The organism is Marivita sp., from assembly GCF_048006345.1.
In the GTDB taxonomy this organism is placed as follows: domain Bacteria; phylum Pseudomonadota; class Alphaproteobacteria; order Rhodobacterales; family Rhodobacteraceae; genus Marivita.
Genome location: NZ_CP180351.1, coordinates 1,469,857 through 1,582,063, shown reverse-complemented (window position 1 = coordinate 1,582,063; position 112,207 = coordinate 1,469,857). Strand labels below are relative to the sequence as shown.

The following is a 112,207-nucleotide window of genomic DNA, read 5'->3' as shown; positions in this document are numbered from 1 at the left end:
GCGCTGGTACGCTGCGTTGGCGACATTAACTGCGTCTGTTACCGCTTTGAGAAAGCTTTGAAATCCGGTGTCGCTCCGCCCTTGTTCGGCCAGCTTGTAGAGCGCCTGTTCGGCTTCGACAATCTGTTCGCGCGGTTCGGAGGCCACATCCACCTTGGCGGCCTTTGCGCTGATGTCGCGGCCAAGAGAGATCAGATCACGGCGCACGGCCAGATCGTAAATCATCTGCGCATAGTCGCGCACCGCGAACGAGCTGATCGCCGCCCCGGCCAATCGCGCGAGGTAAGCGGGACCGCCCAGTTCTTTCAGACCCTCGTCATCTTCCATGAAGGCCTTCAGCGTCACGGGTGAAGCAAGGTTGTTCTTGGCGATCCGGGCAGACGCGATTTCGTAGATCCGTGCGTGGACCGGATCGAAAAAATGCTGCGGCCCGATGATTGATGCCACGCGGTCGAACACATCGTTATTGGTCAAAATCGCGCCAAGCAATTGCTGCTCGGCCTCGATCGAGTGGGGCATGGTTTCGGGGTTTTGGATCTCGGCGCCGGTGGGATTGAATGTCGTGATCTCGTTCATGCAGCACCCCCAACTGTTCCCGGGACCGAGGTAGCGATATGTCCGGCGAAGGGCAAAATGTATATCCTGTGGATAAGCTGTGTGCGGGAGTGTGCTCTCTATCTTGCGCGAACAGAGGGTGTTTCGTCAACATCTGGTAGCGTGGGCGAGTCGCTGTGGCCAAGGAAACACGCGGCAAGTCGCCAGCGATGTCTGTTACACAGCGTTTACAAATGCGTTTCGAATGTGTCACGATCGGATCTCAACGGTTCACAGGCACCGAGAGATGAAAACGATTCTATCCGCTTTGGTTGCTTTCGGAATCGGGGTCACCCCAGCACATGCCCAGTCTGCCTGCACGCAAGACGCCATGGTCGTTTTTGATGGCTCCGGGTCGATGGCTGAAATGGGCTTCAACCTTCTGGACGAACCGCGCATTTTCGATGCCCGCCGGGCGATGCGCACGGTTATGCCCCAAGTGGCACCGATGCGACGGATGGGTTTGATCACCTACGGCCCCGGCGCCATGTCAAGCTGCGACAGCGTGCGCCTGAGGTTTACCCCGGAAGCTGATGCTGCAGACCGGATGATTTCAGAAGTAGACCGCCTGCAGCCCGAGGGTGAGACGCCGTTGACAGATGCCATTGCGCAGGCTGCTGCGGTTCTTGACTACACGCACAAGCCGGGTGTGATCGTTCTGGTGACCGATGGCAAGGAAACCTGCGGTGGGGCGCCTTGCGCGCTGGCCGCAGATTTGGCGCGCGGTGCGGATATGACGGTGCATGTCATCGGCTTTCGTGTACGCGGCGAACATTTCGTTTGGCCGGACCAACCGCTTGATGCAACGATAGAGCCGGTTGCCCGCTGCCTCGCGGATGAAACCGGGGGCATGTATGTTCATGCCGAAACGCTGGATGACCTGATCGGAGCGCTGCGCCAGACGCTTGGCTGCCCGATCTACAGCGATCTTACCTCCGGGCGTCCTGCCACGCGCGGGGTGCTTTGAGGAACGCCTCGACCTCGGTCAGTGTCGCGTCGTCGAAGGCTCCCTGCGCACGAGCCTCTGCCAACACGTCCCACCATGTGCAGAGATGGTGCAGCTGGACGCCGTGATCGCCCAGTGTCTTCGTCGTTTCCGGGAAGATGTCGTAGTAAAAGATCACTGCGGTGTGGCCACAGGTGGCCCCGGTTTCACGGATTGCGTCGACAAAGCTCAGCTTTGATCCGCCATCGGTGGTCAGGTCTTCGACCAACAGCACGCGCTGTCCTTCGGTCATGGCCCCTTCAATGCGGGCATTCCGACCGTATCCTTTGGGCTTTTTACGCACATAGGTCATGGGCAGCGCCATGCGTTCGGCCACGAGGGCTGCAAACGGGATACCTGCCGTTTCTCCGCCTGCGATGTTGTCGAATGCCTCGAACCCGGCGTCGCGCATCACCGTGACGGTCAGAAAATCCATGAGCGTCGAGCGGATGCGCGGGAACGAGATCAGCTTGCGGCAGTCGATGTAGGTGGCCGAGGGCAGGCCGGACGCGAGGATGAACGGATCATCCGGGCGGAAATTCACAGCGCCGATTTCCAGCAGCATCCGCGCCGTCAGGCGGGCAATTTCATCTTTTGGAGGATGGCTTGCAGGGATCATCGCGGCACTCCTAGTCTTTGCGCCGCTTTATCCGGTTTCGGGTGGCAGGAAAAGGGCTGCAGCGATGGGAAAAGGCCGAAGTCTCGCGACTCCGGCCAAATCTGTCAGTCCTTTACCTTGGTATGCGGCAGAATCCAGTTTGCCATGTATTTGTGACCCGGGACGATGTGATCGAACGGGAATTTCGCCATGTGTTTGTGGCCGGGCACGATGTGGCCGAACGGGAATTTCGCCATGTGTTTGTGGCCTGGCACGATGTGGGCAAACGGGAATTTCGCCATGTACTTGTGACCCGGGACGATATGGGCGAACGGGAATTTCGCCATGTATTTGTGGCCCGGAACGAGGTGATCAAACGGGAACTTGGCCATGTATTTATGACCCGGCACAAGCGAGTTTGTGCCCTGCTTTCCATTGATGAGGTGCGGGAAGGGCCAGTTCGCCATGCGCATATGACGTGGGAAAGCAAACCGATCCCAGGGCTTGCGACGGCTGATCAGCGGGATCGGGAAGTTCGCCATCCGCGCATGACGCGGGAAGATGGAACCGGTGAACGGCTTGCGACGGCTGATCAGGCCAATCGGGAACGAGGCCATTCTGGCATGACGCGGAAAGATCGAACCGGTAAACGGCTTGCGCTTGCTGAGCAATCCAAAGGGCCAGTTCGCCATCCGACCATGACGCTCGATCACCATGTCATCGTAAGGCTTACGACGGCTGATCAGCGGGATCGGCCAGTCGGCCATATGATAATTCGTGTCAGACGGATCCTTGCGGCGGCTCAGCATGTAGGGGTGATCGCTGAGAACGCTCAGTCCGCGGCCATGCGGGTCCTTGACGAAGACATCCTGATTGAGGTCGCCCATATCGACCGCGCCATACTGGGCGGCGACAGTGCGGGCGATCTTGGCCACACCCAGTGGTTTGTACTTGCCCCGCACCATGAGGACGGCCCCGCCGGGCGACATACGTGTCGCATAGGCTTTGGCGGTGTCGGGCAACACATCAGCCTTTTGCAGGCGTTCGGACAGGTCTTTGGGGTCCTGGTAGATACGAATGATGTCCGGAGACACCTTATGGGCGTAGATGAGTTCGCGTTTCGCGGACTGTGCCTGATCTGCGCTGTCGAAGTACCGAGTGATAATCGTCGTCATGGTGCCTCCACCGGGTTGGATTGCGTTGGTGCTGCAGCACGTGTGGCCCGTGTCAGGTCACCCCGGCCCGCGAGCGGGAAAATCAGGAGAACGGCTATCACAAGGAACACCATCTCCATCGAGAAAACTACATTGTAGGGTGTTTCGACCGAAAGACCATTCCCGTCAGAAGGCATGGCAACAATCAGATCGCGGACCCAACCCGCGAGGGCCATTCCGATGCCGGCGGCTGTGGCCTGCACGCTGCCCCATGCCCCGAGTGCAAGGCCGATCTTTTCCTTGGGAGCAGCGCGCATTGTGGCCGTGAGTGTCGAATGGCCGAAAAGTCCCGCACCAATACCGATCATCAGCGTTCCGACAAGGAAGGCCGGTGTTCCACCGCCATAGGCCGAGAAGATGATTGCGGCAAAGCCGGGAATGCCGATCAGCGCCCCTGTCAGCGAAGTCGCAGACGGCAGGCCGCCATTGCTCAGCGTGCGGGAGGCGATCCCGAAGCCAAGCAGCGTGCCACCTGCCAGAAGCGCAGTCAGCTTGGTTGTGCTGGCGACCGAAAGGCCAAGCGCTTCGCCGCCATAGGGTTCAAGCAGAACATCCGCCATGCCGAAGCCGAAGGTGCCAAGGGCAATGACGATCAACAAACGCAACATACCTGCGTTCTGCATGAGTTGTGCCCATGCGTCGCGAAACGCGATGTCGGGCGCTGCAGCCATGGCCTGCGCACGGACGCGGTCGCGGGCTTCTTGTTTCCACATGGCAAGGAAGTTCAGCGCGACAGTCACAACCGCCGTGCCTTGGATCACCTGGATCAATCGACCCGGGGAATAGTTCTCAAGCAGAGTGCCGTAGATGATCGCACTGAGCACCATGCCGAACAAGAGCATGACATACATCAGGCCAACCACTTTGGGCTGATCTGCTTCGTCCACGAGATCCGTCGCCAAGGCGAGGCCTACGGTCTGCACCATGTGCACGCCCGCACCGACCAGGAGGAAGGACAGTCCGGCGGAACTGTACCCGATCCAAAGCGGGGCATCGAAGGCCTCGCCATAGCCGGAGAGGACCAGCAGGGCGAAGGGCATGATGGCAAAGCCACCGAATTGGTACAGCGTGCCTTTCCAGATATAGGGGAGGCGTCGCAGTCCCAATGCGGATTTGTGCACATCGGATTTGAAGCCGATCAATGCACGGAAGGGGGCAAAGATGATGGGCAGGGCCAGCATCGTGCCGACAAGGCTCGCCGGAACGGACAATTCGACAATCATCACACGGTTCAGGGTTCCGACCAGCAGAACCAGCGCCATTCCGACGGTCACCTGAAACAGGGACAGACGCAGCAGGCGCGACAGGGGAACAGAGTCCGACGCGACATCTGCGAAAGGCAGATAGCGCGGGCCTATGGTCGCCAGTCTGTGCAGAACGATGCGACGGTAGTCGAACATTCCGGAGCACCTTTTTCAAAGCCGCAGCGCAGAACACACACGACGTGCGGCTGAAATCCGGGGAATGTGGGCCCGACACCAAGGGCCGGGTCCACATTGCTGAGATGCGGTTACAGCTGCGGTTGCAACTGTGACGGTTGGATCAACGCTTGGGTTGATGTGCCGTCGGGCAGAATGATGGTTACAGCGAGGCTGCCATCCGTCTGGGGAACCACATAGCTGGCTTTCGCGGTGTTCGCCTCGGGGGCAAGCATCGTCGCCGCTGCCATGTCACCGGAACCCAGTTCCTGACCAGACAGGAAATCAGCAACCCACGAGGTGTTGCTGAGAACAGCGACGTGCACTGCAAAGGATCCAACGGCAACCGCGCCAAGGAAGACAGGAACGCCCACCGCAGGTGGGACAACGAGCCACATTTTTGCGTTATTCATGCTGTGACCCCCTTATCCGAGCCACGGTGTGGACACCGCGACCAGAAAATGCGCGACCAGTGCGATTGCACCGAATACGCGCGTTCCATCAATTAGGTAGCTGTGGACTTCCTCAGCTTCCTTCAAGGTCAAACCGGTCGGCCAGACCTTGCCTTCGTCGTCTGCAGACATTTTGAACTCCTTCTTCGGGTTGGTTCGAGTTGGTTGCGGAGCGCTATGGACGTGGGCGGCGTGCCCTTGTCGATCGGCCTGCACCCCTAGAGAGCCGATCTGAAACCTCTGTAAGTATATTTGGGACAAGTGTGTAATAAAAAACTGACACTGGCAATTGTAATCTTAAGTTTACACATTAGACATGTGACGACATAGCCGCACAAACAGGCGGTAATTCTCTATTTTTCAGATGGTTGAGGGCAGATCGGCATGGAATTGCCACTGTCCGCAATCGCGCAAAGATGGGGCGATTGGTTGGATTTTGGGCAGAATCGCTGATTCCCTCGCGTCAAGTGCGACGAATCCAAGCACTTGAGGGAGAACTGGAATTTGTGTGGTCGGAACGTTCAGCAGCGGCTGTAAATCATGCCCCAGAAATTCCGGTTGGGCATCGGATCGGCGACTGCAAGTTGCCTCAGATACCGACCACCAAGCATATATGCCTCGAACTCGCCCTGCGCCGCGCATTGCCACTGTTCGGCGTCACCGCTTTGCCACTGCACATGGTGCACCAATTCATGCAGCAGCACTTCGCGCCAAAGAGGATTGTCCATCGGCTGGTCGAAAAATTCGGACTCGTCGTACTGATGTGCCGAGAGCAGATAAATCGTGCCATGTGGCCCATCAGTGGCGGCATAAAGCGCGTTGATCCGTTCGTCGACGCCATCGTCCGGCATCAAATGCGCGACGCCGGTGTAAAATTCCCGGGTAAGCTCTTCAGGACTCAGTTGCAGCACGATTGGGTGCGGCACGTTTTGGGTATCGTAGCTCGAGTGATCGCCAATCCATTCAAGCAATGCATCCAACAATAGCTCCATCGGGAAGCCCTTTCGCATATGACCTCCCGAAACTAGGATAGGGCATGTGCGACCAAAGTCGTAAGCGCTGGTCAACTTCAAACTGCTTTAGTGGCATCCTGCCAAATAAATTGGCGGCACAGAGCGCGTCGCCTGTGTTTTGTGCGCTTTTTGGGCAGGCTCACCTTCGGTTCTGGCGAGCCACAGTCACGCGCCTTCGCCTTAGCGCGCGTGATCCTAGGGTAGCAAAACCGCTTTGATCTTACGCGCCGACCCGCCAATGCAGCGGCATCATCGGATCGAAAACCGTAACCGGACCATCATCCGTTTCGATTTGGCTAGGATAGTTGACAGGTTCGCCCTTGGTCAGGGTGATCGTGTCGTCGTTGGGCCGTAAGCCGTAGAAACCCGGACCGTTCAGGCTGGTAAACGCCTCCAACCGGTCAAGCGCGCCGTCCTCTTCGAACACTTCTGCAAGAATGGACAGCGTATTGGTCGCGGTGAAACAGCCAGCACAGCCGCAAGGCAGCAACTTGTTGGCATCCGTATGCGGTGCACTGTCAGTGCCAAGGAAAAACGTCGGATCGCCGCTGGTCGCGGCGCGGCGCAGGGCAAGCCGGTGTTCTTCGCGTTTGGCCACGGGCAGACAGTAATAATGCGGTTTGATTCCTCCGGCGAGGATGTGGTTGCGATTGATCACCAGATGATGCGTGGTGATCGTGGCTCCCAGGTCAGGCCCCCCTTCGGAGGCGTATTCCACGCCCTGCATCGTTGTGATGTGCTCCATCACCACGCGCAGACCGGGTGTCGCCCGACGGATCGGATCCAGCACCCGCTCGATGAACACCGCCTCGCGGTCGAAGATGTCGATCTCGCTGTTGACCACTTCGCCATGCACACAAAGCGGACAGCCGATCTCGGCCATCTTTTCCAGCACGGGGCGCACCTTGTCGAAATTGGTCACACCCGAGGACGAGTTTGTCGTGGCGCCTGCCGGATACAGCTTGACCGCGGTGATCAACCCGTCGGCATGGGCGCGCGCAAGGTCGTCCGGGTCGGTCGCTTCCGTCAGGTATAGGGTCATCAGAGGCGTGAATCCCGATCCCTCCGGAAGTGCCGCCAGAATGCGCTCCCGGTACGCAGCAGCCTCCGCACCTGTGACAACGGGGGGAACAAGGTTCGGCATGATGATCGCGCGGGCAAAATGCCGTGCGGTTTCAGGAGCCACGGCACGCAGCATTGCGCCATCGCGCAAGTGCAGGTGCCAGTCGTCGGGGGTGCGGATCGTAAGCGTATTTGTCATGCCTGCCGCGTAGCATGCAGACCGCGTCTAGGCTAGAGCTTAGCTCCGTCGTCCGCCGTATCTTCGGTATCGGTGGCAAGGGCCTGTCGCAGCGCCTTGAGTTTGCGCCGGTATCGCGGTGCTCCGAAATGCCCCGCGATATAGGCGCAGGCGGCTTCGGCAAGCCGAGGGCGATCAAGCTGTTCGACCGTCGCGAACAGCTTTTTGCAGTACGGCGCATGGGTTCGGCGCGCGCGGTACATCTTGGCGAAAAGGTTGGTGTCGAGCGTGCCCTGCGCTGCGGCGGCGACAAGGTCCTCGATCACACCCATTTCCATCAGGTTCAGCTGCATGCCGCCACCCAGATGCCGGGCGCGGAAGCGCGTCACGCCAGAGCGCTCGAACAGGGCAGCATGCATCGCGCCAAGGCGGTCGCTCGGGTCATAGATCACATAGGTGTCCTTTGCGCCGTCGAGCATGTCGGGGGCATAGCCGTACCGCTCAGTGAAATCGGTCCGGCGCATATGCGTAAAGCGGTCGTCCCATTCGGTGACGCGCGGGTCGAGCGTGGCTTGCGGCTCAAGCGCAATGACCGTCGCACCGGGCGATGCGACCGAAAACGCGCAGGCCGCGTAACCGCAAGGGCCTGCACCGAAAAAGATCACCTGCTCGAAATCGTCGAAGAACCCGTCATCGGTCATTTGGTCGAAAAAGCCGTAGACCTCATCCTCGCGGAACCAGGTGTCGCGATTGCAGATCACGGTGAGGCAGGACCAGTCATGGGACTGTGCCAAATCGAAACCGATAGGTCGACCGTCTTCGGACAGGGCCTAAATCGCAGGCAGGGATTCGAAACTGACCAGCAGAGTGTCGCCTTTTTCGACAAAGACTGCATTGTGGCGAGGACCCAGCGGTTCGAAAAAGCCAAAGGACTCACCGATCTCGCGCATCTCCTCCAGCCACTGCGCAGGGCTGAGTTCGCTCAAGGAAAGCGTGTATGGATCGGTTCCGTCCTGCATGGTCCACATGTCCTCATTGTCTCGTGCCTGTTGACAGGTCTTTGTTTGACGAAAGGATTAATCAAGGATTTGGGCAGAATTGAGCCGAAATACGGGGGAGTCTATGGTGTTTCCTCACCGCTGACCGGAGTGTTTTGTGCAAAGTCGATCAGCAGTCGGGCGACGGCCTCAGGCAGCGGAGAAGACGATGGGGTCATCATAAGCCGCCCATACAGGTCTCGATACACATCCTGATCGAGCAGCGTGCGAAACCGCGCCTTGCGCCAGGCCACAGAGGTGTCGTGCAAGGCAGAAAGCTCGGGATCCGCGCCCAACGCGGTGCGTATCGGCTGCACGCGGTCCCACAGCGGCAGCGCAGAGCGGTCCTCTCCGGTGTTGAGATTACGCTCCACCCAGTAATCCAAGCCAAGCCGGTCCGCGCTGTGCACGGCACGCCCACGATCTGCCTTGAGCACGTAGCTTTCCACCGAACCAAGAGGGTAATGATTGAGCTGCACCAAGCCGTGCTGCGGCAGGCGATAATCGGAAAAGATGCGCCCCGACGCCATTTCGGGGGGCAGGGCGCGGCCCTCGCCATCAAACCACTGCGCCTCCGGCAGGCGCGCGTCTACTGGGTTGCGCGGACGGTGCACACCAAGGTTTCGGTAGGTGCGGTCATTGCGATAAAGCGTCTTGAACATCGACGCCCGCCAGGGCCAATGCAACGGGCGCGGCCCGGCGCGGGTGAACTGCAGCGGCACCGGCGCGTCTTCATAGGCCACTACACCCGCATTGCCGAAATTGCGCCAGGTGAGCGTGATCGCCGTCGCATCGGGCAGGGCATGGATCAAAGCTGGCAGGGTGCGATCACCCACATGGACGTTGACGAATTCGTCGATATCCAGCGTCACCAGCCAATCGGTCTCTTTCACGGCATCACACTTGTTCGCCAGCTTCAGCCCACTGAACTGGATGCCGCCGTTGCCATAGGGGGGGGCGTTGCGAATATGGGTCAGCCAGCCCAACGCCTCCAGTCGGTCCAGCATCGTATCGGTGCCGTCCTCACACTCGTTCGACACGACGACGAAATCCGTGACCCCAACGCTACGGTGCCACGCCAGCCAATCCAGCAGAAACGCCGCCTCGTTGCGGACACAGAGAACGGCGGTGATGGACACGAAAACACAGGCCTGCGCTGAGGAAAATCAATGCGCTAACTGTGTCAGGTCGCGCCGGAGGCGTCAATTCCACCGCGTCACGTGCGACCTTGGCGCTATTGACCTCCGGGGCGCGCGCAGGGCAGCAAGGCCTGTGACAGAGGAGCACCCCATGCAGACACCCGAAAGTATCGACGCCGTTCAATCCATGCTGGCCGAGACTGGCTATGTCTGTGGACGGGCGCTGGCCACCGTTGTGTTCCTGTCGCTGAAACTGGGCCGACCGCTGTTTCTGGAGGGGGAAGCAGGCGTCGGCAAGACCGAGATCGCAAAGGCGCTCGCGGCCTCACTGGGCCGCAAGCTGATCCGCCTCCAATGCTACGAAGGGCTTGATGCCTCCAGCGCGGTCTACGAATGGAACTTCCCAGCGCAGATGATCGCCATCCGCACGGCTGAGGCCGCAGGCAATGCCGACCGTGAGATGCTGCAGCGCGAACTCTTCGGCCCGGATTTCCTTGTGGAACGCCCCTTGCTCGAGGCGATGCGACCTGATGCAAATGGCGCGCCGGTGCTGTTGATCGATGAATTGGACCGCACGGACGAGCCGTTCGAGGCGTTCCTGCTCGAAGCCCTCAGCGACTTCCAGGTGACGATCCCCGAGATGGGAACGATCACCGCACCCGAACCGCCCATCGTGATCCTGACCTCCAACCGCACGCGCGAAGTGCATGATGCGCTCAAGCGCCGCTGCCTCTATCACTGGGTCGACTACCCTGATTTCCAACGCGAACTCGACATTCTCCATGCCCGCGCGCCTGAGGCCTCGGCCACGCTCAGCCGCGAAATCGTGGCCTTTGTGCAGCGCCTCCGGACCGAGGACATCTTCAAGAAACCGGGTGTGGCAGAAACCATCGACTGGGCCAAATGCCTTCTGGCGCTCGACGTGATCGACCTGTCGCCAGAAGTGATCTCGGACACGCTTGGAGCCATTCTGAAATACCAGGACGACATCCAGAAACTGCAGGGCTCCGAGGCCAAACGCCTGCTCGATGAGGCCAAGGCAACGCTCGAGCCGGCATGATGCTTCTTCTTTTCAGAAATATGCTGGGGGGTGAGGCGCGCCCGGACATCTGTCCAGTGGACAGATGTCAGTGCCGAACGCGCGCAGCGCAGGAGAGGGGGCAGCGCCCCCGGTCGGCCATGTAATGGCCGAATACATTCCCCTCGAACTGCCCGACAATCCCCGACTGGCGCAGAACATCATCCATTTCGCCCGCGCCCTGCGTCGGGCGGGTCTGCCCATCGGGCCGGGTCGGGTGATCGACGCCATCCGCGCTGTGGAGGCGGCGGGCTTCACCGAACGGATGGACTTCTTCTGGACGCTGCACGCCTGTTTCGTGAACCGCCCCGAACACCGGGTGATCTTTGCTCAGGTGTTCCGGCTCTACTGGCGGGATCCGCGTTATCTGGAACACATGATGTCCTTCATGCTGCCCGCGATCCGCGGTGTGCAGGAGGAGAAATCCGCAGCCTCAGGCGAAAAACGCGCGGCGCAGGCGTTGCTGGACGATCTGCTGCCAGAAATTCCGGAGAATGAACAATCCGAGGAAGGCACCGAGATCGAGATCAAATCGACGCTTACCATGAGCGCCGAGGAAAAGCTGCGCACGCTCGATTTCGAACAAATGAGCACCGCAGAAGTGGCTGAGGCCAAACGCATGTTGGCCCGCCTGACCCTGCCGGTAAAGCCGATCCCGTCGCGGCGGGGCAAGGCCTCGGTGCTGGGCAAACAGGCGGATTACCGGCGCACGCTGATGAAATCCATGCGGCAGGGCGGAGAAATCCGCGCCATCTCCCGCAAAACACCGCGCCCGCGCTGGCCCAATCTTGTGGTCCTCTGCGATATCTCCGGCTCCATGAGCCAGTATTCCCGCATGGTGCTGCACTTTCTGCACGCCGTCGCTAATGAGAAAGGCGCAGGCTGGGCCAAGGTCCATGCCTTCACCTTCGGCACCCGCCTGACCAACATCACCCGCCATCTGGCGACCCGCGACGTGGATGCGGCACTCAAGGCGGCGGGGGCCGAGGCGCAGGATTGGGAGGGAGGCACACGGATCGGTCAGTGCCTGCACGCCTTCAACCGCGACTGGTCGCGCCGGGTAATGGGGCAGGGCGCGGTCGTGCTGCTGATCACCGATGGGCTGGACCGCGACGATGCGGGTGCGCTCGAGAAAGAGATGGAGCGCTTGCACCTGTCCTCGCGCCGTCTGATCTGGCTGAACCCGCTCTTGCGCTGGGACGGGTTTGCGCCCAAGGCGACAGGCATCCGCGCGATGCTGCCGCATGTGGACAGCTTTCGGGCGGGTCATTCGATCCAGTCCTTGGAAGAACTGGCGAAGGCGATTTCACGTCCCGATGATCCGGGTGAAAAAGCCCGTCTGATGAACATGCTCTAGGGGCAGGGCGGCTTTCCGTCGACGGAAAGCCCACACGCGTCGACGCGTGTGCCGCCTAACCCACCTGCTGGTGCACTTCGATCACGTTGCCTTCCGGGTCTTGGAAAAACACCTGATGCCACTCCTTGGCAAAGGCCGTTCCGTAATCCGAATAGGGGATTCCCTGCTCATCGAGAATGGCCAAAAACGCGGCCAGATCGTCAGTGCGAAAGGCGATATGGCCGCGGTCCACCGGATTGATGACCTGACCGTTCTTGAACGCCACTGTCAAGTCGCGCTCGGCCAGATGCATCTGCACCTGACCATCCGTGGCAAAGCGGATCTTGCCGTCAAACCCGCGATCGCCGGTCGCTTCGGTGCGCGGGAAATTCTCTTGCGGGATGTCTCCCAATCCCAGCACGCGGGTGTAGAAATAGTGCATCTTGTCAACGTCTTTCGAGACGTAATTGACGTGATGGAATTCGAGTTTCATAGCCCCTCCCGGTTGGGTGTCACCTCAGGCAAAATGCCCGGCAAAGGCACCTTTGTGCAAAGCCACCAATTCCGCCAACGGCGCGTCCGATCCACCCAGTTTCACCGTGTCGCCGGTAAAGCGGCCGACCGTGGCAATCGGCACACCGGCCTGTCCTGCGGCTACCACCAGCGCCTCGGCTTGGTCGAAATTGCAGGCCACAAGGTAACGGCCCTGATCCTCGCCGAAGAGCTTGGCCTGATCGGTCTCGTCGATCACGACACCAACGTCCGACCCGCTGGCCATCTCGAACGCGGCAAGGGCCAGACCGCCATCGGAGAGATCAGTGCAGGCCTTGATCAGATCGCGATTGTCGCGGATGAAATCGCCGTTTCGACGCTCGGCAATCAGGTCGACCGCAGGTGCATCGCCGTCTTCGCGGTTGAACACTTCATAGAGCAGCGCGGACTGGCCAAGATGGCCCTGTGTTTCGCCGACGACCAGCGCCACATGCCCGTCGCGGGCGCGGCCCAGGATCGGCTCTTCGCCGGCCGCGATAAGACCCACCGCACCAATCGTCGGGGTGGGCAGGATCGCCTGACCATCGGTTTCGTTGTAAAGCGACACGTTGCCGGACACGATGGGCATGTCCAGCGCCTCGCAGGCGCCGCCAATGCCTTGCAGCGCTCCGACAAACTGACCCATGATCTCGGGCTTTTCCGGGTTGCCGAAATTCAGGTTGTCGGTGGTCGCCAGCGGCTTAGCTCCAACCGCGCAAAGATTGCGGAACGCCTCGGCCACCGCCTGTTTGCCGCCTTCGACCGGGTTCGCCTTGACGTAGCGTGGCGTCACGTCCGAGGTGAAGGCCAGCATCTTGTCGGTGCCATGTACGCGGATCACTCCCGCGCCCCAGCCGGGGCCTTCGACAGTGTCAGCCATGACCATGCTGTCATACTGTTCGAACACCCAGTTGCGGGCGCAGTAGTTCGGGCTCCCGATCAACGCCTTCAAAGCGTCAATGGAATCGACTGCGGGTACGTCGTCCAGCGCCGCAGGGGCTGCGGACGGCACCCAAGGGCGGTCATATTCCGGGGCAGAGGACGAAAGACGCGACAGCGGCAGGTCCGCTTTGATGTCGCCATTGTGCACGATCAGGAACCGATCCTCAGCGATGGTTTCGCCGACGATGGCGAAATCGAGGTCCCACTTCTCAAACACCGCGCGGGCTTCGGCCTCTTTCGCGGGGTCGAGCACCATGAGCATCCGTTCTTGGGATTCCGACAGCATCATCTCGTAGGCGGTCATGTTCACCTCGCGCTGCGGCACCTTTTCCAGATCAAGCCGGATGCCCAGCTTGCCCTTGTCGCCCATCTCAACGGCGGAGCAGGTGAGGCCAGCCGCGCCCATGTCCTGAATCGAGATCACCGCACCTGTCTGCATCAGCTCAAGGCAGGCTTCCATCAAGCGCTTTTCGGTGAACGGGTCACCCACCTGAACGGTGGGGCGTTTTTCTTCGATCGTGTCATCGAACTCCGCCGACGCCATAGTGGCACCACCCACACCATCGCGGCCGGTCTTGGCACCCAGATACACCACTGGACGACCCACGCCGCTGGCGGCCGAGTAGAAAATCTTGTCCGCATCGGCGAGACCGGCGGCAAAGGCGTTTACAAGGCAATTGCCATTATAGGCCCGGTGGAAGCGTACCTCGCCGCCCACGGTGGGCACGCCAAAGCAGTTGCCGTAGCCGCCGATCCCTTCGACCACGCCATGCACAAGCTGACGTGTCTTGGGATGGTCCTTTTCGCCGAAGCTGAGCGCATTCATCGCAGCAATAGGCCGTGCGCCCATGGTGAACACGTCGCGCAGGATGCCACCGACACCGGTTGCGGCACCTTGATAGGGCTCGATGTAGGAGGGGTGGTTGTGGCTTTCCATCTTGAAGACAACCGCCTGACCGTCGCCGATATCCACCACACCCGCGTTTTCGCCGGGGCCGCAGATCACCTGAGGCCCGGTGGTCGGCAGGGTGCGCAGCCATTTCTTGGAGGACTTGTAGGAACAGTGTTCGTTCCACATCGCGGAAAAGATGCCCAGTTCAGTAAACGTGGGTTCGCGATTCATGATCCGCAGGATCTCGGCATATTCCTCGGCATTGATGCCGTGGGCCGCAATGATCTCTTCGGTGATGGCTGGGTCTTGCATCCGGATGTCCCCATGGGTTGCGCAGATTGCGGCGGTTTAGGCGAAACCGGGGGTGGTGAAAAGACCCGTAGAGTATTCGCGGCCGGGTGTGCTCTTGCCGAAGACAAGGGCAGGTCAGCCCTGTCTTCAATTCGGACGCGCGGCGTTGCGGTCTTGCAGACTCAACACACGAGGCACGACGACGGGTGTGCCGTCATCGTCAAAGAAGGGTGATTTGCCTTTGCCGGAAAGCCGCGCGCGCAGAATCCGACCGATAATCGACAGATGCGCGCCGAGGACGCCGGTTTCCCTGATCGGTCGCGCGGCGGGGGCAGTGTTCACAAGGGCGGTGATGGGGCCATATCCATCCACGCCGGGTGGAACAATCGCACCGACAAATGGCAGCTTTGGGGTGGGCAAGGTATTGGCGATCGGCGTTCCACAGCACCCGGCATGCCAGCGCAACAGCCCTTTGGGGCCAAGCCTGAGAACGGCCAGATGGTCGCGACCGTCAAGAAATTCGAAATGCATGGGCAGGGTTTGAAAAATCTCGGTCCCACCGTCGGAATCAAGTCGCGTGGTCTGGTGCTTCAGGAACCGCGCAGCGGTCTGACAATCCTCGCAATAGCAAACAAGGTGCGTTCCGCGGGCCGCGTGCGCAATGCGCCAGCGCATGGTTCCGCACGTGCAGCTGTGCGTTCTGTCACCTGTCATTCGATCTGCCCTTTCGAATACGCGCAAAAAAAAGGCCGAGCATAAGCTCGGCCGAAGTCCAACAGGGAGGTATGAAAATGATGCGCAATACAGCGTCCCATCTCATAACTGCTAAATATGTCAGCGTTCCGTTGCATGACAAGAGGGATAGCCCGGTGCCTGTGTCATTCCCGCTATGCGTGAGGCGCATGGGTCACACATTCGTGGATCTCTCGGCCTCTATTGCCTTGCGGGTCTGACGGTGCGTGAAAATCTCTTCCTGCACGAAATCCCGGAAGGCAGCAATGCGCTTGGATTGTCGAAGCTCTTCCGGATACGCAAGAAAAACAGGCACTTCACCCAATTCCACATCCGTCAGAACCCGCCGTATCGTCGGGAAGTCCTCGATGATGTAATCCGGCAAGACGCCGATGCCGAGGCCGGACAGCACAGATTGCAGCACGCCGAAGTAGTTGTTCACTGTCAGGGTCGACTTGATGTCATGGGTCAAAAGTTGCTGAACCATGATCATGCCGGCGCTGACCTGTGCCGCACGCGGATTTTGGCAGATCAGCCGGTGATGGGCCATGTCCTCCATCGTTTCCGGCGTGCCGTTCTGGGCAAGGTATTCCGGCGACGCATAGAGCCGCATGCGGATCGACATCAGTTTCTTGCGAATAAGGTCGGCTTGGCTCGGTTCCTTCATCCGCACCGCCACATCCGCTTCGCGCATCGGCAGATCGAGCACCCGCTCTTCCAGCATCAGGTCGATGTTCAGATCGGGGTATTTTTCGTAGAGCTTGGGCAGACGTGGTGCGAGCCAGAGCGACCCGAACCCGATGGTCGTGGTGACGCGCAATTCGCCGAACACTTCTTCTTCGCTGTCGCGGATGCGCGCGGTGGCCGCTTCGATGCGTTTGTTCATCGACCGGGTCGCGTCGAACAGCAATTCACCCTGTTCGGTCAGAATCAGTCCCCGCGCATGGCGGTGAAACAGAACCGTGTTCAGCAATTCCTCAAGTGCCCGAATCTGCCGGGACACGGCGGATTGAGACAGGTGCAGCGTGTCCCCGGCATGGGTCAGACTGCCCGCATCGGCAACCGCGTGAAATATTCTGAGCTTGTCCCAGTCCATTGCTTACTCTTTCAATCGTCAGAAGCGGTTTACATGACATAAGTCGTTATATGAATGACAACTTCACGTAACACTGAAATTTCAAAAGAATTTTGTGGTAAGGTCAGCAATTGTGACCTAAATTTGTGTTAATCTATAGGCACATTTCACGCGGGGAGGCGTCAAATGACCAAAGCCGAGATCACTCTGAACGATCGGTTCGATCTTTCAAAATCGCCGGTGCTTCTGAATGGCACCCAGGCATTGGTGCGCTTGATGCTGATGCAAAAGGCTCGCGACACGGCTGCAGGGCTGAACACCGCAGGATATGTCACCGGCTATCGCGGCTCGCCTCTTGGTGCGGTTGACATGCAGATGCACCGGGCCGAGCGCTTCCTCAAAGCAGCGGATGTGACCTTCAAGGAAGGGTTGAACGAAGACCTGGCCGTTACAGCCCTTTGGGGCGCGCAGCAGGCCGAGTTGCGCGGAGAAGGACGCTATGACGGTGTCTTTGGCCTATGGTATGGCAAAGGGCCGGGGGTGGACCGGTCTGGCGACGCGATGAAGCACGCCAATATGGCGGGCACGTCACCCCATGGCGGTGTGCTGATGGCAATGGGGGATGACCACACGGGCAAATCCTCGACCGTGCTGCACCAGTCGGAATGGGCGATGATCGACGCCTACATGCCCGTGGTGTCGCCTGCGGGCGTGCAGGAAATTCTCGATTACGGCCTCTATGGCTTTGCCCTGTCGCGGTTTTCGGGTCTTTGGGTGGGTCTCAAGACCATGAAGGACACGGTCGAGGTGACCTCGGTCGTCGATGGTCGCCCGGACCGGATGTCTTTCGTGGTGCCAGAATTCGACATGCCCGAAGGCGGTTTGAACATCCGCCTTGTCGATACGCCGCACGCACAAGAGGCGCGGATGATCGACCACAAACGCTTTGCCGCCGAGGCGTTTTCCCATGCCAACAAGATGGACAAACGGATCTGGGGTAAGCCGGGGGCGAAGATCGGGTTCGTCGCGGCGGGCAAGAACTGGCTCGACCTTGTTCATGCACTGTCGCTGCTGGGTATCGACGCGGCCGAGGCCGCGCGTTTGGGCATCACCACCTACAAGATCGGCCAGACATGGCCGCTGGACATGCGCGGGTTTCACGATTGGGCCGAAGGGCTGGAACTGATCGTCGTGGTCGAGGAAAAGCGCAAGCTGATCGAGGTCCAGATCAAGGAGGCGCTTTTCGACGACAACCGTGTCCGAGTCTATGGCTGGTACAAGGGCGGTGCGGGTGGTCTTCACCGTGAAGAACTGTTCCCGACGCGCGGCGCACTTGATCCGATCCTGATCGCGGAAAAGCTTGGTGGGATCCTGATCGAAGAGGGCCGCGACACAGATCGCATCAAGGCCGGGATGCAAGCCATTGATGAGGCGAAGAAAGCCGACAACGCGAAAGAGATCGCAGCGCGCCTGCCGTATTTCTGTTCGGGCTGTCCACATAACAGCTCCACCAAAGTGCCCGAGGGCAGCCGCGCCTATGCCGGGATCGGCTGTCACTACATGGTTCAGTGGATGGACCGCGAGACTTTGGGTTTTACCCATATGGGGGCTGAGGGGGCCAACTGGATCGGGGAGTCGCTGTTCTCGAAGACCCCACATGTGTTCCAGAACATCGGCGATGGCACCTACAACCACTCAGGCGTGCAGGCGATCCGCGCGGCCATCGCGGCGGGGACGACGATCACCTACAAGATCCTCTTCAATGATGCCGTCGCCATGACCGGCGGTCAGAAGAATGACGGTGGGTTGTCACCGCAGCAGATCGCGTCGGAACTGAAAGCGATGGGGGTCAAGCACCTTGCGGTCGTCTATGACGAGAAAGAGGATGTGGACCTCAACTCCTTCCCGCAAGGCATTGAATTTGCGGAACGCGCGGATTTGCAAACCGTTCAGGCGAAGTTTGCAAAGACCGAAGGTGTCAGCGCCATTGTCTATATCCAGACCTGCGCTGCAGAAAAACGCCGCCGCCGCAAGCGGGGCCAGTTTCCCGACCCGGACAAGCGCGTGTTCATCAACACCGATGTCTGCGAAGGCTGCGGCGATTGCGGGGTGCAGTCGAACTGCGTGTCCATCGTGCCCAAGGAAACCGAATTGGGCCGCAAGCGGGCGATTGATCAGTCGTCCTGCAACAAGGATTTCTCTTGTCTCAAAGGGTTTTGCCCGTCTTTCGTAACCTTGGAAGGCGCGCAGGTGAAGAAAGCAGCGACAACATCGCTTGACCTGCCGGACCTGCCTGCGCCCGAATTGCCCAAGATCAACGGCACATGGAATGTGGTTGTCACCGGCGTGGGCGGCACGGGTGTCGTCACCATCGGTGCGGTTCTGGCGCAGGCGGCGCAGATCGACGGCAAGGGTGCCGGTATGATGGAGATGGCAGGCCTCGCCCAGAAGGGCGGCGCTGTGCATATCCACCTGCGGTTGGCCAACACCCCGAGCGATATCAGCGCCATTCGTGTTGCCACCGGTGAGGCCGACGCGCTCATTGGTGGCGATCTGGTGGTCAGCGCCGGGGCCAAGACGCTCGGCCTGATGCGTACGGGTCGTACGGGTGGGGTGGTCAACAGCCACGAGATCATAACCGGCGATTTCACCCGTAACACCGAGTTTGCGCTGCCTACCGACCGGTTGACCGTCTCGCTTCAGGCGCGGCTGCGGGACAGGCTCGACCTTTTCGATGCGTCTGAACTGGCGAAAGCCACATTGGGGGATTCGATCTTTTCCAACATGATGATCCTTGGCGCCGCGTGGCAGCGCGGGCTGGTGCCGCTGACCTACGATGCGATCATTCAGGCTATCGAGTTGAATGGTGCGGCGGCGGAGAAAAACATCCGCGCCTTCGAGATCGGCCGCTGGGCGGTTCTTCATCCGCAAGAGGCAGCGCGGGTGGCGGAACCCAAGGTGATCCCGCTGCCCAAAACGCTGGACGAGAAGATCGCGTACAGATTTGACCATTTGGTAAAATATCAAAGCACCCGCTATGCCAAACGCTATCGTAAGCTGGTGGACCGTGTCTCCGATCCCCGCCTGAAAGAGGCGGTGGCCAAGGGCTATCACAAGCTTTTGGCCTACAAGGACGAATACGAGGTCTCACGCCTGCATCTCGAAACCCGTGCCAAGGCGGAAGAGCAGTTCGGCGGTGACTTCAAGATGTCGTTCCACCTTGCCCCACCGATGCTGTCCAAGACAGGGCCGGACGGTCGGCCGGTGAAAAAGCAGTATGGCGAAGGGATGCTGCGCGGCTTTGGCCTTCTGGCGAAACTCAAATGGCTGCGCGGCACCCCGTTCGACCCGTTCGGTCGCACCGAGGAACGCCGCATGGAGCGCGCGCTGATCAAGCAATATGAGGCGGATCTGCGCGAATGGTTGCCCAAGGTGAAGCCGGAAACGCTGGATGCGCTGGCGGCATTGGCAGAGCTTCCACTCCAGATCCGCGGCTTTGGCCCGGTCAAACATGCCAACGCTGCCAAAGCGGAAAAACGCAGAGAAGAATTGCTTGCGGTTTTGAGGTCTGGTGGGGCCGGATTGAAGCAGGCTGCCGAATGATGCGTCACAGGACTTTTAAGGAACTGTTACATCTTTGCGGATAAATCAGAATGCGCTAGCTGGGCGCGATCCAAGGTATTCGGAGCTTGATTGGTGACGTCTTCCGCCGCCCGTGACATTTCTTACTCTTACTCTGCGCGGTCCAAACCGGGCCGTGCGATGATCCGACTGATGGAAAACGCCACCGGGCGGCTCAGTCTGATAAAACGCGCTGCGGGCTATCAGGATGAGGTCGCCCAAGGCCGCGATTTCTGGGAGGTCATGGTTGACCGCTACGGCCTCAGCCTCGATGTGGTGGGCGGCTCGCTCGACAATATCCCGCGTACCGGTCCGTTGATCGTGATCGCCAACCACCCCTATGGCATCCTCGACGGGCTGATCCTTGGCCATATCCTGTCGGTCACGCGCGGCGATTTCCGCATCCTTGCGCACAAAGTGTTCCGCAAGGCGGCCGATCTTGACCGGATCATCCTGCCAGTCAATTTCGACGAAACCAAAGAGGCGGTCGCGCAGAACATCGAAACGCGCAAGGTTGCGCTCGACTATCTGCGTGAGGGTGGCAGCGTTGGCGTGTTTCCCGGTGGAACCGTTTCAACTGCGGTGACGCCTTTTGCCAAACCCATGGATCCGGGCTGGCGCGGATTCACGGCGCGCATGATTGCGAAATCAGACGCCACCGTCGTGCCGATCTATTTCGATGGTCACACCAGCCGGTTGTTCCAATTGGCCAGCCATCTTCATTACACGCTGCGCATGGGGCTATTGATCAAGGAATTCCGCAAACGGGTCGATACCCCGGTGCGCATCGTCATTGGTGCACCGATCCCCGCACATGAAATCGACAGCCGCAAAAAAGACGCGCGAGAGCTGATGGATTTTCTGCGCAAAGCCACGTATGAGCTGTCTCCAACGCCGTATGCGTCATACGACTACGGCTTTGAGTTTGAAGAGCGGCACCGGGTGCGTGGCTGAACGCCATCCCCTGCCGCGTGCGCGAGGGCGACATGGCGGTAGGCGTATTTGACAGCGGTTTGGGTGGGCTGACGGTTCTGGACGCGGTGTCCAAGCGGCTGCCCGACGTGCCGTTTGTCTATCTTGGTGACAACAAGCATGCGCCCTACGGTGTGCGCGATGCCGATGATGTCTACACTCTCACCTGCGCGGCGACGGAACGGCTGTGGGATGCGGGCTGCGATCTGGTGATTCTGGCCTGCAACACGGCTTCGGCGGCAGCGCTCCGGCGGATGCAGGAAAGCTGGGTACCGCGTGACAAACGCGTCTTGGGTGTGTTTGTGCCGCTGATCGAGGCTTTGACCGAGCGGCAATGGGGCGACAACTCCCCGCCGCGCGAAGTGGCGGTGCAGCATGTGGCGCTGTTTGCGACCCCGGCCACGGTACGCAGCCGAGCGTTTCAACGCGAACTGGCCTTCCGCGCCATTGGCGTGGACGTGGAGGCGCAAGCCTGCGGCGGTCTTGTGGATGCCATCGAAGACGGGGACATGATTTTGGCCGAAGCGCTGGTGCGGTCCCACGTGGATGCGCTCAAGCGCAAGATGCCGACCCCGCAGGCGGCCATTCTGGGCTGCACGCATTATCCGCTGATGCAGGAGATCTTTCAGGATGCTTTGGGTCCTGAGGTTGCCGTCTACAGTCAGGCAAACCTCGTGGCCGAGTCACTGGCCGATTATCTTGTCCGCCATCCAGACATGAAGGGTCCGGGCACAGAATCGATGTTCCTGACCACGGGCGATGCGAAGCGTGTGTCGGATCACGCCACGCAATTCCTGCGACGACGGATCGACTTCAAGGCCGCCTGAGCCTCACGAGATCCTTTTTCAAGAATTTTCGTCACTGGGAGTGACCACATGACCTGTAAAATCGCCATCATTGGTGCAAGCGGCTATACCGGAGCGGAGTTGCTGCGCCTCATCGCCACCCATCCCGACATGGAGATCGCCGCCTTGGCCGCGAATTCCAAGGCGGGGCAGACCATCGCGCAGGTATTTCCGTTCCTGCGCCACCTGAAGCTGCCGCAGCTTGTGACTTGGGAAGAGATTGATTTCTCTGAAATCGACCTCTGCTTTTGCGCGCTTCCGCACAAGACCAGCCAGGAAGTGATCGCGAAACTGCCGACGGACCTCAAGATCGTGGATCTGTCCGCGGATTTCCGGCTGCGGGATCCAGCGGAGTACCAGAAATGGTATGGCAATCCGCATGCGGCCGTCGAAATGCAGAAAGAGGCGGTTTACGGCCTGACCGAATTCTACCGCGACGCCATTCGCGAGGCACGGCTGGTTGCAGGCACCGGGTGCAATGCGGCGACGGGGCAATACATCCTGCGGCCGCTGATTTCCGACCGGGTGATCGGGCTGAAGGACATCATCCTCGACCTGAAATGTGCGGTCTCCGGCGCGGGCCGGTCTTTGAAAGAGAACCTGCTGCATGCCGAGTTGTCGGAGGGATACAATGCCTATTCCGTCGGAGGCACGCATCGGCATCTGGGCGAATTCGATCAGGAATTCAGCGCCTTGGCGGGCGAAGAGGTGCGCGTGCAGTTCACTCCGCATCTGATCCCGGCGAACCGGGGCATTCTTGCCACCTGCTATGTCAGCGGTGACGCGCAGGTGATCCATGCCTCGCTTAGCAAAGCCTATGCAGACGAACCCTTCATCGAAGTGCTGCCATTCGGAGAGACACCCTCGACCCATCACGTGCGCGGATCGAACTTCTGCCACATCGGGGTGACAGGGGATCGGATCGCGGGCCGTGCGATCATCGTGACGGCGCTCGACAATCTGACCAAAGGGTCATCCGGGCAGGCGTTGCAGAATGCGAACCTGATGCTGGGTCTGGAAGAGACCGCGGGTCTAATGCTTGCGCCGTGTTTCCCTTGAGCCGGTGTGCCCAGAAATTTCTGGGTCGGCTCCAGAGTCTTCGTTCGAAGACTCTGTGACGTTGACGGCTTAAGATCACGTGAAGCCGGAAAAATGATCGGTCGGACCTGCGGCAAATTGGTTTGCCGCAGTTTGCGAACGAAGTTTGCGTGTATATATTGAGGCAGGTTCGGTCGGGAGGACGTCATGGCCCTGAAATCGCTGAAAAAGCAACGCCGGATCCAGGTGATCGCGCTGGCGACGGTTGCCTTGATCCTATCGACGGCGCTGATCGGCTATGGCATGCGGGACGGGATCAACTTTTTCCGCTCTCCCAGCCAGGTGATCGCAGAGCCGCCCGCGCCCAACGAAGTGTTCCGCATCGGCGGTCTGGTCGAGGAAGGCTCCATCGTGCGGGGGCAGGGATCGACCGTATCCTTCAGCGTGACCGATGGCGGTGCGACAGTGCCGGTGGTCTATTCGGGTGTGCTGCCGGATCTCTTCTCCGAGAACGAAGGCATGGTCGGCACGGGGCGATACATCAACGGCGTGTTTGAAGCCTCTGAAATCCTTGCCAAACACGACGAGGAATACATGCCTGCCGAAGTGGTGGACGCGCTGAAAGAGCAAGGCATCTACAAGGACCCGAACGCAGGCAGTTGAACGCGCGCCTGATCTTCTTCTCTTTCCAAATACGCAAAAAAGCCGGGCGCGCAGCGCCCGGCCTGTCGGATTTTCCGAAGGAAAATTCGAAATGATTACCCGCGCAGGATCGACCGCCCTGCGTATTCTGCGGTCTCTGCCAGCATTTCCTCGATACGGATCAACTGGTTGTACTTGGCCAACCGGTCGGACCGTGCGAGCGAACCGGTCTTGATCTGACCGCAATTCGTAGCCACCGCGAGATCGGCAATCGTCGCATCTTCGGTCTCGCCCGAGCGGTGGCTCATCACGTTTGTGTAGCGCGCGCGGTGGGCCATATCGACCGCCTTGAGCGTTTCTGTCAGCGTGCCGATCTGGTTGACCTTGACCAGCATGGAGTTTGCACAGCCGCGCGCGATGCCGTCGGCCAGACGGGCCGGGTTGGTGACGAACAGGTCGTCGCCCACAAGCTGCACCTTGTCGCCCAGCACCTCGGTCAGCATCGCCCAGCCGTCCCAGTCGTCTTCGGACATGCCATCTTCGATGGACAGGATCGGGTAGTCGTTCACCAGCGCTTGCAGATAGGCCACGTTCTCGTCCGAGGTGAGGGTCTTGCCTTCGCCCGCATAAACGTAATTGCCGTCCTTGTAATACTCGGTCGCGGCGCAATCGAGGGCGAGCATGATGTCATCGCCCGGCGTGTAGCCCGCTTTTTCGATGGATTTCAGAATGAAATCAAGCGCCTCGCGGGTGGAGCCCAATTCGGGTGCAAAACCGCCTTCGTCGCCCAGACCAGTGGAAAGGCCCTTTGCCGACAGTTCTTTCTTCAGCGTGTGGAACACTTCAGACCCCATGCGCACTGCGTCGCGGATGTTTTCCGCAGCCACTGGCATGATCATGAATTCCTGGATGTCGATCGGGTTGTCGGCATGTTCGCCGCCATTGATGATGTTCATCATCGGGACCGGCAGCAGACGCGCCGAGGTGCCGCCGACATAGCGGAAAAGCGGCTGCGCGGTGAAATCGGCGGCGGCTTTCGCCACGGCAAGGCTGACACCCAAGATGGCGTTGGCCCCAAGGCGGCCCTTGTTGTCGGTGCCGTCCAGTTCGATCATCGTCATGTCGATGCCGACCTGTTCGGTGGCGTCGAGTCCGACAATCTCATCCGCGATCTCGCCATTCACGGCGGCCACGGCTTCGAGAACGCCTTTGCCCATGTAGCGGCTCTTGTCGCCATCGCGCTTTTCGACGGCCTCATACGCTCCGGTGGACGCACCCGAGGGCACAGCGGCGCGGCCGATGGTGCCGTCTTCCAATGTGACGTCGACTTCGACGGTCGGGTTGCCCCGGCTGTCAAGGATTTCACGGGCGTGGATGTCGATGATGGTGCTCATTGCGCTTGGTCCTGATGAAGCTGCATTTACGCGGCGGTATAGCAGGGACGGACGCAAAGTAAACTATGCATGATAGCGCTAACGGGCGGCCTGCCGCTTTAGCGTGTCTTGTTCGAGCGCCAGTTTGCGTTCGCGGTAAAGCGCATAGAGACCGGCGGCGAGGATGATCGCCGCACCTGTCAGGGTCATCGTGTCAGGACGTTCCCCGAAAATCAGGATGCCGAGGCTCATGGTGAAGATCAGCCGCGTGTAGCGGAAGGGGGATACGATGGCGGCGGGTGCCATCCGCATCGCTTGTGTCACCGCGTAATAACCCAGCGCCGTCACCACGATTCCCGCGCCCATGTGCCACGCGGTGATGGCGCTCATCTGGGTGGGCGCGTCAGAGATCAGGATCAGGCCAAGGCCAATGGGGATGGTTGCCGAAAACCCCCAAGTGGCCAGCGAAATGGACGGGATGTGAGACGGCGATAGCCTGGTGATGAGATCACGCAGACCCAGCCCACAGACGCCCATCACCGCGAAAAGTGCTGCGGGTTCAAAGCCTTCGGCACCGGGGCGGATCACCAGAAGCATACCGATGATGCCCGCAAAGATCGCCAGCCAGCGGCGTAGGCCAACGGGTTCCTTGAGGAAGATTGCGGCACCAAGCGTCACGACCAGCGGTGCCATCTGCATGATGGCGGCAAAAAGCGACAAAGGGATCTGTCCGATGGACAGAACGAGACCCAGCCCGCCGACGATCTCAAGCCCGCTACGGGCCAGCACCCACGGGTGCAGCGCATCGCGGCTGAGCAGTTTCGCGCCCTGCCATTTCGCGATGAGGATGAAGCACAAGGTTCCGCCAAGGCTGAGAAAGAACATCACGTGGCCGGGGGAAAGAACCTGTGACGACAGTTTGATGAATACATCGCTGAGCGCCAAAAGCGCCATCGCAAGGATCATCAGGAGGATGGCGCGAACGGTTTGCATGCTGTGCAGCTACGCCTCTTTTTCAGCAGAGGCCAGTGCCGCGACGCGTGTCGGTTATTTCTTGATCGGTACGCCGTAGAGTTCGAGCTTGTGGCCTTTCAGCGTGTAACCCAGCTTGGCCGCGATCTTTTCCTGAAGCGCCTCGATCTCGGGGTCGACGAATTCGATGACCTTGCCGGTGTGTAGATCGATCAGATGATCGTGGTGATCGCGTTCGGCGTCTTCGTAGCGCGCGCGGCCATCACCGAAATCAACCTTCTCAAGGATGCCCGCCTCTTCAAACAATTTTACTGTCCGGTAAACCGTTGCGATCGAGATGTTCGGGTCCCGCCCCGAGGCGCGGGCGTAGAGCTCTTCGACATCCGGGTGGTCGGTCGCATCCTCAAGCACCTGTGCGATGGTGCGCCGTTGTTCTGTCAGGCGCAGGCCCTGCGCTTCGCAGCGGGAAAGGATGGTTTCGGACATCGCCGGGCCTCTTGTCTTGGTGCGCGCTGGTTTACCGAACTGCGCCGGGCAATGCCAGAATGCGCAAACGACTTTTTCACGCTCTGCGGCGGAGGTGCCAGAGATAGGTGGCGAGTGTGGCAACGACAATAGTCCCGCCGGTGAGCATCGTCGCGGTTGGGGCTTCGTCGATCACCATCCAGACCCAGAGCGGGCCCAGAACAGTCTCGAGCAAGAGCACTAGACTTACGTTTACAGAGGCAGTGTGCCGGGACGCTTCGGACATGAGGTAGAACGAGGCAGGAAGCACGATAAAGCTTGCGATGGCGATGGCCCATGTCGTGCCGGATGTCATCTCTTGCGGAGATGTGAGGGCGAAGGCGGTCAGCCCGGCCAGCATCGATCCGGTCCCCACAGCAGGCAGAAGCGGCATGTCGGGGTTGTGGCGCAGCAGCGTGAAGCTGAGCGCCAGGCTCAGCGCCACGCCAAGGCCACACGCCACGCCGATCAAAGCAGTTGCGGTGAAGGCGATGTCGCTTTTGCCGGACATGGCAATCACGATGCCCACACTGACCACGGCGATGGTGATCCATGTCGCGGTGCCCGTGGGTTGGCCGTAGAGCACGCGGGACAGGATGGCGGCCCATATCGGCACTGTCGCCACCGCGATCAGGACCAGCGCCACCGGGGCCAGCGAAATGGCGGGGGCGAAGAGCGAGGCATTGGCCCATTGTGCGAGCACCAATGCCACCCCAACGCCAGAGGCCAGCCTTGGGAACAGGCGCACCTGGCCGGTGAGTGTTGCTGCGGTCAGAAAAAGCGTTCCCATCGCCAGCCCGCGCCATGCGACCAGCGGGGCGGCCTCAAGGCCGGACAGACGGATCAGGAGCGCGTCCGGTGTCAGGATCAGGACACCGAGACAGGCCAGCAGAATGCCTTTCATAGAGGTGTGTCAGGTTCAGCTATAGAGCGGCTGAACCCCCATCTGCATATGCAGCGCGTTGACTGTCGGCTGGTCCAGATCCATCGCGCGGGCGAGCGCGTCAAGGTATTCGGCTTCGGGCTGGGTATCGAGCCGGATCGCCATCAGCGAGGCGGAATAGACCTGAGCGCGAAGCGCAGCAGGGGTGTCGGCCGCGAGGGCATCCACATCGACCGGAGCTGCCAGCTGGTCCTGTACGAAGGCGATGTCTTCGGCATCGGCATCGTCGCCCACAGTGTCGAAAATCTTGGCGCGTTCGGCCTCGTCAATGCCGCCGTCACATTTTGCTGCCTGGATCATCGCGCGCAGCATCAGGGCGGCGGTTTCCTCGGCCTGTGGGGCTGCCGCACCCGATTTGGCGAACTGGTCCAGCATGCCACCCATGTTCTTGCCGCCCAGCGCGGCCATGCCACCGGCTGCGGCCAAAAGGCCGGCCAGACCGGCCCCGCCACCACCAGCGCCAAGCTGTGACAGCAGACCACCTTTGTCGCCTGCGTCTGCGCCAGCAGCCCCGCCGCCCATCATCGACGACAGGTCAAGCCCGCCGGATTGCATCTTTTCCATGATCCCGGCGAGCGGATTCGATCCACCTGCACCGCCCATCATCTGGCCCAATTGCGACTGAATCTGCGCCAGAGGGTTGTCGCCCGGCACTTGAGCGCCGCCCATCAGCCCGCCAAAGCCCTTGCCTCCGGACAGATGATCCACGCCACGCGCTGCGGCATATCCGATGGCCACTTTGGCCAGTGTTCCCATGAGACTCATACTTCTTACTCCCGGCGATCAGGTTGTTTTTGCTGTGCACAGGATGCCCAATTCGCGGGCGGGATGTAGAAAAACCTTTGCGCTGTGCGGATTTGACTGCGCCCGCTTGCAGCGTTTTCCGCTTGACCCTTCGGGCCTGCGGGTGTCCCTGACGCAGATGGACCGTAAAGATGCAATTGATCTGACAGGGGCCGCAAGCCTTGTTGTGTTCGCCACTGTGCTGGCGTTCAACCAAGTGGTGATCAAAGTCACCAATGGCGGGTTTGGTCCCGTCTTTGCCGCAGGGTTGCGATCAGGACTGGCCTTGCTGGTTCTGGGAGTGTGGCTTTTGGTTCTGGGCCGACGGCTTGAAGGGGTGCGGCGCACGCTCTGGCCCGGCCTTTTGCTGGGCGGCCTGTTCACCATCGAGTTCATCTTCCTTTTCATTGCCCTTGACCTGACGACCGTGTCGCGCGTGTCGATCCTGTTCTATTCGATGCCGATCTGGTTGGCGCTGATTGCACATTTTGTGCTTCCGGGGGAAACTCTGTCCTGGCGACGCTTGCTTGGATTGCTCCTGGCGATGACCGGGGTGATCTGGGCACTTTTCGATCCGCAATCGCGCGAAGCCGGGAGCCTTTTGGGGGACGTACTGGCCTTATCGGCAGCGTTCGCATGGGCGGGCATTGCCCTGACGGTGCGGCTCACGCGGGTGTCGGAACTGCCCGCAGAAAGCCAGTTGTTCTGGCAGCTCTCAGTTTCGGCTGTGGGCTTGCTGGCGGCGGCACCGCTTTTCGGGGAATTTTTGCGGGCACCGACGGGGGTGCATGTGGCAGGTCTGTTGTTCCAGGTGATCTTCGTTGCCAGCCTCGGTTACCTGTTCTGGCTGCGGCTGATGGCAGTCTATCCGGCGTCCGACATTGCAGCGTTTAGTTTCCTGTCACCGGTTCTGGCGGTGGGCATGGGTTGGCTGTTGCTGGACGAGCCGGTGGGGCCGGGGTTCCTTGGCGCGATGGCGCTTGTTGCTGTCGGGATTGTCCTGATCAATCGGCGGCGCAAACGCCCCGCTCAGGTGCCACAGAACGTCGCCTGAACCACTTCTTCGGGGGCAGGTGGGCTGCGCAGATCGTCGAAATCGGGATTGGCACCATAGGGAGTTGCGTAAGCCGCCATCAGGCGCGCGAAGGGAGCATCGTCGCCGCCCACGGCTGCGGTGATCATGGCTTCGATCTGGTGGTTGCGCGGAATCAGAACCGGGTTGGCAGCGCTCATCCGGCCCTTTGGATCGTCTTCGCTGGCGATGCGGCTTTGCCAAGCCTCGGACCAGTGATCGAACCCGGTCGGATCTGCAAACTGATCGCGCGCGGTGCCGTCCACCAGCCCCCGGAAGGTGTTGGTAAAATCGGCTTCGGCTGTCTGCATCAGCGTCAACAGGTCCCCGATCAACGCGGCATCCTCTGGCGTCGGGTCGGCGATGCCGATCTTTGCCCCGAACCGCTGCAGCCATTCCGCGCGGATCATCTCGGGCATTGTGTGGATCTGCGTCGTGAAGGCTTCGACCGATGCTTCGGGATCAGGCATCAGCGACAACAGCGCGGTTGCAAGCTGGGCCATGTTCCACACGATGATGTCCGCCTGCGCGGCATAGCTGTAGCGCCCGTAGCGGTCGATGGAGGAATAGACGGTTTCCGGATGGTAGCTGTCCATGAAGGCGCAGGGACCATAGTCGATGGTTTCGCCGGAAATGCTGCAATTGTCGGTGTTCATCACGCCGTGAATAAAGCCGAGGCTCATCCAGTGGGCGACCAAAGCCGCCTGCCGGCGCATGACCGCATCAAGGAAAGAGGCAGGATCAGTGGCCTCGGGATAGTGCCGAGCCACTGCATACTCAAAGAGGGTTTGCAGCGCCTGGGTCTCGCCACGGGCGGCGAAGACCTGGAATGTGCCGACGCGCAAGTGGCTTTGCGCGACGCGGGTCAGAACGGCGCCGGGCAGGGGGCGTTCGCGCACCACAACATCGCCAGTGCGAACAGCAGCTAGTGCGCGAGTCGTCGGCACACCAAGCGCGTGCATCGCCTCGCTTACCACGTATTCGCGCAGCACCGGACCCAGCCATGCGCGCCCGTCGCCCATGCGGGAAAATGGCGTCCGGCCCGAGCCTTTGAGCTGGATGTCGCGGCGGATGCCGTCGGTGCCGATGGTTTCGCCCAGCAGGATCGCACGGCCGTCGCCGAGCTGCGGATTGTACTGGCCGAACTGATGACCGGCATAAAGCTGCGCCAAGGGCGACGCGCCATCTGGGATCGCGTTGCCTGCAAAGAGCGCCGCGAGGTTCGGATCGTCCAGCCCGTCGATGCCAAGATCGCGGGCCAGCGGTTCATTGATGGCGATCAGCGAAGGCGCTTTGACCGGCTCGGGTTTGACCCGCGCATAAAACGTGTCGGGCAGGGCGGCGTAACTGTTGTCGAAGGGAATGTGCAGGGTCATGGTGCGGATATAAGCGCTTGTGGTCTGTCTCACCAGCCCCGGCGCGTTAGAGCTCGCGAGACATGTAGGCGTAGCCTTCGCGTGTCTCGAACTTGCAGCGTTGGTAGAACCGTTTGAGTGTCTCGTTGCCCTGATCCGCTTCGAGGTGAAGCGCCTTTATGCCACCGTCTTTGAGCGCCTTGGACAGACCATTAAGCGCGTCTGATCCCATGCCGCGTTTGCGCACGGCGCTTCGGACAAAGATTTCATCGACGATGGCGTCCATGCCGCCATATTCGACCGACCAGCCGAAGGAAACCACGACATAGCCGACCGGAGCACGGCGCGGGCCGATCAGCCAGATCGCGCCGTGGGGACTGCCTTCGAGCAAAGGAACAATTGCGTTGTGCTGGTGTTCGGGCGACGTGTTGAAGCCTTGGTGTTCATGAAACGCCGCAACCAGCGGCAGCAACCGTGGCAGGTCCTCGGGAGAGGCGAGGTGCAAGGATTTCATAGCCGTCCCAGACGTTCGGTGAGCAGGGCGAAAAAGCCGTCCGCGTCGATGTCGCCCATGAACGTGGCGTTGGGTGCGCGGTCGGTGACACCCCACCAATCCGCGACGGTCATTCCCAAAGTCAGATCGGAGCCGGATTCGATTTCGACATTGATGTGTCGTCCGGTGAAGAGGTCCGGCTTGATAAGGTAGGCGGTGACACAAGGGTCATGCAAAGGCGCACCGGCGCTGCCGTATTTTTCCTTGTCGAAGCGTTCGAAGAAATCGGTCATCTCGGCCACGGCGATCCCCACGGGCGTACCAATCGCTCGGAAGGCATTGTTGCGCTCTGCAGTCACCAGCGCCTTGTGGGTCACGTCGAGCGGCATCACGGTTATTGGTGCGCCGCAGGCAAAGACCTTTTTGGCGGCTTCTGGGTCGACATAGATGTTGAACTCGGCGGCGGGTGTGATGTTGCCCACTTCGAAATAAGCGCCACCCATAAGCACGATTTCCTGTATGCGCTCGGCAATATCAGGTGCCCGCTTCAACGCGGTCGCGATGTTGGTCAACGGCCCCAATGGACAGAGCGTGACACTGCCTTCTTCCTCGGCCCGCAGGGTTTCGATGATGAAATCTACCGCGTGCTGGTCCTGCAAGGGCATGGTTGGGTCGGGCAGGGTTGGGCCGTCCAGCCCGGTCTTGCCGTGCACATGCTCTGCCGTGACAAGCTTGCGCGCGATGGGCGCATCGCATCCCGCAAAGACAAGGGTTTCAGGCTTGCCCGCCAGTTCGCAGACGATGCGGGCATTTTTCTGTGTCAGAGGCAGGGGCACGTTCCCGGCCACGGCGGTGATCCCCAGAACCTCCAGATCGTCGGGAGAGGCGAGGGCCAGCAGGATCGCAACTGCGTCGTCCTGGCCGGGGTCTGTGTCGATGATGATTTTACGGGGGGACATCCGGGACTCCTTGCTTGTCGCGGTGGTGACATGCAGGGGGGCCGGGATCAAGCGTGTTGATGGGCACGAGCGGCGCTTTGCCCGTTCTTTCGGCAACCTGATTGCAGCGTGTTCTATGGGTGTTAGACTGGACGCAATTATTGCGAAATCAGTTTACATCCGAGCAGTTAGCGCTAACAAGGCGCTGAGCGAAGCAGAATCGGAAGGATCGCGCCATGGTGTCCCGCGTTATTCCCGTCGACCCGTTTGACCTTGTGATCTTTGGCGGAACCGGAGATTTGGCGCGACGCAAGATCTTGCCAGGTCTTTTCCGCCGTTTCTGTGCGGGGCAAATGCCCGAAGGATCACAGATCATTGGCGCAGCGCGATCAGAGATGGACGATGCCGAATATCGCCGGATGGTCTCGGACGCCGTGGCTGAATTCGGCGGCGGACGGACGTGCGAAGCTGGGACCTTGGATGCGTTTCTTGATACCGTGTCCTACGTCACCACCGACGCCAAGGGAGATGGGGGTTGGGTCGAACTGAACGGCAAAATGCGCGCCGATACGGTGCGCGCGTTCTACTTTTCGGTTGCGCCATCGCTGTTTGGGGACCTCGCCGAACGCTTGCACAGGTTCGGGCTTGCGACACCTGAAAGTCGGATCGTGGTGGAAAAGCCGTTTGGTCATGACCTTGAGTCTGCCCGAACGCTGAATGCCACGTTGGCGCAGCATTTCCACGAAACGCAGATTTACCGCATCGATCATTATCTTGGTAAGGAGACGGTGCAAAACCTCATGGCGGTCCGGTTCGGCAACATGCTGTTTGAGCCGCTGTGGAACGCGCAATACGTCGATCACATCCAGATCACCGTGGCCGAAACTGTGGGCGTCGGAGGGCGCGGCGGCTATTACGACAAGTCCGGCGCGATGCGGGACATGGTGCAGAACCACCTCATGCAGTTGCTGTGCCTCATTGCGATGGAGCCGCCGGCTAAATTCGAACCTGACGCTGTGCGGGACGAAAAGCTCAAGGTGATCCGCGCGCTTGAGCCGGTTGATTGGCATCACATCGTGCGCGGGCAATATGGCGCGGATGAAAACGGTCCCAGCTACCGCGAAGATGTGGAAGACCCCAAGTCGCGCACCGAGAGCTTTATCGCCATGAAGTGCCACATCTCCAACTGGCGTTGGGCGGGGACCCCGTTTTACCTGCGCACCGGCAAACGCCTGAAGGCCCGCGCGTCAGAGATTGCTGTTGTGTTCAAGGACGCGCCCCATTCGATTTTCGGTGCGGATGCCGGGCGGCACCGCAACGTGCTGGCGATCCGGTTGCAGCCGAACGAGGGCATGACGCTGGACGTGACCATCAAGGAACCGGGGCCGGGCGGCATGCGTCTGGTCGATGTGCCTCTGGACATGAGTTTTGCCGACGCCCTGGGGCCGGATGCCGAAGAAGTGCCGGATGCCTATGAACGTCTGATCATGGATGTGATCCGGGGTAACCAGACGCTCTTCATGCGCGGCGATGAGGTCGAGGCGGCATGGGCCTGGACCGATCCCTTGATCGCAGGCTGGCAAGCGCGCAATGATGTGCCCAAGACATACGACCCCGGAAGCTCTGGTCCCGAAGATGCGCTGATGTTGATGCACCGGGACGGACGCAAATGGCGCGAGGTGAAGGCATGAGCTACGAGTTTCAGACCTATCCCGACCGCGAAATGCTGGCGATGGATCTGGCCAACAAACTGGCCGGTGATCTGCGCAGCATCTTGACCCATGAGGACCGGGTTGTCTTGGCGGTGCCGGGAGGAACATCACCCGGGCCCGTGTTCGACGATCTCTGCGCAGCTGATCTCGATTGGAGCCGTGTCGACGTGATGCTCACCGATGAACGCTGGGTGCCCGAGGACAGTGATCGGTCGAACACCCGGCTGCTGCGTGAGCGGCTTTTGGTGGACCGGGCGGCGGCGGCGCGATTGCTGCCGCTTTATATCCCGGCGCATGAACCCGAAGAGGTCTTGGCCGAATTGGAAACCCAGATCGCGGACGAACTGCCGCTTGCGGTGGTGTTGCTGGGCATGGGAACCGATATGCACACCGCGTCGATCTTTCCGGGTGCCGACCAGCTGGACAAGGCGCTGGACCCTCACGCGCCGATCCTCGTTGCAATGCGGGCACCGGGTGCTCCTGAACCGCGCATCACGCTCAGCGCGCGGGTTCTGAACGAGGCAATGCGAAAGCATGTGCTGATCTTCGGACAGGACAAGCGCGATGCGCTTGAGGCCGCGCGGGGCAAGCTGCCCGAAGATGCGCCGATCAACGCCGTTCTCGACGGCGCAACAGTTCATTGGGCGGAGTGAGAGCGATGTGGGATGATCTGAAAGCTGCTGCCGAAGCAGGCCGGGACCGCTCCATTCTGGGCTTGTTCGAGGCGGATGCCGACCGCGCGGGGTCGTTCAGTGTCACGGCGCTGGACCTGCTTTTCGACTACTCCAAGACGCAGATCGACGCGGGCACCCGCGATATTCTGATCGCTTTGGCGCAGGCAGCGGATGTCGAGGCGCGTCGCGATGCGATGTTCGCAGGTTCCAAGATCAACGAAACAGAAGGCCGGGCTGTTCTGCACACGGCGCTGCGCAATCTAGATGGCGACCCGGTGATGGTCGATGGGCAGGATGTGATGCCCGAAGTTCTGGACACGCTGGCGCGGATGGAAACGGTGGCGAATGACGTGCGCGCGTCGGATTTCACGGATGTGGTGAATATCGGCATCGGCGGTTCCGACCTTGGCCCTGCCATGGCCTATCTTGCGCTGTCGCCCTATTGCGACGGGCCGCGTTGCCATTTTGTGTCGAACGTTGATGCTGCTGACATCGCCGACACGCTGCGTGGCTGTGACCCGGAAAAGACGCTGTTCATTGTCGCGTCCAAGACATTCACAACCATTGAGACCATGACCAACGCCCGCACCGCGCGGGCCTGGCTGCAGGATCACGGTGTTTCGACCGATGGCCGCTTCATTGCTCTCTCGTCCAATGCTGTGGCCGCAAGCGAATGGGGCATCCCGTCTGAACGCGTTTTGGGGTTCGAGGATTGGGTCGGCGGGCGTTATTCCATGTGGGGGCCGATTGGCCTGTCGCTGATGATCGCGATCGGCCCGGACGGCTTCCGAGCCTTCCTGCGCGGTGGGCAGTCGATGGACCGCCACTTCCGCGTCGCCGCCTTGCACGAGAACATGCCGGTTTTTCTGGCTTTGGTCGGCATCTGGCACAATCAGGGTCTGGGCCATGCCACCCGCGCGGTGCTGCCCTATGACAATCGCCTGTCGCGGCTGCCTGCCTATCTGCAACAGCTTGAGATGGAATCGAACGGCAAATCGGTGGCGATGGACGGCACAGCTTTGCCCGTCAATTCCGGCCCTGTCGTCTGGGGGGAACCGGGCACCAACGGACAGCATGCGTTCTACCAGTTGATCCACCAGGGCACGCGGGTCATACCTTGCGAATTCATGGTGGCTGCAGAAGGGCACGAAGCCGACCTGCGGCACCATCACGAATTGCTGATCGCCAATTGTCTGGCCCAATCCGAAGCGCTGATGCGCGGGCGGTCTCTGGACGAGGCGCGCGCAATCATGGCCAAGAAAGGTCTCAGTGGGGATGAGCTGGAACGACAGGCACGGCACCGCGTGTTTCCGGGCAACCGCCCGTCCACGACGTTGATGATGCCGAAGCTGACCCCCGAGGTTCTGGGCCAGATCATCGCGCTTTACGAACACCGGGTGTTCGTCGAAGGGGTGATCCTTGGGATCAACTCGTTCGATCAATGGGGCGTGGAATTGGGCAAGGAACTGGCGACATCGCTGGGGCCATTGGTCAGCGGTGATGCTCCGGCAGATAGCAAGGACGGCAGCACCCAAGCCCTGCTTGGATATGTGAAACGCTATTCCTGAGGTCGGCAAGACGTTTCGAAACGTCTTGATACACGGTTTCGAAACCGCGTTGGCAAGCGCGTTCGAATGCGCCTGATCAAGACGCGTCGACGCGTCTTTCCACCCCGTCCACCGCGTGGAACCGCTCGCGCACAGCTTCTGGGATTGGCATGCGCCCACTGCCATCCGGCTGCAATAGCACGATCACGCAGGTAAAGGTTGCGCGAACCGACCCGCCGGACCAGATCTCCTGCCTTAGCGTAAAGCTGGTGGTGCGGTAGTCCACGGTCCGTGTCACAACAACGTAGTCTTCGTCCGCCCGCATTTCCTGAAGCCAGTCGATCTCACCCCGGCGGATGACGATGCGCGGTTCAACTTCTGCGGCGTCGTAGGTCGATAAGCCAACATGCTTGAAATAGGTGACCCGCGCGCCTTCGAACCAGATCAGATAGGCCACGTTGTTGACATGGTTGAGCGGATCAAGTTCGGCAAAGCGCACGCGGTCGGCCAAAGCCAGCGGCCACGGCTCCGACAGACCAAAGGTACGTTGCTGGTCAGGGTTAAGCGGGGTGAGGAACGGAATGTCGATCATGGCAGCGCTCTGTCAACCCGCGCGCGGAATGTCAAACCCCGGCGGCGCGAGGGTGAATCCGTCGAACTGAAACGCGGGGCTGACCGTGCATCCCACCAAGGTCCAATCGCCAGTGCTGCGCGCTGCCTGCCAATGGTGTGGCGGGACAATGATCTGCGGCGACTGCCCTTGGAACAGGTCGGGACCAAGCACATGATCCTTTGCTGGGCCGGAATCGGTCTCTGACAGCGACAGGATCAGTGGCGCACCGGCGTAGTGATGCCAGATCTCGGTGGCGTCGACGGTATGCCAATGGCTGCGTTCGCCAGCTCCGAGCAGGAAATAGATGCAGGTGCCAGATGGTCGTCCATCCTCCTCTCCGATCCAGGTTTGGCGGTAATGACCACCTTCCGGATGCGGCAAAAGGGCAAGGCGCTTGATGATGTCCTGTGCCGATTTTCCATTCAGATCAATCTGTTCCACGCGTGCTCTCCCGCGGCGTTCGCTGTCTTGTGACTTGGTTAACCTCACCTTCGCAATCTTTGCCGCCAGGAGCAATCGGGGGCAGATGGTGGACCAAAGAACGCAGAACGTGAGGGCCATCGCACAGGAGATTGTGTCCCGCGAGGGCGGTTATGTGAATGATCCCGATGATCCCGGCGGGGTCACGAAACACGGTGTGACAATTCATACGATGCGCCGTCTTGGGCTTGACCTGACAGGGGACGGGCACGTGACGCAAGCCGATGTACAGCGCCTGACCCAAGAGCAGGCCGTCGAGATCTTCATCGACCATTACTTCGCGCGTCCCCGCATTGCCGACCTGCCGCAACCGCTTCAGGCGACGGTGTTCGACATGTATGTCAATGCCGGTGCCAATGCGGTGAAAATCCTGCAACGCCTGTTGGGAAAGATGGGCTACGCGGTCGCCGTCGATGGTGTCATCGGCCCCAAGACGATCGCCGCGACCGCGCGCGCGCATGCCAGCGCTCCGGACCATATTGTCGATGCCTACGGGATCGAACGACGCAATTACTATTTCGATCTGGCCGACCGCCGGCCCGCCAGCCGCAAATACGCGCGCAGCCGGGCAGGCGGGAAGGGTGGCTGGATCACGCGGGCGGAGGCCTTCATTGACGCCCGCTATCATCTGACACCAGCCGCGTTTCAGCAAAGGATCTCTGCATGGGATTGATCGAACATGTGTTTTCGCTGGTCTTCGGATCCGGCCGCAACGTGGTGCGGGACACGGTCGAAGTGTTTCGCCCGAACGCGGAAGCACAAGCGCAGCGCGACGAAGACCGATATGGTGCGTCGCTCGGCCAGTTTGCGGCCGAGTTCTATGCGCCGCAGCGTGGCTGGTTTGACCGTCTGATGGATGCGCTGAACCGTGTGCCGCGTCCGGCCATGGCATTGGGCACCTTGGGCTTGTTCGTGTCGGCGATGGTGGACCCGGAGTGGTTTTCCGCCCGCATGGTGGGGTTGGCACTGGTGCCGGAACCGCTTTGGTGGCTCTTAGGGGCGATTGTCAGTTTCTATTTCGGTGCACGGCATCAGGCGAAAGGTCAGGAGTTCCAGCGCGCGCTGGTCCAACACATGGCGCGGCCCGGACCGGATCAGCGGTCACAGACGGACATGGTACTCCCGACGCAAGAGCCACAACCAGACGGCAATGCAGCGCTTGAGGAGTGGGTGCAACAGCGCCGCTAAAGGCTTCGGACGCGTCGACGCGTCCGGGTCTTCCGTCGACGGAAGACCCGCGACAATGTGAACCGAGCAAACCGACGAAACGCATTGGCCGTAACCAGTGCTGCGCCTATACTCCACCACATGGTTACAGAACTCGGTCATTTCGCCCTCATCCTCGCGTTCCTTGTCGCGATTGTGCAATCCATTGTGCCTCTGGTGGGGGCGCATAAACGCTGGCCCGGCTGGATGGCTGTCGCCGAACCGGCGGCAACGGTGCAATTCCTGCTGACGGCCTTTGCCTTTGCGGCTTTGACCTATGCCTTCGTGACCTCGGACTTCTCGCTGCGGCTTGTCTGGCTCAACAGCCATTCGGCCAAACCGATGCTCTATAAAATCAGCGGTGTCTGGGGGAACCACGAAGGCTCCATGCTGCTTTGGGTGCTGATTCTGACGCTCTTTGGCGCGATGGCCGCGTGGTTCGGCAAAGGCTTGCCTCCGACCCTGCGCGCCCGTGTTCTAGCGGTGCAATCCGCTGTTGCCGTTGCATTTTTTGCCTTCATCATCTTCACCTCCAACCCGTTCCTGCGCCTGGTCGTGCCGCCCTTTGACGGGCAGGACCTCAACCCGCTGCTGCAGGACCCGGGGCTCGCCTTCCACCCGCCGTTCCTCTACCTCGGCTATGTGGGCCTGAGCATCTGCTTCAGCTTTGCCGTCGCCGCCCTGATCGAAGGCCGTGTCGATGCGGCCTGGGGCCGTTGGGTGCGCCCGTGGACGCTGGCCGCGTGGGTCTTCCTGACCATCGGCATCGCGCTTGGGTCGTGGTGGGCCTATTACGAGCTTGGTTGGGGTGGGTTCTGGTTCTGGGACCCGGTCGAAAACGCGTCGTTCATGCCGTGGTTGCTGGCCGCAGCGCTTCTGCACTCTGCCATCGTGGTGGAAAAGCGTGAGGCGCTCAAAAGCTGGACCATCCTGCTGGCGATTCTTGCCTTCGGTTTCTCGCTGATCGGCACCTTCATTGTCCGCTCGGGACTGCTGACATCGGTTCATGCCTTCGCAAATGATCCCGAACGCGGTGTGTTCATCCTGATGATCATGGTGTTCTTCACGGGAGGCGCGCTCACGCTCTATGCATTCCGAGCAACAGCGATGGAGGCGAAGGGCGTCTTTGGCGTGGCCAGCCGTGAAAGCGCGTTGGTCGCGAACAATGTGATCCTTGCGGTCAGCTGTTTCGTCGTTTTCGTGGGCACCATGTGGCCTGTCGTGGCCGAGATGTTCTTTGACACCAAGCTCAGCGTGGGCGCGCCGTTCTTCAACATGGCGTTCACCCCGTTCATGGTGGTGCTCGGCCTGCTCTTGCCGCTGGGGTCGATGCTCAGCTGGAAACGCGCCAAGGTGGACCGGGCGGTGAAGCAGCTTGTGCCGGCGTTCATCCTTGGTGTGCTTCTGCTGGGCCTCTTCTGGACCATGCAGACCGGCACCAGCCTGCTTGGCCCCGTTGGCGTCTTTTTGGCCGCGTGGGTGATCTCGGGCGCTGTTGTGGACCTGATCAACCGTACCGGCCAGACCCGTGACCTGTCTCGTTTGCTGCGCTTGCCGCGGTCGGATTGGGGCAAGGCCACGGCGCATATCGGCTTTGGCATCACCATGGTTGGCATCGCTGGTCTGATGGCGTGGCAGGAAGAGGACATTCGTGTCGCGCAGATTGGCGAACCATTCCAGGTTGGCGATTTCGAACTTGAACTCACCGCGGTCAACCAGGTGCGCGGACCGAACTATTTCTCCACCATGGGGGATGTGATCGTGCGCCGCGATGGCGAACAGATCGCTTTTCTCAACCCGGAAAAGCGCAATTATCCCGTGGCGCAGATGCCGACGACAGAGGCGGCCATCGACTACCGCTTCCTGCGCGACATCTACGTCGTGATCGGCGATCCGCAGGACGACGGAGGCTGGGTCATGCGGACCTATATCAAGCCGCTGGCGAACTGGATCTGGGCGGGTGCGTTGCTCATGGCTCTGGGCGGAGTTCTGTCACTCACCGACCGTCGCTACCGTGTGGCGGCGGGAGCCCAGCGTCAGGCGACACCGCAGGGGGTTCCGGCGGAATGACCGGTCTTGCGAACCTGCTGCGGCTTCTGGCGGTGATCCTGTGCCTTGCGGTGACGATGCCCATCGCGTCACCGGCATTCGCGGTACAACCTGACGAAGTGCTGGAGGACCCGGTGCTAGAAAACCGTGCCCGCGAGCTGTCCAAAGGACTGCGCTGCGTGGTGTGCCAGAACGAAAGCATTGACGAATCCCATGCCGACCTCGCGCGGGAACTGCGCCTTGTCGTGCGAGAACGTCTGGTGGCGGGGGACAGCGATCAGCAGGTTCTCGACTACCTTGTCGCCCGATACGGCGAATTCGTACTGCTGAAACCTCGCACAGATGGCTGGAACATCATCCTGTGGCTGTCCGGTCCTGCCCTGTTCCTGCTCGCCCTTGGGGTTGGTGTGGCCTATGTCCGAGGTCGCTCGACTGCGGCAGCCCCCACCGAAGCCGGGCTCTCTGAGGACGAAGCGGCGCGGCTCAAGGAAATTCTCAAGGATTCGTGACGCCGCGTTGGGCTTTGCCAAACCGGGTGGTTCCGTGTTTGATGCCACCAGCATCATCAGGAGTGCCCGGCGCATGAATTACGAGACCATCACCTTTGACATCACCGACGACATTGCCACGGTCACCTTGAATCGTCCCGAGGTGATGAATGCCCTCAACACCCAGATGCGGGCCGAAATTACAGACGCCGTGCTTGAAGGGGGTAAGTCTGCGCGGGTCGTCGTTTTGACCGGCGCGGGGAAATCCTTTTGCTCGGGGCAGGACCTTGGCGACCGCGCCAACGCGGCCAATCTCGATCTGGAACGCACCCTGCGCGACGAATACGTGCCGATGCTGCGCGCGATCTACGACTGCCCTGTGCCGACGATCAGTGCTGTGAACGGCGCTGCTGCCGGGGCAGGGGCCAACCTCGCGCTGGCCGCGGATGTGGTGATCGCAACCGAATCCGCGTTCTTCCTGCAGGCGTTTACCCGCATCGGCCTGATCCCGGACGCGGGCGGCACCTATTACCTGCCACGCCAGATGGGTCTGGCCAAGGCGATGGGCGCGGCGCTGTTCGCAGACAAGATCACTGCGCGTCAGGCAGATGATTGGGGCATGATCTACGAGGCCGTGTCAGATGCGCGATTTGCTGATCACTGGAAATCCCGCGCGCTGCACCTCGCCAAGGGGCCAACCGCCGCCTACCAGCGGGTCAAGCAATCCATCCGTGCGTCGTTTGACAACGATCTTGAAGAGCAGCTTGCGCTTGAGGCCAAACTCCAAGGTCAGTGCGGCCAGACCCGTGACTTCAAAGAGGGCGTTGTGGCGTTCCTTGAAAAGCGACCGGCGCAATATGAAGGGCGGTAAATCGACTCGGATCAGGCCGAACCATTGGGTTCGGCCTACGCTGCCCGAAACTCCGGCTTCAACGTGAAATAGACACTGTCCGACCAGACGCCGTCGACACAGAAGGTGTTTTTTGCCTCGCCGGTTTTCACGAAACCGGCAGACAGCAGCGTCGCGACCGAAGCCGCGTTCATCGGGTCCGCGTCCGCCGTCAATTGCGGATAACGCAGGTCTTCAAAGAAATAAGGGATCAGCGCCCCAAGCGCCTCGGACATCAGCCCTTGCTGCCAATGGTCCGACCGCAGCAGGAACCCCACCTCGTCACCCATATGCACGCCAGCGCAGCCTATTGCATGGCCACCGCACTCGATGACGAAATAGGTCACCACCGGTTCGGACGACGCGATCAGACGCTCAAGATTGCGGCGCGTGATCGCGATGTCGTCATGCGGCGGGGTGGACCAGTAGCGCATTACCTGTGGGTCGCTGTAGACCGCGTGCAGGTCGTCCAGATCCGCGATCCGGGCTTTCCGCAACACCAGCCGTTTGGTCACCAAATGGGTCATATGAAAAAGGCCGCCCGAAGGCGGCCTTTCCTGTAGAAATCAGCGCTTTTCGATATCCACATAGTCGCGCATTGTCTCGCCTTGGTAAAGCTGGCGCGGACGGCCGATTTTCATCTGCGGATCGGCGAGCTGCTCTTTCCATTGGGAAATCCAGCCGACAGTCCGGCTCAGTGCGAAAATCGGCGTGAACATCGAGGTCGGGAAGCCCATCGCTTCGAGGATGACGCCGGAATAGAAATCCACGTTCGGGAACAGCTTCTTCTCGGCGAAGTAATCGTCGGCCAGAGCAGCTTTTTCCAGTTCCTTCGCGGTCGCGAGGATCGGGTTGTTCTCGACACCCAGCAGGTCCAGCACTTCGTCAGCCGACTGTTTCATCACGGTCGCACGCGGGTCGAAGTTCTTGTAGACGCGGTGGCCAAAGCCCATCAGGCGGAACGGGTCGTTCTTGTCCTTGGCACGGGCGATGTATTCCGGGATGCGGTCGGGCGTGCCGATTTCCTTGAGCATCTCAAGGCAGGCCTGGTTCGCGCCGCCATGCGCGGGACCCCAGAGGCAGGCAATGCCTGCCGCGATGCACGCGAAGGGGTTGGCACCTGAAGACGAGGCCAGACGCACAGTCGATGTCGATGCGTTCTGTTCATGGTCGGCATGCAGAGTGAAGATCCGGTCCATGGCACGCGCCATGATCGGGTCGACTTGATACTGCTCAGCCGGAACCGCAAAACACATGTGCAGGAAGTTCGCCGCGTAATCCAGATCGTTGCGCGGGTACACGAAAGGCTGACCGATCGAATATTTGTAGGCCATCGCCGCGATGGTGGGCATCTTGGCGATCAGACGATGCGACGCGATCTCGCGCTGGAGTGGGTCGGAAATGTCCGTGGAATCGTGATAGAACGCCGACATCGCGCCGACCACGCCAACCATGGTGGCCATCGGGTGCGCATCACGACGGAAGCCACGGAAGAAGTTGTGCATCTGCTCGTGGATCATCGTATGGCGGGTGATCGTGCTCTCGAAATGTTCGAGCTCTGCCGCCGACGGCAGTTCCCCGTACAGCAGCAGGTAGCACACTTCGAGGTAATGCGATTTCGCCGCCAATTGGTCGATCGGATAGCCCCGATGCAGCAAAACGCCCTCATCCCCATCGATAAAGGTGATCGTGCTGTCACAAGCCGCCGTCGAGGTGAAGCCGGGATCGTAGGTAAACACACCTGCCTGACCATAAAGCTTGCGAATGTCGATGACATCCGGTCCGGCGGTCGGGGTGTAGATCGGCAGCTCGTAAGAGCTGTCGCCAATGGTCAGCGTCGCGGTTTTAGAGGTGTCAGACATACGTGGTCCCTTCGTCTCATTGCTCAGGGCAAAGTGCCCGGAGCCAGCTATCCCAAGCCTAGAAACCGCGTCGCCGTCGTGGCGTCAATCAGTCCCTTTGGCGGCTGCTTCTTTCAGGCGGGCGACGGTTTCGTCACGCCCCAGAACCAGCATCATATCGAACACACTCGGCGTCACGGCCCGGCCCGCAAGTGCGGCCCGCATCGGGCCCGCCAGCTTGCCGAATTTCGTCCCGTGCTCTTCTGCAATTCGGGATGTGACGGCTTCAAGCTCATCACGCGTCCAGCTAGCATTTTGCAACTGCGGCGTCAACGATTGCAGTATACCACGGGATACCGTGTCCAGTTGCTTGACGGCGCTCTCTTCGATTTCGAGCGGTCGAGATGCCAGAACAAAGTGTGCCTTTTCAATCAGTTCTGGAAAGGTGCGCGCACGCTCCTTGAGGCAATACATCGCACGAAAGATACCATCAGCTTGCTCTTCCGTGAGGGAAGGCAACCCTGCCGCGTCCAGATAAGCCGTCAATTCATGCAGCAGTGCAGCATCCTCCGCCACGGCAATGTGCTGCCCGCTCAGATTCTCGAGTTTCTTGAAATCGAACCGCGCGGGCGATTTGCCGATCCCGTTCAGATCGAACCACTCTTTTGCCTGATCATCGGTAAAGAATTCGTCATCGCCGTGGCTCCATCCCAGACGCGCAAGGTAGTTGCGCATTCCCGCCGCCGGATAGCCCATGGCCTGATATTCTTCGACGCCGAGGGCACCATGGCGTTTGGACAGTTTCTTGCCGTCCGGACCATGGATCAGCGGGATATGCGCCCAGACCGGGATGTCCCAGTCCATCGCCGTGTAGATGCCCATCTGACGCGCGGCGTTATTGAGGTGGTCATCCCCCCGGATCACATGGGTCACACCCATATCATGGTCATCAACAACAACGGCCAGCATGTAGACCGGTGTGCCGTCCGAGCGTAACAGGACCATGTCATCCAACTGGTCGTTGCGGATCGTGACATCGCCCTGCACCTGATCGCGGATCACGGTTGTGCCTTCGGTTGGTGTTTTTAGCCGGATCACAAAAGGCGCATCGGGATGCGTCGACGGATCGGCATCGCGCCATGGGCTTTGGAATAGGGTCGACTTGCCCTCGGCCCGCGCCGCTTCACGGAAGGCCTCGATCTCGTCCTGGGTCGAAAAACACTTGTACGCCGCGCCTTTGGCCAGAAGTTCATGCGCCACCTCGGCATGGCGGTCTGCACCGGCGGCCTGGCTCACCACGTCACAGTCATGATCCAGACCCAGCCAATCAAGCCCCTTGAGAATCGCTGCCGTGGCCTCGGGTGTTGACCGCGCCCGGTCAGTATCTTCGATCCGCAGCAGGAACTTGCCGCCCCGTCCGCGTGCAAAAAGCCAGTTGAACAGCGCCGTGCGCGCCCCGCCGATATGCAGGTAGCCGGTGGGGGAAGGGGCGAAACGGGTGACGATCTGGCCGGACATTGGGCGCATTTACCTTTCGATAACTGTCTTGGGGATAGCTTAAGGCTCTCTTAACCAGCACCATCCACGGGGGCAAGTATGGCGCGGGTCCGGGATGTGATCCCAGACATGCTTCTGGCGCAGCGCGGCACGCTGTTTCCCTTTGTCCCGGTGTCCCTTGGCTTCGGGATCGGCCTCTATTTCGCTCTGCGCGTCGAACCTCCCGTTCAGGTGCTGGGCGGTTTGGCGCTCGCGGGTCTGCTCCTTTTGGTCTGGCACATGCGCATCAGGTCTGCCTTCGCGCCGTTGGTCTGTGCCGTGGCGATGATGGCTTTGGGCGTGGCGCTTGCCGGAGCGCGGGCGCATCTGGTGGCGGGGCCGGTGATCGACTGGCGCTACTACGGCCCGGTGACGGGCAGGGTGGTCGACATCGACCGGTCCGCGTCGGACGCGCTGCGCATCACCCTGGACCATGTCTGGCTGTCCAATGTGCCGCTCTCCGAAACGCCAACCCGCGTCCGCCTTTCGCTCCATGGCGACACCGCCGGAGTATCACCGGAACCCGGCCAGACCATCAGCGCCACCGCCCATCTAGGCCCACCCGGCGGCGCTGTCGAACCCGGAGGCTTCGATTTCCGTCGCCACGCATGGTTTCTCCGTTTGGGGGCGGTCGGCTATACCCGCGTTCCATTGGTTCTGTGGGAAGAGGCAGGGCGGGATCGGTTCACCTTCCAAACCCGAATGGCGATCTCTGCCCGCGTGCAAAGCGCGCTGCCGGGCGCCACAGGGGCCTTTGCGACGGCGATCATCACAGGAGACCGCAGTGCCATTCCACAGCCGGTGCTGCAAGCCTTGCGCGACACCAACCTGGCACATCTACTGGCTATTTCTGGACTGCATATGGGGCTCGTCAGTGCCTTTGCCTTTGCCGTTCTGCGGCTTGGTTTATTGGTGACGCCCATCGGTTTGCGCTGGCCGATCAAAAAGATCGCCGCGGCTGGGGCCTTGGGGGTGGCTGCGGTCTATCTTGCGCTGTCCGGGGGAAATGTCGCCACGGAACGCGCCTTTATCATGGTGGCCGTTATGCTGCTGGCGATCATGGTCGACCGCCGCGCGATCTCGCTTCGGGCCGTGGCCTTGGCAGCGTTGATCGTGCTTGCCTTGCGTCCTGAAGCGATGATCGGGCCCGGGTTTCAGATGTCCTTTGCCGCCACAACCGCGCTTGTCGCAGTCTTCGGCGCGATCCGGGACAGCGCCCATGACCTGCCGCGCCATAAAGTCTTGCGAGGCATTGCTTCCGTGGTCATGTCCTCGGCTGTGGCCGGGGCGGCCACCGCACCTTTTGCCATGGCGCATTTCAACCAGATTGCGCAGTACGGTTTGCTGGCGAACCTCATGACCGTTCCTTTGATGGGGCTCCTGGTGATCCCCGCTGCGGTCTTGGGCATCTTGCTGATGCCCTTCGGGCTCGAGGCAATCGGGCTGATTCCCATGGGGCTGGGCCTGGACTGGATTCTCTATATCGCGCAGTCGCTTGCCCTTTGGGACGGTGCGGTTCGGCCGGTGATGACACCCGGTCCCGCCGTTTTGCCGCTCATCACGCTTGGCGGGCTGTTTGTCGTCCTGTGGCAAGGCAGGCTGCGTTTGCTGGGCCTGACGCCCGTCTGCATCGCGGTTCTCATTTGGATGAACGCCGAACGTCCGCCCATTCTGGTTGCCGAAGGCGGCGCGCTTGTCGGTGTGATGACAGAGCAGGGGCGCGCGGTGTCGCGCGCCACGGGCGCTGGTTTCATTGCCGAGGTCTGGTTGGAAAATGACGGGCAGGGATTGGATCAACCCACCGCTGCGGCCCTTTGGAACGACCAAATACCGCTGGTTCAACACATCTACGGAAAACGCGCGGCAGCGACCTATCAAGGCTGCTCAGATGGCAGACTGGTCGTGGCCAGCGCAGAGTTGCCGGAGATGCCGCAAGTCCCGAACTGCACCGTGCTGGATGCCCGCGCTCTTAAGGGATTGGGCAGCCTGTCCATTACCCGACGTGAGGATGGCCATTGGCAGATAGAAAAGGCGCGCGACAGGACAGGCGCGCGCCTTTGGAATGATGCCGGTCTGCGACAGGCTCAGTAGGTGCGGATCAACCCGACCAGACGTCCCTGCACCTTGACCGCACCGACGGGCAGGATTCGCGGCTCGTAAGCCGGATTTGCCGCCTCGAGAATGATGCTTTCGCCCTTGCGCTTGTAGCGCTTGAGCGTTGCCTCATATCCTTCGACCTGCGCCACAACGATGTCACCATTGTCGGCGCTCGATGTCTCGCGGATCACCACGACGTCGCCATCGTTGATCCCGGCCTCGATCATCGAATCGCCTTTGACTTCAAGCGCATAGTGGCGGCCATTGCCCGACAGCATCGCGCCCGGAACCGCAACCGATGGCGGCACGTCATTGATCGACTCGATGGGGACACCGGCCGCAATGCGCCCCATCAAGGGCAATTCCATCGCGTGGATTGCTTCAACACTCTGCGCATTCGGCGGCGGCGGTACATCCGGCAGATCTCCATCAATCACCACTGGTGTGAAGCCCGGCTGTTTGGCCGCAAGTGTTTCAGGCAGTTTCACAATCTCGATCGCCCGCGCCCGATGCGCAAGACGCCGGATGAACCCACGTTCCTCCAACGCGCTGATCAGGCGGTGAATGCCTGATTTGGACCGCAAATCCAGTGCATCCTTCATTTCTTCAAAGCTCGGCGGCACACCGTCACGTGCCACGCGTTTGCTGATGAATTCCAGCAGGTCGAGTTGTTTCTTGGTCAGCATTTTCTGCCTCCGCTCGCATGATCCTCACTCTTTGTTCTACTGTTGTTCCTGTTTTGTGTCAAGAATCAGTAAACAAGGGTAAGCAGTCAGCGAAGAGGCAGATACTCCACGTGGTCTCCAGCCGACCGTGGCCCGTCCTTAGGGCTGCGGACAATCAGCGCGTCGGCTTGGCCAAGGATGCTCAGCAGCGAACTGTCCTGCGATCCGAAGGCGATCAACCCGCCATCCGTGACCCGGGCGCGCATATAGTGTTCCCGCGGTCCGTTCGCGGGCAAGGCCTCGGCCAGGACGCCAGATCGGCGCGGCGCAGCCTGTGCGGGCAGTCTCAGCATCGCTCGCACCACGGGGGCCACGAACACATGCCCACAGACCATCGCCGACACCGGATTGCCCGGCAGTCCGATCATCATGGCTTCGCCAAAGCGCCCTGCCATCAACGGTTTACCGGGGCGCATCGCAACCTTGTAGAAGCTTTGATCAAACCCAAGCTGCGGCGCAAGATTTGCCACCACGTCATGGTCGCCGACAGATGCGCCGCCAATGGTCACGATCAAATCCGCACCCTTGGCCAGATCGAAAGCAGTCCGCAAAGACGCCTCGTTGTCCCGCGCAATAGGGAGCAACCGCGGCTCCGCGCCCAGATCACGCATCAGCGCATGCAGGCCCAAAGTGTTGGATGCAATGATCTGATCGGGGCCGGGAGTCTCTCCCGGCATCACCAACTCATCGCCTGTCGAGATCAACGCCACGATAGGACGCCGTGTCACCGGCACGTCGGCGATGTTCATCGACGCCAGCAACGCGATGTCATTCGGTCCGATCACGCGCCCGGCGCTGACCGTATCCCCGATCCGGAAATCGCCACCTGCACGACGGATATGGTCATTGTCCTCTGGGTTGTCACCTATCGTGATCCAGTCCCCATCACGGGTGACATCTTCTTGAATCACAACGGCTTTCGCGCCGTCCGGTACAGGCGCGCCGGTAAAGATACGCACCGCTTCGCCGGTTTTGACCGTTTGGTAAAATCCGTGACCCGCCGCAGACTCTCCGATGACCCTGAGCCGCAAGCCCGGTGCCACCTCGGTCACGGCATAGCCATCCATGGCAGAGCTGTTGAAGGGTGGCTGGTTCCGCGTCGCCGCGACGTCCTTTGCCAGCACGCGACCATGCGCCTGCAACAGCGGTACGGTTTCGACCCCTAGCGGACGGGCCAATGCGAAGAGATGCTCAAGCGCCTCTGTGACCGAAATCATGACGCTTCGTACCGCCCGGATTTCCCGCCATCTTTCAGCATCACGCGGATGCCGGTGATCTCCATCGCCTTGTCCACCGCCTTGGCCATGTCATAGACGGTCAATGCTGCCGTTGAGACAGCGGTGAGTGCTTCCATCTCGACCCCGGTTTGCCCGGTGGTCTTGACCGTCGCTTCGATCCGCAGTCCGGGCAGTTCTGGTGCCGGGAAAAGTTCCACCGCAACCTTGGTGATCGGCAGCGGGTGACAGAGCGGGATCAGATCAGGCGTCTTCTTGGCACCCATGATCCCTGCAAGTCGGGCGACACCGATCACATCGCCCTTCTTTGCGCGACCTTCCGTAATGATCTCAAAGGTCTCCTGCGCCATCTTGATGTAGCCTTCGGCAACAGCCACGCGCGATGTGACGGCCTTGTCCGACACGTCCACCATATGCGCATCGCCCTTGGCATCGAAATGGGTAAGCCCGCTCATGCCGCCACCGGATCAGCCAGCAGCGCGCGGGTGGCCGCCGTCACATCCGCCTGCCGCATCAGGCTTTCGCCGATCAGAAAGCTGCGCGCACCGTGTGCGGCCATGTCGGCAAGGTCTGCCGGTGTGAACAGCCCCGATTCCGAAATCAGCATCCGGTCCGCTGGGATATGTCTGGAAAGTTCACGTGTTGTCTCAAGAGTGGTCTCGAAGGTCTTGAGATTACGATTGTTGACGCCGATCAACGGGGACTTCAATTCAAGCGCCCGATCCAGTTCCGCGCGGTCATGCACTTCGATGAGCGCGTCCATACCCCAGGCAAACGCGGCATCCTCCAGCTCTGCCGCCTGCGCGTCGGAAACGCTGGCCATGATGATCAGAATGCAATCCGCATGCAGGCTGCGCGCCTCGGCGACCTGATAGGTGTCATACATGAAATCCTTACGCAGCGCGGGCAGCGATGTGGCCTGCCGCGCGGCAACCAGATAGGATTTGTCGCCCTGAAAGCTGGGAGTGTCCGTGAGTACCGAAAGACAGGTCGCGCCTCCGGCCTCATAGGCCTGTGCGAGACTTGCCGGCTCGAAATCGGCGCGGATCAACCCTTTGGAGGGCGATGCTTTTTTCACTTCTGCAATCAACCCATAGCCCGAAACCTGAGCTGTCCGTAGAGCAGCCCCAAAAGGGCGCACCGGATCGGCAGCGTTCGCAGCAGCCTCGACCTGTGCCAAAGACACGCGGGCCTTGTCGGCGGCCACTTCCTCAAGCTTGTAAGCTTTGATCTTGTCGAGAATGGTTACGCTCATAGGTCGGTCCAGTTGATCGGGGCATGTCCCTGTTCTTTAAGCCACGCGTTCACTGTGGAAAAGGGGCGCGACCCGAAAAACCCGCGCCGTGCCGACAGCGGGGAGGGGTGCGCGCTTTCGAGAACCAGATGCCCGCGCCCCGCAAGACGCGGCGCATGTGCCCGCGCATCATTGCCCCAGAGCACAAAGGCGCGGGGCCGGTCCGACAGCGCGTCGAGCACCTGCGGCACCAGTTTCTGCCACCCCAGCCGCCGATGTCCGCGCGCGTCACCCGCCGGGACCGTCAGCACATCGTTCAACAGCAACACGCCTTGCTTGGCCCAGAAACGAAGGTCTCCATTAGGCGGCGTATCCCCGATATCGTCGCGCAGTTCCTTGAAGATATTGCTTAATGATCGGGGCAGGGGCTGAACGTCTGGTTCCACTGAAAAGGCAAATCCATGCGCGTGGCCGGGGGTCGGATAGGGATCTTGCCCCAAGATGACCACGCGCACATCATCAGGCGCAGAGGCCTCGAGCGCTGCAAACACCTGCGGCGAAGACGGAAGCACAAGTCGCTCCTCATTCGCGACAACAGACGCGATGCTTGGCAAACTCTCGGAAAAAAACGGCAAATGCCGCCATGCATCCGGCGGGGTCAACATGGCGCAGGTCCGCGTCTTCTCTGGTTCGAAAATACTTCGGGGTCTGGGGCAGCGCCCCAGGAGTTTCCATCAATGGAAACTCCGCGATGCCTGGACGCATCGCCCCCCGGCCATACGGACATCACGCCGTTTGGGTGACGCGGGCCAGCGCCTCAACCCGCGCTTTCGCAGCCCCGCTGTCGATGCTTTCTGCCGCCATTTCAGCACCGGACTTGAGGTCGGACACTTTGTCTGCCACCACAAGGGCCGCAGCCGCATTGAGCAAGACCGCATCGCGATAGGCGCTTTTGGTCCCGCTGAGCAGTTCCCGGAACGCCTGCGCATTCTCGGCCGGTGTCCCGCCAAGGATGTCGCGGAACGGATGAACCGGCAGGCCCGCGTCTTCGGGATGCACCTCGCGCCCACGGATTTTGCCATCCTCCAGCACAGCCACCTGTGTCGGGGCCGAGATCGAGATCTCGTCCGTGCCGTCGCCGCCATGCACCAGCCACGCCCTGTCCGATCCAAGCTCTTTCAGCGTTTCCGCCATGGGGAAGATCAGGTCGATGGCAAACGCGCCGGTCAACTGCCGCTTCACGCCTGCCGGGTTGGTGAGCGGGCCGAGGATGTTGAAGATCGTCTTCGATCCCAGCTCCTGCCGGACCGGCATTACGTGTTTCATGGCCGGGTGATGCATGGGTGCCATCATGAAACCGATCCCGACCTCGGCAATTGCGCGCTCGACAACCTCGGGCGACACCATCACATTGATGCCCATCTCCGTCAGCGCATCCGCAGATCCGGATTTGGACGACAGGTTGCGATTGCCATGTTTGGCCACGGGCACGCCAGCCCCCGCCACGACAAAGGCGGTCGCAGTCGAGATGTTGAGAGTGCCCATGCCATCGCCGCCGGTGCCGACGATGTCCATCGCACCCTCGGGCGCTTTGACCGCAGTACATTTGGCGCGCATCACCGCTGCCGCCGCCGCATATTCCGACACCGCCTCGCCCCGTGCCCGCAGCGCCATGAGCAGCCCCCCGATCTGTGCAGGGGTTGCCTGGCCGTCGAACAGCAATTCGAACGCCTGTTCAGCCTGAGACCGGCTCAGCGGGCCTTCAGAGGCGGCGTAGATCAGGGGCTTCATCGCGTCGCTCATGCGGGCACCTTCAATTCATTCACAAAATTCTGCAGCAGGGCGTGACCATGTTCCGACGCGATGCTTTCGGGATGGAACTGCACACCGTGCATCGGCAATTCGCGGTGGCTGAGGCCCATGACCGTTCCGTCCTCCAGCCATGCCGTCACCTCAAGGCAGTCCGGGATCGTGTCCTTGTCCACCACCAACGAGTGATAGCGCGTTGCCTCGAAGGGCGAGGGCAGACCGGCAAAGACACCTTTGCCCGCGTGATGCATTACCCCCATCTTGCCATGCACGATCTCGGAATGGCGCACCACCGATCCACCAAAGGCCTGTCCCAATGTTTGATGGCCGAGGCACACACCCATCAGCGGAGTTCTGGTTTCCGCAGCCGCCAGCGTCAGGGGAAGGCAGATCCCCGCCTGATCCGGGTCGCATGGGCCGGGAGACAGCAGGATACCCGAAGGGTTCAGCCCCATGGCGTCCTGCACGGTCAGCGCGTCATTGCGCACCACCTTTACGTCGGTCCCAAGCTCTCCGAGATAATGCACGAGGTTGTAGGTAAAACTGTCGTAATTGTCGATGAGCAGCAGCATGGGTCTTTCTTCTTCGTCGGGGCTGGCGGGGTGGGGGCCAATCGCGGTATACATGCACAGGCGGACCAACGCGCGTCAAGGGCGCGGGTGGGTCAACCGGCACGGGTGAGATGCCGGGAGCGTGTGAGTGGGGCAAGTCGAGGGCGAAGAGCATGGCACGAGGGTTTTTGTCAGGAGCCATCTGGGGCACGGTGTTGTCGGTGGGTGGTCTGGGGGCTTTATCCGTTCTGATGCCGCCGCCCGCTGCCGTGATACCGTCCGACCCTGAACCTCGCATCGACGTTGCAGAACCTGCTGTTCAAGAGCCTTTTGTTGACACAGCGACAAGTGATGCGGCACCTGACACGGTGCCCGAAGATCCGGTAGTCGAAGCAGTCAAGCCGGAACCGGACGTGCCCACACCCTCCGAGACAGCGGCCCCGAAAGAACCCGAGGCAGCAGCCGAGCCCGAACCAACCGCACAAACCGACGCGTCGGGTGCCGCCATTACACCCGAGCAATCGAGTGATGTCGCTGAGGAGCCTGCTGAAACACCAATAGGTCCCGAGACAACTGATGCGCAAGTCACTCCCGATGACGGCACGTCGGCGGCACTGACAACACCGGCCCGCCGCCCCGAAGACGTGACGCCAGTGGCCCCCACAGCCGATGCGCCAGCGCTGGATCGTCCGGCTGATCCGCAGGAGCCAACCATTGCAGACACTGTCGCGGCTCCTGTGCCTGCCCCGGACACCGGCGCTGAGATTGCGGCGCTTGATGCGCCCGATGTCGGAGCTGCGCCCGAGGTTCCCGCGGTTTCCGCGCCCGAAACGGCGCCGGGCAGCGCCAATGTTTCCCCTCTAAATCCTCCTGCCAGCGAAACCGGATTGAGCGTCTCGACCGAACCCGCGCAGCCGCCAGCGCCTCCGGTCCCGGCAGTTGAAGCACCGCTTGTGCCCGATCCCGCGCCTGCCGTGCCGACCGAGACTGCGGTGGAACCCGCGCCCGAAGCAACACCGTCGCAAGACAGTACAGCGTCCGAGCGTCCACCTGTCCGCCGTCTCATCCCTTCGGCACCCGACGCCGACACTGCCGCGGTCGCCGCTGCGCCCGCAGCCCCGCGTCCTGCAATCGGTACTCCAGCCGCATCCTTGACCGACCGGAACCCGGGCAACTCGGCCAGACTTCCGTCGATTGGCGGGGCCGAAGAGGCCGCAACCCCGCCTGACACATCCGCCCAGGCTGTGGATGCCAGCCTGTCGCCGTTGAAACGCTTTGCCGCAGCAGTCGACAGTGATCCTTCCTTGCCGAAAATGTCCATCGTGATGATCGACGACGGCACCGGTCCGCTGGGGCCTGACACGCTGGACGGCTTCCCGTTCCCCGTGACCTTTGCCATTGACCCGGCACAGCCAGGGGCCTCTGACCGGATGTCGGCCTACCGTGCGTTGGGCTACGAAGTTGCTGCGCTGGTGTCGGTGCCGACCGCGGCCCAGCCCAGCGATGTCGAACAGATCCTCGGCGGTGCAATTGCCGCCGTTCCAGAAGCAGTTGCCTTGATCGAAGCCCCGGGCGGCGGCTTGCAGGCTGCAAGGAACGTGACCGAACAGGCAGCGAGTTTTGCTGCGGACAGTGGGCATGGACTGATCTTTCTGCCCAACGGTCTGAATACGGCGCAGGCGATTGCTCAGCGCGAAACGGTTCCGGCACTCAGCATTCTGCGTGATTTCGATGGAGAAGGGCAGGACGCCCGCACCAAGCGCCGTTTTCTTGACGGTGCAGCATTCCGCGCGCGTCAGGATGGGGCAGTTGTCATGCTGGGCCGTTTGACCCCCGACACTCTGTCAGCCTTGGTTCTCTGGAGTTTGCAAGACCGCGCGTCGAGCGTGTCCATGGTGCCCGTCTCAACGCTTCTTCTTGAGCAGGTGAACTGACGCGCGGACGGACGCGTCAACGCGTCCGTCGCTTTCCGTCGACGGAAAGCGTGCTTGCGCCTTAAATCGCGGCCCAGCGTGCCATGCTGCGCGCCAGATCGCCGTACCCGGTGAACCGCCGCTCGAACCGCAGGCCCAACCTCTCGGCACAGTGCTCTGCAATCGCCGTCAGGTTCGGATCGTCGGTTTGTGCCTGATAGACAAGCCTGTCGTAATGCCCGAAATACATGTCCCGCAACTCGGGATGCCGATCCAGGCCCAACGGTTTCCATACGAAGGCATCGAACTGCCGGACAAGAAAATCCGTCAGGTAGAAGGCCGTGATTTCATCCCTCGCGGCAAAGGTCTCGGTGCCCTCGAAAAAACTGTAGCAATGCGGGCCCTCGATCATCTCGACGCCCATGTCGGCGCAAGCGGCTTCGAGCAGTCCCCCTGTGCCGCAATCGGCATAGGCGATGAAGATCGCATCGTAATCGGCGCGATGGCGGTCAACAGCCGCGCGGACCGCGCCCACGATCTTTTCAGGGTGGTTGTGCAGAATGGCGGGAAGGCAGGTCAGGTCGAGATGAGTCCATCCATTGGCATCCCGAACCGCAAGAATTTCGCGCGCCAATGCGCCACAGGCAACAATCAGGACGCGCCCGTCTCCGCGGGCGGACAGTCCGGACTCTGTCAGCAGGGTGTCGTCAGGCAGGCTCGTCATCGCCGGGCACATGGGCGAGGGCCCAACGTGCCAGAAGCGCCACGGCGATCAGGGCGGGCAAAACCTTGAGAATGCCGAATTGCGCGAGTGCCCAGACGGTCAGCCCGGATGCTGCAATCACGGCCAAGATCATCGAAGCGAATGTCGTCACTGGCATGTCGATCTCCTTGTCCTGAAAATATGGGACAGTTTGATCCATAATAAAAGGCCCCGCTGCATTGCGAGGCCCAAAAAGTGACGATTTGGCTCATCTTACCCAGCGGCAAGCTGATTGTGCTTGCGGCCAACAAAGGTTTTTGCGGTTTCAACAGCCACGGCGGCGTCGCGGCAATAGGCGTCTGCACCGATGGCCTTGCCAAATTCCTCATTCAGCGGCGCACCACCGACAAGCACGATATAGTCGTCACGGATGCCTTTCTCGACCAGCGTGTCGATCACAACCTTCATGTAGGGCATGGTGGTCGTGAGCAGGGCGGACATGCCCAGAATGTCCGGCTGTTCAGCTTCAATGGCATCGAGATAGGCTTCAACCGGGTTGTTGATGCCCAGATCGACGACTTCGAAACCTGCGCCTTCCATCATCATGCCGACAAGGTTCTTGCCGATGTCATGGATATCGCCTTTGACCGTGCCGATCACCATCTTGCCGACGCGCGGGGCGCCAGTTTCCACCAGCAGCGGCTTGAGGATGGCCATGCCACCCTTCATTGCGTTGGCGGCCAGAAGCACTTCGGGCACGAACAGGATGCCGTCACGGAAGTCGTTGCCGACGATGGTCATGCCGCCGACAAGCGCCTTGGTCAGGATGTCGTAGGGTTCCCAACCACGGTCCAGCAGGATGTGAACCGATTCCTCGATCTCTTCCTTCAGACCATCATAAAGATCGTCGAACATCTGCTCGACCAGTTCGTCGTCGTTCAGATCCGCGAGAATGATATCGTCTTCTTCGTCAGCCATGTATGTCACTCCAGACGCTGGCGGGGCCGCCAGTGATTGTTTTGTCGACTAATCGTCGTTTTCCGACGATGCCACTTGGTGAAATCCGACATACGCGCGAACGCAACCGACGCGCGCCGGGGCAGCACTTCGACAATTGCGAAACGTCTTGTCGATGTTCCCGTTACGTTCTAAATTCGCGCAATGACCCGGACGGACAGATATGTTTTCCCAGAGCTTCGGCGCGGGCGCGGTGCCCCGAGCCGCGACAGCGGACGCTTCGAGCGGTTTCGCAGGGTGGACGAGGCCGATGGCTGGGACCTCCCGGAAGAGGAGCAAGCCCTGCGCACCGAAGTGTCGGAGGAACGTCCCAGAAGCCTGATCAACTACATCACCTCGCCGGATCTGTCCTTTGATCGCACGATCAATCCGTATCGTGGGTGCGAACACGGATGCATCTATTGCTTTGCCCGACCCAGCCATGCGTGGCTTGGCCTGTCTCCGGGGCTTGATTTCGAGACAAAGCTGGTTGCGCGTCCCGACGCGGCCAAGGTTCTGGACAGCGAGTTGCGCGCCCGCCGCTACCGCGTGGCCCCGATCGCCATCGGCACCAACACCGACCCGTATCAACCCGTTGAGCGGGATCGCGGTATCATGCGGGACTGCCTGTCGGTGCTGCATGCCTTCCGACATCCGGTGATGATTGCCACCAAAGGCACGCTCTTCGAGCGGGACATCGACATCCTGTCGGATATGGCGTCGCAGAATCTTGTCCGTGTCGGCATCACCATCACGACGCTCGACGCGGAACTCAATCGTCGGATGGAGCCCCGCGTACCAAGCCCGGCGCGGCGACTGGCCACGATCCGCCGCCTGTCCGAGGCAGGTATCCCGGTGCGGGTGATGGTGTCGCCCATCGTGCCTGGTCTGACAGATTCCGAGATCGAACCGATCCTGACCGCCGCGCGCGATGCCGGAGCGACGGCTGCCACATGGGCGATGTTGCGCCTGCCGCTAGAGGTGGCCCCGCTGTGGGAGGCGTGGATGGACGAACACTACCCGGAAAGGAAATCCCGCATTCTGTCCAAGCTGAGGGAGATGCATGGTGGGAAGGTTTACGATTCCCAGTTCTTCAAACGGGTACGGGGCGAAGGTGCCTACGCCGCGCTGATCGCGCAACGCTTTACGAAGGCACGCAGGCGGTTGGGACTCGATGGCGGCCTCCCGGAGCTCAACTGCGCCGCGTTCCAGCCCCCGCCCCGTGCAGGGGATCAGTTGAGCCTGTTTTGAACAAGGGCGGGTTGGGGATAAAGACATCACGTATACCCCCTATCTTTCCGAACGGTGGTCAACACGGCGTATTAAGCAGGGCGATCAGGCCCGGCGGCGTCCGCGACGTTCGCGCTTGGGTGCGCCGCTCTGGTCGCCGGTGCCATCGCTGTCGGAACTGAAAGGACCGATCTCTGCCACGATCTGCTCCAGTGTCGGCGCGTCGCCTTTTGGGGTGGTTTCCAAAGCTTCGCGCATGGCGCGCAGATGCTCTGGCATCGTGCCGCAGCAACCGCCGATGATCTTGGCCCCTGCATTGCGGGCAAGGATGGCATAGCGCGCCATCAGGTCCGGTGTGCCGTCGTAATGGATGTGGCCATCGACATATTTCGGAATGCCAGCATTGCCCTTTGCGATGATCGCCCGCTGCGTGCCAGCGGAGGTAAAGCCAAGCACCGTGCGCAGAAGATCCGACGCGCCCGTGCCACAATTGGCCCCAAAGGCCAGTGGCGGGTTGGGCAGGGTCTCGATCATCTCGGCCATGCCTTCCGAAGTCATGCCCATCATCGTGCGCCCGGCGGTGTCGAAACTCATCGTGCCGCACCATGCAACATCCGCCAACGCAAAGGCCTCGGCGGCGGCGCGGAATTCTTCGGGGGCGCTGATGGTTTCGACCCACATCACGTCGGCGCCGCCTTCCTTGAGCCCCTCTGCCTGTTCGTGGAACATCTCAACCGCGCTGGCATGGGACAGCGTGCCCACGGGTTCCATGATCTCACCGGTTGGGCCCACTGATCCTGCGACGATGATTTTGCGACCCGCACTATCTGCGATTTCACGTGCCAGTTCGGCCCCGATACGCGACAGTTCGCGCGCGCGGTGGCCAGCGTTGTGCAGTTTGAGACGGGAGGCGTTGCCACCAAAGGTGTTGGTCAGAAACAGGTCGCTGCCTGCGTCGACCGCACCGCGATAGAGCGCGCGGATGTTGTCGGGCTTGGTGTCGTTCCAGAACTCGGGTGGATCGCCGCTTTCCAGACCCATGTTGAACAGATTGGTCCCGGTCGCGCCATCGGCCAGAAGCCAGTCGCGGGTGGACAGAAGATCGTGCAGAGGGTTGGACATGACAGGCCTGTCGGTCAGGAAATTTGCCCCTGCCTGTCACACTTGGCCTCTTGAGACAAATTCATAATTCTCAAGACGATTATGAATGGGGCGCGATGCGATCCGTCGACGGATCGCCGGAAACGCGTCGACGCGTTTCCGGCGCGTTCAGACCAGTTCGGTTTCGACCCGGCTGGACGCCTCCAACGTCTTGTGAACGGGACATTTATCGGCGATTTCCAGCAGCTTCTGTCGTTGGTCCGCGCTCAGGTCGCCAGTCACGGTGATCCTGCGGCGAAAGAGGTCGATATTGGTGGCAACCGGTGTACTGGCATCCTGCGCATGCACCTTGTCGTGGCTCACATCGACCGTGACATGCTGCAGCGGCCAGCCCTTGCGCCGAGCATACATCCGCAGCGTCATGGATGTACACGCGCCCAAGCCAGCAGCCAAAAGGCCATAAGGGGACGGCCCGCGATTGGTGCCGCCATAGGCCAGGGGCTCGTCTGCCAACAGGTGATGCGGTCCGGCCTGAACATCCTGCAGGAACCCGGCAGCATCGGCTTCGGCCACGCGGACAATGCCTTCGGGTGCGCCAATGGGTGGGGCGGGCGGGGTCAGCTTCAAATAGCGTCCCGCCCAAGCTGCAATCACATCTGCGGCGTATTCCGCATCGCGCGCTTGAGTGACCAAATGATCGGCATCGTCCAGCGTGACAAAGCTCTTCGGGTGGTGCGCAGCGGCAAAGATGTTGGTGGCGTTTTCGATCCCGACCACAGCATCACGCGGCGCATGCATCACCAACAGTGCGGCCTTCAAGCCCTTGATCACAGGGCCGAGTTTCTGTGCTTTCACATCCTCGACAAAACGTTTGCCAATAGTGAAGGGACGTCCACCCAGATCGACCGTCGCTTTGCCAGCGCTTTCGATATCCTCCAGCGCGTCCGAGAAGTTGTGCGTGACGTGTTCCGGATCATAGGGCGCACCGATGGTCACAACGGCCTTGATGCCTGCCATGTCACCTGCGGCCCGCAATACGGCTGCACCTCCAAGCGAATGGCCGATCAGCAGCGTCGGCGCCATGCCCCGCCCGGTCAGGTAGGCGGCAGCCGCATGCAGATCGTCGACATTCGACGTGAAGGTCGTGTTGGCGAACTCGCCCTTGGAATGTCCCAGCCCGGTAAAGTCGAATCGCAGAACTGCGATCCCCATAGAGGCCAGACGCGCGGCGATCCGCCGGGCTGCCGGAATGTCCTTGGAACAGGTGAAGCAATGCGCAAAAAGGGCGGTGGCCAGGTGTGGCCCGTCAGGCAGATCAAGCCGTGCTGACAGAGTGTCTCCGGAATGGCCGGGAAAGGTGATGCGTTCGGTGGTCATATTCAGTGTCCTTGGGGCCGGGGCAGGGCAGCCCTTTGGCTTTTTGTATGAACCAAGAGTGTGGGGTGTGTCTTCCCTGCGCAAGCATTGTGTCGGGAGCGTCACAGGATGGTGAGAGCCAGACAAGCGATGGTGAGCATTGTTGCAGCTTTGCTGGGCGCCGCGTTCTTCGGCGGTTTCGCGGGCGCAGCGCATCCGTTGGGCGACAGTCTGGCCGTGTTCCGCCTGCCCATCGCCGTGGCGTTTGCCCTGTGGGTGATCTGGTCGCCTTGGCCCGCTTGGATGCGGTGGAGCATTGCTGTGCTCTGCCTTGCAGCGATGGGGCAGATCGTGGCGCAGAAATACGTGTCACACCCGGACGGGCCGATCACGATCTACCAAAAGAACCTGCTGTTCGAGAACGATCAGGTCGACGCGCTCGCGGCTGACATCCGGGCCATGCGCCCTGACATTGTAACCCTGCAGGAACTCACCTCGCGCAACGCCGCTCTCGTGCGCGATCTGCGGGCCGAGTACCCCTATCAGGCCAGTTGTGCGCTGGTGGAATGGGCGCGGGTCGCGATCCTGTCGCGCTGGCCGGTCGAGGGCGAGATTTGCATAGAGGGCGACGCTTTGGTCGGCGTTCAGGTCGTTGCGCCTCAGGGCACATTCTGGGCATTCAGCCTGCATCTGTCATGGCCTTGGCCTTTTGATCAGGCCGACCATCTGGAGCGTCTTTTGCCGGTCTTTCAGGATCTGGACGGACCCGTCGTGATCGCGGGCGATTTCAACATGGTGCCATGGTCGTTTGCCTTGCGCTCGGTTGAACGCAGCATCGGCGCGACACGGGCCGGGCCGCTGTTTCCGACATTGGTCAAGAAGGGCGCTCCCTTACCGATCGACCATGTCTACGCACCGGGTGGCGGGCAGGCGTCCCCGCGGCCTTTGATTGGGTCGGACCATAGCGGCGTCTTGGCCAAGGTGTTTGTGTTCGAGCCCTAAGGCGTCACCCCCATCAGTGCCGGATCAAACGGGTATTTCGACAGGTTCTCATAGCCGGTTTCGGTGATCAGCACCTGATCTTCCAGCTTGATCGAGAAATCCGCACCGACCTCGCTCACCAGCACCTCGACGCAGAGCGTCATGCCCGGCTCCAGCGGATAATCGAACGCGCCGGGGACTGCGTGATCTGGATAGGCCACCAGCGGCCACTCATCACACAGACCCACGCCATGCATAAGGCAGCCGTATTTCTGGGTCTGGTATTTGTCTTGCAGGACATGCGTGCGCGCCGTCAGGTCTGGGATCATCACGCCGGGCTTCAGCATCTCCATATTGGTCATCACATGCTCATGCGCGTGCTTCATCGCCTCAACCATGTCGGGGCGCGGGGAGCGGTCGCCGATCCACCAGGTGCGGCTCATGTCGGTGCAGATGCCGTAGCTGCCGATCAGGTCGGTATCGAACGCGACGATTTCGTTGTTCTGCACAATCCGCCCTCCGCATTCCTGAAACCACGGGTTGGTGCGGGGGCCTGAGGTGAGCAGCCGAGTTTCGATCCATTCGCCACCGCGCCGAATGTTTTCGGCATGTAGCACCGCCCAGATGTCATCCTCGGATACGCCGCCACCGGGCACATGCGTGCGGGCAAAGCGCTCCATCTCGGCCATCGCCACCTCGCAGGCATGTACCGAACAGCGCATCGCCTTGATCTCGTCCGGTCCTTTGATGGCGCGGGCTTTCTCGGTGACCTCTTCGCCCTCCATGATCTGCAACCCCTGCGCTTCGAGCGCGCGAAGGCCGTGCAGCATGATCTTGTCGACCGCGAGCCGCGTGTTGCCGGGGGCGTGTTCGGCCAGCAAGCTGCGCACATCATTGGCGAACACATCCGCCGCCACGTCCACCTTGTCGCCCCGGTCGAAATAGAACAGGTCGGCGCCCGACCGGGCCTCGCGCACCAGCGGGTTGAATTCGGACAGGAAGGGCGAATTCTTGTAGTCCCAGATCACCATGTAGCCATCGGCACAGAGCAGCACCGCGCGGAACGGGTTGTGGGTGTTCCAGAGCTGCATGTTCGTGCTGTCGGTGGCGTAGCGGATGTTCAGCGGGTCGAACATCAACAGACCGGCATAATCCCGATCCACAATATGCTGCGTCAGCCGCGCCCAGCGATAGCGGCGCATTTCCTGCAGGTCGGGAAGCTCCAGCCCCGCCGCGGCCCATTCGGCATAGGCCAGTTGCGTGGGCCCGATCTCGACCCGGTTCTGATCGTTGGGCGTGTTGTCACCCGTGGTGGCCCCGCGCGTCGGGTCAATTTTGCGCGTGTCGCGGAAATGGGTGTTCATGGCAGCACCTCCTGCCCGCGATGCTGAAGATGTCGCCATCCACAAACGCGCCGATTTGCGACCAAGTTCGGCGGCCGGCATGACGCTTTTGGCCCTGCTGCAATTGCACATTGCTTGCCCGTCATGTCTTTTCTGCATCGCGCCGCTGGGCTAGTCCTGCTGCATGATCCTGCAACGCACCTTGCCTTATGATGTGATGACACCCCGTCCGCTTCCGGGGATCGCGCCCTTGGGGGATGATCCCTGGCTTCTGGTGGACGATGCCCATGCCGCGCAGATGACGGAACGGTTGCGGCTGATGGCGTCGCGGCGGGATGATGTGATTGCGACCGCCGATCCAGACCCGGGCAACCTATTGAAGATGATGAACGCGGTTCTGGACCACCTGCCCAAGGGTTACACCCGGTCAGGCGATCATGTGAGCTGTCCAGATGGGCGGAATGTATTGATCAACATGTCAGACCCGTTCGGCACGCTGGGCCAGATCCTGCAGAACGATATTTGCCTGATGGAAAAGCGTGGGGACGAACATGTATTGACGGGTGCCGTCCTGTGTTTTCCGGCAAGCTGGCGATTGCGCGAAAAGATTGGTCGTCCGCTGACCCATATCCACGTCCCCGTGAAAAGCTATACCGATGACGTTGCGCGCCGGGTGCAGCGCCTGTTCGACGGGGTGCGACCGGGACGGCCGATCTGGCGATTCAATGCGCTCTGGTATGACGACCCTAGCTTGTATCAACCCCGCGCCGAGTCCGAACCCCGGCCGCTGACCGAGGCTGGACAGACGCCCTATCTGCGCAGCGAACGGCAGGTGTTGTGGCGGTTGCCGGACAGTGATGCCGTGCTGTTCACGATACATACGTTTATACTAAAGCGCGAGTCACTTGACCATTTAGCAACCTAATGATGAATATCCGCTCATATTGACGGAGTATTCATCGATGTTCTTTTCTGACATCCCTTTCTTCGGGGCTGCGGTGCTGGCCGCATTTGGAATTGTACTGACCGCATTCGGCATAAAGTCGATCCAGCAAACCCGGTATTTTCGGGTTTATGGCACCCGCCACGACGCAGTCGTTACCTCGGTTGCTGTGCTCAACAACAAAGAGGGGCGAAAAAGCTATTGGCCGACCTTCCAGTTTACGGATGCCGACGGCTGGACGGTGAAAAAACCCACGGATGTGGCAGACTCAAACTATGATTTCGAGATCGGCAGTACGCACGCCGTTCTCGATTTGACGCACGCCACGGCTGTCGTTTTGGCCGACCGTAGAACGGACGACTATTCTGGTTACGCTTTATCTGCCGGCGGTGTGATCTTCCTTTGCATCGGTTTGATCGGTATGGTGGCCTGAAACTTAGCCGCCTGCGCGCTGGGCGGAATAAACGATGGCGCGCAAGTAGTTGCCGCTGTCGTTCCAGACCGACAAGACGTTGAAGTTATGGGTGCCCTCGCCGAAGGGTTCGCCCGGACGCCAGCCATTGCGGCGCAGCATGTTGGCCGCGGTGGCAAGTGCATCGTCGGCATTGTATGGATCGGACCTGCCGTCACCGTTGCCGTCGACACGGTATTTCAGCCAGTTCCCGGCCAAAAACTGCATATGCCCCAATTCGCCCGAGGGGCCGCCCTTGGTGCTGGGTGACAGGATTCCACTATCCACCATATCGAGCGCGGCAATCGCATGCGGCTCGAACCGGGGGTGACGACGGCAATAGGATGACAGCGTGACCGCGCCATCGACCACCGCTGTGCCACCCAGGTAACCGCCCCAGCTTGTCTCGAGGCCCCAGATCGTCGCAAGGATCGAAGCGGGGACGCCATAGGTCCTCTCGATCGACCCGAAGGTGTTGGGGTTGCGCGCGATCTTGGCGCGGGTCTGGTTGATGAAATTCTCGGCGGTGCTGCCCGAGCGTTTGGCCAGAAACTTGGCAGGGTCGCCTTGCAGCGTGCCAGTCTGGTTGCCGGGGTTGGATTCAAAGCGCCAGGTGATGTCCGACAGGCGCGCGTTCTGCAATGCCGCCAGCCCGCGCTGGCCGACACCCGCAGCAGCGGCCTGACCGGCGAGTGTCTGCTTGTATTGCGCGAACGCGCCCTTGTTGGTGATACATTCCGCCGAGTAGGCAGGAAGGGCCGCGCACAGCGACAGGCAAACAGCAGAAATCAATCGACGCATCAAAACAGGCTCCAACTCCAACAAGTTGAAACGACGTTAACAAATGCGGCGGTTTGGGCAAGCGGGATCGCGCGGTCAGACTTCACTGACCGCGCCATGTGATGGTTGGATCAGAGGAGTTCCGGAAGGCTCGGTGCCATGCCTAACTGCGCCAAAACAGCAAAAAGTCCGGCCACACCAAGCGCCATTGCACCAGAACGCACGTCTTCGCCACGCACGAGGTTGTGAACGATCAGGGGGATCGCCAGAGGCGCTGCGATCAGTGCCGTGGTGAACGAGATGGCCCAGGCCGACAACCGCATCGGAGCGGTTTTCGCACGACGCTCTTCCAGTTCCATACGCTCGATCTCTTCCAGCGTTACGCCGTTCATCTGTGCGCGTACGGCTGTCATCATCCAGCTGTCCATCTGCGCGGCCTTGCCTCGCTGGCTAGCCCGCAGTTTGCCGGTCGCCTTGATCTTGCGAGGTACGACACGCGTCCGTGCAACCGACGGTTCGGCAAGGGGGTCGCCAGCCGACAGGAAGTCCGCCGCCGCGATAGGTTGCTTCGAGCCGTTCCAGAAAACAGTGTGCGCTTCAAAACTGCGGCAGAGGTCCGCCGCGATGTTCGCAAGGCGCGTTGCACTGACACACGCATCGGCACCCCGACCGGCCACCATGACAACGCTGCTGGAACCAACGTCATCGATGGCGAGCGTCAGAGTGTCGGTGTCACCCACGACCCAGTCGATATAGTCTCGTGTCACCGGCTGCCGTTGGAACGACAGATGTTGGTCCGATAGAGAACGATGGACCGCAGGCACAATGGATTGGCAGATCGCGTCGCGCGGTTTGTCTGTGACCAAGCTGATCACTGTGACGTCCGAATTTGTCATCCTTGCACCTCCCCAGGTTCAATGGAGTTTGCCCTTATTAAGGATATAAGCCTTGGAATGTGTCTGAAATGCGCAGCGAATCTGGCCGAAACTGGAAATTTGACCAGTTTCAGGTTTTTCTGAGGGCTTGTTTTGAAGGGACAGTCCAGTTGGAGCGGGCATTTACCGCAATGCTCGGTGGCCTTTTAAGGGCATTGTTCCACAGGTTCGCTTGAGCAAAACAGACAAGAAAAAGGCGCCCCAAAGGACGCCTTTTCCCGTAATCCAGTCTGATCGCGGGGATTAGCTGCTGTAATACATTGCGAATTCCACCGGGTGCGGTGTCATTTCGTAGGCTTCCAGCTCTTCCATCTTCAGGTCGATATAGCCGTCGATCTGGTCTTTGGTGAACACGTCACCGGCCAGAAGGAAGTCATGGTCGGCCTGCAGCTCGGTGATGGCTTCACGCAGGCTGCCGCAGACAGTCGGGATACCCGCCAGCTCTTCCGCCGGAAGATCATAGAGGTTCTTGTCCATGGCTTCGCCCGGATCGATCTTGTTAACGATCCCGTCAAGACCGGCCATCAGCAGCGCAGAGAAGCACAGGTAGGGGTTCGCAGTGGGATCGGGGAAACGGGCCTCGACGCGCTTTGCCTTCGGGCTTTCGGTCCACGGAATACGAACGCAGCCAGACCGGTTGCGTGCGGAGTAGGCGCGCAGAACCGGTGCTTCGTAACCCGGGACCAGACGCTTGTAGCTGTTGGTCGACGGGTTGGTGAAGGCATTAAGCGCCTTCGCGTGCTTGAGGATGCCGCCGATGAAGTACAGCGCTTCCTGGCTCAGGTCGGCATACTTGTCGCCTGCGAACAGCGGCTTGCCGTCTTTCCAGATCGACATGTTGACGTGCATGCCCGAACCGTTGTCGCCCTTGAGCGGCTTCGGCATGAAGGTGGCCGAGCGGCCGTAGGACTGCGCGACGTTGTGGATGATGTACTTGTACTTCTGAAGTTCGTCTGCCTGCTTGACCAGCGAGTCGAAGATCAGACCAAGTTCGTGCTGGCTGGTCGCCACTTCGTGGTGGTGCTTGTCGACCTTCATGCCGATGCGCTTCATGGTGGACAACATCTCGGAGCGAATGTCCTGACCATCGTCAGACGGGTTTACAGGGAAGTAGCCGCCTTTGTAGGTCGGACGGTGGCCGAGGTTGCCCATTTCGAACTCGGTGTCGGTGTTCCATGCCGCGTGATCGGCATCGACCTGGTAGGAGACCTTGTTCGGTGTCACGGCATAGCGCACGTCGTCGAACAGGAAGAATTCCGCTTCCGGGCCGAAATAAGCCACGTCACCGATGCCCGAGGACTTCAGGTACGCTTCTGCTTTGGCTGCGGTGCCGCGCGGATCGCGGTTATAGGCTTCGCCGGTGTCCGGCTCGACAACCGAGCAATGCACGCACACGGTCTTTTCGGCATAGAACGGGTCGATATATGCGCTGTCAGTGTCGGGCATCAGTTTCATGTCGGAGGCTTCGATGGACTTCCAGCCCGCGATGGACGACCCGTCGAACATGAAGCCTTCTTCAAGGAAATCTTCATCCACCTGGTCGGACATCACTGTCACGTGCTGCAGTTTGCCGCGCGGGTCGGTAAACCGGATGTCAACATACGCGACATCTTCGTCCTTAATCATCTTGAGAAGCGCTTCAGTGCTCATTCTCTCTTCCCTTTCACTGAGTTTGGGTCGTTTTTCGAAAAGTGTGGCGCGGGATCAGATCGCGTCTGATCCGGATTCACCTGTGCGGATGCGGATGGCCTGCTCGACAGGCGATACGAAAATCTTGCCGTCACCGATCTTGTCGGTCTTTGCGGCGTCTACGATGGCGGCAATCGCGCCGTCGACCTGGTCATCATCAAGGACAACCTCGATTTTGACCTTCGGCAGGAAGTCCACCACGTATTCGGCACCGCGGTAGAGCTCGGTGTGGCCTTTCTGGCGGCCGAAGCCTTTGACTTCGACGACACTCAGACCCTGGATGCCGGCGTCTTGAAGAGCTTCCTTCACCTCGTCGAGTTTGAAGGGTTTGATGATGGCTTCAATCTTTTTCATGGCGGGTCCCTCGCTCCTGCGTTGCGGTCGTCAGACCACTTCTGTTTGAGGGCCACAATCAGCTAGGGTAAATGTAGCGGCAGCGGGCGGGTGGATTGAAAACTGTCGCCTATAAAATGTGCAAATTGCACAAAAAGTGTGCAGAATTGAATCTTTGAGGGGATCAGACGTGGCCGAATTGCTCACCTCCGCCCAGATGCGCACCATTGAGCAGGCCGAAATCGAGTTGGGGGCTGTCACGGGACTTCAACTGATGGAGCGTGCTGGACGTGGGGCAGTCGAGGCAGCTTTGGTCAAATGGCCCGAATTGGGCCAAGGGGCGCACCGAGCGCTGATCCTGTGTGGACCGGGGAACAATGGCGGGGACGGGTTTGTGATCGCCCGGCGTCTCAAGGACCGGGGCTGGTCGGTCGATGTCTTTCTCTATGGGGATGCTGCCAAACTGCCGCCGGATGCAAAAACCAACCATGACCTCTGGCTCAGCATGGGCGCAGTCTTGCCGTTCGATGCGAATACCGTCCGTAACTGTGACCGTCCTCACCTTTTCGTCGATGCCGTCTTCGGTACTGGGCTCACCCGTCCGCTGCCCGAAGCATTGGCCATTGCCCTCGAGGATCGGATGATGGGCACGTGGAAACACGGCCACGCGATGCGACGTCTGGCGATCGACTGTCCGTCGGGCCTGAACCTTGACACAGGGATGATTCCGAATGCGGGTGACGATAGGATGCCGAGGGTCAATTCGGCGGATCTGACGGTGTCGTTTCACAGCCTGAAGGCGGGTCACAAGCTTGGCCTTGGGCCAACGCTGTGTGGCGACGTGCAGGTGGTGGATATTGGTCTGACCGGGCCGGATGCCGCCGAGCGCACAATGATCGGAGCGGCACCAGACCCCGAACGGGTGCGATTGGTCGATCCCGACTTCGGCGATCTCCCGCTTGCGCCGCGCATCTGGCCCGGTGCGATGATCGCCAAGCTGCGCGGGCAGGGGCACAAGTACGACTATGGCCATGCGATGATTCTGGCCGGTGGTCCGGGGCGGGGCGGAGCTGGTCGCATGGCTGCCCGTGCGGCTCTACGCAGCGGCGCGGGATTGGTCACTGTGCTGTGTCCCCCGGATGCGCTTCAGGAAAACGCCTGCCAACTGGACGCGGTGATGCTGCGCGCCTGTGCCGATGCGGCGGCCTTTCGCCAGATCGTCGACGACCGGGTAACCGCTTTGTGTCTCGGGCCGGGACTTGGCGTTGGGGCAGAGACGCGGGCGTTGGTCACAGCCGCCTTGGAACACCGGAGAGGAGAGCGCGGCTGGCGTGATCCCGTCGTTGTTCTGGACGCAGACGCGCTGACGTCGTTTGCAGGCGACCCCTCGGGGCTCTTTGCTTTGACCCATCCGCGTACGGTGCTGACCCCGCATGAAGGCGAGTTTGCCCGTCTCTTTCCCGACCTCGCGCAATCCGAACGGAAAGAGCAGTCAAAGATCGACGTAGTTCGTATGGCCGCGGATCGGGCAGGGTGCATCGTGCTGTTGAAGGGCGAGGACACCGTGATTGCCCAACCTGGCGGCGGGGCGAGCGTACACTCTGCGACAGGTGCGCGGGCCGTGCCGTGGCTGGCAACCGCCGGGGCAGGGGACGTGCTGGCCGGTCTGATTGCGGGTCTTGCCGCGCCCGAAACCGCACCGGACCTGTTCTGTGTCACCGAAGCGGCGGTCTGGCTGCATTGCGAAGCCGCGCGTCTGTTTGGACCGGGCCTCATCGCCGAAGACCTGCCGGACATGCTTCCCAAGGTATTCGCACCACTTGCGCGGTAAGAAACTTCGTTCGAAGTTTCTTACGTAACAGAATTTTCGTATGAAAATTCTGCTCGCATCAGCCCGAGAGCTTTGCTACTCACCGGCGCAATGCGGGTGTGGCGGAATTGGTAGACGCACCAGATTTAGGTTCTGGCGCCTTTGGCGTGGGGGTTCGAGTCCCTTCACCCGCACCATCGACATCCAACCGATTGTTTGGTCACCAGTTCTTCCAAGCCCTGCGGGCAAGCGAGCTTTGGATAGCGTTCGGCATCTTGCGCGTGTAGTACTCTGCGCCCCCCCGTTCGAGGACAACATATTTGCCATCGTTGAAATCGAGCGCGTTGCGCCAGTCTCCGGTGCCTGCAAAAATGTTCACTCCCCATAATTGCCCAAGCAAGCGCAACAGTTCCAGATCTTGTCCGGTTTTGCAGGATCGAACCACAACCCATGCGTTGTTGGCAAAGTTCGGTTTCAGCTTCGCCAGTGTCACACGGTGCTTCGGGAATGAGCTGACATTGAGCGTGTCTCCTCCATTCGTCCAATCCCCGAAATACATCGTTCCGGGCGCGCCGTGCACCTGGATGTGCAAGATGGAAATGGGGCGGGCGTTTACCGCTGTTTGAACTCCGAACACGAAAGTCGGAATATCTTTAAGGATCACATAACCGCCACCGGGAAACGTGGTTATGTATTCCGACCATCCAGCTCCGTCGAACCGGTCAGCAGCAACGATCTCCATACCGTGGGGCAACACAACATCCGGTGGTGCACGAAATCCAAGCTTTGGAGGTGCCTTAGGTTTCGGACCGGGTTTCATGCTGTCGACAAGCATTCCGCCATGCACGAGCGTTTCGCCGACATGGATCAGGTCGAGATTGCTGATCGGTTCTATGTCTGCAAGACTTGTTGGGTAGCTCACACCTTGCTTTATGCGTCCCCAGACGTTGATTTCCTTGTAACTTCCGTAAAGTATCATCGAATATCCGCTTAGCGTGTCGCCTGTGACAACCGTGTGTTCGGAGTAATTCTCTATGTCTAAAACCAAAGAACCGCGCTTGTACTCCGTATAGGCTCCGGTTCTAGGGTCGGAGTAATCGGTGACAGCTGCGGTAATCGTCGGCCAGGGGTTCGGCCACTGGCGGGGTGTTCCCATAAAAACAATCCCTTTGTAAAATCGCGACGCGCAATAAACTCGAAATATCTAAAGAAGCGCTGCGCTTGATTGAAATATTCTCCCATCGTGCCTCAGCTCGGTGACTGCTTCAAGATCAATCGCAAATTGGGACGCACCTTGGCGCGACCGCCGCTGCCGTGACATCGACTTTCACATGCCAAACTCTTTGTTGACAGCGATAATCCCGTCACGCTATCGCACCGTCCGGCACCGGATTTCAGGTGCAGCGTGTCGTCCGTCGCGTGGCCTGTTCCCGCAGGCAAATGAGCGGGCTTCTTGGACAGATGAAAATGGTGGGAAAGCTGTTTGCCTCCGGTGATCTGCATGCCGACCGGCGTGCTGAATTTGCCGAGACCTTGGCGGATCACGGGGATCTTGATGGAGCGGTGGACGTCTTGCAAGGCGCACTCGATCTTGTTCCGTCATGGGCCGCGGGATGGTTCCGACTGGGCGAGTATCTGGAGCGTGCGGGCGATCCCAAGGGGGCTGCGCGCGCATGGGACCGTGCGGTCGAGCTTCAACCGGATGATCCGTTCGGTGCGGGGCTGCGCCGCGACCTGCTGCGCGATCTGCCGCTGAGCGACACCATGCCTCCGGCGTTTGTCGAGATGCTTTTTGATCAGTACGCTCCCCGCTTCGAGGCATCGTTGCTGGACCACTTGGACTATCAGGGGCCGACCCTCATTTCAGAGGCATTGCAGGTCAGGTCCGGAGCGACGGTGCAACGGGCGCTTGATCTTGGGTGCGGCACCGGGCTGATCGGCCCTGTGTTGCGCCCGCATTGCGATCATCTGACCGGGATCGACCTGTCACAGGCCATGCTCGACGAGGCGCACGCCAAGGGTCTCTATGACATGCTCGAGAAGGCCGATATCCAGGAGTTGCCGATCCTGGCCGGGCAGTATGGTCTGATCGTGGCATCGGATGTGTTCAACTACCTCGGAGCCCTGGAGCGGATCATCGCTTGGTGCGCGGCCTGCCTGTCCGCTGACGGCACGCTCATCTTCACGGTCGAGCGGGCCAGGGACAGCGACGTGACGCTGCGCGAAACCCGGCGTTTTGCCCATGGGCGGGAATATGTAACCGACCTTCTGCAGACAGCAGGATTCGGCGCGATCGAGATACGCGACGTGATCCTGCGCAAGGACCGTGGTGTGGATGTGCACGGGCTTTGCGTTGTCGCGGGCGGACCAAACGCACAGGTGCGACGTCAGGGCGATGGCGAAGCGCAGCTTCCCGCAGACGCCTGACCGTGCGGCCACATTTCCTGCTTGCGGACTCTCGGTCGCCCCTCTAAGAGGCGGTGGATTTTGACCGCCGCGGACGCCTCCGCGGCCCCCATGCAATGGATAAGGACGACATGCAGGTCACCGAAACTCTCAATGAAGGCCTCAAGCGCAGCTATTCGATCACCGTCACGGCGGGCGAATTGGACGCAAAGGTGAATGAAAAGCTCAAGGAAGCGCAGCCCGAAATCGAAATGAAGGGCTTCCGCAAAGGCAAGGTGCCGATGCCGCTTCTGAAGAAGCAGTTTGGCCAGCGCCTTTTGGGCGAAGCCATGCAGGAAACCATCGACGGCGCGATGGCCAAGCACTTTGAGGACAGTGGCGACCGCCCGGCGCTCCAGCCCGAGGTCAAGATGACCAATGAGGACTGGAAAGAAGGCGACGATATCGAAGTCGCGATGTCCTACGAAAAACTGCCGGAAATGCCCGAGGTCGATCTTTCGTCGCTGAAGCTTGAGAAGTTGGTCGTCAAGGCCGGCGACGCAGAAGTGGACGAGGCGCTCAAGAACCTTGCCGAGACTGCGCAGAACTTCAAGGACCGCAAGAAAGGCTCCAAGTCAAAAGAGGGCGATCAGGTTGTGATCGACTTCCTTGGCAAAGTGGATGGCGAAGCCTTTGACGGTGGTGCGGCCGAAGATTACCCGCTCGTTCTGGGCTCCGGTTCCTTCATTCCCGGTTTCGAAGACCAGCTGGTCGGTGTGAAGGTCGGCGAAGAAAAGAATGTCGAGGTCAAGTTCCCGGACGAGTACGGTGCCGAGAATCTTGCCGGCAAGGACGCGGTGTTCGAATGCACCGTCAAAGCCGTCAAGGAACCTGTGGCCGCCGAGATCGACGACGAGTTGGCAAAGAAGTTCGGTGCAGAGGATCTGGCCGCCCTGAAGGCGCAGATCGCCGAGCGTCTGGAAGTCGAATACACGGGTGCCGCGCGCCAGGTGATGAAGCGTGCGTTGCTGGATCAGCTGGACGAGAAGGTGTCTGTCGACCTGCCTCCGTCGCTGGTTGATGCCGAAGCCAAGCAGATCGCGCATCAGCTTTGGCACGAAGAAAACCCGGATGTGCATGGCCACGATCACCCCGAGATCACGCCGACCGATGAGCACAACAAGCTCGCAGAACGCCGCGTCAAGCTGGGCCTCTTGCTGGCCGAGCTGGGTCAGAAAGCCGAGGTCACCGTGACGGACGCGGAGATGACTCAAGCGATCATGGCCCAGGCACGTCAGTACCCGGGTCAGGAACGTGCGTTCTTCGACTTCGTGCGCCAGAACCAGCAGATGCAGCAGCAGCTGCGTGCGCCCATCTTCGAGGACAAGGTTGTCGATCACGTGGCCGAACAGGCGACCGTGACCGAGAAACAAGTTTCGAAGGACGAGCTGGAAAAAGCCATCGAGGCGCTTGACGCCGAATAAGACCTTCGGGTTTTGAAATGCAAAGGCCGCCCGGTTGGGCGGCCTTTTCCGTTTGAGGATCGGATCGGCGTTGCCGCTCCGATCGAGGGTGGGGGCTCTGCCCCCGTCCGCCAAAGGCGGACTCCCCCGAAGTATTTGTGAACCAGAGAAGCTGGCTTTCGTCAGAGCGTCATACGGAAGAGCGCAAAGCCATCCGCGTTTGTGCCGGCTTCTTCGAGTGTCATGCCGTCGAGAGAGCCTGCGTATTTCGCGCCGGCGGGGCCGGTCTCAAAAATCACGCTGGTGCCCGCCAACGGTGCAAAACGCCAGTTGAAATCGGCCTTGGGGTCGATGGTGCCTTGCTCCACGATGTAGCGGACAATCACGTCGCGGTTGGTATCCGGGCCTTCGAACACGATGGTGTCTCCGGTGCCGGGGAAGCTGCCGCCGCCGCCCGCGCGGTAATTGTTCGTGGCAATGATGAACTCTGCCGCCGGGTCGATCGGTGCGCCCTGATAGGTCAGGTTCACGATGCGGTTGGCGTCGGGGTTGATGACAGCGCCGTCGCGGTCGAATTTCGATGGCTGGCTGAGGTCGATCTGGTAGCTGACCCCGTCGATGACATCGAAATTGTAGCTGGGGAAGTTGGGGTTCAGGAGCGGCGCGTCGGCCGAACCGGGTTCCACCTGATTGAACATGCCCGCCGAGCGTTCCAGCCAGTCTTTCACCTGCGCCCCCGTCACCCGCACGGCGCGCACGGTGTTGGGGTAGAGGTAAAGATCGGCGACGTTCTTGATCGCCACATCGCCCACCGGCACGTCGGTGTAATACTCCGGCCCGCCACGACCGCCTGCCTTGAAGGGTGCGGCGGCGGACAGGATCGGCAGGCCTTCATGCGGCGTGCCCTGCATCATCTGTGCGATGTACCAGGTTTGGGCGTTGGACACGATCTGGACAGACGGATCGTCGGCCACCAGCGCGAAATAGCTGTGCAGGGGCGCGGCTGTCTTGCCCACAGCGCGGCGGACATAGGCCAGCGTTTCCTCGTGGTCTTTTTGCGTGTCCTCAATCACCGGTTGGTAATCCTGCACCAGCGCTGTGACAGACCGGTCCTCGTTGCGCTGCGAAATCGGTCGCGCTTCGGATTGGTGGTTGAGCACGCGCCAGCTGTCGCCGTCACGTTCGAGCATCAGATCCACAAGACCCATATGGCTGCCCCAGAAGCCTGCCATGACGCCGGGTTTGCCCATAATCGTGCCTTTGGCGGTGTCGAGGCCGGGGAGGGTGTCATAGGTGGAGGAGGGGAAGACCAGATGCGAATGCCCGGTCAGGATCACGTCGATTCCATCCACACCTGCCAGCGGGATGGAGGCGTTCTCCATCATATCCTCGGCCTCAGCCGCGCCGATGCCGGAATGGGACAGCGCGATCACGATGTCTGCACCCTGTTCGCGGATCTGCGGGACATAGGCGCGGGCGGATTCGAGAATGTCGCGGGCGGTGACGTTGCCTTCGAGGTGGCGGCGATCCCATGTCATGATCTGCGGCGGCACAAATCCGATGAGGCCGATGCGGATCGGGTGGGTGTTTCCGCCTCCGTCGGTGATCTCGCGGTCTAGGATCACATAGGGCGGCACCAGCGTGGTGTCTTCGCGCGGCGTGCCGCCTGCGGTCTTGACCACGTTGGCCGAAACGACCGGGAAATCCGCGCCCGCCAGCGATTTCATCAGGAAATCGAGGCCGTAGTTGAATTCGTGATTGCCCAAGGTGGAGCCGTCAAAGCCCAGAGTATTCATCGCGGTGATGATCGGGTGCATGTCACCTTCTTTCATCCCGCGTTCATAGGCGATGTAATCGCCCATCGGGTTGCCCTGCAGGAAATCGCCATTGTCGAGCAGGATTGAATTCGTGGCCTCGGCCCGGATGTTCTGGATGATGGTGGCGACGCGGCTCAGGCCCACTGTGTCGGTCGGACGGTCGCCGTAATAGTCGTAGGGATGCACATGCACGTGCAGGTCCGTTGTTTCCATGATCCGCAGATGCGCCTGATTGGACATGGCGCGCACCGAAAACGGGTGCAGCGCGAGAAAGCCAGCCGTACTGGCCAGAAAACCTCGACGGTTCAGCGTCAGTGCCATGATCGTGTCCCCCTGATCTGGATTGGTTCTGAGGACAGGTTAGGATGGAAAGCGCACAGCCGGTTAGCAGTTTCGTGGCAGTGGCATGAATTTGTCACAGGCGAACGAAAGCTGACGTCTGTCAGATATGCAGATCACAGGAATAGCTTGCGAATTGTGCAATCTCGTCGGGCAGGCTGGTGATCCCGAGACCGGGCGCATCGGACAAGGTGAGCGTGCCGCGATCTGCCGATCCCTGCCATGGGTCAAACGCATCGCGTAAGGGGTTGGGGTTCACGTCCACTTCGAGCAGGCCATCGCCTCCCGCAGCGGCGAGCAGATGGGCCGACGCAATGAGGCCGATGCCGCCGCCAAGGAAGTGCGGGCAGTAGCGTAGTCCGGCGCTGCGGATCGCCTGTGCCACGGGCCAGCATCCGCTGAAGCCGCCCCATTTGGCGATGTCGGGTTGCAGCACGCCGAAAACGCCCGTGGCGATGGCATCGGCAAAACCACCTGTGCCGGTGATGTTTTCGCCCCCTGCCAGCGGCATCGGGCTTTGATCCGCCAGCGCCTGCCAATGGGTCAGGGGCGCATCTGCGGGCAGGGGCTCTTCCAGCCATCCCAAGGGCAGGTCGCGGCAGGAGGCCACGAAGCGTTCGGCCTCGGGAAGCGCCCAAGCCTGATTGGCGTCAGCGCAGAGGATTTCGCCCGCCCTGAGTGTCGAGGTGAGTTGGGTCAACAGATCAGTGTCACGTGTCAGATCAAAACCGACCTTGACCTTGAAGGCGGAAAAGCCGGCCTCGCGGCTTTGGGCGATTTGTCGTGCGGCTTGGGCAATGGCGATCCCGCTGGCGTAACAGGGGACGGTTTGTGCAGCTTCAGGGTTCAGAAACCGCGCCACCGAAACTCCTGCGCGGCGCGCCTCAAGGTCGGTCATGGCGGTGTCCAGACCCGCGATCACCTGACGGAACGGCCCCCATTCGCCGCATTGCAGGGCGCGGATATGGGTCTTGTCCGTGAGTTGCGTGAAAAGGTCATGCGCGCTGGTGAACGACTGTCCCAAAAGCAGGTCAGCCATGTCCTCGACCACCAGCCGGGCACGATGTTCGGCCCCTGCGGCGGGCCAATTGGCGAAAATCTCGCCCCAGCCGAAGGCTCCGTCGCTGTCCTGAACCCGAACGAACACAGCGGGACGGTTCTGCATGACGCCAAAGGACGTCGCCACCGGCGACGAGATCGGTACGCGGTATGCGGTGACGGTGATGCGGGACAGGGTAATTGGCATTGGGGAAGCACAGCAGGAAGCTGCCTCAAAGGCAAGCGCGCTGGCACAGAATTGCCGAAAGCAACTTGCGCTTGGACCGCGAAGACCGTCATATCAATCAGGCATGACCTCATGGTCTTTGACTCGGACGGGTGTCGAAAAAGCGCATCGCCAGGCAGACAGCACAGCCTGAACCTTCCTTACTGGAGCTCTCTATGAAATTCCGCTTTCCCATCGTCATCATTGACGAGGATTTCCGTTCAGACAACTCGTCCGGCTTGGGCATCCGTGCCATTGCTGGTGCCATCGAGAGCGAAGGCTTCGAGGTGCTGGGCACGACCAGCTACGGAGACCTGTCGCAATTCGCACAGCAGCAATCCCGCGCAAGCGCCTTTGTGTTGTCCATTGATGACGAGGAATTCACACCCGGACCCGACCTTGATCCCGCCGTGTTGAACCTGCGGTCCTTTATCGAAGAAGTCCGTCGGAAAAACAACGAAGTGCCGATTTACATCTACGGTGAAACCAAAACGAGCCGCCATCTGCCCAACGACATCCTGCGCGAACTGCATGGGTTCATTCACACCTTTGAGGACACGCCGGAATTTGTGGCCCGCCACATCGTCCGTGACGCCAAGGCCTATATCGAAGGCATCCAGCCGCCGTTCTTCAAGGCGCTGCTCGATTATGCCGAAGATGGTTCTTACTCATGGCACTGTCCCGGGCATTCTGGCGGGGTCGCCTTTCTGAAAAGCCCCATTGGGCAGATGTACCACCAGTTCTACGGCGAAAACATGCTGCGCGCCGATGTATGCAACTCGGTTGAGGAACTGGGCCAACTGCTTGACCACAACGGCGCCATCGGCGCGTCCGAACGCAATGCGGCACGGATTTTCAATGCCGATCACTGCTTCTTTGTTACCAATGGCACGAGCACTTCGAACAAGATGGTCTGGCACCATACCGTTGCCCCCGGCGATGTGGTGGTCGTTGACCGAAACTGCCACAAGTCCATCCTACACAGCATCATCATGACCGGTGCCATCCCGGTTTTCATGAAGCCGACGCGCAACCACTACGGCATCATCGGGCCCATTCCGAAGGCCGAGTTTTCGATCGAGTCGATCAAGGAGAAGATCCGCTCAAACCCGCTCTTGGCGCATGTGGATGCGGATACCGTCAAGCCACGGATCATCACCCTGACGCAATCAACCTATGACGGTGTTCTGTACAACACCGAGACGATCAAAGACATGCTCGACGGCTATGTCGAAAACCTGCATTTCGACGAGGCATGGTTACCGCACGCGGCTTTTCATCCGTTTTATGGGACCTTCCACGCCATGGGGCGCAATCGCGAGCGCCCGAGCCATTCGGTGACCTATTCAACCCAGTCCATTCACAAGCTTCTGGCGGGGATTTCGCAGGCAAGCCATGTGCTCGTGCAGGACAGCAAGAACACCAAACTCGACCGGCACCTGTTCAACGAGGCGTATCTGATGCACACCTCGACCAGCCCGCAATACAGCATCATCGCCAGTTGCGACGTGGCCGCGGCGATGATGGAGCCTCCGGGCGGGCGCGCTCTGGTCGAAGAAAGCCTGCTCGAGTCGCTCGATTTCCGGCGCGCGATGCGCAAGGTGGATGAAGAATACGGCAACGACTGGTGGTTCCAGGTTTGGGGACCGGAAGAGTTGGACGAAGAAGGCATCGACAGTCCAACCAACTGGGTGCTGAAAAAGACCAATGCCGAGGGAGTGCAGCCGTCGGACGGCGAAGAGTCCTGGCATGCCTTCGGCGACATGGCCCCCGGCTTCAACATGCTGGACCCGATCAAGGCCACAGTCATCACGCCGGGGATGAACCTGGATGGGAAGTTCGATTTTTCCGGCATCCCGGCGTCCATCGTGACAAAGTATCTGGCGGAACATGGCGTTGTTGTTGAGAAAACCGGTCTCTACAGCTTTTTCATCATGTTCACGATCGGCATCACCAAGGGCCGCTGGAATTCGCTTTTAACCGCGTTGCAGCAGTTCAAGGACGACTATGACAAGAACGTCCCGATGTGGCGTTGCATGCCGAAATTCTGTGCCAAACAACCGCGCTATGAACAGATGGGTCTGGGCGACATGTGCCAGCACGTCCATTCGCTCTATGCCAAATCCGACGTGGCTGTTCTGTCGACGGACATGTATCTCAGCGATCTTGTGCCCGCGATGAAGCCAACAGATGCGTTTTCGCACATTGCTGCGCGCACGACCGAACGCGTGCCGATTGATGATCTTGAAGGACGTATCACAACAAGCCTGGTGACACCGTACCCGCCGGGCATTCCGCTTTTGATCCCCGGCGAGGTCTTCAATAAGAAGATCGTCGAATATCTTAAATTCAACAGAACCTTCGCGCGCGAATGTCCGGGGTTCGAGATCGACATTCACGGGCTGGTACAAGAGGTGGACGAGAACAATCAGGTTCAATATTTCGCTGATTGTGTTGCCATCAACAGGGAGGTTTAGCCTCCTCGCGGTCCGCAATGAACAGGGTTGAGGTCTGTTGCGTCCTGAATTTTCGACTGACAGCCTACGCTCAGATGACCCAACAAAAAAGCCCCGCCAGACTGGCAGGGCTTTTTAATTCTTGCTCGAAGTAAAGTTCAGTCTTCCGACTTGGCTTCTTCCTGAGACGACGCGGCAGGTGCCAGATCATCGTCATCGGATGCCGCAGCGCCGATATCGTCGAACAGTTCGGCGATTTCGAATTCTGCCTGTGCTTCTTCCTCGGCGGCCAGTTCCTGAATGGACTTGCCGGAGGCCTGAAGCTCTGCTTCTTCGGGCGAACGTGCAACGTTCAGGCTGATGGTGACCATCACCTCGGGGTGCAGGTGGACTTCAACCTCGTGCAGACCAAGAACCTTGATCGGCTTGCGGATGATGACCTGCTTGCGGTCGAGCGTGAAGCCTTCTTCGGTTGCCACTTCAGCCGCGTCGCGGGTGGTGACGGAGCCGTAGAGGTTGCCGCCATCGGATGCCTGACGAATCACGACGAACTGCTGGCCGCCAAGACGGTCGGCCATTGCTTCGGCCTCTTTCTTGGTTTCCAGGTTCTGTGCTTCGAGCTGCGCTTTCTGATTTTCGAACGACGCGATGTTCTCTTTCGAGGCGGTCAGCGCCTTGCCCTGCAGCAGCAGGTAGTTGCGCGCAAAACCGGGCTTTACGTCAACGACGTCGCCCATCTGGCCAAGCTTGGCCACGCGTTCCAGAAGGATAACTTGCATGTCAGTCTCTCCTTACTTCACTGCGTAGGGCAGGAGGGCGAGGAAGCGGGCGCGCTTGATTGCACGGGCCAGCTCACGCTGTTTCTTTGCAGACACGGCTGTGATGCGCGACGGCACGATCTTGCCACGCTCAGAGATGTAGCGCTGCAGCAGCTTGGTGTCTTTGTAGTCGATCTTGGGTGCGCCATCTCCCGAGAAGGGGCACACCTTACGACGGCGGAAAAATGGTTTTGTAGCCATGGATTAGCGTCCTTTCTTCAGGCGATCAGTTGCGACGTTCGCGGCGTTCGCCACGATCACCACGGTCTCCGCGGTCGCCACGATCTCCGCGGTCGCCACGATCTCCGCGGTCGCCACGATCTCCGCGATCACCACGGTCTCCGCGATCGCCACGGTCGTCACGCTTTTGCATCTGGACCGACGGACCTTCTTCATGCGCGTCCACCTTGATGGTGAGGATACGCATCACGTCGTCATGCAGACGCATCAGGCGCTCCATTTCCTGCACGGCTTCCGACGGTGCGTCGGTGCGCAGGAAGGCGTAGTGGCCCTTGCGGTTCTTGTTGATCTTGTAGGCCATCGTCTTGACGCCCCAGTATTCGTGATCAACCAGCTTGCCGCCGTTGTCCGAAAGAACTGTGCCGAAATGTTCGATAAGGCCTTCAGCCTGCGCGTTGGACAAATCCTGACGCGAGATAAAAACATGCTCGTAAAGCGGCATGTGCACTCCGTTTCTGTTCTGGCGCATTTCAAAGGACAGGGACTGAACCCTTTCGCTCCTGCCCACGAGAGACTGCGCGGTAAAAATCGTCTTGCGAAAGGAGCGCTCCGTATACACGGATTGCGCGCGGGATCAAGCGGTCCTGCGCGGCTTTTGGCAGGGCGTCACAATCTCGCCCAGAACATGCCTTGGCACCGTCGCGCAGCGACCCCGAATTCGGCAGATTCTCTGAACATACTGTTTCCAGATAGTAAACGGTATGACGACCGGGTGTCAGCCGGTCTAGGAGAAGCAAAATGGTTCACTATGACGAAAATTATGTACACGGCCACGGTTCGGTCGGAAAACTGATCCGCCGTGTTTGTGGCATCGCGTGCCTGATCGCCGTTCCGGGGATCTGGATTGCGGTACAGGGCGCTTTGCCAGAAGCCCGTGTGATGGGGCTTGGACTTTCTGTGATCGTCATGGGACTAGCAGGCCTGTGCCTGTTTGGTCGCTGACTGTTTATTCCGACACAGACTCTGTTGAATTTCAAAGAATTGAGACTGCGCGGCATCGCAGCAACTTGTCAGTCATCGTAACCCAAATACAGGACTGACCCATGAAAAAGACACTTCTCGCCGCCGCTTTGGTCGCGCTTCCTCTTGCTGCTCAGGCTGAACCCGAAGCTTACAAGCTGGACGCCAGCCACAGTCAAATCCTCTTTTCCTACAACCACCTTGGCTATTCCACGACCTGGGGCATGTTCTCTGGCTTCGAAGGCGACATCCAGTTTGATCAGGAAGATCCGGCCAATTCCTCCGTGACCGTTTCCTTCCCGGTGCGGTCGATGTTCACAGGCTGGGAAGGCCGTTTTGATCATTTCATGTCCGCTGACTTCTTCGGTGCCGAAGAGGACGAGATGGTGACTTTCGTCTCGACTGATATTGAAGTGACCGGAGACAATTCGGCCAACATCATTGGCGATCTGACGCTCAATGGCATCACCAAGCCGGTCACACTTTCCGCAACGCTGAACCAGACAGGCGACCACCCGATGGAAGGCAAGCCTTGGGCAGGTTTTGACGCAACGGCAACCCTGCTGCGCAGCGATTTTGAAGTTGGGGCATTCGCTCCGTTCGTCAGCGACGAGGTCCAAGTTCAGATCTCGATCGAAGCGATGAAGGTTATCAGCAGCGGCTCCTGAACCTGCCACAGCGCTCAACCAGAAACCCCGGGGCGATGCGCCCGGGGTTTTTTGTTCTCGGGATGTGAGGAGGCCGTCAGTCTGCGGGTCCCGCGCCGCGCACAGCGGTGAGGTCAACCGACACGCTCACTCCGAAGCCAAGTTGGCTTTCGTCCGTCATCCCTGTGCCAATTTGAAAGGAACGGCGGTCCAATTCGGTCGAACCTTCAACACGGGCGGTCTCGCCGTCCAAAGTCAGATCGAAGGGCAGAGACACTGGCTGTTCAACCCCGCGCAGGGTAAGGGCGCCTTCGGCCAAATAGCCTGTCTCGCGCGCGATAAGGTCCGCCGTGAACCGGGCCGTCGGGAATTCGGTGTTGGCAAAATAGTCCGGCCCCATCGCCTGTTGCGTGACTGACCCGAGCGTGAGTGACGTGATGGCGATTTCGACGTCTACGGACCCGGCGACGCCAGAGGTGACGGTCTCATCGAAGGTGATGTCGGCCGTCCATTCTGCGAAACGACCCGTTACCTCAGATCCCATCTGGCGCACCGTGATCCCCAGCGTGCCGTCGGTCACCGTCCAATCGCTTTCGACCTGTTGCAGCGCAGGTGCCCTGGCGGCGATGGCCGTGCCTTTGTGGTAGACGCCGAGTACGCTTCCGACCCCAATCGCAGCGGCCCAGACGATCCCGGCAAGGACAGGGGGAAGAAGCTTGCGATGGGTCTGCGATTTTGGTGCGGATGTCACACGGCGCCCCGGCAGCATGCGCGCCAAGGTGTCATCTTTGTCGATCACCGCATGTTTGATGGCGCCGGCGATGTGCAGCACCAGTGAAAGGATCAGCACCCGTTCGAACACGACATGCAGCCCCGCCGCAATTTCCGACAGGGGCACGCTCTCTGGCACCAGCGGCAGGTTTTGCCCGAAAGGCCACCAGATCGGCGCAAACCCCTCGGTCGCAGCGTGGTGCACCCAGCCGGACAGAGGCACCAACACCAAAGAGCCATAAAGCAGCCAATGCACGATCTCAGCCAGAAGCGTTTCGGCCCTGCGGTCGGGATGGAGTGGTGCGGGTTTCGGTTGGCTTATCGCCCAGAGAACACGGGCGAGGGCGATGAAAAACAGCGTCACCCCCACCGTCTTGTGCAGCGAAAACAGCCACGCCTTGTCGGCCAATTGCTCTGCCGTGTCATAGGGCATGTCATTGGCAATGATCCCCAGCGGGATCACCGCGACGATACCCAACGCGGTCATCCAGTGAAACGTTTTGGCGACAGCACCGTATTGAGCGGTGGAATTCGAGACAGACATAGCGGCCACTCCGGACGAAAACGATGCAGTATGAGCTACGTCAAAATCATCACAGCGCAATCTTCACCAATGCACAGAAGGAGTGCAGCAGCGTTGCGTCGCTGGAGCACGGGCTGTAATGGCATGACAAACAAGACAGGAGGGGTGCCGTGAGCCGAGCTTTTCTATTTCCCGGACAAGGGGCGCAAACCATTGGCATGGGCAAGGACCTGGCGGATGCCTATCCGACCGCCCGCGCCGTGTTTGAAGAAGTGGACGACGCGCTTGGGGAAAAGCTGAGCGCGCTGATCTGGGAAGGCGACATCGAAACCTTGACCCTGACGGCAAATGCACAGCCTGCGCTGATGGCCACGTCGATTGCGGCGATGCGTGCATTGGAGGCCGAAGGGGTTGGCATAGACACTGGGTCTTTTGTCGCCGGGCATTCGCTCGGGGAATACTCGGCCCTGACTGCGGCAGGTGCGCTGTCCGTCGCCGACGCAGCGCGGTTGTTGCGGGCCCGCGGGACAGCGATGCAAGATGCAGTCCCCGTCGGTGTGGGCGCAATGGCGGCGATCCTTGGTCTGGGCCTTGAGGACGTGCGCAAAGTGGCAGAAGCCGCCGCGCAAGGGGACGTCTGTGCTGCGGCAAACGACAACGATCCGGGGCAGGTTGTGGTCTCGGGCCACAAGGCGGCTGTCGAACGCGCCGTTGATCTCGCGAAAGAGGCGGGTGCGAAACGCGCCGTTCTGTTGCCTGTCAGCGCCCCGTTCCACTGTGCATTGATGGCACCTGCAGCCGACGCGATGGCAGACGTTCTAGGCAGCGTGACGATCAATGCGCCGCTGGTCCCGGTTGTGGCCAATGTGCGCGCCGAGGCGGTAAGCGATCCCGAAACCATCCGAGCGCTTCTGGTCGAACAGATCACAGGCGCCGTGCGCTGGCGCGAGTCCATCAGCTGGATGGTGGCGCAGGGGGTGGACGACTTCTGGGAAATCGGAGCAGGCAAGGCGCTGATCGGGATGGTGCGGCGGATTGAGAAATCCGCGGCCACGCGCGCCGTCGGCTCCACGGCTGACGTTCAGGCCGCAACACAAGCGGGCTGATCCGCCAGATATTTTTTGTGCCTGCGTCCCGAATCTTCGCAGAAGATTCGTCGCGCGCGAGGTTAATATGAGATGAAAGGGACCATGACATGTTCGATCTGACAGGCAAAACCGCGCTGATCACTGGCGCGTCGGGCGGCATTGGTGGCGAGATCGCCCGCGCGCTGCACGCAGCAGGGGCCACCGTCGCTCTGTCCGGCACCCGCACCGAACCGCTTGAGGCGCTGGCAGCTGAACTTGGCGACCGCACACATGTGCTGCCCTGCAATCTGAGCGATCCCGAAGCGGTGGCAGCCCTGCCGAAACAGGCAGCAGATGCGATGGGCAGCGTCGACATCCTCGTGAACAACGCAGGCATCACCCGTGACAACCTGTTCATGCGCATGTCGGATGACGAATGGCAGTCGGTCATTGACGTAAACCTGACCGCCACCTTCAAGCTCTGCAAAGGCGTGCTGCGCGGTATGATGAAGGCGCGTTGGGGCCGCATCGTGAACATCTCGTCTGTCGTGGGGGCCACCGGCAATCCGGGGCAGGGCAACTATGCCGCGGCCAAGGCGGGTATGGTGGGGATGTCGAAGTCGCTGGCCTACGAAGTTGCCAGCCGCGGTATCACCGTGAACGCCGTCGCCCCCGGCTTTATTGCCACCGCGATGACCGACAAACTGACCGACGATCAGAAATCCGCCATCCTCACGCAGATTCCCTCTGGCCGTATGGGCACCCCGGAAGAGATCGCTGCAGCCGTTCTTTATCTCGCCAGCCCCGAGGCGGCATATGTCACGGGAACCACGCTGCACGTGAATGGCGGCATGGCAATGCTCTGATTTCACTGAGGAAACATGCATTGTGCAGGTGCAGAAATCCCTGAAAATGAATGGAATTCTCGCCGTAGACGATTGCACTGAAAGCGTTTGCCATCGCGGTTCCATGTGCTATAGCGGCGCAGGTTTTGGACCAACCCCGTGACCTTCGGGGGAAGTTTGTCTTCGGCGCTCGACCGGGACACAAACCACCGCCCGCAAGGGCATGATCAATTCCGCCCGGGCGCGGGCTAACCCGGCCACCGCGCCGACGAAACTGTGAGGAAGAAAACATGAGCGACGTCGCAGATCGCGTTAAGAAAATTGTTGTCGAGCACCTTGGTGTCGAAGAGGACAAAGTGGTTGAGAACGCGTCGTTCATCGACGATCTCGGCGCTGACAGCCTCGACACCGTTGAGCTGGTCATGGCGTTCGAAGAAGAGTTCGGCATCGAGATTCCGGACGATGCAGCCGAAACGATCCAGACCTTCGGCGACGCGGTGAAGTTCATCAACGAAGCTCAGTAAGCGTCTGAACTTTCGGATTTTTGGAAAACGCGCTCTGCGATCAGGGCGCGTTTTTCTTTGGTTGGTCGCTGGGCGATCACAACCGGGGCTGCAAGACCGATCTTACGAATAGAAATATGTGTATTCGACCCGGTCAAAAATTCGGTTCTTCAAATCCTCGGGTTTGATCCAAAGCTGAATACTCCCGTCCGGAGCTTCAACCTGCGTGCCAAACCCATAGGTGATCTGCAAAAGCAGCACGTTCTGCGCGGCGATGTCGTCGACCTGGGATTGAATGCAGACGGGGGCACCCAGAAGCTGTGGCGGCTCAAGCGGTGTGCGATAGAACTGGTCGACCTCTTCGCCGAAAATCTGCGTTTCTGCGTATAGCTTGCTGTCCCAATAGGCGGCCACCAATTCGGGGTCCCGGCAGGCTTTCATCTTGTCCTCGCTCATGCGCCGGACCCGCGCGCCGGATGTGCGGTCCCGATCCTTGTGTGTGGCAACGCGTTTCATGGCCGTCTGAAGGGCGGTCTTTGCAAGTTCTTGGGTTGTACGACTGTCCTTGTCGTGGCCGATGATCCAGCTGTCGATTGCATCGATGCCGATATGTTCGCCTTCGTCCGCCAGGAATGTGTTGATCTCCTGCAGGAATTCGAAGAACCGCCGTGCCGTTTCGACGGGAACATTCCCTGTGCGGGATTGGGCGTAAGTCATCCATTTCTTGGCCCGTGTATCGAATTTCCCACCTTCCGGGATCATCGGCTTGACGAACTTGGTTTTCCAGCCCGCAAGCCCGGGCTTGTTGTATTCCGCAGCTTTGACGGTTCTGCGGTTTTCCTCGAAGACGCCCAGCAAAATGCGCAGCTGTTCGTTGTCTCCGACCTGGGCCAGATAGCGCTTTCCGTGCTTCAGCCCGAGAACAAGGCTTTCGATCTGGAACTGCTTTGACCATTCAAAGATGAAATTCCAACCGAACAGCCCCTTGTCGAGGATCGGAAAGTCCCACCAGAAGCGCGTGTCCATTTGCGGCGCGTAAAGATGGTACCTGTCCATGGGTTCTGGCAAAGGGCTCTGATCCAAAGCCTGCGCAACAAGGTTTTTGCTCAAGGCGTTGATGGCACTCAGATCCTCTTTGCTGATAGTGCCGAGGTGCGTGCTTAGCCCGTCAATCCAGCGCACCGTCAGGAAAGGCAACAGATCGGCGTAGTGGCGGTAAAGCAGACGCCCACATGGGGAGAGGCCCACCGTGTCGATCCAATAGACTGACCAGTTGAATTCCTCTTCGCGCAGATCGCCAAGGCTATCGGGCGGCTCCCGTTCGGGCAGGTGTGACACGTCGTGGGGCACATAAATGACCCGCGCATCGCCCTGATAGACAAAATCGCCAAAGAGCGGGAGAAAGAAGAACAGGGTTCCGTGTTCCGGCAGTTGTTCGAGGGCATAGCTCTTGCCATCGTGTTCGAAACGACGCGGCACCAGATCGAGATTGACCTGCGCGTAAAACACCAGACCTTCTGGCCAGTCATAGTCTTCGGGCAACTGCGGCTTTCCGCCCAGCGTGACTGCGGCGCCAGAACCGCCAAGATTTGAGGGACGGGGCCTGAGGAAAAGGCCGGGTGCCAGATCAATCCGTTTTTGGAAATCCTGTGCCATTTTATGCGTCTCGTAACAAAGTCAAACTCTTACCGTTCAAACCAGATCGTGTCGCAACGTGGTAAGACTATGTTGGCACGTTGGTGATTTAAGGGCGGTCAGACCTGCGCGCTTGTCCTGCTTTCGAACTTGGGTCAGCTGGACGATTTCGAAGTGATCCGTTGCGCCTTCTCCACCGCCTTGGCCGCATCCCACAGCGCGTCCATCTCTGCAAGATCGCTGTCCTTTGGCGTCCGCCCATCTGCGGCCAGCGCCGCCTCAATACTCTCGAACCGGCGGGTGAACTTGGCATTGGTGGCGCGCAGGGCGGCTTCGGGATCAAGCCCCATGTGGCGGCCCAGATTGACCATCACAAAGAGCAGGTCGCCGAATTCCTCGAACCGTTCGTCCGCGTCCTGCACCTCGCGCAACTCCTGCGCTTCCTCGACGATCTTGTCCAGAACCTCATCCGTGGACGGCCAATCAAACCCGACCCGCGCCGCGCGGTTCTGCAGTTTCAAAGCCCGCGTCAGGGCAGGTAGACCCTTGGCGACACCGTCGAGCACGCCGGTCTCCTTCTTGCCCGCGCGTTCCGCCGCTTTGATCTTTTCCCAGTCCTGCACCTGTTGTTCTGCCGATTTGTCGCGGCTTTCATCACCAAAAACATGCGGATGCCGCGCCACCATCTTGTCCGAAATCGCGTTGGCCACGTCGTCAAAGCTGAACATGCCGGCCTCTTCGGCCATCTGGGTGTGATAGACCGACTGGAGCAGCAGATCGCCCAATTCGCCCTTCAACTCGTCCCAAGCCTCACGCTCGATCGCATCGGCCACTTCGTAGGCTTCCTCGATGGTGTAGGGCGCGATTGACGCGAAATCCTGTTCGATGTCCCAAGGGCAACCCGTCTCGGGGTCGCGCAGACGGCGCATGATCTCAAGCAACCGGGGCATCCCGCCCTTTGGGTCATGGATCAGATCGTCACTCATTGCGGCCCCCGTGAAATGCTGCTCTGATGCAGGGATGCGGCATCAGCGCGAGGGAGTCCACCCATGGCCATCATCAACCGGATCGGGGATTTCGCCGAAGACATGACGGCTTGGCGGCGCCATCTGCACATGCACCCCGAACTGAGCCTCGATTGCCATAAGACGGCAGCCTTCGTGGTCGACCGGCTGCGGGAGTTCGGGGTGGACGCAATCCATGAAGGCATCGCGCAATCCGGTGTCGTGGCGCTGATCCACGGGCAGGGCCATGGCCCTGTCACCGGCCTGCGTGCCGATATGGACGCTTTGCCCATCGAGGAAACCACCGGCGTCGAGTATGCCTCGACCGTCCCCGGCAAAATGCATGCTTGTGGCCATGACGGCCATACGACGATGCTGCTGGGCGCGGCCCGGTATCTGGCCGAGACCCGCAAGTTCAAAGGCACCGTCGCGCTGATCTTTCAACCAGCCGAGGAAACCGTGGGTGGGGCGCGTATCATGGTCGAGGAAGGCATCATGGAGAGCTTCGGCATCGAAGAGATTTATGCGCTGCACACCGACCCCTTTGGCGAGGTGGGCGTGTTCAACACCTGTCCGGGTCCGATCATGGCGGCGGTCGATGATTTCGAGATAATTATCACGGGCAAGGGTGGGCATGGTGCGTTCCCGCACACCACACTTGATCCGGTGCCTTGCGGCCTTGCCATCGGGCAGGCGCTGCAATCCATCGTCTCGCGCAACGCCGATCCGCGCCTGCCGCTTGTGGTGTCCCTGACCATCGTACAAACCGGCAGCGCCACCAACGTGATCCCGGAAACAATGCGTCTTGCAGGCACGGTGCGCAGCTTCGATCCCGATCTCCGCGACATGGTCGAACGCCGCTTCGGCGAGATCGTTGCTGGGCAGGCCGCCAGCTATGGGGTCGAGGCAAAGCTTGATTACATCCGCAACTACCCGGCCACCATCAACCACGCAGCACAAACCGATTTCGCCGTGCGCGTGGCGCAAGAGGTTGTGGGTGATACCAACGTCATCAGCGACCGCCAGCCGGAAATGGGGGCAGAGGATTTCTCCTACATGCTCGAGAAACGCCCCGGCAGTTACCTGATGCTCGGGCAGGGGATCGGGCCGTCCTGCCACCATCCGGCCTTCAATTTCAACGACGAGGTGGCGACCATCGGCGCGTCCTTCTTTGCCCGCCTGATCGAAACCCGGCACGGAGTGTGAGCCATGGCGCTTGAAGATGCGAAAACCCAGATCGACCACGCGTTCACCCGCGACGACCTGAGAGGCGCCAGTTTCGAGAATGCCTTTGCCGGGGCCACGTCCTTTCTGCGTCGGCGCTACACCAAGGACCTAACCAACGTGGATATCGCCATCACCGGCGTTCCGTTTGATCAGGCGGTGACCCACCGCACCGGAACCCGCTTCGGCCCCCGCGCCATCCGCGAGGCCTCAAGCCTCCAGCCTTACGACAAGCCATACGGCTGGGATTACAACGTACTCGAAGATTTCGCGATTGCCGATTACGGCGATCTGGCCTTCGATTATGCCAAGACGGCCGAATTCCCCGAAACGCTGAAAAACCACATCGCGGGCATTCTGGCGCAGGATACCGCGACGGTGACATTGGGCGGCGATCACTACATCACCCTGCCGATCCTTGAGGCCTATGCTGAGAAATATGGGCCCCTGAGCCTGCTCCAATTCGACGCCCATACCGATACCTGGGCTGATGACGATATGGAGCGGATTGACCACGGCACGTTCCTCTACAAAGCGGTGAAACTGGGTCTGGTGGACCCGGCTCGGTCGGTTCAGGTGGGCATCCGCACCGACAACCCCGACACACTCGGGTTCAACATCATCGACGCGCGCGAGATGCATCGCATCGGCCCCGAAGCCGTTGCCGAACAAATCTGCGAGATTCTGAAGGATTACCCGACCTACCTCACCTTCGATATCGACTGTCTTGACCCGGCCTTCGCCCCCGGCACGGGCACGCCGGTCTGGGGCGGGCCGTCGACCGCCGATATTGCCGTGATCCTGCGGAATATCGCCGGGATCGAACTGATGGGCGGCGATGTGGTTGAAGTCAGCCCGCCTTTCGATACATCAGGCGTAACGGCCGTTGCCGGAGCCCATGTGGCGACAGAGATTTTGTCGCTTTGGGGGTGGACCCGCCGCGCCTGAAGGTCAGTAAAAGTGTTCAAGGGGCGCGTGCCCCGTTGAGGCAAGGATAAGGACGTCGTGAAAGTGTTTTTCTGGGCGCTGGTCTTGATTGTTGTGGGTGGTCTGGCATGGATCAGGCTGGCCCCGTCAGACCCCGCGGTCTGGCATGTCGACCCAAAGGTGACGTCCGATCAGGATCTCGCAGGTGGCGTGCGGCGGCGCATCCCGGCGCAAGAGGGCACCTTTGCCCAACTTGACCGCATCATCCTTGCCACCCCGCGCACCGAGGTGCTGGCGGGCAGCGTGGAAGAGGGCAAGGTGACTTACATCACCCGCTCGCAATGGATGGGTTTTCCCGACTACACCACCGTGATGCGGAACGAGGACGTGCTTGAGTTGTTCGCACGTCTGCGGTTCGGCCAGTCCGACATGGGGGTGAACAAAGCCCGAGTGGATGGCTGGTTGGAGCGGTTGGGTCAATAACCCTTGACCGGACTGCGCTGATGCCCGACAGAACCGCATGATCCCCGAAGACCGCCTGCACCAGATCCTGTCGCGTTTCGAATACCTTGAGGCCCAGATGGCTGAAGGGTCCGGGGACATTGCGGCCATCGGAAAGGAATACTCGGACCTGCGGCCCGTCGTCGAACAGATCGCCGAATGGAAACAGGTCCGTGCCGATATCGCCGACGCCGAAGCGATGCTGAGTGATCCCGAGATGCGGGAACTGGCACAGGACGAACTGCCCGCGCTCAAGTCCCGCCTGCCTGAGGTGGAGCGGGCGTTGCAACTGGCGCTGCTCCCGCGTGACAAGGCCGATGCGCGACCGGCCATGCTCGAAATCCGTCCCGGTACAGGTGGCGAAGAGGCAGCGCTTTTTGCGGGTGACCTTCTTCGCATGTACCAACGATATTCCGAAGCGCGGGGCTGGCGGTTTGAGATCATAGAAGAACAATCGACCGAGCTGGGCGGGATCAAGGAAGTCGTCGCCAACATCACCGGCGACAACGTTTTTGCCCGGCTGAAGTTCGAATCCGGTGTGCATCGCGTGCAGCGCGTGCCCGAGACCGAGAGCGGAGGGCGCATCCACACCTCCGCCGCCACGGTGGCGGTTCTGCCCGAGGCTGAGGATGTCGACATCCAGATCAACGCAAACGACCTGCGCATCGACACCATGCGCAGTTCCGGCGCAGGGGGGCAGCACGTCAACACCACCGATTCGGCTGTGCGCATCACCCACATCCCCAGCGGTATTGTCGTCACCAGTTCCGAAAAGTCCCAGCACCGCAACCGCGAGATCGCGATGCAGGTCCTGCGCACCCGCCTGTTTGATATGGAACGGCAAAAGGTCGATGCGGAACGCTCTGCCGACCGCAAGTCACAGGTCGGAACCGGCGACCGCTCGGAACGCATCCGCACCTACAACTTCCCGCAAGGGCGCCTGACCGATCACCGGATCGGCCTGACGCTTTACAAGCTCGACGCGGTGATGGCCGGCGATCTGGACGAAATCATCGACGCGCTCACCGCCGATGCACAGGCCACTCTGCTGGCCGAGATGACGTGACCCACGACCCCAAGGACGCCTTGCACGCCGCACGTCGTCAGCTTGAGGCGGCAGGCTCTCCAAGTGCCGCTCGCGACGCAAGCGCCCTGATGGATATCGTGCAGGGCGACGCCCCTCCGTGGACAGAGCTAAGCGATGACCAGATGGCGCATTTGCAACGCCTGATCGCGCGGCGCGCGCGGCGTGAACCGATCAGCCACATCTCTGGCAAACGCGCGTTCTGGATGCATGAGTTTGAGGTCACACCGGACGTGCTTGACCCGCGCCCTGATACCGAAACGCTTGTGGAAGCAGCGCTCAAACACAGGTTCGACACGGTGCTCGACCTTGGTACCGGATCGGGCTGCATCCTGCTGTCGCTTTTGCATGAACGCCCGGCTGCACGTGGGATTGGCACTGATCTATCTGAGGAAGCGCTGGTCGTCGCCAAACGCAACGCCGACAGGGTCGGGGTCGCGGATCGGGTTTCCTGGGCCGTGTCCGACTGGTTCTCTTCGGTGAATGGCACCTATGATCTCATCGTGTCGAACCCGCCCTATATCGCGCTTGATGAAATGGCAGGTCTTTCCCCCGAACTCGATTACGAGCCGCGTATGGCGCTCACTGACGAACAGGATGGTCTATCCGCGTATCGCGCCATCACCCAAGATGCGTTAAGTCACCTGAACCCAGACGGCCGCCTGATGGTTGAAATCGGACCAACCCAAGCTGCTGCTGTATCGGACTTGTTCGCTAGGGCTGGTTTGGTCGATTTGCACGTTCATCAAGACCTTGATGGGCGGGATCGGGTCGTTTCCGGCGCAAACCTGCCACGCACCGACCAATAAGCGCGAAAAACCGAACTCTTTGATGTAAATTCTGCTTGTAAGCTGGGGGAGGACGTGATTACTCAAACATATTGCAGCGGTCGAGGCTGGTTTGCACCCCTCTCGCGCGATTGTAAGCCCAAACATGAATGCTTTTGCACAGGACCCGCGCACAAAGCGCACACAGCAATCGCAAAACAGCTGAAAGAAGGCTGGAAAGTTACAGATGCGTTCTTCAAACAAACGTTCGCGGAACAAGAATAACCGCAACCGTCCGAATACCGTTGGAAATGTCGTCAACCGCGTGTTCGACAGCTCCGGCCCCGAGGGCAAGGTGCGCGGTACGCCGCAGCAGATCATTGACAAGTACAACCAGCTCGCACGCGACGCCCAACTGAGCAATGATCGGGTGAACGCGGAAAACTTCCAGCAGCATGCCGAACATTACATGCGTCTGCTGAGCGAGGCACAGCGCGAACAGGATGCCCGCCGCGAACAGCAGGAGCGTGAACAGGACGCGCGCCGCGAACAGCAGGAACGCGAAAACCGCGACCGGCAGGCGCAGCGCGATGCAGACCGCCCGCAGCGTCAGGATCAGGACGAGCCGAGCCAGTTCTCGAACGATCCTGCAGATGCGCCTCAGCCTGATGTCATCGACACCAGTGACGACAGCAATGACAGCGGTCTGGTCGAAACGCCCGAAGCCAAGGCCGAGGAAAAGCCGAAGAAACCACGCGCTCCTCGCAAGCCACGCAAAAAGCCAGAGCCCAAAGCCGAAGAGGCGCAGGCGACGCCAGACGCCGCAGAATAGGACAGAAAGCCGGGGATCAGCCCCGGCTTTTTTCTTTCAGAAATGTCGGTGCGTGGATCAGGCCAGTTGACGCGCCAAGGCACAGAATGCCTCCAGCGATACCCGTTCTGCGCGCTCGGTTGGGGCAATGCCAACCGCTTTCAGATGATCCTCTATATCGGGCGACAACCCCTTCAACGACGCACGCAGCATCTTGCGCCTCTGGTTGAAGCCGGCGGCCACAACCCGCTCCAACACTTTCGCATCCGCCTCAAAGCGCGGCGCGGGCAGGGCGCGAAGATGCACCACTGCGGAACTCACCTTGGGCGGTGGGCTGAACGCCTCGGGCGGCAGGTGCATCGCGATATGCGCGTCGCAGCGCCATTGCGCCAGCACCGCCAATCGACCGTAAGCCTTGTCGCCCGGTTTGGCGACGATCCGCTGCGCAACCTCCTTCTGGAACATCAGCGTCAGGCTGGTCCAGACCGGTGGCCATGTGGGCGGCGTCAGCCAGCGCACCAGCAGCTCGGTTCCGACATTGTAGGGCAGGTTGGCGCAGATCGCGATGGGAGGCGTCAGATGCGCCAGCGCGTCCACCTCAAGCGCGTCACCGCCGATCACCTCGAGCCGACCCGGATACGCGTCTGCGATCTCGGCCAGTGCAGGCAGGCAGCGTGCGTCCTTCTCGACCGCCAGGACCTTGCGCGCGCCCTCGACCAGCAATCCGCGCGTCAAACCTCCGGGGCCGGGGCCGACTTCAAGCACATCGGTCCCGCTCAGATCGCCTGCCTGCCGCGCGATCTTCGCGGTCAGGTTCAGGTCCAGCAGAAAGTTCTGCCCCAGCGCCTTTTTGGCGCTCAGCCCATGGGTCGCAATGACCTCACGCAGCGGCGGCAATCGATCAATTGCCGCCATGACACCGACTGTTCATTGCGCAAACCCCTGCTTCTTCTTTTTATAAATATGCAAATTCCGTCCCATCCGTAGGTGCGCGGCTCAGGATCGAGCGCCTGCAAGCTGCCAAGCCATGCGCAACGCCTCAATGGTCGATGTCGGGTTGGCCTGTCCAGTTCCCGCGATGTCGAACGCCGTGCCGTGATCCGGCGACGTGCGAATGATCGGCAGACCCAGCGTGACGTTCACACCCCTGTCGAAATCCAGCGTCTTGATCGGGATCAGCGCCTGATCGTGATACATACAGATCGCGGCGTCATAGCCAGACCGCGCGGCCGCATGAAACATCGTGTCCGCCGACAAGGGCCCGACGATGCGCATCCCTTCTGACCGCAACCGGTCCAAGACCGGGGCGATCACGTCGATTTCTTCGCGCCCCATGCGCCCGCCTTCGCCCGCATGGGGGTTCAGACCAGCCACCGCCAGTCGGGGCTGTGCAATCCCGAACTGCGTCACAAGTGCCCGGTGCGTGATCCGAATGCGGGTCTCCAGAAGCTCTGGCGTCAGCGCCAGCTTCACCTCTGACAGCGGGATATGGATCGTCACCGGCACGACCCGCAACTGTGGCCCGGCCAGCATCATCACCACATCGCTTGTATCGCAAAGATGGGCGAGAAATTCCGTGTGGCCCGGAAAGCCGAAACCCGCCCCATCCTGCAGCGCCTGCTTGTGGATCGGCAAGGTGCAGACGCCGCCTGCCTTGCCGCTGGCGGCCAAAGCCACCGCACGCTCGATCACCGCCACAACACCCTTCGCCTGTGCAGGCTGCGGGCGACCGGGTGTGCGCGGCCCTTCGAACCGATGCGGCAGAACAGGCAGGGCGGTGCCGCGCGCCGACACTTCGTCCGGTGCCGCGATCTCAACCCAGTCCATACCCTCTGGCAAATGCGCCGGATCACCGATCAGGAAAAACGGCACCTTGCCATGCAGCGCCTCCCACGCCATCCCGGCCAGTTCAGGCCCAATCCCGGCTGGCTCCCCGATGGTCAGGGCAATCGGCGCTGCGGTCATTGCGTGACGATGCGGGCGTCGGCGCGCAATTGGGCCAAAAAGCTTTCCGCCAGCGACTGAAGCCGCTGATTGCGCAAGCCCAAGGCAAACTGATCCCGATCGACATCGTCATTCACCTCGGCGGTGCGTCCGCACAGCATAAGGAAGACAAGCGTCTGCCCGTTCGAGCGGGTCAGCGCCGTGGACACCTCACCGGGATCGAGCTTGGACAATTCAAAGGCGATATCGGTTGGAATGTCTGCAGGCGGCAAGGTCTGGCGGTCCAGCACGTCTTCGGGCTGTCCCTTTGCCACACCGTAAAGATCATCGCAGCGATCGACCTTGCTGGCGAGCACACGCGCCTGCGCCAACGTCGCATCGGACCGGCCACCGGGCATGTAATACGCGGCGTATTCGATCGCCGAATAGGTCGGCGGCGTGTAGTCGGTTTCTTCGACCGCGCGCAGCTGGAACAGCGCCACAGCGTTGGGGATCGGGATCGGATCGGTCACTTCGCCCGGCGCAAGGGCCAGAACCAGCGGGCGCAGCACCGGCGGCAGGTCTTCAAGGTTCTGCCAAGGCAAGCGGCCTCCGGCTCCGCGCGATGCGGTGGCCGAGAACTGCCGCGCCTGCGCCGAGAATTCGGCTTCCGACGTGATCTGGCTGATCCGCTGAGCCCGTGCCTGCACGGCTTCTGCCTGCGGCGGCGGCGCTGGCATGATGATTTCCGACAGCAACACGCGCACCGAAGATCCACCTGACGCACCCAAGGCCCGGTCGATCTCGGCTTCGGACAGGTTCACCCGGCCAACAAAACGCGACTGGACAAGCAGACGCCAGCTCAGACCCGCGCGCACGAAATCGCGGAAGGTCTGGGCCGATACGCCGCTGGCCTCGAGCGCCTGAATGAACTCGTCACGGCTCAGATTGGCACGTCCTGCGAATTCGGCCATTCCGTCCAAAACCTCTTCGGGTGACGGAACGATTCCAGCCGCTTCGGCCGCCTGAAGCCGCAGCCTGTCGTCGATGAGCTGTTCGCGGGCCACTTCTTGCGGATCGCCCGGCGCGCGCAGCAGCGTGAGCATGCGAGCGCGCTGATCCAGCTCGTAGGCGGTGACAACGCTATCGTTGACGCGGATGACCGGGGCAAACAGGTTTTGCGCGGAGACCTGGACAGGGCCAAAGGCCAGCGTGATGCCAAGAGCCAGCGCACTCAGTTTGCGGATGGACGTGTTCAGTAGCTGCATGAACGGCGGTACTCCTTGCCGCTGCCGCCTGTGCTGAAGCCAGTCAGCGCGACGGTCAGGCCGAAATCGGTAGATGGTTCAAGGTTAGTGGAAGAGGCAAAGCTGCGCGAGACCGAAAAGTCCACCGCGACGCATTCATTGCGGTATTCCGCACCAAGGCCTGCGTTCAGAAACTGCCCTTCGGCGATGTCGTACCGCGTTGACCCTTTTGCGGTCCAATTGCGGTCGATGTTGTAGCGCCCGTCGACTCGCCATTGGGATTGTGCGTCCTCACGGTCTTCGGCAGGATCCGTGGTCAGCAGAATGTAGGACGCGCCCAGTGCATACCGGTCGAGGGTCACATTGGCACGCATCTCGGCTTTCGTGAACCGCGACTCGGTGGTGTCGTACAATCCCCGCGCCAAAAGCTGTAGACCATTCTGATGAGCGAATTGCCCGGCGACCAGCCAGTCGGATGCGATGCTGTCCTGTCCGGAAGATCGGGAAAACGCCTCGTCCTCATCGTCGCGCCACACCCGGCCCAGAACCAATGATGCGCGCCAGCCTTCGGGGTCCTCGCGCATCCAACGCAGGCCGGCGGCGCCGATCAACCCGCGTTCGCGCCGATCCGGAGCAGGGAAGCGAGAGAGCGACAACAGGTTGCCTTCGTCGAATTCGGCGCGGGTGCTTTCGTCATTGGGCACCTCTGACCGTTCGCCTCCGATCCAGCCCACCTGGGCGATGGGTTCGATCAGGACGCGGCCACCATTTGAGGTTTTCTTCACCAAAGGCCAGCGCAGTTCCAGCGAAGCCGCAGGGGTCACTTCGGTGTAATCGCCCTCGGCCACCGCATCCTGTTCAACGATGAAATGATCGACCCAGATTTGCGTCACGGCACCGGCTCGCAGACCACCCGGCAGGGTCCAACGGTCGCGCCAGCTCAGGTCAAGATTGGCGCGCCCCACATCGCGTCCATCGACAACGGTATCGGCATCGCTACCGTCGATGTCGGTGTCCGAATAGCGATAATGTCCGTGCAACTGGAAACCCAGCCGCACTTCTCCACCGATCTGCTTGGGGAAGTGCCGGCGGTTGTAGCGCAGATCGCCGATGATCGTGGGCTGCGTTGCATTGTTCTCGCCGTCGGTCAGGCTTTCGTAATGAATCAGGCCGAGAGAAAAGAAGCTGTCCCGCTGCGCGCGCGTGAGGGTCACCGCGCTATCCAGTCGGTCTTTCTTGAAGTCGCTGTTGTAATCATTGAGATACGCATCGTCGCTGACAGCTTCGATGTCGAAAGACAGTCGGAAATTCCGCGGCAGGGCAAATGTCCCATCTGCAAAGAACAGTCCGCGCGCTTCGCCGCGCTTCAGGTTGTCCTGGCTGATGGCGCCATTGACCGTGATGTTCCCGGTGCGGAACGCCTGCCTGTACCGCATCTCGAGCGTGCGCGTGATCGGCGACACATAGGGCGTCAGCCTAAGGTCGGCATGATCTCCGATAGGGATGAAATAGGGCAGCTTGATTCCAAAACCCAGCAAGGTTGTCGTCTTGAGTTCCGGAATCATGAAACCGCGCGCCCGCTCGAGTGTCGGATCGGGCAGCCGCATGCGCGGAATGTAGAAGACCGGCACCCCCAAGACCTGCAGCTGTGCATTGTCAAAGTAGATCTGCCGTTCCTCGGCGTCATGGACCACGCGGGTCGCACGGATCGCCCAAAGCGGCGGTCGGTCGCTGCCGCAGACCTGGCAGGAGGTCGCGGCGACCTGGCTCATCGCGGTGTACCGCCCTTGCACCCGTGCCGCGCGGGCCGAGGCGATCTGAAGCTGCTCGTCCAGCACGAACCGGGCGCTTTCCAATAGGCCGTTCTGAAAACCCTGATCGAGTTGCGCCTGTGTTGCGGTCAAAACGTCGCCATTGGGCTGCGTGATCCGGATCGGCCCTTGGATTTCAAGCGTATTGGTCGCGCGGTTATAGATGATCGACGACGCGGTCAGGCGCGTGCCCTCATGCAGCGCTTCGACGTTGCCGGTGGCGACAAGCGTGTCGCCGCCCTGTTCGACCAACACCTGATCAGCCAGCAGCATCACGTCGCCGGATTGAGCATGCAGCGGGTCGGACCACAGCAACGCCGCGAGGATCAGGGCAAGGGCAGAGCGGCGCATCATCCGTCTTCCCTGTGCAGGATCAAACCCAGAGCCAGTAGCACCGAGGCAAGCGGTGGCACCCATGCCGCAGCCAGAGGGTTCAATTGGCCGTTCTCACCCAGAATTTGTGCGAAGTTCCGCACGTAATATAATGAAAAACCAAGAAGAACCGCCGAAAGGACAGCAATTCCAGTGCCGCCCATCCGGCTGTGCCGCATGGTAAAGGCCGCGCCGATCAGCACCATCGAAATCAGAAACACCGGCCGCGCCAATTCCATCTGCAACCACACGGAATGACGCCGCGCCGAAAAACCTGCATCTTCAAGATCGGTGATGAAGCCCTGCAGCTCCCAGACCGAGATGGCCGAAGGCCGCCCGAACCGGTCCTTGATGCTGTCCTCGGTCAGGGTCGAGGCGACGCGCAATTCGTCGTGCAGCACCGAGTTGGTTTCCGGGTTCACGCCAGCCACCAAAGGCCAGACCTTGGCCTGGCGCAATGTCCACGCGCCGTCGGCCAGTTCCGCCTCTTCCGCCTCGATCCGGCGCACCGGGCCGCCACCTTCTGCATAGGCCACGAACATCACGTCATAGAGGACGGTCCCGTTTGCATTGGCCCGCGCCGCCCGGATCACCGTTTGGCCGCGCGGGTCGGACTGGCGCAGCCATAGGCCTTCTGCGCCGATGGACAGCGCCGAGGTGCCGCCATTGCGGTAGGTGTCTCGCAGATCGGAATAGGCTTTCGACGTGGCGGCCACAATCGGGTTACCCATCGCCACGGTCAGCCCGCCAATCACCGCCGCCACCAAGATCGGTCCCACCAGCGCTGTCAGCCCCGACCGCCCCGCCGCCCGCGCCACAACAAGTTCCGACGACCGCGCCAACGCCACGAACAGCGCGATAGAGGAAAGGATCATCACCAAAGGTAGGATCTGGTACATGCCTTCGGGGGTGTTGAGCAGCGTCAGCTTCATCACTTCGCCAAAGCTGACCGAGTTGTCAAACCGTCTGATCTGTTCAACAAGGTCGAGAAGTATCTGAAACAGAAAGAAAATCCCGAAGATGGCCAGAAAGGTCCAAAAGAACCGGCGTGCAAAATACAGGTGAAGGGTCATGCCGACACCTCCAACGCCGCTGTCTTGCGCGGTTGCCGGAATGGACGTGCCGCAAGGTGCAGCATGCCCATTGCCAGCGCGAAGCCGACCACCGATGGCAGGTAGATCAGCGGCCAGAGCGCGGCATTGTTGCGCGTCGGGTCGGTGACTGCACTTTCCACCAGCTTGACGACCACCAAAAGGAAGATCGCAACCACGATCTGCCGCCCCACACCGAAGCGGCTGAAGCTGCCGGTGAGCAGCGTAGAGAACCCGATCAGTGCCGCCACGAGTCCCAAAAGCGCCTGCTGGAACCGGCCATGCAGTTCTTCATTGATCCGCGCCAACGGCACATCGGTCAAAGCGGCCATCGCCTCTGGCTGGGTGAGCAGCGCCCAGGTCGACAGGTGGCGCGGTCGCAGGTTGAGGTTCTGGTTCTGCACGATCAGCGTGCTGATATCGTAGGTGAAATCCTGAAACAGCGTGGTCGACAGGGTGCGCGTTTCCGGCCGCAAGGTCTGGGCCAGACCGCTCACCATGACAAGGCGCGGTCCTTCCTCTGCCTGCACCACATAAGCGCGCTCGGCGGTATAAGTGACTTCGCGATCCGCCTGGCGTCGGTCCGACAGGTACACGTCGCGCAATTCACCCTCCGGGGTGATCTCGCGGATGAAGAATGTGACGCCGGGGCCGGGATGCAGGAAAGTGCCCTCCCGCAGGAGCCGCGCACTGACCGAACCCGAGATATCAACTTCGCGCTGCTTGAGCTGCGCAACCGAAGCGGGGACAAGGAAGTGGGTCAAAGCTGACATCATCAAGGCCACGATCACTCCGAACAGGGCAACGGGCCGGACCAGCCGCCATGGGCTGTAGCCGGTCGCCTGCACAACCGTCAGTTCCGAGTCGCCCATCAGCCGATTGGTGACGTAAACCGCAGCCGCAAACGACGCCATCGGCAGCACCAAAGCGATCACGCCGGGCAGGCTGAGTGCTGTGAATTCAAGGAAAACGCCAGCCGAGTGACCATCCGCGATCAGCCTGTCAAACAGCACCACCGCGCGGTTCACCCAGTACACCGCGACCAGCACAAGCGCGAAGAACCCAAAGAGGACCATGAGTTGCGACAGCATATACCTGTCGAATCTTGGCACGGCGAACCCCTTCACACGACATAGAGTGGGCCGACATGGCCCGATACCCTAGGGTTTGCGGGAAAACCCGCCTCTGGTCAACTGCGCGCACGGGCGCTACCCCTATATCCAAACCAACTTAGGGAGCAGAACATGGCGGAACTTCGCCCACTCACCTTCGCGCCAGTCGATATCGACGCTTTGGCGTCTGCAGAAGGTCGGATCGCAGTCTTCATCACACCCGACCTCAAGCTGAGCGCAGGCGCGCGGCGGCTGAATCGGCTGACCAAGGGCGCGCTGGCCCGCGCGACCGGGTCGGATGCGTGGGAAAAGCTGGCCGAAGGCAAGGCCATGTCGCTGGCCTGGCCGGTCGGCCTTCAGGCTGAAGCGGTTGATCTGGTCAAGCTGTCTCGTCGTCCCGCGCCTGAACTTGCACGCAAGGCGGGTGCCGCGCTGGCGGTCGCCGCAGGATCATCTGCAATGACGGTTCTGGTCGAAGGCACCGGGCGGCCCGAAGAAATCGCGCTTGGCGTCGCTCTGCGGGGCTACGGCTTTGACGATCACAAGACCAAGAAGGCGGACCCCTTTGGTGCGGCCACCTTCATGTGTACCAAACCAGAAGAGGCCGAAGCCGCCGCTGCCCCCCGCATTGCCGTGGCCGAGGGCGTGCATTTCACCCGCAATCTTGTGAACGAACCGGCCAACGTGCTGACAACCACCGAATTCGCCAAGCGGCTGGAAGGCCTGCGCGATCTGGGGGTCGAGGTTGAGGTGCTGGAAGAAAAGGCGCTTGAAAAGCTGGGCATGCGCGCGCTCCTCTGCGTGGGTCAGGGGTCCGACAGCCCCTCCAAAGTGGTCATCATGCGCTGGAAAGGCGGGGCCAAAGGCGATGCTCCGCTGGCGCTCATCGGCAAGGGCGTGGTCTTCGACACGGGGGGCATTTCGCTCAAACCCGCGGCTGGCATGGAAGACATGACCATGGACATGGGCGGCGCAGGTGTGGTCGCCGGCGTCATGCACGCTGTGGCCAAGCGCAAGGCCAAGGCCAATGTGGTCGGTATGGTGGGCCTTGTGGAAAACATGCCCTCGGGCAGCGCGGTGCGCCCGGGCGACGTAGTGACCTCCATGAAGGGTGACACGATCGAAGTGGTGAACACCGACGCCGAAGGGCGTTTGGTGCTCTGTGATGTCATGTGGCACGCGCAAGAAACCGAGAAACCCGCCGCGATGATCGACCTTGCCACCCTGACCGGGGCCTGCATCATCGCTCTGGGGCACGAAAACGCGGCTGTGTATTCAAATGACGAACCGTTGGTTGGTGCGTTCCTCAAGGCCGCCGAGACCGAGAAAGAAGGCGCATGGCGGATGCCGCTGGGGCAGGCCTATGACGATATGCTGAAATCCCCTGTGGCCGACATGAAGAACATCGGCGGCCGCCCCGCAGGGTCCGTGACCGCAGCGCAGTTCCTTAAGCGGTTCGTCAAGGACGACATGCCGTGGATTCACCTCGACATCGCGGGTGTGGCCCATGTGAAATCCGACCTGGACCTGTCGCCCAAAGGCGCCACCGGTTGGGGCGTGCGGGCGCTGGACAGGCTGATCGCGGACAAGTTCGAGGCGCAGGACTGATCCCATGGGCGCGGCCTATTTCTACCACCTGACGCAAAAGCCGCTCGAGGCGACCTTGCCCATGCTCTTGGGCAAGGCGCTGGGTGCTGGCTGGCGCGTGGCGGTGCGCGGGAAAGATGCCGCGCGGATGGACTGGCTGGACCAGAAACTGTGGTTGGGGCCGGAAGAGGGATTCCTGCCGCATGGCCTCGCGGGTGGGCCGCATGACGCGGCGCAGCCGGTGCTTTTGACGATGACACGCGAGGCGGCCAACGACCCGCAATGCCTCATGACCGTTGATGGCGCAGATGTTTCTTCGGACGAAGTGCAGCGGTTGGAGCGGGTGTGTATCCTCTTTGATGGCAATGATCCCGCCGCGGTCGATGTGGCACGCGGCCAGTGGCGCAACCTGACTGGCGCAGGCTGTTCGGCGCAATACTGGTCCGAGGAATTGGGGCGCTGGGAAAAGAAGGCCGAGGCTTGATTTCTCCCCTGTTAACAAATGGTTAAACGGTCAGTTTGACTGTCCTATTGTTTCGCGCGCGAAACATTGGGGCCGATGCGGACCTATTGGCCATGCCCCATTGTGAGCCCTGACGCTTTGGCCTACGCTTTGTCCCAAACCTGACCTTGATGGAGGAGAGCAGGCCATGAGCAAAAGCTTCGACATGATCGTGATCGGCGCAGGCCCCGGCGGCTATGTCGCCGCCATCCGAGGCGCACAGCTTGGGCTGAATGTTGCGGTTGTCGAACGCGAACATCTGGGCGGCATCTGTCTCAACTGGGGCTGTATTCCGACCAAGGCCATGCTGCGCACCTCCGAGGTGTTCCACCTCATGCACCGCGCCAAGGAATTTGGGCTGAAGGCCGAGGGCATCGGGTTTGATCTCGACGCCGTGGTCAAGCGCTCGCGCGGGATTGCGAAACAGCTGAATTCCGGGGTGGGGCATCTGCTCAAGAAGAACAAGGTCACGGTGGTGATGGGCGAGGCCACGATCCCCGCCAAGGGCAAGGTGCAGGTCAAGACGGACAAGGGGGTTGAAGACCTGAGTGCCAAGAACATCGTCATTGCCACCGGCGCGCGGGCGCGCGAGCTGCCGGGGCTTGAGGCGGATGGCGATCTTGTCTGGACCTACAAGCACGCTCTGGTCCCCAAACGCATGCCGAAGAAGCTTCTGGTGATCGGCTCCGGTGCCATCGGCATCGAATTCGCCAGCTTCTACAACACTCTGGGTGCTGACACGACCGTGGTCGAAGTGATGGATCGCATCCTGCCGGTCGAGGATGCCGAAATCAGCGGTTTCGCAAAGAAACAGTTCGAAAAGCAGGGCATGACAATCCGCGAAAAGGCGATGGTCAAGCAACTGGATCGCGGCAAAGGCAAGGTGACCGCGCATATCGAACAGGGCGGTAATGTCAGCAAGGAAGAGTTCGACACGGTGATCTCGGCCGTTGGCATCGTCGGCAACACCGAAGGGTTGGGGCTTGAGGCGTTGGGCGTCAAGGTCGACCGCACCCATGTCGTGACCGACCCGATGTGTCGCACCGAGGTCGAGGGGGTCTATGCCATCGGCGACATCGCCGGCGCGCCTTGGCTCGCGCACAAGGCCAGCCATGAGGGGGTCATGGTGGCCGAGTTGATTGCGGGCGGGCATCCGCATGCGGTTGAGCCGGACAGCATTGCGGGCTGCACCTATTGCCAGCCGCAGGTGGCGAGTGTTGGCATGACCGAGGCGCAGGCCAAGGAAAAGGGCTTCGACATCAAGGTCGGTCGCTTCCCGTTCATCGGGAATGGCAAGGCGATTGCGCTGGGGGAACCTGAGGGCATGATCAAGACGGTGTTCGATGCGAAAACCGGCGCGCTCTTGGGGGCGCATATGGTGGGCGCGGAAGTGACGGAGTTGATCCAGGGCTACGTGGTCGGGCGGCAGTTGGAGACCACCGAGGAAGACCTGATGCAGACGGTGTTCCCACATCCAACTTTGTCGGAAATGATGCATGAGGCAGTGCTGGATGCCTGGGGCCGGGCCATTCACTTTTAAGTCGGCGTTAACCGAATCTTCGTAAAGGTCTTTGCAGTGTCTCCGATTTTTCGTCGAAAAATCGCAGGCCGCAGGTGCGGTTTTCAAAGAAATTTGCTTCGGCGTCTCAGCCAAATATGACGTCTACGCCGCCCTGTCGCGCGTCAACGCAAGATGCCGCGTCAAACGTGCTGGCCGCCGTTCACTTCGATTTCGGTTCCGGTGACATATCCGCTCTGGCCCGAGCAAAGGAAATAGATGACATCCGCCACTTCATTCGGCTGACCAAGCCTGCGCATCGGCAGTTTCTCGACGATCTTGTCGGTGCCTTCGCTCAGGATACTGGTGTCCACCTCACCGGGCGCAATAGCATTCACACGAACGCCCAAGGGCCCGAAATCATGGGCCATTTCCCGCGTCAGTGCCGCAAGCGCCGCTTTCGACGTGGCATAGGCGGCTCCCGCAAACGGATGGACCCGCGCGCCTGCAATTGAGGTGACATTGACAATGGCACCCTTGGCCGCGGCCAATTCGTCCTTCAATCCGCGCCCCAACACCACCGAGGCGAAGAAATTGACGTGGAACACCTTGCCCCAGTCCCGAAGATCGGTGTCGAGTGTGCTGAGCCGTTCTCCATTCGGCCCCTTGGGCGAAATACCGGCATTGTTCACCAGCGCATCGAGCCGCCCCCCGTCGAGTCGTTCCTTGACGGTGCGGACAGCCTCCATCGTCTGTTGCGGGTCGGCGAGATCGACCTGGATGTGGTTGCGCTCGCCGCCCGGCCAGGGGCAATTCGGCGAAAATGCCTGCCGTGAACAGCTGATCACGCGCCAGCCTTCGGCGGCGAACTTCTTGACGGTGGCATGGCCGATGCCGCGGCTGGCGCCGGTGAGCAGAAGGGTACGCTGGTGCGGTGAGTTTGTCATGGGATCACCCTAGGGGATGTTGGGCATTGGTGCGAGGATCAAAGCGTATCAGTCCCGCGCAGCGAAGAATGCCGCCACTTTGGGTTGGAGCCATGCCCAGATTTTTGGCGCGCCCTTGTTGATCTTGGGGCCGATCTGCGCGGCAAAGCGATCATAACTCACATCGTACTCGATCCAAGATCCGCCTCCCGATGCAAGGTTCTGCATCGGTGGCTGCATCCGGTCGATGGATTTTGCAAATTGCGCTTCGGGTGTTTCATTTGCTTCGAATTCTTCCCAGAGGGCGCGGAACTCGTGCGCCTGATCGTCGGGCAGAAGGCCAAAGATGCGCTCTGCGGCGGCTTGTTCCTGAAGGGCCATCGCGGTGACATCGTGATCCCCAAAGACCGGCGCATCGCCCGCGTCGATCTCAACGATGTCGTGCAACAGGAGCATTTTGATGACTTTGCCGATGTCGAGAGGCGCTTCGGAATGCTCCGCCAGAACAAGCGCATAAAGTGCTATATGCCAGGAATGTTCGGCGCTGTTTTCCATCCGCGAGCCGTCGCAGAGCGTGGTGGCGCGCATAATGGACTTCAGGCGGTCCACTTCGCTGAGGAACGCCATTTGTTGATCCAGGCGGGACATGATACCTCTGCGCGCGGCTTCGGAAAAGACGCTCAGCGTCCGAAGTTTTCGTCTTTCTTCTGGCCTTCGATCCGCGCCCGGATAAAGGCGCGGGCCTTGCGTTCGGCCAGCCGCACGCGGATTGCGGTCAGAAACGCCTCTTCCAGAGTGGTCGAGGCTGCCCCGAGTTCGGCCGCGACTTCCATGAAGAAGCGGTCGTCATCGAGATGTTTCATCGCCTTGAGGGTGTCGTCGGCAAGCTTTTCAGCAAGCTCTTGTACCATCGACATGGAGGGTGATCCTTAACGGCTGTTCTCGGTCAGGCGGCGCTTCACGTAACCCGTCACATTGTCGATCATCGTATCCATGTGCGGTTCCTTGAAGAAGTGGTCGGCGCCTTCGATTTCAGTATGTGTGACGGTGATGCCCTTTTGTTCGGACAGCTTGTTCACCAGCGACCTTGTGTCGGCAGGAGGTGCGACGCGGTCGCCTGTTCCGTTGATGATCAAGCCGGACGAGGGGCAGGGGGCGAGGAAGGAAAAGTCGTACATGTTGGCAGGCGGGCTGACCGAGATGAAGCCGGTGATCTCGGGGCGGCGCATCAGAAGCTGCATCCCGATCCAGGCGCCGAAACTGAAACCCGCAACCCAACAATGTTTGGAATTGTTGTTCATGGATTGCAGGTAATCAAGCGCAGAGGCGGCGTCAGACAGCTCTCCGATGCCCTGGTCATATTCACCCTGGCTGCGCCCGACGCCGCGGAAGTTGAAGCGCAGCACGGTGAAGCCCATGTTGTAGAACGCGTAGTGCAGGTTGTAGACGACCTTGTTGTTCATCGTGCCGCCGAACTGCGGATGCGGGTGCAGGATGATCGCGATGGGGGCATCGCTTTCTTTTTGGGGATGATAGCGGCCTTCGAGGCGGCCTTCGGGTCCGGGAAAAATCACCTCGGGCATAGGCGGTGGTGGCTCCTGCTTTGGCTCTGGTGCGGCCGTCCGTAAATCTTGACAGCTTCACTCAGGCTTCTTAGAATGGTTCTAAATCGGGAAGCTTCCCCGAAATGGTTATCCGCACATAGGCAATTGCCCTTGCAAGGTCAATTGTGTCGCACGGGCGTTTGGGAGACGGCCATGAAATTGAGTACGAAAGGTCGGTATGCGATGGTTGCTCTGGCGGATATCGCCCTGCAGCCGGACGGGACATTGGTGACGCTGGGCGATATCGCGCAGCGGCAGGACATTTCGTTGCCCTATCTCGAGCAATTGTTCGTCAAGCTGCGCCGGGCCGGGCTGGTTGCGTCGGTGCGTGGACCCGGGGGCGGGTATCGGCTGGCCAAGGCGGCAAGTGATATCCGGGTGGTTGATGTGTTGGGCGCGGTTGATGAAACGGTGGACGCGATGCACAAGGGCGCGGGCGCGTCAGGTGGCCTGTCGGGCAGCCGTGCGCAATCGATGACCAACCGGCTTTGGGAAGGTTTGTCGGCGCATGTCTATGTGTTCCTGCACCAGACCCGGCTGTCGGATGTGGTTGGCAATTCGCTGGCTCCGTGCCCTGCTGTGCCGAACCTGTTTGCCGTGGTGGACGAGTGATGGGATCGTATTGGCTGCGCCAATCCGACCGGCAGGGGGCGCTGCCCCCTCTTGGCCTGCGGCCAATTCACCCCCGAAGTATTTCTGAACCAGAGAAGCCGGGAGAGCTTTAGAGTGGCGCGCGTCTATCTGGATCACAATGCGACCACGCCGCTGCGGCCTGAGGCGCGCGACGCGATGATCGCGGCGATGGATGTCGCGGGCAACCCGTCTTCCGTCCATGCCGAAGGGCGGGCGGCCAAAGGCTTGATCGAGCGGGCGCGGGCACAGGTGGCGGCGGCGTTTGGCGCGGATGGCGCGGATATCGTATTTGTTTCCGGCGCAACCGAGGCTGCCGCTTTGGCCTGCGCCGGGCGCGGGTTGTTCGGCGCCGGGATCGAGCATGATGCGGTGCGGGCGTGGATTGATCCAGTTTTGGCGGTCGATGAGGCGGGGCAAGTGACGATGACTGATCCGGCGCGGACCGCCTTGCAACTGGCAAATTCCGAGACCGGGATTGTTCAGGACCTGCCGCAAGGGCTGGCGGTGGTGGATGCGACGCAGGGTTTTGGCAAACTGCCCGTTGCGTTCAACTGGCTTGGTTGCGAGATGGCATTGATTTCTGCGCATAAGCTGGGTGGGCCAAAAGGGATCGGCGCGCTGGTGATGAAACGCGGAACCGATCTTGCGGCGCAGATCAAGGGCGGCGGTCAGGAGATGGGGCGCCGTTCTGGCACCGAGAACGTCATCGGGATCGCGGGATTTGGTGCAGCCGCGGAAGCAGCGGCACGGGATCTGGACGCCGGGGTTTGGGGTCGGGTCGAAAAACTTAGAAACATTCTAGATTCGGCTATTGAGGCTGGCGCTAAAGAGACTATTTTTGTCGGGAAAGAAGGGCGGCGTCTGCCGAACACGACATGCTTGGCCACACCCGGCTGGAAGGGCGAGACGCAAGTGATGCAGATGGACCTGGCGGGTTTCGCGATCAGTGCGGGGTCGGCCTGTTCCAGTGGCAAGGTCAAGGCCAGCGCGGTGCTGACTGCGATGGGGTTCGATACGGTCACAGCCAGCAGCGCGATCCGCGTCTCGCTCGGGCCGAAGACAACCGAAGACGATGTGATGCGGTTTGCCGAGACGTGGCTGACCAAATGGGAAAAACACCGCGCGCGAGCCGCGTGAGAAACAAGACAGGGGTGCAAGCATGGCTGCTTTGGATAATGTGACCGTCAAGGAAGGCGTGGATCAGGAAACCGTCGATGCGGTGCGCCAGGTTGGTGGCAAGTACAAGCACGGCTGGAACACCGATATCGAGATGGAATATGCGCCCAAGGGTTTGACCCCCGATATCGTGCGTCTGATCTCGGAAAAGAACGAAGAGCCGGAGTGGATGACAGAGTGGCGTCTGCAGGCCTATGAGCGGTGGCTGCAGAAGGAAGAGCCGACTTGGGCAATGGTCGATTATCCCGAGATCGACTTTCAGGACCAGTTTTACTACGCGCGTCCGAAAAGCATGGAAGTGAAGCCGAAATCGCTCGACGATGTCGATCCGAAGCTGCTCGCAACCTATGAAAAGCTGGGCATTCCGCTCAAGGAGCAGATGATCCTTGCGGGGGTCGAAGGTGCCGAAGACTTGCCCGCCGAGGGCCGCAAGGTCGCGGTGGATGCGGTATTCGATTCCGTGTCCGTGGGCACAACGTTCCAGAAAGAGCTGAAAGAGGCGGGCGTGATCTTCTGCTCGATCTCGGAGGCCATTCGCGAGCATCCGGAGCTTGTGAAGAAATATCTCGGCTCGGTCGTGCCGGTGTCGGACAACTTCTACGCAACGCTCAATTCAGCGGTCTTTTCGGATGGCTCGTTCGTTTACGTGCCGCCGGGTGTGCGCTGCCCGATGGAATTGAGCACGTATTTCCGCATCAATGCGGAAAACACCGGTCAGTTCGAACGCACGCTGATCATCGCCGACAAGGGGTCTTACGTGTCCTACCTTGAAGGCTGCACCGCGCCGCAGCGCGACATCGCGCAGCTGCATGCAGCGGTGGTCGAGATCATCGTCGAAGAAGACGCCGAGGTGAAATACTCGACGGTGCAGAACTGGTATCCGGGTGACGAGAACGGCAAGGGCGGTATCTACAACTTCGTGACGAAACGGGCCGATTGCCGGGGCGACCGGGCCAAGGTGATGTGGACGCAGGTTGAGACCGGGTCGGCGGTGACGTGGAAATACCCCTCCTGCATCCTGCGGGGTGATGACAGCCAGGGCGAGTTCTATTCGATCGCCATCGCCAACAATTACCAGCAGGCCGATACCGGCACGAAGATGATCCATCTGGGCAAGAACACGAAGAGCCGGATCGTTTCGAAAGGGATCAGCGCCGGTCATGCGCAGAACACCTATCGTGGTTTGGTGTCGATGCATCCGAAAGCCAAGAACAGCCGCAACTACACCCAGTGCGACAGCCTTCTGATCGGCAGCCAGTGCGGGGCGCACACCGTCCCGTATATCGAGGTCAAGAACAACTCGAGCCGGGTCGAGCACGAGGCAACCACCTCCAAGGTGGATGACGATCAGCTGTTCTATTGCCGCCAGCGCGGCATGGACGAGGAAGAGGCTGTTGCGCTGGTGGTCAACGGGTTCTGCCGGGATGTGTTGCAGGCGCTGCCGATGGAGTTCGCCATGGAAGCGCAGCAGCTTGTGGCGATCTCGCTTGAAGGGTCTGTGGGATAGGGAGAGCCGGGGCGGCCCGGTTCGGTCCGCGCCGCAGTATTTGCCATGCCGATATCCGCCATCCTGATCACGTCCGTTGTGACCGGCGTTTTCTGCGCAATTTTCGCAGTTGTGGTGGATGTGCTGACAGACGCTCTGGCGATGTGGATGGCGATTGCATTGGCTTTTGCGTCCGGGTTTACGGGATCGCTGTTCGCGCAACTGGTTTTGAAGAGGAAAACATGATCATCACGGCGACCAACATTATCGAAGGCCAGAAGACTTTCGGTTGCAAGGGGGTTGAGGTGGGCAATGCAATAATGGGAGTCCGGCAAGACATTATGCATATATCAGAATGGGTGTTTAGGTGAGAACGAATTTCACAGAGATCCACACGACCCTGAGCAATATCCATGACTCAAGACACACTAGTGGCGCAAGGGAAGGCATTTTTGCGTTTCTGATCGTATGTATCGCGGCAACTATTCTGTTCTCGTTTCACCCAATGGTCTGGCTGCCTCTTTTTCTCAAGGTGTTCTTCACATTGATCGTGGCGGTTTCGTGCGCGGCGTTTTTCGTTTGGTGGATCGGCGGCGCGAAAACACGCCATGTTGCCAGATTGGCAGCGGATGTTCGCAAATCGATCGCATCTGAGAGGAGACGACAGCTTGAAGAACTGAGTAAGAATGGTGGTTTGCACCGATACAAAAGCGACGAACCATCGAAAAAGGCGTAATAAAGAGGTAGCCATGATCATCACGACGACAAACAACATCGAAGGCCAGAAGATCCTTGAATACAAAGGGATCGTGGTGGGTGAGGCGATCATGGGTGCCAACGTGGTCCGCGATGTGTTCGCGTCGATCACGGACATCGTCGGCGGTCGGTCGGGCGCGTATGAGGCCAAGTTGCAGGACGCACGGGATGTGGCGATGCGCGAATTGGAGCAGCGTGCCGTGGCGCTTGGGGCCAATGCCGTGGTCGGCGTGGATCTGGATTACGAAGTGGTCGGCAATTCGATGTTGATGGTGTCCGCCAGCGGCACCGCCGTGCTGACGGATCGCGGCTGAGGCCGCACTTACAGAACAGATATCGCCCGCATGGTTGGGCAACCAAATGGAAAAGGGCAAGAAAATGTTGGAAATCAAGAACCTGCACGTGCAACTCGAGGAAGAAGACAAGCAGATCCTCAAGGGTGTGAACCTGACGGTCGAAGCGGGCAAGGTGCATGCGATCATGGGGCCGAACGGGTCGGGGAAATCGACCCTCTCCTACGTGCTGTCCGGCAAGGATGGCTACGAAGTGACCGAGGGTTCGGCGACGTTGGATGGTGAGGATATTCTGGACATGGAGCCGGAAGAGCGTGCTGCGGCAGGTGTCTTTCTTGCATTCCAGTATCCGGTGGAAATTCCCGGCGTTGGCAACATGACCTTCCTGCGCACAGCGGTGAATTCCCAGCGCAAGGCGCGTGGCGAAGAAGAGATGTCGGCGAGCGAATTCCTCAAGGTGATCCGTGCCAAAGCGAAGGACCTGAAGATCGACGCCGAGATGCTGAAGCGTCCGGTCAATGTAGGCTTCTCGGGCGGCGAGAAAAAGCGCAACGAAATCCTGCAGATGGCGATGCTTGAGCCGAAGATGTGCATTCTGGACGAGACCGACTCGGGCCTTGATGTGGACGCGATGAAACTGGTGGCCGACGGTGTGAACGCGCTGCGCGACGAGGGGCGTGGGTTCCTTGTCATCACGCACTATCAGCGACTGCTGGACCATATCAAACCGGACGTGGTTCACATCATGGCGGATGGCCGGATCATCAAGAC

General features: G+C 60.5%; 112 protein-coding genes and 1 tRNA gene (2 of these 113 running past the window's edge). 49 read left to right on the top strand and 64 right to left on the bottom strand.

Translation table 11 applies throughout. The annotated features are described in order from the left end of the window. On the bottom strand, positions 1-576 hold the start of the coding sequence (locus tag ACMVPR_RS07825; protein ID WP_292267040.1) for a replicative DNA helicase. 915 nt of this gene lie to the left of the window's left edge; the window shows 576 of its 1,491 coding nt (coding positions 1-576); its start codon is at positions 574-576; its stop codon lies beyond the left edge, outside the window. A 265-nt stretch (positions 577-841) separates the two neighbouring features. Between ACMVPR_RS07825 and ACMVPR_RS07820 the strand changes: the two genes are divergently transcribed. Beyond that, positions 842-1,561, top strand: a complete 720-nt coding sequence (locus tag ACMVPR_RS07820; RefSeq protein ID WP_416882371.1) for a vWA domain-containing protein — start codon at positions 842-844, stop codon at positions 1,559-1,561. Here ACMVPR_RS07820 and ACMVPR_RS07815 read toward each other — a convergent pair. The 10 genes from ACMVPR_RS07815 to ACMVPR_RS07770 form a co-directional block, all read right to left on the bottom strand. After that, positions 1,524-2,198 carry an orotate phosphoribosyltransferase gene (locus tag ACMVPR_RS07815; protein WP_292270598.1) on the bottom strand — a complete coding sequence of 225 codons (675 nt, stop codon included), beginning with the start codon at positions 2,196-2,198 and terminating at the stop codon, positions 1,524-1,526. The two genes, ACMVPR_RS07820 and ACMVPR_RS07815, sit on opposite strands and share 38 nt — an antisense overlap. Before the next feature lie 104 nt (positions 2,199-2,302). Continuing rightward, the gene (locus ACMVPR_RS07810; protein WP_416882370.1) at positions 2,303-3,352 is read right to left on the bottom strand and encodes a PucR family transcriptional regulator; all 1,050 of its coding nucleotides are present in this window, start codon (positions 3,350-3,352) and stop codon (positions 2,303-2,305) included. After that, positions 3,349-4,791, bottom strand: a complete 1,443-nt coding sequence (locus ACMVPR_RS07805; RefSeq protein WP_300580903.1) for a PucC family protein — start codon at positions 4,789-4,791, stop codon at positions 3,349-3,351. Before ACMVPR_RS07805 ends, ACMVPR_RS07810 begins: the two co-directional genes overlap by 4 nt. Positions 4,792-4,901: 110 nt before the next feature. After that, positions 4,902-5,222 (bottom strand): light-harvesting protein, encoded by a 321-nt coding sequence (locus ACMVPR_RS07800; protein ID WP_300580901.1) that lies wholly within the window; start codon positions 5,220-5,222, stop codon positions 4,902-4,904. Between the two features lie 12 nt (positions 5,223-5,234). Continuing rightward, positions 5,235-5,393: a light-harvesting antenna LH1, beta subunit gene (gene pufB / locus ACMVPR_RS07795; RefSeq protein ID WP_300580899.1), complete on the bottom strand. Its 159-nt coding sequence runs from the start codon at positions 5,391-5,393 to the stop codon at positions 5,235-5,237. Positions 5,394-5,782: 389 nt separating this feature from the next. Continuing rightward, positions 5,783-6,271: a hypothetical protein gene (locus ACMVPR_RS07790; protein WP_416882369.1), complete on the bottom strand. Its 489-nt coding sequence runs from the start codon at positions 6,269-6,271 to the stop codon at positions 5,783-5,785. Positions 6,272-6,494: 223 nt separating this feature from the next. Further along, positions 6,495-7,535: a dihydroorotase gene (pyrC, locus tag ACMVPR_RS07785; RefSeq protein ID WP_416882368.1), complete on the bottom strand. Its 1,041-nt coding sequence runs from the start codon at positions 7,533-7,535 to the stop codon at positions 6,495-6,497. 32 nt (positions 7,536-7,567) lie between these two features. Continuing rightward, positions 7,568-8,308: a phosphoadenosine phosphosulfate reductase gene (locus ACMVPR_RS07780; RefSeq protein ID WP_416882367.1), complete on the bottom strand. Its 741-nt coding sequence runs from the start codon at positions 8,306-8,308 to the stop codon at positions 7,568-7,570. A 36-nt stretch (positions 8,309-8,344) separates the two neighbouring features. Continuing rightward, complete coding sequence (locus ACMVPR_RS07775; RefSeq protein WP_416882366.1) at positions 8,345-8,533, bottom strand: hypothetical protein; 189 nt, start codon at positions 8,531-8,533, stop codon at positions 8,345-8,347. 101 nt (positions 8,534-8,634) lie between these two features. Then, entirely contained in the window at positions 8,635-9,690 is a 1,056-nt protein-coding gene (locus tag ACMVPR_RS07770; protein WP_416882365.1) for a glycosyltransferase family 2 protein, read from the bottom strand. A 151-nt stretch (positions 9,691-9,841) separates the two neighbouring features. On the opposite strand from ACMVPR_RS07770, the gene ACMVPR_RS07765 reads away from it, so the two are divergent. Together ACMVPR_RS07765 and ACMVPR_RS07760 are read left to right on the top strand one after the other, a co-directional pair. Then, the gene (locus ACMVPR_RS07765; protein ID WP_292270042.1) at positions 9,842-10,750 is read left to right on the top strand and encodes an AAA family ATPase; all 909 of its coding nucleotides are present in this window, start codon (positions 9,842-9,844) and stop codon (positions 10,748-10,750) included. Between the two features lie 124 nt (positions 10,751-10,874). After that, entirely contained in the window at positions 10,875-12,125 is a 1,251-nt protein-coding gene (locus ACMVPR_RS07760) for a vWA domain-containing protein (protein ID WP_416884634.1), read from the top strand. A gap of 55 nt (positions 12,126-12,180) precedes the next feature. Here ACMVPR_RS07760 and ACMVPR_RS07755 read toward each other — a convergent pair whose 3' ends face one another. The 4 genes from ACMVPR_RS07755 to ACMVPR_RS07740 form a co-directional block, all read right to left on the bottom strand. Continuing rightward, positions 12,181-12,597, bottom strand: a complete 417-nt coding sequence (locus tag ACMVPR_RS07755) for a VOC family protein (RefSeq protein ID WP_416882364.1) — start codon at positions 12,595-12,597, stop codon at positions 12,181-12,183. A 24-nt stretch (positions 12,598-12,621) separates the two neighbouring features. Continuing rightward, positions 12,622-14,781: a phosphoribosylformylglycinamidine synthase subunit PurL gene (purL, locus tag ACMVPR_RS07750; RefSeq protein ID WP_416882363.1), complete on the bottom strand. Its 2,160-nt coding sequence runs from the start codon at positions 14,779-14,781 to the stop codon at positions 12,622-12,624. Positions 14,782-14,907: 126 nt separating this feature from the next. After that, positions 14,908-15,474: a DUF6151 family protein gene (locus ACMVPR_RS07745; protein ID WP_416882362.1), complete on the bottom strand. Its 567-nt coding sequence runs from the start codon at positions 15,472-15,474 to the stop codon at positions 14,908-14,910. 193 nt (positions 15,475-15,667) lie between these two features. Beyond that, positions 15,668-16,588, bottom strand: a complete 921-nt coding sequence (locus ACMVPR_RS07740) for a LysR family transcriptional regulator (protein ID WP_416882361.1) — start codon at positions 16,586-16,588, stop codon at positions 15,668-15,670. Between the two features lie 165 nt (positions 16,589-16,753). Between ACMVPR_RS07740 and ACMVPR_RS07735 the strand changes: the two genes are divergently transcribed. From ACMVPR_RS07735 to ccmE, 5 genes are all read left to right on the top strand, one after another. Next, a complete protein-coding gene (locus ACMVPR_RS07735) occupies positions 16,754-20,170 on the top strand; it encodes an indolepyruvate ferredoxin oxidoreductase family protein (protein ID WP_416882360.1) in 3,417 nt (1,138 codons plus the stop codon). 159 nt (positions 20,171-20,329) lie between these two features. After that, complete coding sequence (locus ACMVPR_RS07730; RefSeq protein WP_300581012.1) at positions 20,330-21,142, top strand: lysophospholipid acyltransferase family protein; 813 nt, start codon at positions 20,330-20,332, stop codon at positions 21,140-21,142. 32 nt (positions 21,143-21,174) lie between these two features. Continuing rightward, on the top strand, positions 21,175-21,987 hold the full coding sequence (locus ACMVPR_RS07725) for a glutamate racemase (protein ID WP_300580872.1): 813 nt from the start codon (positions 21,175-21,177) through the stop codon (positions 21,985-21,987). A 48-nt stretch (positions 21,988-22,035) separates the two neighbouring features. Further along, positions 22,036-23,064 (top strand): N-acetyl-gamma-glutamyl-phosphate reductase, encoded by a 1,029-nt coding sequence (gene argC / locus ACMVPR_RS07720; protein ID WP_416882359.1) that lies wholly within the window; start codon positions 22,036-22,038, stop codon positions 23,062-23,064. Positions 23,065-23,250: 186 nt separating this feature from the next. After that, positions 23,251-23,706, top strand: a complete 456-nt coding sequence (ccmE, locus tag ACMVPR_RS07715; protein WP_300580867.1) for a cytochrome c maturation protein CcmE — start codon at positions 23,251-23,253, stop codon at positions 23,704-23,706. Positions 23,707-23,801: 95 nt separating this feature from the next. On the opposite strand, the gene eno is transcribed toward ccmE, so the two are convergent. The 5 genes from eno to ACMVPR_RS07690 form a co-directional block, all read right to left on the bottom strand. Further along, positions 23,802-25,079: a phosphopyruvate hydratase gene (eno, locus tag ACMVPR_RS07710; protein ID WP_292268373.1), complete on the bottom strand. Its 1,278-nt coding sequence runs from the start codon at positions 25,077-25,079 to the stop codon at positions 23,802-23,804. Positions 25,080-25,157: 78 nt separating this feature from the next. Further along, the gene (locus ACMVPR_RS07705) at positions 25,158-26,051 is read right to left on the bottom strand and encodes a DMT family transporter (RefSeq protein WP_416882358.1); all 894 of its coding nucleotides are present in this window, start codon (positions 26,049-26,051) and stop codon (positions 25,158-25,160) included. A 54-nt stretch (positions 26,052-26,105) separates the two neighbouring features. Further along, complete coding sequence (locus tag ACMVPR_RS07700) at positions 26,106-26,516, bottom strand: Fur family transcriptional regulator (RefSeq protein ID WP_292268370.1); 411 nt, start codon at positions 26,514-26,516, stop codon at positions 26,106-26,108. Between the two features lie 76 nt (positions 26,517-26,592). After that, entirely contained in the window at positions 26,593-27,438 is an 846-nt protein-coding gene (locus tag ACMVPR_RS07695) for a DMT family transporter (RefSeq protein WP_416882357.1), read from the bottom strand. 15 nt (positions 27,439-27,453) lie between these two features. Continuing rightward, complete coding sequence (locus ACMVPR_RS07690) at positions 27,454-28,242, bottom strand: DUF533 domain-containing protein (RefSeq protein ID WP_416882356.1); 789 nt, start codon at positions 28,240-28,242, stop codon at positions 27,454-27,456. Between the two features lie 157 nt (positions 28,243-28,399). Here ACMVPR_RS07690 and ACMVPR_RS07685 point away from each other — a divergent pair, with 157 nt between their 5' ends. After that, on the top strand, positions 28,400-29,314 hold the full coding sequence (locus tag ACMVPR_RS07685; protein ID WP_416882355.1) for a DMT family transporter: 915 nt from the start codon (positions 28,400-28,402) through the stop codon (positions 29,312-29,314). On the opposite strand, the gene ACMVPR_RS07680 is transcribed toward ACMVPR_RS07685, so the two are convergent. Genes ACMVPR_RS07680 through ACMVPR_RS07670 form a run of 3 tightly spaced genes read right to left on the bottom strand, consistent with a single transcriptional unit; the run spans position 29,290 to position 32,139 of the window. After that, the gene (locus ACMVPR_RS07680; protein ID WP_416884633.1) at positions 29,290-30,708 is read right to left on the bottom strand and encodes a protein adenylyltransferase SelO; all 1,419 of its coding nucleotides are present in this window, start codon (positions 30,706-30,708) and stop codon (positions 29,290-29,292) included. The genes ACMVPR_RS07685 and ACMVPR_RS07680 overlap by 25 nt on opposite strands. Positions 30,709-30,754: 46 nt before the next feature. Then, positions 30,755-31,201 carry a GNAT family N-acetyltransferase gene (locus ACMVPR_RS07675; protein ID WP_416882354.1) on the bottom strand — a complete coding sequence of 149 codons (447 nt, stop codon included), beginning with the start codon at positions 31,199-31,201 and terminating at the stop codon, positions 30,755-30,757. Then, a complete protein-coding gene (locus tag ACMVPR_RS07670; protein WP_416882353.1) occupies positions 31,198-32,139 on the bottom strand; it encodes a nucleoside hydrolase in 942 nt (313 codons plus the stop codon). The genes ACMVPR_RS07675 and ACMVPR_RS07670 overlap by 4 nt, the downstream gene beginning before the upstream one ends. A gap of 215 nt (positions 32,140-32,354) precedes the next feature. Here ACMVPR_RS07670 and zwf point away from each other — a divergent pair, with 215 nt between their 5' ends. From zwf to pgi, 3 genes are read left to right on the top strand one after another with little or no spacing between them, the layout of a single operon-like run. Continuing rightward, positions 32,355-33,809 carry a glucose-6-phosphate dehydrogenase gene (zwf, locus tag ACMVPR_RS07665; protein WP_416882352.1) on the top strand — a complete coding sequence of 485 codons (1,455 nt, stop codon included), beginning with the start codon at positions 32,355-32,357 and terminating at the stop codon, positions 33,807-33,809. Further along, positions 33,806-34,483 (top strand): 6-phosphogluconolactonase, encoded by a 678-nt coding sequence (gene pgl, locus ACMVPR_RS07660; RefSeq protein WP_416882351.1) that lies wholly within the window; start codon positions 33,806-33,808, stop codon positions 34,481-34,483. The genes zwf and pgl overlap by 4 nt, the downstream gene beginning before the upstream one ends. Positions 34,484-34,488: 5 nt before the next feature. Further along, complete coding sequence (pgi, locus tag ACMVPR_RS07655) at positions 34,489-36,072, top strand: glucose-6-phosphate isomerase (protein WP_416882350.1); 1,584 nt, start codon at positions 34,489-34,491, stop codon at positions 36,070-36,072. A gap of 76 nt (positions 36,073-36,148) precedes the next feature. Here the strand turns inward: pgi and ACMVPR_RS07650 are convergent, their stop codons facing one another. After that, positions 36,149-36,643 carry an acyl-CoA thioesterase gene (locus ACMVPR_RS07650; protein WP_416882349.1) on the bottom strand — a complete coding sequence of 165 codons (495 nt, stop codon included), beginning with the start codon at positions 36,641-36,643 and terminating at the stop codon, positions 36,149-36,151. Between the two features lie 12 nt (positions 36,644-36,655). Continuing rightward, a complete protein-coding gene (locus ACMVPR_RS07645) occupies positions 36,656-37,105 on the bottom strand; it encodes a cupin domain-containing protein (protein ID WP_416882348.1) in 450 nt (149 codons plus the stop codon). A gap of 85 nt (positions 37,106-37,190) precedes the next feature. Between ACMVPR_RS07645 and ACMVPR_RS07640 the strand changes: the two genes are divergently transcribed. From ACMVPR_RS07640 to ACMVPR_RS07620, 5 genes are all read left to right on the top strand, one after another. Further along, a complete protein-coding gene (locus tag ACMVPR_RS07640) occupies positions 37,191-37,817 on the top strand; it encodes a holin-associated N-acetylmuramidase (RefSeq protein WP_416882347.1) in 627 nt (208 codons plus the stop codon). After that, positions 37,808-38,332, top strand: coding sequence for a holin family protein (locus ACMVPR_RS07635; protein WP_416882346.1), 525 nt, complete (start codon positions 37,808-37,810; stop codon positions 38,330-38,332). The genes ACMVPR_RS07640 and ACMVPR_RS07635 overlap by 10 nt, the downstream gene beginning before the upstream one ends. Before the next feature lie 120 nt (positions 38,333-38,452). Then, the gene (locus ACMVPR_RS07630; protein ID WP_300580826.1) at positions 38,453-40,420 is read left to right on the top strand and encodes a heme lyase CcmF/NrfE family subunit; all 1,968 of its coding nucleotides are present in this window, start codon (positions 38,453-38,455) and stop codon (positions 40,418-40,420) included. Then, the gene (locus ACMVPR_RS07625) at positions 40,417-40,908 is read left to right on the top strand and encodes a cytochrome c-type biogenesis protein CcmH (protein WP_416882345.1); all 492 of its coding nucleotides are present in this window, start codon (positions 40,417-40,419) and stop codon (positions 40,906-40,908) included. The genes ACMVPR_RS07630 and ACMVPR_RS07625 overlap by 4 nt, the downstream gene beginning before the upstream one ends. Before the next feature lie 73 nt (positions 40,909-40,981). Next, positions 40,982-41,758, top strand: a complete 777-nt coding sequence (locus ACMVPR_RS07620) for an enoyl-CoA hydratase-related protein (protein WP_300580822.1) — start codon at positions 40,982-40,984, stop codon at positions 41,756-41,758. 35 nt (positions 41,759-41,793) lie between these two features. Here the strand turns inward: ACMVPR_RS07620 and ACMVPR_RS07615 are convergent, their stop codons facing one another. From ACMVPR_RS07615 to gltX, 3 genes are all read right to left on the bottom strand, one after another. Beyond that, positions 41,794-42,303, bottom strand: a complete 510-nt coding sequence (locus ACMVPR_RS07615) for a GNAT family N-acetyltransferase (RefSeq protein ID WP_416882344.1) — start codon at positions 42,301-42,303, stop codon at positions 41,794-41,796. A gap of 39 nt (positions 42,304-42,342) precedes the next feature. Continuing rightward, positions 42,343-43,638 carry a citrate synthase gene (gltA, locus tag ACMVPR_RS07610; protein ID WP_292270834.1) on the bottom strand — a complete coding sequence of 432 codons (1,296 nt, stop codon included), beginning with the start codon at positions 43,636-43,638 and terminating at the stop codon, positions 42,343-42,345. 84 nt (positions 43,639-43,722) lie between these two features. Next, the gene (gene gltX, locus ACMVPR_RS07605) at positions 43,723-45,135 is read right to left on the bottom strand and encodes a glutamate--tRNA ligase (RefSeq protein WP_416882343.1); all 1,413 of its coding nucleotides are present in this window, start codon (positions 45,133-45,135) and stop codon (positions 43,723-43,725) included. A 78-nt stretch (positions 45,136-45,213) separates the two neighbouring features. Between gltX and ACMVPR_RS07600 the strand changes: the two genes are divergently transcribed. After that, positions 45,214-47,244 (top strand): ComEC/Rec2 family competence protein, encoded by a 2,031-nt coding sequence (locus ACMVPR_RS07600; RefSeq protein WP_416882342.1) that lies wholly within the window; start codon positions 45,214-45,216, stop codon positions 47,242-47,244. Here ACMVPR_RS07600 and lexA read toward each other — a convergent pair. From lexA to ACMVPR_RS07565, 7 genes are all read right to left on the bottom strand, one after another. Further along, positions 47,238-47,936: a transcriptional repressor LexA gene (gene lexA / locus ACMVPR_RS07595; RefSeq protein WP_292270822.1), complete on the bottom strand. Its 699-nt coding sequence runs from the start codon at positions 47,934-47,936 to the stop codon at positions 47,238-47,240. The genes ACMVPR_RS07600 and lexA overlap by 7 nt on opposite strands. A gap of 86 nt (positions 47,937-48,022) precedes the next feature. Continuing rightward, positions 48,023-49,192: a gephyrin-like molybdotransferase Glp gene (gene glp, locus ACMVPR_RS07590; RefSeq protein WP_416882341.1), complete on the bottom strand. Its 1,170-nt coding sequence runs from the start codon at positions 49,190-49,192 to the stop codon at positions 48,023-48,025. Continuing rightward, on the bottom strand, positions 49,189-49,665 hold the full coding sequence (moaC, locus tag ACMVPR_RS07585; protein WP_416882340.1) for a cyclic pyranopterin monophosphate synthase MoaC: 477 nt from the start codon (positions 49,663-49,665) through the stop codon (positions 49,189-49,191). The genes glp and moaC overlap by 4 nt, the downstream gene beginning before the upstream one ends. Further along, complete coding sequence (gene trpC, locus ACMVPR_RS07580) at positions 49,662-50,465, bottom strand: indole-3-glycerol phosphate synthase TrpC (RefSeq protein WP_416882339.1); 804 nt, start codon at positions 50,463-50,465, stop codon at positions 49,662-49,664. Before trpC ends, moaC begins: the two co-directional genes overlap by 4 nt. Next, positions 50,462-51,109, bottom strand: a complete 648-nt coding sequence (locus tag ACMVPR_RS07575) for a uracil-DNA glycosylase (protein ID WP_416882338.1) — start codon at positions 51,107-51,109, stop codon at positions 50,462-50,464. The genes trpC and ACMVPR_RS07575 overlap by 4 nt, the downstream gene beginning before the upstream one ends. A gap of 121 nt (positions 51,110-51,230) precedes the next feature. Beyond that, positions 51,231-52,247 carry an anthranilate phosphoribosyltransferase gene (gene trpD, locus ACMVPR_RS07570; protein WP_416882337.1) on the bottom strand — a complete coding sequence of 339 codons (1,017 nt, stop codon included), beginning with the start codon at positions 52,245-52,247 and terminating at the stop codon, positions 51,231-51,233. Continuing rightward, positions 52,244-52,825 (bottom strand): anthranilate synthase component II, encoded by a 582-nt coding sequence (locus ACMVPR_RS07565; protein ID WP_292270139.1) that lies wholly within the window; start codon positions 52,823-52,825, stop codon positions 52,244-52,246. Before ACMVPR_RS07565 ends, trpD begins: the two co-directional genes overlap by 4 nt. 152 nt (positions 52,826-52,977) lie before the next feature. Between ACMVPR_RS07565 and ACMVPR_RS07560 the strand changes: the two genes are divergently transcribed. Then, entirely contained in the window at positions 52,978-54,738 is a 1,761-nt protein-coding gene (locus ACMVPR_RS07560) for a divergent polysaccharide deacetylase family protein (protein ID WP_416882336.1), read from the top strand. Between the two features lie 61 nt (positions 54,739-54,799). Here ACMVPR_RS07560 and ACMVPR_RS07555 read toward each other — a convergent pair whose 3' ends face one another. From ACMVPR_RS07555 to ACMVPR_RS07545, 3 genes are all read right to left on the bottom strand, one after another. Continuing rightward, on the bottom strand, positions 54,800-55,441 hold the full coding sequence (locus ACMVPR_RS07555; protein WP_416882335.1) for a DUF1638 domain-containing protein: 642 nt from the start codon (positions 55,439-55,441) through the stop codon (positions 54,800-54,802). Next, a complete protein-coding gene (locus tag ACMVPR_RS07550; protein ID WP_416882334.1) occupies positions 55,425-55,598 on the bottom strand; it encodes a hypothetical protein in 174 nt (57 codons plus the stop codon). The genes ACMVPR_RS07555 and ACMVPR_RS07550 overlap by 17 nt, the downstream gene beginning before the upstream one ends. A 95-nt stretch (positions 55,599-55,693) precedes the next feature. Beyond that, positions 55,694-56,398, bottom strand: coding sequence for a corrinoid protein (locus tag ACMVPR_RS07545; RefSeq protein WP_292270147.1), 705 nt, complete (start codon positions 56,396-56,398; stop codon positions 55,694-55,696). A 183-nt stretch (positions 56,399-56,581) separates the two neighbouring features. Here ACMVPR_RS07545 and ACMVPR_RS07540 point away from each other — a divergent pair, with 183 nt between their 5' ends. Further along, a complete protein-coding gene (locus ACMVPR_RS07540) occupies positions 56,582-57,667 on the top strand; it encodes a PA0069 family radical SAM protein (RefSeq protein ID WP_416882333.1) in 1,086 nt (361 codons plus the stop codon). Between the two features lie 84 nt (positions 57,668-57,751). Here the strand turns inward: ACMVPR_RS07540 and bmt are convergent, their stop codons facing one another. Both bmt and ACMVPR_RS07530 read right to left on the bottom strand, forming a co-directional pair. Continuing rightward, positions 57,752-58,768 (bottom strand): betaine--homocysteine S-methyltransferase, encoded by a 1,017-nt coding sequence (gene bmt / locus ACMVPR_RS07535; protein WP_416882332.1) that lies wholly within the window; start codon positions 58,766-58,768, stop codon positions 57,752-57,754. Between the two features lie 147 nt (positions 58,769-58,915). Continuing rightward, complete coding sequence (locus ACMVPR_RS07530) at positions 58,916-60,124, bottom strand: alpha/beta fold hydrolase (RefSeq protein WP_416882331.1); 1,209 nt, start codon at positions 60,122-60,124, stop codon at positions 58,916-58,918. 108 nt (positions 60,125-60,232) lie between these two features. Between ACMVPR_RS07530 and ACMVPR_RS07525 the strand changes: the two genes are divergently transcribed. Continuing rightward, entirely contained in the window at positions 60,233-61,105 is an 873-nt protein-coding gene (locus ACMVPR_RS07525) for an endonuclease/exonuclease/phosphatase family protein (RefSeq protein ID WP_416882330.1), read from the top strand. Here ACMVPR_RS07525 and dddP read toward each other — a convergent pair. Further along, positions 61,102-62,448 (bottom strand): dimethylsulfonioproprionate lyase DddP, encoded by a 1,347-nt coding sequence (gene dddP, locus ACMVPR_RS07520; protein WP_416882329.1) that lies wholly within the window; start codon positions 62,446-62,448, stop codon positions 61,102-61,104. The two genes, ACMVPR_RS07525 and dddP, sit on opposite strands and share 4 nt — an antisense overlap. Before the next feature lie 163 nt (positions 62,449-62,611). On the opposite strand from dddP, the gene ACMVPR_RS07515 reads away from it, so the two are divergent. Together ACMVPR_RS07515 and ACMVPR_RS07510 are read left to right on the top strand one after the other, a co-directional pair. Continuing rightward, positions 62,612-63,352 (top strand): heme-dependent oxidative N-demethylase family protein, encoded by a 741-nt coding sequence (locus ACMVPR_RS07515; protein ID WP_416882328.1) that lies wholly within the window; start codon positions 62,612-62,614, stop codon positions 63,350-63,352. Between the two features lie 37 nt (positions 63,353-63,389). After that, entirely contained in the window at positions 63,390-63,803 is a 414-nt protein-coding gene (locus ACMVPR_RS07510) for a hypothetical protein (protein ID WP_416882327.1), read from the top strand. A 3-nt stretch (positions 63,804-63,806) separates the two neighbouring features. Here the strand turns inward: ACMVPR_RS07510 and ACMVPR_RS07505 are convergent, their stop codons facing one another. The 4 genes from ACMVPR_RS07505 to ACMVPR_RS07490 form a co-directional block, all read right to left on the bottom strand. Further along, entirely contained in the window at positions 63,807-64,622 is an 816-nt protein-coding gene (locus ACMVPR_RS07505; protein WP_416882326.1) for a lytic murein transglycosylase, read from the bottom strand. A gap of 110 nt (positions 64,623-64,732) precedes the next feature. Beyond that, a complete protein-coding gene (locus ACMVPR_RS07500) occupies positions 64,733-65,497 on the bottom strand; it encodes a hypothetical protein (protein WP_416882325.1) in 765 nt (254 codons plus the stop codon). A 282-nt stretch (positions 65,498-65,779) separates the two neighbouring features. Further along, a complete protein-coding gene (gene glnA / locus ACMVPR_RS07495; RefSeq protein WP_292270021.1) occupies positions 65,780-67,186 on the bottom strand; it encodes a type I glutamate--ammonia ligase in 1,407 nt (468 codons plus the stop codon). Positions 67,187-67,240: 54 nt separating this feature from the next. Then, positions 67,241-67,579, bottom strand: a complete 339-nt coding sequence (locus tag ACMVPR_RS07490) for a P-II family nitrogen regulator (RefSeq protein ID WP_085631929.1) — start codon at positions 67,577-67,579, stop codon at positions 67,241-67,243. A gap of 169 nt (positions 67,580-67,748) precedes the next feature. On the opposite strand from ACMVPR_RS07490, the gene ACMVPR_RS07485 reads away from it, so the two are divergent. Further along, positions 67,749-69,389: an NAD(P)H-hydrate dehydratase gene (locus ACMVPR_RS07485; RefSeq protein ID WP_416882324.1), complete on the top strand. Its 1,641-nt coding sequence runs from the start codon at positions 67,749-67,751 to the stop codon at positions 69,387-69,389. Between the two features lie 92 nt (positions 69,390-69,481). Next, positions 69,482-69,565, top strand: a tRNA-Leu gene (locus ACMVPR_RS07480). A 23-nt stretch (positions 69,566-69,588) separates the two neighbouring features. Here the strand turns inward: ACMVPR_RS07480 and ACMVPR_RS07475 are convergent. Next, the gene (locus tag ACMVPR_RS07475) at positions 69,589-70,524 is read right to left on the bottom strand and encodes a hypothetical protein (protein ID WP_416882323.1); all 936 of its coding nucleotides are present in this window, start codon (positions 70,522-70,524) and stop codon (positions 69,589-69,591) included. Between the two features lie 311 nt (positions 70,525-70,835). Here ACMVPR_RS07475 and ACMVPR_RS07470 point away from each other — a divergent pair, with 311 nt between their 5' ends. Both ACMVPR_RS07470 and tig read left to right on the top strand, forming a co-directional pair. Next, positions 70,836-71,795 (top strand): methyltransferase domain-containing protein, encoded by a 960-nt coding sequence (locus ACMVPR_RS07470; protein ID WP_416882322.1) that lies wholly within the window; start codon positions 70,836-70,838, stop codon positions 71,793-71,795. Positions 71,796-71,905: 110 nt separating this feature from the next. Next, positions 71,906-73,237 (top strand): trigger factor, encoded by a 1,332-nt coding sequence (tig, locus tag ACMVPR_RS07465; protein ID WP_416884632.1) that lies wholly within the window; start codon positions 71,906-71,908, stop codon positions 73,235-73,237. Positions 73,238-73,398: 161 nt separating this feature from the next. Here the strand turns inward: tig and ACMVPR_RS07460 are convergent, their stop codons facing one another. After that, positions 73,399-75,354, bottom strand: a complete 1,956-nt coding sequence (locus ACMVPR_RS07460) for a bifunctional 2',3'-cyclic-nucleotide 2'-phosphodiesterase/3'-nucleotidase (RefSeq protein WP_416882321.1) — start codon at positions 75,352-75,354, stop codon at positions 73,399-73,401. Positions 75,355-75,475: 121 nt separating this feature from the next. After that, complete coding sequence (locus tag ACMVPR_RS07455) at positions 75,476-76,618, bottom strand: mandelate racemase/muconate lactonizing enzyme family protein (protein WP_416882320.1); 1,143 nt, start codon at positions 76,616-76,618, stop codon at positions 75,476-75,478. Between the two features lie 194 nt (positions 76,619-76,812). Between ACMVPR_RS07455 and ACMVPR_RS07450 the strand changes: the two genes are divergently transcribed. Continuing rightward, positions 76,813-79,113 carry an Orn/Lys/Arg decarboxylase N-terminal domain-containing protein gene (locus ACMVPR_RS07450; protein WP_416882319.1) on the top strand — a complete coding sequence of 767 codons (2,301 nt, stop codon included), beginning with the start codon at positions 76,813-76,815 and terminating at the stop codon, positions 79,111-79,113. A gap of 137 nt (positions 79,114-79,250) precedes the next feature. Here the strand turns inward: ACMVPR_RS07450 and rplI are convergent, their stop codons facing one another. From rplI to rpsF, 3 genes are read right to left on the bottom strand one after another with little or no spacing between them, the layout of a single operon-like run. Further along, the gene (gene rplI, locus ACMVPR_RS07445; protein ID WP_300580747.1) at positions 79,251-79,871 is read right to left on the bottom strand and encodes a 50S ribosomal protein L9; all 621 of its coding nucleotides are present in this window, start codon (positions 79,869-79,871) and stop codon (positions 79,251-79,253) included. A 12-nt stretch (positions 79,872-79,883) separates the two neighbouring features. Beyond that, on the bottom strand, positions 79,884-80,111 hold the full coding sequence (gene rpsR / locus ACMVPR_RS07440; RefSeq protein WP_292264769.1) for a 30S ribosomal protein S18: 228 nt from the start codon (positions 80,109-80,111) through the stop codon (positions 79,884-79,886). Between the two features lie 25 nt (positions 80,112-80,136). Next, positions 80,137-80,592, bottom strand: coding sequence for a 30S ribosomal protein S6 (gene rpsF / locus ACMVPR_RS07435; protein WP_300580744.1), 456 nt, complete (start codon positions 80,590-80,592; stop codon positions 80,137-80,139). A 296-nt stretch (positions 80,593-80,888) separates the two neighbouring features. Between rpsF and ACMVPR_RS07430 the strand changes: the two genes are divergently transcribed. After that, positions 80,889-81,092: a hypothetical protein gene (locus ACMVPR_RS07430; protein ID WP_416882318.1), complete on the top strand. Its 204-nt coding sequence runs from the start codon at positions 80,889-80,891 to the stop codon at positions 81,090-81,092. 101 nt (positions 81,093-81,193) lie between these two features. Next, complete coding sequence (locus ACMVPR_RS07425) at positions 81,194-81,778, top strand: YceI family protein (protein WP_416882317.1); 585 nt, start codon at positions 81,194-81,196, stop codon at positions 81,776-81,778. 76 nt (positions 81,779-81,854) lie between these two features. On the opposite strand, the gene ACMVPR_RS07420 is transcribed toward ACMVPR_RS07425, so the two are convergent. Next, positions 81,855-83,072: a cytochrome b/b6 domain-containing protein gene (locus ACMVPR_RS07420; RefSeq protein ID WP_416882316.1), complete on the bottom strand. Its 1,218-nt coding sequence runs from the start codon at positions 83,070-83,072 to the stop codon at positions 81,855-81,857. Positions 83,073-83,221: 149 nt separating this feature from the next. Between ACMVPR_RS07420 and fabD the strand changes: the two genes are divergently transcribed. The 3 genes from fabD (at position 83,222) to ACMVPR_RS07405 (ending at position 85,487) form a co-directional block, all read left to right on the top strand. After that, positions 83,222-84,157, top strand: coding sequence for an ACP S-malonyltransferase (gene fabD / locus ACMVPR_RS07415; RefSeq protein ID WP_416882315.1), 936 nt, complete (start codon positions 83,222-83,224; stop codon positions 84,155-84,157). An 89-nt stretch (positions 84,158-84,246) separates the two neighbouring features. Beyond that, complete coding sequence (fabG, locus tag ACMVPR_RS07410; protein WP_416882314.1) at positions 84,247-84,984, top strand: 3-oxoacyl-ACP reductase FabG; 738 nt, start codon at positions 84,247-84,249, stop codon at positions 84,982-84,984. A 269-nt stretch (positions 84,985-85,253) separates the two neighbouring features. Next, positions 85,254-85,487 (top strand): acyl carrier protein, encoded by a 234-nt coding sequence (locus ACMVPR_RS07405; protein WP_085631956.1) that lies wholly within the window; start codon positions 85,254-85,256, stop codon positions 85,485-85,487. 102 nt (positions 85,488-85,589) lie between these two features. On the opposite strand, the gene ACMVPR_RS07400 is transcribed toward ACMVPR_RS07405, so the two are convergent. Both ACMVPR_RS07400 and mazG read right to left on the bottom strand, forming a co-directional pair. Beyond that, a complete protein-coding gene (locus ACMVPR_RS07400; protein ID WP_416882313.1) occupies positions 85,590-87,122 on the bottom strand; it encodes a DUF1963 domain-containing protein in 1,533 nt (510 codons plus the stop codon). Positions 87,123-87,256: 134 nt separating this feature from the next. Continuing rightward, positions 87,257-88,087, bottom strand: coding sequence for a nucleoside triphosphate pyrophosphohydrolase (gene mazG, locus ACMVPR_RS07395; RefSeq protein ID WP_416882312.1), 831 nt, complete (start codon positions 88,085-88,087; stop codon positions 87,257-87,259). A gap of 63 nt (positions 88,088-88,150) precedes the next feature. On the opposite strand from mazG, the gene ACMVPR_RS07390 reads away from it, so the two are divergent. The 6 genes from ACMVPR_RS07390 (at position 88,151) to ACMVPR_RS07365 (ending at position 93,440) form a co-directional block, all read left to right on the top strand. Next, positions 88,151-89,311, top strand: a complete 1,161-nt coding sequence (locus ACMVPR_RS07390; RefSeq protein ID WP_416882311.1) for a M20 aminoacylase family protein — start codon at positions 88,151-88,153, stop codon at positions 89,309-89,311. Between the two features lie 3 nt (positions 89,312-89,314). Beyond that, entirely contained in the window at positions 89,315-90,277 is a 963-nt protein-coding gene (gene speB, locus ACMVPR_RS07385; RefSeq protein WP_416882310.1) for an agmatinase, read from the top strand. Positions 90,278-90,334: 57 nt separating this feature from the next. Beyond that, entirely contained in the window at positions 90,335-90,739 is a 405-nt protein-coding gene (locus ACMVPR_RS07380) for a DUF1499 domain-containing protein (protein ID WP_300580718.1), read from the top strand. A 37-nt stretch (positions 90,740-90,776) separates the two neighbouring features. Then, positions 90,777-91,823 (top strand): peptide chain release factor 1, encoded by a 1,047-nt coding sequence (prfA, locus tag ACMVPR_RS07375; protein ID WP_416882309.1) that lies wholly within the window; start codon positions 90,777-90,779, stop codon positions 91,821-91,823. Further along, entirely contained in the window at positions 91,820-92,650 is an 831-nt protein-coding gene (gene prmC / locus ACMVPR_RS07370) for a peptide chain release factor N(5)-glutamine methyltransferase (protein ID WP_416882308.1), read from the top strand. The genes prfA and prmC overlap by 4 nt, the downstream gene beginning before the upstream one ends. Positions 92,651-92,855: 205 nt before the next feature. Further along, positions 92,856-93,440 carry a DUF4167 domain-containing protein gene (locus tag ACMVPR_RS07365; protein ID WP_300580710.1) on the top strand — a complete coding sequence of 195 codons (585 nt, stop codon included), beginning with the start codon at positions 92,856-92,858 and terminating at the stop codon, positions 93,438-93,440. A 57-nt stretch (positions 93,441-93,497) separates the two neighbouring features. Here the strand turns inward: ACMVPR_RS07365 and rsmA are convergent, their stop codons facing one another. From rsmA to lptF, 6 genes are all read right to left on the bottom strand, one after another. Then, positions 93,498-94,334: a 16S rRNA (adenine(1518)-N(6)/adenine(1519)-N(6))-dimethyltransferase RsmA gene (gene rsmA, locus ACMVPR_RS07360; RefSeq protein WP_416882307.1), complete on the bottom strand. Its 837-nt coding sequence runs from the start codon at positions 94,332-94,334 to the stop codon at positions 93,498-93,500. A gap of 81 nt (positions 94,335-94,415) precedes the next feature. Then, positions 94,416-95,384: a 4-hydroxythreonine-4-phosphate dehydrogenase PdxA gene (gene pdxA / locus ACMVPR_RS07355; protein ID WP_416882306.1), complete on the bottom strand. Its 969-nt coding sequence runs from the start codon at positions 95,382-95,384 to the stop codon at positions 94,416-94,418. Then, the gene (locus tag ACMVPR_RS07350) at positions 95,381-96,610 is read right to left on the bottom strand and encodes a peptidylprolyl isomerase (protein ID WP_416882305.1); all 1,230 of its coding nucleotides are present in this window, start codon (positions 96,608-96,610) and stop codon (positions 95,381-95,383) included. Before ACMVPR_RS07350 ends, pdxA begins: the two co-directional genes overlap by 4 nt. After that, positions 96,598-98,754, bottom strand: a complete 2,157-nt coding sequence (locus tag ACMVPR_RS07345; protein WP_416882304.1) for an LPS-assembly protein LptD — start codon at positions 98,752-98,754, stop codon at positions 96,598-96,600. Before ACMVPR_RS07345 ends, ACMVPR_RS07350 begins: the two co-directional genes overlap by 13 nt. Then, entirely contained in the window at positions 98,751-99,845 is a 1,095-nt protein-coding gene (gene lptG / locus ACMVPR_RS07340) for an LPS export ABC transporter permease LptG (RefSeq protein ID WP_416882303.1), read from the bottom strand. Before lptG ends, ACMVPR_RS07345 begins: the two co-directional genes overlap by 4 nt. Beyond that, on the bottom strand, positions 99,842-100,954 hold the full coding sequence (gene lptF, locus ACMVPR_RS07335; protein ID WP_300580692.1) for an LPS export ABC transporter permease LptF: 1,113 nt from the start codon (positions 100,952-100,954) through the stop codon (positions 99,842-99,844). Before lptF ends, lptG begins: the two co-directional genes overlap by 4 nt. Before the next feature lie 153 nt (positions 100,955-101,107). Between lptF and ACMVPR_RS07330 the strand changes: the two genes are divergently transcribed. The 3 genes from ACMVPR_RS07330 (at position 101,108) to lpdA (ending at position 104,604) form a co-directional block, all read left to right on the top strand. Further along, complete coding sequence (locus tag ACMVPR_RS07330; protein WP_416882302.1) at positions 101,108-102,583, top strand: leucyl aminopeptidase; 1,476 nt, start codon at positions 101,108-101,110, stop codon at positions 102,581-102,583. Between the two features lie 4 nt (positions 102,584-102,587). Beyond that, the gene (locus ACMVPR_RS07325) at positions 102,588-103,046 is read left to right on the top strand and encodes a DNA polymerase III subunit chi (protein WP_416882301.1); all 459 of its coding nucleotides are present in this window, start codon (positions 102,588-102,590) and stop codon (positions 103,044-103,046) included. Positions 103,047-103,212: 166 nt separating this feature from the next. Continuing rightward, positions 103,213-104,604, top strand: coding sequence for a dihydrolipoyl dehydrogenase (gene lpdA / locus ACMVPR_RS07320; RefSeq protein WP_416882300.1), 1,392 nt, complete (start codon positions 103,213-103,215; stop codon positions 104,602-104,604). A gap of 161 nt (positions 104,605-104,765) precedes the next feature. Here the strand turns inward: lpdA and ACMVPR_RS07315 are convergent, their stop codons facing one another. Genes ACMVPR_RS07315 through ACMVPR_RS07300 form a run of 4 tightly spaced genes read right to left on the bottom strand, consistent with a single transcriptional unit; the run spans position 104,766 to position 107,071 of the window. Beyond that, on the bottom strand, positions 104,766-105,509 hold the full coding sequence (locus tag ACMVPR_RS07315) for an SDR family NAD(P)-dependent oxidoreductase (RefSeq protein ID WP_416882299.1): 744 nt from the start codon (positions 105,507-105,509) through the stop codon (positions 104,766-104,768). Between the two features lie 48 nt (positions 105,510-105,557). Beyond that, positions 105,558-106,139 carry an HD domain-containing protein gene (locus ACMVPR_RS07310; protein ID WP_416884631.1) on the bottom strand — a complete coding sequence of 194 codons (582 nt, stop codon included), beginning with the start codon at positions 106,137-106,139 and terminating at the stop codon, positions 105,558-105,560. Between the two features lie 29 nt (positions 106,140-106,168). Then, positions 106,169-106,405, bottom strand: coding sequence for a hypothetical protein (locus ACMVPR_RS07305; protein ID WP_085631993.1), 237 nt, complete (start codon positions 106,403-106,405; stop codon positions 106,169-106,171). A gap of 12 nt (positions 106,406-106,417) precedes the next feature. Beyond that, complete coding sequence (locus ACMVPR_RS07300) at positions 106,418-107,071, bottom strand: alpha/beta hydrolase (RefSeq protein WP_292264727.1); 654 nt, start codon at positions 107,069-107,071, stop codon at positions 106,418-106,420. 174 nt (positions 107,072-107,245) lie between these two features. Here ACMVPR_RS07300 and ACMVPR_RS07295 point away from each other — a divergent pair, with 174 nt between their 5' ends. The 7 genes from ACMVPR_RS07295 to sufC form a co-directional block, all read left to right on the top strand. Beyond that, complete coding sequence (locus tag ACMVPR_RS07295; protein ID WP_292264725.1) at positions 107,246-107,704, top strand: Rrf2 family transcriptional regulator; 459 nt, start codon at positions 107,246-107,248, stop codon at positions 107,702-107,704. 114 nt (positions 107,705-107,818) lie between these two features. Further along, the gene (locus tag ACMVPR_RS07290) at positions 107,819-108,862 is read left to right on the top strand and encodes a cysteine desulfurase family protein (protein WP_416882298.1); all 1,044 of its coding nucleotides are present in this window, start codon (positions 107,819-107,821) and stop codon (positions 108,860-108,862) included. A 22-nt stretch (positions 108,863-108,884) separates the two neighbouring features. Beyond that, positions 108,885-110,408 (top strand): Fe-S cluster assembly protein SufB, encoded by a 1,524-nt coding sequence (sufB, locus tag ACMVPR_RS07285; RefSeq protein WP_416882297.1) that lies wholly within the window; start codon positions 108,885-108,887, stop codon positions 110,406-110,408. Between the two features lie 45 nt (positions 110,409-110,453). After that, positions 110,454-110,633, top strand: coding sequence for a hypothetical protein (locus tag ACMVPR_RS07280; protein WP_300589063.1), 180 nt, complete (start codon positions 110,454-110,456; stop codon positions 110,631-110,633). Between the two features lie 121 nt (positions 110,634-110,754). After that, entirely contained in the window at positions 110,755-111,123 is a 369-nt protein-coding gene (locus tag ACMVPR_RS07275; RefSeq protein WP_416882296.1) for a hypothetical protein, read from the top strand. Positions 111,124-111,136: 13 nt separating this feature from the next. Next, positions 111,137-111,457 (top strand): heavy metal-binding domain-containing protein, encoded by a 321-nt coding sequence (locus ACMVPR_RS07270; protein WP_292264720.1) that lies wholly within the window; start codon positions 111,137-111,139, stop codon positions 111,455-111,457. A 64-nt stretch (positions 111,458-111,521) separates the two neighbouring features. Beyond that, on the top strand, positions 111,522-112,207 hold the 5' portion of the coding sequence (gene sufC, locus ACMVPR_RS07265; RefSeq protein ID WP_300589062.1) for a Fe-S cluster assembly ATPase SufC. The gene runs 70 nt beyond the window's last position; 686 of the gene's 756 nt are visible here — the first part of the coding sequence; its start codon is at positions 111,522-111,524; its stop codon lies beyond the right edge, outside the window.

Coding starts and splice junctions, on each gene's coding strand:
- pdxA (WP_416882306.1), bottom strand. CDS start 95,384: ATGACCGCAGCGCCGATTGCCCTGACCATCGGGGAGCCAGCCGGGATT.
- ACMVPR_RS07545 (WP_292270147.1), bottom strand. CDS start 56,398: ATGGCTGACGAAGAAGACGATATCATTCTCGCGGATCTGAACGACGAC.
- ACMVPR_RS07515 (WP_416882328.1), top strand. CDS start 62,612: ATGATCCTGCAACGCACCTTGCCTTATGATGTGATGACACCCCGTCCG.
- lptF (WP_300580692.1), bottom strand. CDS start 100,954: ATGCTGTCGCAACTCATGGTCCTCTTTGGGTTCTTCGCGCTTGTGCTG.
- ACMVPR_RS07315 (WP_416882299.1), bottom strand. CDS start 105,509: ATGACAAACTCACCGCACCAGCGTACCCTTCTGCTCACCGGCGCCAGC.
- lptG (WP_416882303.1), bottom strand. CDS start 99,845: ATGACCCTTCACCTGTATTTTGCACGCCGGTTCTTTTGGACCTTTCTG.
- ACMVPR_RS07735 (WP_416882360.1), top strand. CDS start 16,754: ATGACCAAAGCCGAGATCACTCTGAACGATCGGTTCGATCTTTCAAAA.
- purL (WP_416882363.1), bottom strand. CDS start 14,781: ATGCAAGACCCAGCCATCACCGAAGAGATCATTGCGGCCCACGGCATC.
- ACMVPR_RS07420 (WP_416882316.1), bottom strand. CDS start 83,072: ATGTCTGTCTCGAATTCCACCGCTCAATACGGTGCTGTCGCCAAAACG.
- ACMVPR_RS07620 (WP_300580822.1), top strand. CDS start 40,982: ATGAATTACGAGACCATCACCTTTGACATCACCGACGACATTGCCACG.
- ACMVPR_RS07615 (WP_416882344.1), bottom strand. CDS start 42,303: ATGACCCATTTGGTGACCAAACGGCTGGTGTTGCGGAAAGCCCGGATC.
- ACMVPR_RS07505 (WP_416882326.1), bottom strand. CDS start 64,622: ATGCGTCGATTGATTTCTGCTGTTTGCCTGTCGCTGTGCGCGGCCCTT.
- ACMVPR_RS07685 (WP_416882355.1), top strand. CDS start 28,400: ATGGACCGTAAAGATGCAATTGATCTGACAGGGGCCGCAAGCCTTGTT.
- ACMVPR_RS07280 (WP_300589063.1), top strand. CDS start 110,454: ATGCCGATATCCGCCATCCTGATCACGTCCGTTGTGACCGGCGTTTTC.
- gltX (WP_416882343.1), bottom strand. CDS start 45,135: ATGTCCGGCCAGATCGTCACCCGTTTCGCCCCTTCCCCCACCGGCTAC.
- ACMVPR_RS07675 (WP_416882354.1), bottom strand. CDS start 31,201: ATGAAATCCTTGCACCTCGCCTCTCCCGAGGACCTGCCACGGTTGCTG.
- ACMVPR_RS07745 (WP_416882362.1), bottom strand. CDS start 15,474: ATGACAGGTGACAGAACGCACAGCTGCACGTGCGGAACCATGCGCTGG.
- ACMVPR_RS07805 (WP_300580903.1), bottom strand. CDS start 4,791: ATGTTCGACTACCGTCGCATCGTTCTGCACAGACTGGCGACCATAGGC.
- ACMVPR_RS07500 (WP_416882325.1), bottom strand. CDS start 65,497: ATGACAAATTCGGACGTCACAGTGATCAGCTTGGTCACAGACAAACCG.
- speB (WP_416882310.1), top strand. CDS start 89,315: ATGGCGCTTGAAGATGCGAAAACCCAGATCGACCACGCGTTCACCCGC.
- ACMVPR_RS07705 (WP_416882358.1), bottom strand. CDS start 26,051: ATGCAAACCGTTCGCGCCATCCTCCTGATGATCCTTGCGATGGCGCTT.
- ACMVPR_RS07560 (WP_416882336.1), top strand. CDS start 52,978: ATGGCACGAGGGTTTTTGTCAGGAGCCATCTGGGGCACGGTGTTGTCG.
- ACMVPR_RS07350 (WP_416882305.1), bottom strand. CDS start 96,610: ATGCAGCTACTGAACACGTCCATCCGCAAACTGAGTGCGCTGGCTCTT.
- ACMVPR_RS07425 (WP_416882317.1), top strand. CDS start 81,194: ATGAAAAAGACACTTCTCGCCGCCGCTTTGGTCGCGCTTCCTCTTGCT.
- ACMVPR_RS07755 (WP_416882364.1), bottom strand. CDS start 12,597: ATGAAACTCGAATTCCATCACGTCAATTACGTCTCGAAAGACGTTGAC.
- ACMVPR_RS07365 (WP_300580710.1), top strand. CDS start 92,856: ATGCGTTCTTCAAACAAACGTTCGCGGAACAAGAATAACCGCAACCGT.
- ACMVPR_RS07325 (WP_416882301.1), top strand. CDS start 102,588: ATGGGCGCGGCCTATTTCTACCACCTGACGCAAAAGCCGCTCGAGGCG.
- ACMVPR_RS07695 (WP_416882357.1), bottom strand. CDS start 27,438: ATGAAAGGCATTCTGCTGGCCTGTCTCGGTGTCCTGATCCTGACACCG.
- ACMVPR_RS07550 (WP_416882334.1), bottom strand. CDS start 55,598: ATGCCAGTGACGACATTCGCTTCGATGATCTTGGCCGTGATTGCAGCA.
- ACMVPR_RS07490 (WP_085631929.1), bottom strand. CDS start 67,579: ATGAAAAAGATTGAAGCCATCATCAAACCCTTCAAACTCGACGAGGTG.
- ACMVPR_RS07765 (WP_292270042.1), top strand. CDS start 9,842: ATGCAGACACCCGAAAGTATCGACGCCGTTCAATCCATGCTGGCCGAG.
- ACMVPR_RS07635 (WP_416882346.1), top strand. CDS start 37,808: ATGGGATTGATCGAACATGTGTTTTCGCTGGTCTTCGGATCCGGCCGC.
- ACMVPR_RS07300 (WP_292264727.1), bottom strand. CDS start 107,071: ATGCCCGAGGTGATTTTTCCCGGACCCGAAGGCCGCCTCGAAGGCCGC.
- ACMVPR_RS07475 (WP_416882323.1), bottom strand. CDS start 70,524: ATGGGAACACCCCGCCAGTGGCCGAACCCCTGGCCGACGATTACCGCA.
- ACMVPR_RS07530 (WP_416882331.1), bottom strand. CDS start 60,124: ATGACCACCGAACGCATCACCTTTCCCGGCCATTCCGGAGACACTCTG.
- ACMVPR_RS07730 (WP_300581012.1), top strand. CDS start 20,330: ATGATCCGACTGATGGAAAACGCCACCGGGCGGCTCAGTCTGATAAAA.
- ACMVPR_RS07680 (WP_416884633.1), bottom strand. CDS start 30,708: ATGACCCTGCACATTCCCTTCGACAACAGTTACGCCGCCCTGCCCGAC.
- gltA (WP_292270834.1), bottom strand. CDS start 43,638: ATGTCTGACACCTCTAAAACCGCGACGCTGACCATTGGCGACAGCTCT.
- ACMVPR_RS07690 (WP_416882356.1), bottom strand. CDS start 28,242: ATGAGTCTCATGGGAACACTGGCCAAAGTGGCCATCGGATATGCCGCA.
- ACMVPR_RS07625 (WP_416882345.1), top strand. CDS start 40,417: ATGACCGGTCTTGCGAACCTGCTGCGGCTTCTGGCGGTGATCCTGTGC.
- tig (WP_416884632.1), top strand. CDS start 71,906: ATGCAGGTCACCGAAACTCTCAATGAAGGCCTCAAGCGCAGCTATTCG.
- ACMVPR_RS07775 (WP_416882366.1), bottom strand. CDS start 8,533: ATGCAGGACGGAACCGATCCATACACGCTTTCCTTGAGCGAACTCAGC.
- pyrC (WP_416882368.1), bottom strand. CDS start 7,535: ATGACAAATACGCTTACGATCCGCACCCCCGACGACTGGCACCTGCAC.
- eno (WP_292268373.1), bottom strand. CDS start 25,079: ATGAGCACCATCATCGACATCCACGCCCGTGAAATCCTTGACAGCCGG.
- fabG (WP_416882314.1), top strand. CDS start 84,247: ATGTTCGATCTGACAGGCAAAACCGCGCTGATCACTGGCGCGTCGGGC.
- ACMVPR_RS07270 (WP_292264720.1), top strand. CDS start 111,137: ATGATCATCACGACGACAAACAACATCGAAGGCCAGAAGATCCTTGAA.
- ACMVPR_RS07815 (WP_292270598.1), bottom strand. CDS start 2,198: ATGATCCCTGCAAGCCATCCTCCAAAAGATGAAATTGCCCGCCTGACG.
- moaC (WP_416882340.1), bottom strand. CDS start 49,665: ATGAGCGGGCTTACCCATTTCGATGCCAAGGGCGATGCGCATATGGTG.
- ACMVPR_RS07760 (WP_416884634.1), top strand. CDS start 10,875: ATGGCCGAATACATTCCCCTCGAACTGCCCGACAATCCCCGACTGGCG.
- dddP (WP_416882329.1), bottom strand. CDS start 62,448: ATGAACACCCATTTCCGCGACACGCGCAAAATTGACCCGACGCGCGGG.
- rpsR (WP_292264769.1), bottom strand. CDS start 80,111: ATGGCTACAAAACCATTTTTCCGCCGTCGTAAGGTGTGCCCCTTCTCG.
- pgl (WP_416882351.1), top strand. CDS start 33,806: ATGAGCTACGAGTTTCAGACCTATCCCGACCGCGAAATGCTGGCGATG.
- rpsF (WP_300580744.1), bottom strand. CDS start 80,592: ATGCCGCTTTACGAGCATGTTTTTATCTCGCGTCAGGATTTGTCCAAC.
- pufB (WP_300580899.1), bottom strand. CDS start 5,393: ATGTCTGCAGACGACGAAGGCAAGGTCTGGCCGACCGGTTTGACCTTG.
- ACMVPR_RS07450 (WP_416882319.1), top strand. CDS start 76,813: ATGAAATTCCGCTTTCCCATCGTCATCATTGACGAGGATTTCCGTTCA.
- ACMVPR_RS07455 (WP_416882320.1), bottom strand. CDS start 76,618: ATGCCAATTACCCTGTCCCGCATCACCGTCACCGCATACCGCGTACCG.
- ACMVPR_RS07630 (WP_300580826.1), top strand. CDS start 38,453: ATGGTTACAGAACTCGGTCATTTCGCCCTCATCCTCGCGTTCCTTGTC.
- bmt (WP_416882332.1), bottom strand. CDS start 58,768: ATGTCCAACCCTCTGCACGATCTTCTGTCCACCCGCGACTGGCTTCTG.
- ACMVPR_RS07470 (WP_416882322.1), top strand. CDS start 70,836: ATGGTGGGAAAGCTGTTTGCCTCCGGTGATCTGCATGCCGACCGGCGT.
- zwf (WP_416882352.1), top strand. CDS start 32,355: ATGGTGTCCCGCGTTATTCCCGTCGACCCGTTTGACCTTGTGATCTTT.
- trpD (WP_416882337.1), bottom strand. CDS start 52,247: ATGAGCGACGCGATGAAGCCCCTGATCTACGCCGCCTCTGAAGGCCCG.
- ACMVPR_RS07790 (WP_416882369.1), bottom strand. CDS start 6,271: ATGCGAAAGGGCTTCCCGATGGAGCTATTGTTGGATGCATTGCTTGAA.
- ACMVPR_RS07565 (WP_292270139.1), bottom strand. CDS start 52,825: ATGCTGCTGCTCATCGACAATTACGACAGTTTTACCTACAACCTCGTG.
- ACMVPR_RS07800 (WP_300580901.1), bottom strand. CDS start 5,222: ATGAATAACGCAAAAATGTGGCTCGTTGTCCCACCTGCGGTGGGCGTT.
- ccmE (WP_300580867.1), top strand. CDS start 23,251: ATGGCCCTGAAATCGCTGAAAAAGCAACGCCGGATCCAGGTGATCGCG.
- ACMVPR_RS07400 (WP_416882313.1), bottom strand. CDS start 87,122: ATGGCACAGGATTTCCAAAAACGGATTGATCTGGCACCCGGCCTTTTC.
- lexA (WP_292270822.1), bottom strand. CDS start 47,936: ATGCTGACCAAGAAACAACTCGACCTGCTGGAATTCATCAGCAAACGC.
- ACMVPR_RS07540 (WP_416882333.1), top strand. CDS start 56,582: ATGACCCGGACGGACAGATATGTTTTCCCAGAGCTTCGGCGCGGGCGC.
- glp (WP_416882341.1), bottom strand. CDS start 49,192: ATGATTTCGGTCACAGAGGCGCTTGAGCATCTCTTCGCATTGGCCCGT.
- ACMVPR_RS07525 (WP_416882330.1), top strand. CDS start 60,233: ATGGTGAGAGCCAGACAAGCGATGGTGAGCATTGTTGCAGCTTTGCTG.
- pgi (WP_416882350.1), top strand. CDS start 34,489: ATGTGGGATGATCTGAAAGCTGCTGCCGAAGCAGGCCGGGACCGCTCC.
- ACMVPR_RS07650 (WP_416882349.1), bottom strand. CDS start 36,643: ATGATCGACATTCCGTTCCTCACCCCGCTTAACCCTGACCAGCAACGT.
- ACMVPR_RS07740 (WP_416882361.1), bottom strand. CDS start 16,588: ATGGACTGGGACAAGCTCAGAATATTTCACGCGGTTGCCGATGCGGGC.
- ACMVPR_RS07725 (WP_300580872.1), top strand. CDS start 21,175: ATGGCGGTAGGCGTATTTGACAGCGGTTTGGGTGGGCTGACGGTTCTG.
- ACMVPR_RS07820 (WP_416882371.1), top strand. CDS start 842: ATGAAAACGATTCTATCCGCTTTGGTTGCTTTCGGAATCGGGGTCACC.
- trpC (WP_416882339.1), bottom strand. CDS start 50,465: ATGAGCGTAACCATTCTCGACAAGATCAAAGCTTACAAGCTTGAGGAA.
- ACMVPR_RS07430 (WP_416882318.1), top strand. CDS start 80,889: ATGGTTCACTATGACGAAAATTATGTACACGGCCACGGTTCGGTCGGA.
- ACMVPR_RS07600 (WP_416882342.1), top strand. CDS start 45,214: ATGGCGCGGGTCCGGGATGTGATCCCAGACATGCTTCTGGCGCAGCGC.
- ACMVPR_RS07640 (WP_416882347.1), top strand. CDS start 37,191: ATGGTGGACCAAAGAACGCAGAACGTGAGGGCCATCGCACAGGAGATT.
- ACMVPR_RS07810 (WP_416882370.1), bottom strand. CDS start 3,352: ATGACGACGATTATCACTCGGTACTTCGACAGCGCAGATCAGGCACAG.
- ACMVPR_RS07345 (WP_416882304.1), bottom strand. CDS start 98,754: ATGATGCGCCGCTCTGCCCTTGCCCTGATCCTCGCGGCGTTGCTGTGG.
- ACMVPR_RS07390 (WP_416882311.1), top strand. CDS start 88,151: ATGGCCATCATCAACCGGATCGGGGATTTCGCCGAAGACATGACGGCT.
- rplI (WP_300580747.1), bottom strand. CDS start 79,871: ATGCAAGTTATCCTTCTGGAACGCGTGGCCAAGCTTGGCCAGATGGGC.
- sufB (WP_416882297.1), top strand. CDS start 108,885: ATGGCTGCTTTGGATAATGTGACCGTCAAGGAAGGCGTGGATCAGGAA.
- ACMVPR_RS07555 (WP_416882335.1), bottom strand. CDS start 55,441: ATGACGAGCCTGCCTGACGACACCCTGCTGACAGAGTCCGGACTGTCC.
- ACMVPR_RS07330 (WP_416882302.1), top strand. CDS start 101,108: ATGGCGGAACTTCGCCCACTCACCTTCGCGCCAGTCGATATCGACGCT.
- ACMVPR_RS07510 (WP_416882327.1), top strand. CDS start 63,390: ATGTTCTTTTCTGACATCCCTTTCTTCGGGGCTGCGGTGCTGGCCGCA.
- rsmA (WP_416882307.1), bottom strand. CDS start 94,334: ATGGCGGCAATTGATCGATTGCCGCCGCTGCGTGAGGTCATTGCGACC.
- ACMVPR_RS07305 (WP_085631993.1), bottom strand. CDS start 106,405: ATGTCGATGGTACAAGAGCTTGCTGAAAAGCTTGCCGACGACACCCTC.
- ACMVPR_RS07670 (WP_416882353.1), bottom strand. CDS start 32,139: ATGTCCCCCCGTAAAATCATCATCGACACAGACCCCGGCCAGGACGAC.
- ACMVPR_RS07460 (WP_416882321.1), bottom strand. CDS start 75,354: ATGGCACTGACGCTGAACCGTCGAGGTTTTCTGGCCAGTACGGCTGGC.
- ACMVPR_RS07405 (WP_085631956.1), top strand. CDS start 85,254: ATGAGCGACGTCGCAGATCGCGTTAAGAAAATTGTTGTCGAGCACCTT.
- glnA (WP_292270021.1), bottom strand. CDS start 67,186: ATGAGCACTGAAGCGCTTCTCAAGATGATTAAGGACGAAGATGTCGCG.
- ACMVPR_RS07575 (WP_416882338.1), bottom strand. CDS start 51,109: ATGTTGACCCCGCCGGATGCATGGCGGCATTTGCCGTTTTTTTCCGAG.
- mazG (WP_416882312.1), bottom strand. CDS start 88,087: ATGAGTGACGATCTGATCCATGACCCAAAGGGCGGGATGCCCCGGTTG.
- ACMVPR_RS07295 (WP_292264725.1), top strand. CDS start 107,246: ATGAAATTGAGTACGAAAGGTCGGTATGCGATGGTTGCTCTGGCGGAT.
- prfA (WP_416882309.1), top strand. CDS start 90,777: ATGATCCCCGAAGACCGCCTGCACCAGATCCTGTCGCGTTTCGAATAC.
- argC (WP_416882359.1), top strand. CDS start 22,036: ATGACCTGTAAAATCGCCATCATTGGTGCAAGCGGCTATACCGGAGCG.
- lpdA (WP_416882300.1), top strand. CDS start 103,213: ATGAGCAAAAGCTTCGACATGATCGTGATCGGCGCAGGCCCCGGCGGC.
- ACMVPR_RS07700 (WP_292268370.1), bottom strand. CDS start 26,516: ATGTCCGAAACCATCCTTTCCCGCTGCGAAGCGCAGGGCCTGCGCCTG.